The following is a 115,343-nucleotide window of genomic DNA, read 5'->3' on the forward strand; positions in this document are numbered from 1 at the left end:
AAGAGCGTGCAAAACACGCGCAAGATCACCAAGGCCATGGAAATGGTGGCCGCATCCAAAATGCGCAAGGCGCAGGAAAGAATGCGTGCCGGCCGTCCCTATGCCAAGAAAGTACGCGAAATCGCTGCACACATGATGCAAACGCATCCTGACTACCGCCATCCGTACATGGAAGAACGTACAGATATCAAGGCGGTGGGTGTAGTGCTGGTCACCACAGACAAAGGTCTGTGCGGCGGCCTGAACACAAATATCTCCCGGCTGGTGCTGGCGCGTCTCAAGGAATTCGAGGCCAAGGGCATCAAGGTCCAGACGACTGCCCTCGGTAACAAAGGTCTGAGCCTGCTGACGCGTATTGGAAGCAATCTTGTTTCCAACGAAGTACAACTGGGCGATCAGCCACATCTTGAGCGCCTGATCGGTGCACTGAAGGTGCAGCTTGATGATTATCTCGATGGCAAAATCGATGCCCTCTATGTGGCGTCCACGCATTTTGTGAACACCATGAAGCAAGAGCCGACAATCATGCGGCTGTTGCCGTTGCCCGATGGTCTGGCTGATCCGTTTGTCGCCGGTGCTGCAAAAACCGAAGATGAAGAGGCGGCGATCGAATCCAGCTATCAGTGGGATTATATCTTCGAGCCCGATGCCAAATCGGTGATCGACGATTTGCTGGCCCGTTACGTTGAGGGTCTGGTGTATCAGGCAGTTGCGGAGAATATGGCGTCAGAGCAGTCGGCACGGATGGTGGCGATGAAGGCTGCATCGGACAATGCGAAAAAAGTGATCGGGGAACTGCAACTGGTTTACAACAAAACCCGTCAGGCAGCCATCACCAAAGAAATTTCAGAAATCGTGGGGGGCGCCGCGGCCGTGTAACCTTCGGGTGAACACGAACCGGCATCTTTCAATCGTTATTAAGTAAGGAATCGACATGAGTAACGGTACCATCGTTCAGTGCATCGGCGCCGTCGTGGATATTCAGTTCCCACGCGACAACATGCCAAAAGTTTATGAAGCCCTTGTCCTGGCGGACAACGAATCAAAATTCGCCGAGAAAGGTTTGACACTGGAAGTTCAGCAACAGCTGGGCGACGGTGTGGTGCGTACGATTGCGCTGGGCTCCAGTGACGGTCTGCGTCGCGGCATGGCCGTTGATCGCACAAACGCTGCCATTTCCGTTCCTGTCGGTGAAGGCACGCTGGGCCGCATCATGGACGTGCTGGGTCGCCCGATCGACGAAGCCGGCCCCATTGCCAGCGAAGAAAAGCGTGAAATTCACCAGGCGGCTCCGAAGTTTGACGAATTGTCTCCTTCTGTTGAACTGCTGGAAACCGGCATTAAGGTGATTGACCTGGTCTGCCCGTTTGCCAAAGGTGGTAAAGTGGGTCTGTTCGGTGGTGCCGGTGTGGGCAAAACCGTGAACATGATGGAACTCATCAACAACATCGCCAAACAGCACTCCGGTCTGTCGGTGTTTGCCGGTGTGGGTGAGCGTACTCGTGAAGGGAACGACTTCTATCACGAAATGGAAGAGTCCAACGTTCTGGACAAAGTAGCCATGGTGTTCGGTCAGATGAACGAACCTCCGGGCAACCGTCTGCGCGTGGCCCTGACCGGTCTGACCATGGCGGAAAAATTCCGTGACGAAGGTCGTGACATCCTGTTCTTCGTTGATAATATTTACCGTTACACCCTGGCCGGTACCGAAGTATCTGCGCTGCTGGGTCGTATGCCTTCAGCGGTGGGTTACCAGCCAACACTGGCCGAGGAAATGGGCGTTCTGCAAGAGCGTATTACCTCTACCAAAACCGGTTCCATTACGTCAATCCAGGCCGTTTACGTTCCTGCCGATGACTTGACCGATCCGTCTCCAGCCACAACCTTCCAGCACTTGGACTCCACCGTTGTGTTGTCACGTGACATCGCATCTCTGGGTATTTACCCAGCGGTTGACCCGCTTGACTCAACCAGCCGCCAGCTTGATCCCCAAGTGGTCGGTGAAGAGCACTATGCCGTGGCCCGTGGTGTTCAGCAAACGCTGCAACGCTACAAGGAACTGCGCGACATTATTGCGATTCTGGGTATGGATGAGCTGTCTCCTGAAGACAAACAGGCCGTTGCCCGAGCTCGTAAAATCCAGCGTTTCCTGTCTCAGCCATTCCACGTGGCCGAAGTGTTCACAGGTTCTCCTGGTAAATACGTACCGCTGGCCGAAACCATTCGCGGCTTCAAGATGATTGTCGACGGCGAATGCGATTCACTGCCGGAACAGGCCTTCTACATGGTCGGTACCATCGATGAAGCCTTTGAAAAAGCGAAAAGCTTAAAATAAGGAATAGCTATGGCTACTTTACTCAAAGTAGATGTTGTCAGTGCTGAAGCATCCATCTTCTCGGGCGAAGCCAAATTCGTGTCTTTGCCGGGTGAAGCAGGCGAGCTGGGCGTTCTGCCCGGCCACACGCCACTGATCTCCAAGGTTCGTCCCGGTACGCTGAAAATCGTACGCGAAGACGGAACAGAAGAGCTGGTGTTTGTAGCCGGTGGTATTCTTGAAGTGCAGCCGTTTGGTGTGACTGTTCTGTCCGACACGGCGATCCGTGCAGCAGACCTTGACGAAGCCAAGGCCGAAAAGGCTCGCCAGCAGGCGCTGGAAGCACTCGAGAACGCAAAAGACAAGCAGGATATCGCTGCCGTCGAAGCGGAGCTTGCGATGCTTGCCGCGCAGGTTGCTGCAGCCCGTCGGCTGGCGAATATGAAAAATCGTCACTGATTCTTCATTAGCGCTGTAGTACTGGCAGTAGAACAAAAGACGCCCATTGTGTGGCGTCTTTTGTTTTTGCAGTGTAGCCATGTCTACATGGTATGCGGGGGATGTCAGATCCGTCCCCCTCATCAGGCAGGGATTATTTTGCTTGTGATTTCTCAGCTGCTGCACGCAGTTGGTCAAGCGTTGCGGTCGGCGTAATGGCCTGGGGGTCGATCATGCAATGCAGAATGGCTGGTTTGCCACTAGCCACGGCTCGCTCAAATGCCGGACCAAAATCCTCGTTCTTGTCCACCCGTTCGCCATGGCCGCCGAAGGCAACGGCGTAGGCGGCAAAGTCCGGATTCTGCAGATTGGTGGCGCTAACGCGGCCCGGGTAGTGCTTTTCCTGGTGCATGCGAATCGTGCCATACATGCCATTGTCAAAAACCAGCACAATGATATTCAGTCCGTATTGTACCGCAGTGGCAAACTCCTGTCCGTGCATCAGGAAGCAGCCGTCGCCGGCAAAGCAGACGACCTGTCTTTGCGGCATCACCCGCTTTGCACCTACGGCCGCGGGTGCGCCGTAGCCCATGGATCCCGAGGTGGGCGCCAGTTGCGTATTGTAGTGATTGAAACGATGAAAACGATGCAGCCATGTAGCATAGTTGCCTGCGCCATTTGTCATGATGGCATCGGGCTCCAGATGCGCTTCCAGGTACGCCATAACACTGCCCATCTGCAGCGCACCGGGTGTGTTAACTGACTCGGGATTGCTCCAGGCCTCATAGGCTGCATGCGCGTCGTCGATCAATGCCTTGCGCTCGTTCGACGCGTGGGCAGGCAGCACAACCGCAGCACGGCCAAACTGGACAGGGCTGGCGTTGATGGCAAGTGCGGCCTGATAGACTCGGTTCAGTTCCTGGCTGTCGGGATGGACATGAATCAGGGTCTGTTTAGGTACAGGGATGTCCAGCAATGTGTAGCTCTGTGAGGCAATTTCCGACATGCGGCCGCCCACCAGCAGAATGACGTCGGCTTCTTGCGCCATTTTGATTAATTTTGGATTGCTGCCCAGGCCAATATCGCCCGCGAAATTGGGATGAGAGCAGGGGAACAGATGCTGGCGGCGAAACTGCACGGCAACAGGAAGTTGCTGTTGCTCGGCAAAACGTACAAAATCGTTTACCGCCTCTTGTGTCCAGCGAGCGCCGCCCAGAATGGCCAGCGGTTTTTTTGCGCCGGCCAGCAGTTCGGCCATCTGATCCATATGCTCGGGTACGGGTGCGGATTCCACCGGTTCCACCCGTGGCGCATCGGCGACGCTGGCCATCTGAACCAGCATATCTTCAGGCAGGGCGATCACGACAGGGCCTGGCCGGCCCGACATGGCGACATGAAAGGCTCGGGCGACCAGTTCGGGAATGCGTGCCGCATCATCGATTTCGGTTGTCCATTTGGTCTGGGTGCCGAACACTGCACGGTAATCGACTTCCTGAAAGGCTTCGCGCTCGCGCATACCGGTTTCAATCTGCCCGACAAACACGATCAGTGGGGTCGAGTCCTGCTTGGCGATATGAATGCCGGCCAGTGCGTTGGATGCGCCCGGGCCGCGGGTCACCATGCAAATGCCGGGGCGGCCGGTCAGTTTGCCGTGCGCTTCGGCCATCATGGCTGCGCCGCCTTCCTGCCGACAGACCGTGACATTGATGCTGGCGTCATGCAAGGCATCCAGAACAGCCAGGTAACTTTCACCCGGAACACAAAAGACATGATCCACGCCCTGAAGGACGAGTTGATCGACGATAATTTCTCCACCGGTACGGCTCAGGCTATTGATTTGCATGGGTGTTCTATAATGTCAGGTTAGGTTTGTGATAGGAATAAAGCCCATGATTTCCCGCGTTTTACTTGCTGGACGTGAGATCACAGACAACTTAAACATTTTAAAGTATAGGCGATAAGAATATGATATTTGCTCCAACACGATTTTTTCCGCGCGCTTTTTCTATCGCGGCAGGTTTGGGGATTTTGGCTTCAGTCAACACGGCATTTGCCCAGGAAGAGGCCTATCCGTCAAAACCGGTATCCATCCTGGTCGGCTTTGCTGCCGGCGGCACGACCGATGTCCTGGCCCGCATCGTGGCTAAAGGCCTGGGCGATGAGCTCGGGGAAAGTTTTGTAGTCGAAAACAAACTGGGCGCCGGCAGCAATATTGCCACTGACCAGTTACTGCGTAAAAAGCCTGATGGCTACACGCTGATGATGATGGCGGTGACCACCACCATCAACCAGACTCTTTACAAGAACGCCCGCTTCAATATCGAAAAAGATATCGACCCCATTGTTCTGGTTGCCAAGGTGCCAAACATCCTGGTTGCCAGCAAAAACACGCCCTATAACAACGTCAAGGAATTTGTCGACTACGCCAAGGCCAATCCTGGCAAGGTCAACTATGGCTCTTCAGGGGCAGGCACCTCTATTCACCTGGCCGGCGAGCTTTTCAAGCAGCAGGCAGGCATCGATATGCTGCACATCCCGTTCAATGGCAGTGGCCCATCCATGACAGCCCTGGTCGGCGGCCAGACTGACGTCGTGTTCGAAAACATGCCGGCGGCCGTGCCACAAATCAAGGCAGGCAAGATCAAGGCCTTTGCCGTGACCACCGACAAGCGTTCAGAGGCTTTCCCGGACGTGCCCACCCTGAAGGAATCGGGCTATCCGCAGTTCAACGTTTCTTCATGGTTCGGTCTGGTAGCGCCAAAAGGCACGCCCAAGCCTATCATTGACAAGATCAACGCCACGGTGGAAAAAATCCTGGCCAAGCCTGAGGTCATCAAGCAGCTGGAAGGTTTGGGCGCTGAAGCTGAAAAGAACACGCCTGAACAGTTTTCAAAATTCGTCAACGACGAAACGAAAACCTGGGGCGATGTGATCCGCAAGGGAAATATTTCAATTGAATAATTGAATCTGGCGAACCAGACACGCAAATCACATTTGCGTGTTTTCGCGCTAATGCAAACGGCAACACGGCCTGTCGGCCTGTTGCCGTTTTTATCGAGCATGCCGATCATTGGTTTGTTTAACCAGGGGAAGGAGCGCTATTGGATGGGGTATAGCTGCCTCGCCAATCTACTCATGGATCGGGCGCGGAGTGTGCAGATGCAGCGACAATAAAACTTCAATTGTGCCGGTTTGAGAGGTAGGGAACAGTGTGATGCGGTGCTCTCAGAGCAGTAAAGCATCTGCCTGCGGCTGCGTGGATAGGCTTCACCACGCTTGTCGGCAGGCAGATGAACTGCCAGTCAATCACCCATTCGGTGCATGGTCATATGCATCCGATTACTACAATTTACAACAAATACCCGTAAACGATACTGCCAGACGGGCTGGTGATTACCAGATGTTGCCTTCAGAATCGGCGTCGTCGACGGCTTTTTCTGTTTCTTTGATCATCTCTACCATCATGACGACAGCAGCGGAAACAGAAGCAGCAACCGCTTTGACCATACCGGTCAGGCTCAGGGCGCGTTCTTCGTTGATAGCGTTATTGATCAATTCACGTTCCATTGAATCGCTGAAAGCAAGTTCAGGGGCATCGCTCATTGCGAGGGCGTTTTTCATAGAGATATTCATGGTTTGGGCCTTTAAAGTGACTGCGTTTTAACCAGGTATAAACCATTATAGGGTTAACCCTAGTAATAAGCAAGTGCACCAGAACAATTCGTCATGCAATGCAACATTTACGTTGTTTTTTCCACAAAAACAGGGGGTTAACGAAAAATGTCACAGTGTGACAATTGCGAATTGTCGAAACTTCTGGCCGAACTTATGCTTTCAGTCCTGTTATGTTTGAAAGGAAATAAATGTGAAAGAACGACTGGACTGCGCTTTGATTTGCGTTCCCGGCTGCGAGCCGGTACTGGAATCTTTGCTCAAACACGAACGTCTGCACCAATGTCGTCTGCATTTCAGCCTGATTCAGCCAGAGTCTGATATGAACGCCGGCCAGGGCGTATTTCCGTCGGCTTCTTTTTTACAGAATATGACCTACTCCTTGCGGCGTTTCGATGTTCTCTGTTTGCCGGTGTCGTCCACCTCCCTGGCCTGGTCGCGTATTTTGCTGCAACAAACACGGATAGACCAGCATCGCCCCATATTTGCACTCGGGCTGGAGCTGCGACCCATCGGCATGCTTGATCTGCTCGAACTGGGTGCTGTTGATTTTGCGCTGTGGCCGTGCGAACCGGAAGAAATCCGTGTCAGAATGCTGCGTGCCCTGCGTGAGTTGCGCGATCATTATGGTTCGGCTTCCACGCAGCTGGGCGACAGCATCAATACCCGTCAGTACGCGGTGCACGATGGGGCCGCCACACAGGACCATGCCTATCTGTCCGCAGCCCAGGCCCGCTCGCTGGCTGCCGGCAGCTCGGGGTTGCCCGGTGTCCGGTCAATGATCTCCTCGGCCAGCCATCTCCGCGCGACCACTATGGCGGCAACGCGGCTACCGTCGGGCCGGCTTCTGCCGGCAACCCCAGTTCCCCCGACTGGCCGCCGTCCCATGCCGCGTCTGGCGTTCGGCTCTGCATTGGCCGAGATTCCGAATGTGTGCTGCCAGGAAATCGCACACTACCCTGAAGGCTTCCAGCAACTGAAATCCGTCATCGTTGCGCAGTTTGAACGCAGTTATCTGACGCATGCGCTTGCGCGCAGCAAGGGTAATATTGCGCTGGCGGCGCGCAATTCCCTCAAGCATCGTCGGGCGTTCTGGGCGCTTATGCGCAAACATCAGATCAGCGCCGATCCGTTTCGCGAGACTGATTCATAAGCCGGCTTGTCGCCGGCGGCATACCGCTTCGTTACCGGAGCATCGTCGGCGGCCATTCTCATACCAGGTACGATACAATCTGTCCGGTAAGAAAATCATAGATTTACAAAAGGGTATCCGATGGCTTTTCCGGCTTTACAGAATGATGTATTCCTGCGCGCATTGCAGCGCCAGCACGTTCCCTATACGCCCGTATGGCTGATGCGTCAGGCTGGCCGCTATCTGGCCGAATATAATCAGACGCGTGCCCGGGCAGGGTCTTTTCTGGGATTGGCTAAAAATCCCGACTTTGCCACGGAAGTCACCTTGCAGCCACTAGAGCGCTTTGAACTGGACGCCGCAATCCTGTTTTCCGATATTCTGATGCTGCCTGACGCCATGGGCCTCGGCCTGGGGTTTGTCGCCGGCGAAGGACCGCAGTTTGCGCGCCCGCTACGTACTGAAGACGATATTGCACAACTGGCTGTGCCCGACATGAACCAGTTGCGCTACGTTTTCGACGCGGTGACCCAGATTCGTCGCGCGCTGGACGGCCGAGTTCCCCTAATCGGATTTGCCGGCAGTCCCTGGACAGTGGCCTGTTACATGGTAGAAGGGCGTGGCTCTTCTGATTACCGTCAAGTCAAAACCATGATGTATGCCCAGCCGGAGCGCCTGCATCACATCCTGGAGGTGACGGCACAGGCGACCGCCCAGTATCTGAATGAGCAGATTCGGGCAGGGGCGCAGGCTGTCATGATTTTTGACAGCTGGGGTGGTGTGCTTGCAGACGGGTTGTATCAGACGTTTTCACTTGCTTATATGACCAAAGTGATCAACCTGCTGGAGCGCACGCACGAGGGCGTCAAGGTGCCGGTTATTTCATTCACCAAGGGCGGCGGGCTCTGGCTTGAAGATATTGTTGACAACGGGAGTGATGCTATCGGGCTGGACTGGACAGTGAACCTGAAACAGGCGCGTGAGCGTGTCGGCGACCGTGTTGCATTGCAGGGCAATATTGATCCAATGTCGCTGTTTGGGACAGAAAATGCGATCCGTCAGGAAGTGCGGCGCGTCATTGACGACTTCGGTCCGGTCAAAAACGGCGGTCATGTGTTCAATCTCGGCCATGGTATTTCGCAATTTACACCGCCCGAAAATGTCGCATTTTTGGTCGATGAAGTGCATTCTTACAGCAAGAGCAAACACGGCTGACGCAAAGTTGTGCACAGATGTCAAGCAGATGTTGTTTTTGCACAAGCTCCTGTGATGTGATGGAGTCCTGTTTTAAGTCTTTGAATTTTAAGAAATAAGTTTATGTAAATTCTGCTTCGAAAAAAAATTGATTCCCCATTGCAGATCAATAGTTTTTTTGCAAGGTAGTTTTCCCCAAAGTTATCCACAGGATGAATCGGTTTTTGAAGAAGTAGTTTCACAGGCATGCTTTAACGCATAAACCTGTGAAAATACTTTAACTATTGACCCTAATGTGTAACTTAAAGGAAATACTGAACTCGATGTTTTTGCTGTGGTTTCCCTTTTAAATTTCAGGAATTGAGCGTGCAAGTCAGCTGGGTCCGTGTCGTGTTGGATATTCCTCGACAGGAGGCATTCGACTATCGATGTGAGCACCCTGTGCAAATAGGGCAGCGCGTTATCGTCCCCTTCGGCTCAAGGCAACTCATTGGTGTGGTAATCGACCTGCCGGCGGCGCCTGAGCTGGACCCGGATCAGATTCGGCACGTTGAGCAGGTGCTCGATGACCTGCCGGCCTTTTCCGCCTCCTGGCTGGCCCTGGCGAACTTTGCCTCTCGCTACTATCAACGAACGCTGGGTGAAGTGATTCTGCCCGTGCTGCCCGCCGGTTTGAGAAAGCCGGCTGCGTATCTGGGCAAGCGTTCTGCAGGCGGACCTGTGGCCCGGGCTGATCGTAAAAAACGGGCGGCTCCGGCCCAGGTGGCGGCTGCGCCCATTGTGCTGAACGCCGAGCAGCAATCAGCTGTGCAGCAAATCTGTGCGGCCAGCGGCTATGCGCCTTTTCTGCTGCACGGTATCACCGGTAGCGGCAAAACCGAAGTGTATCTGCATGCGGCGTTGACCTTTTTGCAGCGTGGGCAGCAGATTCTGATGCTGGTGCCGGAAATCAATTTAACACCACAACTGGAAACGGCGGTCCGTGCCCGATTTGCCGATATCGTGGCGCCCGAGGAGATTGCCGTTTTTCACAGCGGCCTGGCCGATGGTGAGCGCCTTAAGGCCTGGGCTGATGCCCAACGGGGCAAACTGAAGGTCTTGCTCGGTACCCGCATGACGATTTTCGTGCCTCTGGATAATCCGGGCCTGATTATCGTAGACGAAGAGCACGATGCATCATACAAACAGCAGGAAGGGCTGCGCTATTCGGCTCGCGACCTCGCAGTGTGGCGGGCGCATCAAGCCGGTATTCCGCTGGTGCTTGGATCGGCAACGCCTTCGCTTGAGTCCTGGCATCACGCGCTCAGTGGCCGCTATACCAAACTGACGCTCGGGCAACGTGCCAAAACCCGATTTCTTCCCGCCATCCGTCTGGTCGATACCCGCAAGGCCAAACTCATTCAGGGCTTTGAGCCCCATGTGCTCGAGGCCGTTCGAACCCGCCTGGAGCGAGGCGAGCAATCTCTGGTGTTTCTGAATCGTCGAGGCTATGCGCCCGTGATGCATTGCGCCGCTTGCGGTTGGGTCAGCCAGTGCCCGCGCTGCTCGGTACATACTGTGCTGCATCGCAAGCCGGGTGCGGGTTATCAGCTGCATTGCCATCATTGTGGTTTCCAAAGCAGGGTTCCATCCATCTGCCCGGATTGCGGCAATCAGGATTTGCAGCCGCTGGGCCGGGGCACCCAGCGCGTAGAAGAATTTTTGCAGGAGACCTTTCCTGCCGCCCGGATCCAGCGCATCGATGCGGACAGTACCCGCCTCAAAGGAAGTGCGCTGCGGCTGTTCGACGAAGTACATACCGGCAATATCGATATCCTGGTGGGCACACAGATGGTGGCCAAAGGGCATGATTTCCGGCGCCTGGGGCTGGTTGCCGTGCTCAACGCCGATTCCATGCTCTTTTCCGCCGACTTTCGGGCGCCCGAGCGGCTATTTGCCCAGCTGCTGCAGGTAGCCGGTCGGGCGGGGCGCCATGCTGAAGGTGGCGAGGTGCTGATCCAGACGGGCTATCCCGACCACCCGGTGTACCAAACGTTGCTGAACAATGATTTTTCGGCCTTCGCCGATGAACTGCTTGCCGAGCGCCGGGATACGGGGCTGCCGCCCTTTACTTTCCAGACGCTGATTACCGCCGAAGCGAAAAGTGTGCAGCTTGCGCTGGCTTTTCTGCAGGCCATCCGCGAGTGCGCGGCCGCCATTTTGGCGGCAGAAGGCCAGGCTCCACTTGTTTCCCTGTACGACCCGGTTCCTTTGCGTATCTTGCGGGTCGCCCATGTTGAGCGTGCCCAGTTGCTTGTCGAGTCGGCCTCAAGGCCGGCGTTGCAGCAGTTTCTGCAGCAGTGGCTGCCGCAGGTGCAAGCGATTGGACAAAAGCAGCGCATGCGCTATTTTGTTGAAGTTGACCCGTTGGAAATCTAGACCATGAGCGACGCACTGCTATCGATGAATCCCGCGCAGCGTGAAGCCGTGCTTTACCTGAATGGTCCGTGCCTGGTGCTGGCCGGTGCCGGTAGTGGCAAAACCCGTGTTATCACTCAGAAGATTGCCTATCTGATCAATGAATGTGGTTATGATGCCCGCGGCATTATCGCCCTGACCTTTACCAATAAGGCGGCGCGCGAGATGGCTGAGCGCATTCAGCAAAGCGTTGAAAAAAAGCGGCTCAAGGGATTGACGATCAGCACCTTCCACGCGCTGGGTGTGCGGTTCTTGCGCGAAGAGGCCGTGCATGCAGGCCTGAAGCCGGGATTTTCCATTTTGGACTCTACTGACGCGCTCGGGGTAATTCAGGAACTTCTGGCGACCACCGACAAGGGACGGCTACGCAGCGTTCAGCAACAGATATCACTATGGAAAAATGCACTGATCACGCCGGACGACGCGGAAAAACTGGCCGAGACACCTGATGAACAGGACGCGGCCCGGGTCTATCGCAGCTATGATGCCACCTTGCGCGCCTACCAGTCAGTGGATTTCGACGATCTGATCGTTATGCCTGCAAAGCTCATGAGTACCAACGACGAGCTGCGCGAACGCTGGCAGCGTCGCTGCCGCTATATGCTGATTGACGAGTATCAGGACACCAACGTCTGTCAGTATCAATGGGTGCGTTCCCTGACCGGGCTGCGCGACATGTTTACTGCAGTGGGCGACGATGATCAGGCGATTTATGCCTGGCGCGGCGCAACCATTGAAAATCTGGCCAAACTGCCTCAGGACTATCCTGCGTTGCGTCTGATCAAGCTGGAACAGAATTATCGCTCGGTCGCGACCGTACTGGATGCGGCCAATCAGGTCATCAGCCGCAATCCGAATCTGTTTGGCAAGAAACTCTGGTCCACGCTCGGCAAGGGTGAGCCCATACAGGTGGTGGTGATGGACAATGAAGAGGCCGAAGCGGAGTCCGTGGGTATGCGTATTTCCGCGTCCCGGTTCGAGCGCAATGCCCGCTGGAAAGATTACGCGGTACTTTACCGGGGCAATCATCAGGGGCGCCTGTTCGAGCAGACTTTCCGGGAGTTGCGTATTCCCTATGTGATCGCAGGCGGGCAGAGTTTTTTCGATAAAGCCGAAATCCGCGACATTATTGCCTATCTGCGCATTATCGCCAATGAAGAAGATGATCCTGCCTTTATCAGGGCTGTCACAACACCCAAGCGCGGTGTAGGCCAGGCCAGCCTGACAGCGCTGGGGGATACGGCAACACAACTGAATTGTTCGCTCTTTGATGCGGTTCATGACGAGCAGGCTGCCGAGCGGATCGGAGCGCGCCAGCTTGAGCCCCTGAAGGTCTTTGTTGATTTCATCCGCAATATTCAGTGGCGGGCCGGTCGAGGTAAAACCGACGGTGGCGCGGCAACGCCGGCAGAAGGTGCCAGCGAGTTGCTGGACGAAGTAATGAAATACATCGATTACGAGCGCTATCTGTACGACACCCAGGAGGAGCGCGCGGCGCAGTCACGTTGGCAAAATGTGCTGGAACTGACCAACTGGCTCAAGCGCAAGGCGCAGGAGGACGGGCTGACGCTTGCACAACTGGTCCAGCATATTGCGCTGATCACCATGCTGGAGCGTAGCGAAGACGATGAGGATCCCGATGCAGTTCGCCTGACCACCATTCATGCTTCCAAGGGACTTGAATATCCTTATGTCCATATGGTAGGCGTGGAAGAGGGGTTATTGCCACATCTTGGCAAAGATGACGAATATGGCGATGCCAACAAGGATGCCGAAGCCCTGGAAGTGCGCATACAGGAAGAACGTCGGCTGATGTACGTCGGCATTACGCGCGCCCAGTTCCATCTGACGTTGACTTGGTGCAAAAAGCGGCGCAAGGCCCGCGAAGACTTGATTCGGGAGCCATCGCGGTTTATCAGCGAGATGGGCCTGGAAAGCGGACTGAAAGTGGTGGTCGACCCGTTTAGCGGCATGACACCCAAAGAGCGGCTGGTCAAGCTCAAAGAGATGCTGCAAAAAAAGGGTTAGAATGTAAACCCCGAACAGCGAGTGAGCGATTGCCATGCCCGCTGTTCTTCATTACGCCCGTGCCGGCACTGAACGTCGTTGTTCCGCGTCTGGCTTCTTTTGCGGGTGAAAGTACGATTTTGATTATGGAGAAGCAGGAAAATGACACAGCGTTTGGCGCCATTGGCGAACATCAGGGTACTCGATCTGACGCGGGTGCTGGCGGGGCCATGGTGTACCCAGAATCTGGCCGATCTGGGGGCTGACGTCATCAAGGTTGAGCGTCCTGACAGTGGCGATGATACGCGCGGATGGGGCCCGCCGTACCTGAAAGATCAACATGGGGCCGATACAAGCGAAGCGGCTTATTACCTGTCGGCCAACCGTAATAAACGATCCCTTGCGCTGGACTTTACCAGCGAAGCAGGGCGCGAGGTCATACTGGCGCTGGCCGCAAAGGCAGACATTCTGGTCGAGAATTACAAGGTCGGCGGCTTGAAAAAATACGGATTGGATTACGACAGTCTCAAACAGATCAACCCGCGGCTCATTTACTGTTCCATTACAGGCTTCGGTCAGACCGGTCCGTACGCCACTCGCCCTGGCTATGACTATATTATTCAGGGGATGGGGGGATTAATGAGTATTACTGGCGAGCATGACGATCTGCCAGGCGGTGGCCCTCAGAAGGCCGGGGTCGCCGTTTCTGATCTCATGACCGGCATGTATTCCACCGTCGCCATTCTGGCGGCGCTCAATGAGCGCCACTCCAGCGGTCTGGGGCAACATATCGACATGGCGCTGCTCGATTGCCAGGTGGCGATGTTGGCCAATCAGAATCTCAATTACATGACTTCGGGACAGGCGCCGCGGCGTGCGGGCAATGCACACCAGAATCTGGTGCCCTATCAGGTGTTTGAAGTCGAAGATGGTCATCTTATATTGGCGGTGGGCAACGACACGCAATTTGCTGCGTTCTGCCGTCTGATCAATATGCCTGAACTGTCTGAAGATGATCGTTATCGGAAAAACGCTGGCCGGGTGGTCAATCGTGAGTCACTCATTCCGCTGTTGGCTACCGTTATGAAAACGCGTAAACGCGATGTATGGCTGGCCGAGCTGGAGGCGAGCAATATTCCCGCCGGCCCGATCAACACCATTGATCAGGTATATGAAGATCCACAAGTGATTGCCCGCCAGATGAAGCTTGAATTGCCTCATCCTGCCGCAGGCACGACGCCCATGACGGCCAGCCCCATGCGGTTTTCCGACACGCCTATCCAGTATCGCAATGCGCCACCCATGCTGGGCCAGCATTCCGAGGCAATTCTGAAAGAAGAGCTGGGCTGGAGTGATGAAAAAATCGCAGCGCTGTTGAGTAAATAGGTCGGCAGGTTGTATTGATGCAGGACCTGCCAGCCTGCACATTCGTCTGACATAGCCCAAAAAAAGCCCACTACATATCGCAGTGGGCTTTTTAATAGAGCCAGAACGGGTGGAGTGGTTTACTTGACGGCTTTGACCATGTAGTCAACAGCAGCCTTGACAACGTCGTCGGGTGCCGATGAGCCGCCTTTCGGAGGCATGGCATTCAGGCCATGCAGGGCAGCGTCATACAGCTTGTCCATGCCCGTTGCGATGCGGGCATCCCAGGCCGCTTTATCACCAAATTTCGGCGCGCCGGCAACACCGGCGTCGTGACAGGCGAAACAGATTTGTTTGTACAGCGCTTCGCCTTCAGCCAGTTTGTCGTTCCCGCCAGCAGCAGCTGCGGTAGCGCCGGCAGCAGCACCCGCGGCGGCTGCAGGAGCAGCACCTTCGGCAGGAGCAGCACCTTCGGCAGGAGCAGCGCCTTCAGCAGGGGCAGCGCCTTCAGCAGGGGCAGCGCCTTCAGCAGGGGCAGCGCCTTCAGCAGGAGCAGCGCCTTCAGCAGGGGCAGCGCCTTCAGCAGGGGCAGCGCCTTCAGCAGGAGCAGCGCCTTCAGCAGGAGCAGCGCCTTCAGCAGGAGCGGCACCTTCGGCAGGAGCAGCAGCGCCTTCACCCGCAGGAGCAGCGGGCTCCTTGAATGAACCGCCTGAATGGTTGGCGATATAGACAACAGCACGTTCTACTTCCAGATCACTCAGACTTGGGTCGCCGCCTTTAGGAGGCATTGCATTCAGACCATGAATGGCCAGTTTGACCACTTCAGCCTGACCGGCTTTCAAGCGCGGTGCCCAGGCACCGGAATCGCCAAATTTGGGAGCACCGGATACGCCGGTGTCATGACAGCCCATACAGAGGCTTTTGTAAACTTCTTCGCCGGTTTTGAGTTTCTTGGGACCGGCGTCGGCAGCGGCAACAATCACAGGGGCGGTATTATATTTGGCAACAGGCGCAATGCGTTCGGCAATAGACTCTTCGGTCAGCGTGTCGCTGCCTGCCCCGGAAGTGGTGGCTGAGCTGACTACTTTGACCAGCAGGATAATAATAAGTACGGGGAGTATGAACGCGAGGACGACGACAGTGATCAGTTGCTTGGGCGTTTTGATCGGGCTTGTATGTTCGTGGTCTTCGTGGTGTTCTGTTTGATCGCTCATAGATACATCCTACAGGTCATTGCAATGTTAAATGATGGAAAAAAAGAAGCCAATTGACTCGCATACCGCCGGACCATGCCCTTTCCCCCCGAAAGTGAAATAATAAGTAATGTTGGATTATAACGATTGTCACCCTGTTTTGTACGTCAACACGGCCTGTTCCGGCTGAAAGTGTCTGTTTTAGGGCAGAAATAACTGTGCAAGTATACCGCCACACCCTTACAGGAATCTGCACAATAGGGTAAAATAGCGGACTTGCTAAGAAGTCTCCGTAGTTCAATGGATAGAATAAGAGTTTCCGAAGCTCTTGATACAGGTTCGATTCCTGTCGGAGACGCCATTTAGATCAAGTGGTTATGCCGCTCTGGCGATAGGCAATAATGCTAATAGGATGAGCGCGGCTCATGCCCTGGTGCAATACCGGGGTGAGGCTTCTGTGAGGCCATTTTCAATATACGGTGCTTTTTTTGGATGCGGCTAGTGCCCATTGGAGGCAGTCATAAGTAGGGTCAGTCATAAGATTCGCCCCAATTCTTGCGCCCGAACGGGTTCAGCACAATCATGCCCACTAACGTCAGCAAGGCAAATCCCGCGCCTGCCAGAAACGTTGCCTGATAATTAAACGCCTCCCAAAGGGCGCCGGCCAGCACGCTTGATACGAGCAGGGCGCATCCGGTCAGCAGGTTGAACATGCCGAAGGCGGTTCCTCTGAGTTCTGCGGGTGCCGTATCGGCAATCAGCGCGCCGAACACGCCTTGTGTGAATCCCATATGCAGGCCCCAGAGTATGACGCCTGCTGCCAGGCCGCCCCAGCCGGGCGCGTAGCCCAGGACCAGATTGGCGACAATCAGCAGCAGCAGGCCGATCAGAAGCACGCCTTTGCGTCCCAGGCGGTCAGACAGGACACCCGCCGGGTATGCGGACAGGGAAAAGGACAGCGCCATAATCACCAATACCCCCGGCACCCACAGAGACGGTACCCCGGCATTCTGTGCGCGCAAGATGAGAAAGGCTTCACTGAATCTTGCCAGCGTAAAGACAACGGCCAGCGCGGTGACCGTCCAGTACAGACTGCCCAGGCGCTTCAATTCGCTCCAGCTCAGCGGTGAGCGCACGGGCCTGACATTTTTGGGTCGTGCCGGTTCGTGGACGAAAAGTATGAGTACGCCGACAGCCAGAAAGGCGGGAATGACTGCAATCCAGAAAACGGTCTGGAAGTGGCTGGCAGTCAGCCACATGAGTGCAATTGCCAATAGTGGTCCGACAAAGGCGCCAAAGGTGTCCAGGGTCTGGCGCAAGCCATAGGCGGCGCCGCGCAAATGGGGCGGTGTCACATCTGCAACCAGCGCGTCGCGTGGCGCACCCCGGATCCCTTTGCCGATACGATCAACAAATCGCGCGCCGACCAATGCCTCGACACCCGCAGCAAGGGGAAAGACCGGTTTGGTCAGGGCTGCCAGGCCATAGCCGACAATGGCCAGCAGTTTGCGTTTCCCAAGACGGTCGCTTAGCGCGCCTGAGAAAATCTTGGTAATGGATGCCGTGGCTTCAGCGATCCCTTCGATAACGCCGACAGCCAGGACAGAGGTGCCCAGCACGGTCACCATATAAATCGGGAGCAGCGCGTGGATCATTTCCGAGGAAATGTCCATCAGCATGGAAACAAAACCAAGTGCCCACACGCTTTTGGGAATGCGGGCAGCAGCGCCCTTGGCGCCTGTCTGAGAGGTTGTGTCTTCAGTTGTTTTCATCATTCGCTTCAAAAACTTGTCTGGCATAGGAGTCCAGTAACGCCTGACATTGCTCCAGTCGCTGCGCCGCCTCTGCGGCGCGGGTGGCGCCGTAGAAGTCCAGCTTGTTGATTTTCTCCAGCCAGCCCTGTAGCTTTTTTAAATCGGTGTCCTCTTCTTCCAGCTCGGCATAGGTGAATTTTTTCTTTGTGATTTCCTTGGCAATTTCGGCGTCGAAGTCATCGCATCGCCCGATAAACTCCGCATACTGTTCGTCGCGATCTGCATTGAAACGTTCAATGACCTTGGCCTCCTGTGCGGCATCCAGCGCCAGTGTTTGCAGAATGACGCAGTGACCGCCCATTTCGGCAATATCGTGTTCCAGCATTTTCATGCGCCGCAGATATTCATCTGTCCTGGGCAGCAGACAGACGCCGCTTTGCAGATAAATCGCCCCCATGCCTTTGATTTTTCTCCATAAGGCAATGCGTTTGGTCGTGGGTTCGGACGGGACCTTGTATGTCAATAACAGCCAGTTCTGATTTTTCATTCATGCATATTAAATGAAACGATCGTTGCATTCAATATATTCATTTTGTTCATTGGGATGGCCTGTTATTCTGAGCCTCGATTATTCCGAGCAAAATATTGTTTATTTCAAATGAAATATAAAAGACGAGATTCATTGACTAATCAATGGCAATGCAAGTACTATTTTTAAACATATTATGAGAAAGACATTCTGGTTCTGCTAATCGGGCTGTCCTGAGGGGCTCCCACTAGCTTCTATAAAGGAACAGCGGTGAGTCACATAATTGATCGTCTCAGATATTTCAGTCGCAAGAAAAATTCATTTTCAGACGGGCACGGAAATGTCGTAGATGAAGACCGATCGTGGGAACAGGCGTACCGTGATCGATGGCAACACGACAAAATCGTTCGTTCGACGCATGGGGTCAACTGCACCGGATCCTGTTCCTGGAAAATCTATGTGAAGGGTGGCATCGTCACCTGGGAAACGCAGCAGACGGACTATCCCAGAACGCGGCCGGACATGCCCAACCATGAACCCCGCGGCTGCTCCAGGGGCGCATCCTACTCCTGGTATTTATATAGCGCCAATCGCATCAAGTATCCGATGATCCGGGGGCGGCTCGCAAAGATCTGGCGCGAACTGCGTAAAACGCTCTCCCCCCTTGCCGCGTGGGAACATATCTGCACCACGCCGGCGCTCGCATACGAGTATAAAAAAATGCGGGGCAAAGGAGGCTTTGTCCGCAGCACCTGGACGGAAGCCAATGAGCTTGTCGCTGCAGCCAATGTCTATACGATAAAGCGGTACGGGCCCGATCGCATTGTGGGTTTTTCGCCGATTCCTGCGATGTCCATGGTTTCTTTTTCCGCAGGCAGCCGGTATCTGTCCCTGCTGGGCGGAACCATACTCAGTTTCTATGATTGGTATTGCGACCTGCCCCCGTCCAGTCCCCAGACCTGGGGGGAGCAGACAGACGTCTCTGAATCGGCCGATTGGTTCAATTCGGGCTTCATTGTCATGTGGGGTTCCAATGTCCCTCAGACGCGAACGCCGGATGCCCACTTCATGGTCGAAGCGCGCTATCGGGGCGCGAAAATCGTCTCCATTTTTCCGGATTACGCCGAAGGCGCCAAGTTCGGCGATGTCTGGCTGCATCCCAAACAAGGGACCGACGCCGCGCTGGCTTTGGCGATGGGTCATGTGATCCTGAAGGAATTTCATTTAGAAGGGAAAAGCGACTATTTCCGAGAGTATTGCCGGCAATACTCTGACATGCCTTTTCTGGTCCGCCTGGTCAAGCAGAGCGACCGATACGTGCCCGACCGCATGTTGCGGGCTTCCGATTTCCCGGACCTGCTGGACCAGAAAAACAATCCGGACTGGAAAACCGTGGCCTATGACGAATTGACCCGGCGTATCGTGACGCCGCGCGGTTCTATCGGTTTTCGCTGGGGCCAGAGTGATGGACCGGACCGGGGGAAATGGAATCTGGAATCCGTAGATGATCAGGGCGAGCCGCATCGCCTGCGCCTGTCAATCGTGGGCGACCATGATGAGGTCGTGCCGGTCGCCTTTCCTTATTTCGGCAGTCAGGTAAACGACTTTTTCCAGGGCACCGATCACGACAATATCCTGCTGCGGAATATGGGCGTCGCCCGTCTGCAGGCGAAAGACGGCGAGGTGCTGGTGACGACGGTCTACGATTTGCTCATGGCAAACTACGGGCTCGACCGGTGCCTGGGTGGAGATAATGTCGCTGCATCGTTTGATGATGACGTGCCCTATACACCCGCCTGGCAGGAACGCATTACAGGTGTGAAACGACAGGATGTCATTACCGTCGCCAGGCAGTTTGCCGAGAATGCCGATAAGACACAAGGCAAGTCCATGGTGATCCTGGGCGCCGGCCTGAATCACTGGTATCACATGGACATGGCCTACCGAGGCATTATTAATCTGGTGGTGATGTGTGGCTGTGTCGGCAAGTCCGGAGGAGGCTGGTGTCACTATGTCGGACAGGAAAAACTGCGTCCCCAGACAGGGTGGAGTACGCTGGCCTTCGGCCTGGACTGGTGCCGTCCGCCGCGGCACATGAATGGGACTTCCTTTTTTTATGCCCACACCGATCAGTGGCGTTACGAGAAGCTTCAGGTCTCTGAGTTATTGTCGCCGCTGGCCGATCCGCAAGCATACCAGGGCAGTCTGATTGATTTTAACGTGCGGGCCGAGCGCATGGGATGGTTACCATCGGCGCCTCAGCTGCAGACCAATCCGTTGAGTGTGGTGCGGCAGGCCCAGGAGGCGGGGCAGGACCCCGCCGAGTATGCCGTCCAGGGCCTGAAGAGCGGCAAACTCAGACTGTCTTGCGAGGATCCCGACCACCCGGACAATTTCCCGCGCAATATGTTTATCTGGCGCTCCAATCTGCTCGGCTCATCGGGCAAGGGCCATGAATATTTCCTTAAGCATTTGCTGGGCACCGAGCACGGCATACAGGGTAAGGAACTGGGCGAGGACGGGCAGGCCAAACCTCTTGACGTCGTCTGGCACGAGCAGGCGCCGCAAGGCAAACTGGACCTGCTGGTCACACTGGATTTTCGAATGTCGACGACCTGTGTGTATTCCGATGTGGTCCTTCCCACCGCGACCTGGTACGAAAAAAGTGATTTGAACACCTCGGATATGCATCCGTTTATTCACCCGCTGTCGGCTGCCGTAGACCCGGTATGGGAGTCTCGCAGTGATTGGGAAATTTATAAAGGTATTGCCAAGGCATTTTCCGATATCGCCAGCACTGAACTGCCTGCCGTCAAGGATCTTGTCCTGACGCCGTTGCAGCATGACAGTGCTGCCGAGCTGGGCGATCCTTTCGGTGTACAGGATTGGAAACGTGATGGCGGGCCGATGATCCCGGGCAAAACAATGCCATCGTTCAATATTGTCGAACGCGATTACCCGGCGCTTTACAAGCAATTCACTTCACTCGGACCGTTGACCTCCAAACTGGGCGTCGGCGGAAAAGGCATCGCGTGGCCGGCGCAAGAAGAATGCGAGCTGCTGGCGCAGTTGAACCAGGCGGTGACCGAGGAGGGCATCAGTTACGGCCGTCCGCGGCTGGACACCGATATCGACGCTGCCGAGACGATTCTGATGCTGGCGCCCGAAACCAATGGCGAAGTGTCGGTCAAGGCCTGGGACGCCCTGTCCGCCTTCACGGGACGGGATCATTCGCACCTGGCCAAGCCGCGCGAGCATGAGAAAATCCGCTACCGCGATTTGCAGGCCCAGCCGCGCAAGATTATCTCCTCTCCTACCTGGTCCGGGCTCGAGTCTGACCACGTCAGCTATAGCGCCGGTTATACCAACGTGCATGAGCTGATTCCGTGGCGCACCCTGACCGGACGCCAGCAGCTTTACCAGGACCATACGTGGATGCGCGCATTCGGCGAGGCGTTATGTGTTTACCGGCCGCCGGTCGACACCAAATCCATCACGCCCCTGTTGCAATCGCGCGGCAACGGCAATCCGCATTTGCTGCTCAATTTCATCACGCCTCACCAGAAATGGGGCATTCACTCCACCTATACAGACAACCTGATCATGCTGACGCTGTCGCGTGGCGGTCCCATTGTCTGGATATCGGAAAAGGACGCGGCGAAAGCTGGCATTGCCGATAATGACTGGATCGAGGCGTTCAATGTGAATGGCGCACTGGTGGCGCGTGCGGTGGTCAGCCAGCGGGTGCCGGAAGGCATGACCATGATGTACCACGCGCAAGAGAAAATCGTGAACATGCCAGGTTCGGAAATTACCGGGGCCCGGGGCGGTATTCACAATTCGGTGACCAGAACGGTCATCAAGCCCACGCACATGATCGGCGGATATGCCCAACTGTCTTATGGTTTGAATTATTACGGGACCGTGGGATCCAATCGCGACGAGTTCGTGATCGTACGCAAAATGTCGAAAATAGACTGGCTCGAATCGCCCCTGCGGGATTCAGCCACGGCAAAGCCCTAGCGGGAGGAGAGGACAATGAAAGTACGCGCGCAAATAGCGATGGTCCTGAATCTGGACAAATGTATCGGCTGTCACACCTGTTCGGTCACCTGTAAGAACGTCTGGACCTCGCGCGACGGTATGGAGTACGCGTGGTTCAATAACGTGGAAACCAAGCCGGGCATTGGTTATCCCAAGGACTGGGAGAACCAGAAACACTGGAACGGTGGCTGGAAGCGCAATGCAAACGGACGGATTGAGCCACGCCAGGGAGGCAAGCTTAAGCTACTGGCAAATATTTTCGCCAATCCGAATTTGCCGGAAATTGACGACTATTACGAACCCTTTACATTTGATTATGACCACCTGCAATCCGCACCGGAGTCAAAGGCCACGCCCACGGCTCGGCCCCGGTCTTTGATTACAGGCAAGACCATGGAAAAAATCGAATGGGGTCCCAACTGGGAGGAGATCCTGGGCGGCGAGTTTTCGAAACGATCGGCCGATTACAATTTCGAGGATATTCAGAAAGATATCTATGGGCAGTTTGAAAATACCTTCATGATGTATCTGCCCAGATTGTGTGAACATTGTCTGAACCCCAGTTGCGTCGCCAGCTGTCCGTCAGGGTCCATCTACAAACGCGAAGAGGACGGCATCGTCCTGATCGACCAGGACAAATGCCGAGGCTGGCGCATGTGCGTGTCCGGCTGTCCTTACAAGAAAATCTATTACAACTGGAATAGCGGTAAAGCGGAAAAATGCATATTTTGTTATCCACGTATCGAGGCGGGGCAGCCCACGGTCTGTTCGGAAACCTGTGTGGGGCGGATCCGCTATCTGGGCGTACTGCTTTACGACGCTGATCGCATCGAGCACGCCGCATCGGTACAGGACGAGGCGGCACTGTATGAAGCGCAACTGGACGTATTTCTGGACCCCGACGATCCTGCCGTCATTGCCCAGGCCCTGGCCGACGGCGTGCCGCAGGGCTGGCTGGATGCGGCGCAGCGATCGCCGACCTACAAAATGGCGGTCGAGTGGCGGATTGCCTTCCCCTTGCATCCGGAGTACCGGACACTGCCCATGGTCTGGTATGTCCCGCCCTTATCGCCTATCCAGTCCGCCGCCAATAGCGGTGATATCGGCAGCTTCGGCGCCTTGCCGGACATCAGATCCTTGCGGATACCCCTGCGTTATCTGGCCAATATGCTGACGGCGGGAGACGAGGCGCCGGTGGCGCTGGCCCTGGAGCGTCTACTGGCCATGCGTGCCTTTATGCGCGCCAGAACAGTCGACGGTGAAGAGCGGCCCGACATTTTGCAACAGGTCGGGCTCACATTGCCACAGGTAGAGGAAATGTACCGATACCTGGCTATTGCCAATTACGAGGATCGGTTTGTGATTCCGACCTCGCATCGCGAATATGCCGAGGACGCCTTCGACATGAAAGGAGGCTGTGGGTTTTCTTTTGGCGACGGCTGTTCGGGGGGCGCGTCCAAAGGCAGTTTGTTCGGCAAAAAACCGAAGGGCGACGCGCAACAGGTGGTGTTCATGGACCTGCAGCGAAACCGGACTGCTCCGACAGGAGAAACGTCATGAAGCCGGCATCTGCTGCTGCGTCCGCAGGGGAAGCGCTTCAACCACGTGTGCTCTATGCGGTGCTCTCGGCAATGTTGAGTTATCCCGACGAAGAACTGGTTGACGCAATGCCGCAGTTGAAGTCGCTATTGAGCGAAGAACAATCCAGGCTGCTCTGGCCGGTGTTCGCGCTTTTTGACAATAGCACCGACCTGATTGAGCTGCAAGAGCAATACGTTGATACGTTCGATCGCAAGCCCAGCCATTCTTTGCATTTGTTTGAGCACATCCACGGCGAGTCACGGGACCGAGGACAGGCCATGGTGGATTTACGCAATGAGTATATCGAGCATGGCTTGCTGCCGGATACGACCGAGTTGCCGGACTACATTCCCCTGTTTCTTGAATTTTTGTCGCAGATACCGGCAGACAAGGCAGCAGGCCTGCTGGGCGACGCCATTCACATTTTTTCCCGCATCGAGGAAAAGCTGGCCAGGGTGCATAGTCCGTATGCCGTGATATTTACGGCGTTGCGTGGCATGACGACAGTCGTGCCCGAGGTGCTGCCCGAACCGCCCGAGGGGGCGATGGAAGAGACTATGGTTACGTTCGGACCGAATGCAGACGGCACTGAACCCGTTCTTGCGCGCAGGCCAGCGGCGGATCACCCCATTACGTTTTACCAAACGGATCCCCGCAAAAAGACCGATCCAATTGTCGCAACGGATAAATAGGGAGCGCTTAAAATGGATGCCTATTTACATCATTTCTTTTTCGCAATCTACCCGTATATTGCGCTGGCCGTATTCCTGCTGGGCAGCCTGATGCGATTTGAACGCGGTCAATACACCTGGAAAAGCGATTCAAGCCAGCTGCTCAAACGCAGCACGCTACGGCTGGGCAGTATCCTGTTTCACGGAGGGATTATTGCGCTTTTCTTTACTCATCTTTTCGGACTGCTCACGCCGCCAGCGGTTTATCATGCCCTCGGTTTATCGACGCAAGCCAAGCAGATGATGGCCGTTGTCGTCGGGGCTGCGCTGGGGCTGGTCTGTCTGATCGGGCTGGTGCTGCTGATCTACAGACGCGTATCCGAGCCCCGGCTGGTGGCGACATCCAGATTCAGTGACTGGCTGACCTTATTCTGGATTCTGATTGTGCTGTTGTTGGGGTTGTTGTCGATTTTTACATCAGTGCACCACAAAGACGGCACGGTCATGCTGATGCTGGGCGAGTGGGCGCAGCGGATTGTCACCTTCCGTGCAGGCGCTGCAGAGGTTCTGCTGGGCGCGCCCTGGGTGTATCAGGCTCATATGATACTGGGAATGACGCTGTTTCTGATTTTTCCATTCACGCGGCTGGTTCACGTCTGGAGCGGATTTGCATCAGTGACGTACCTGACGCGTGCGTGGCAGCTGGTGCGTTCACGGTGAAGAGGAGGACATCATGATTCAAGTGAACGGCGTCAGTATCGACGAAGCAGCACTGGCCGATGAATTGCCCCGGCATGACGGGCAACGGGATCCGGTCAAAAGCGCCAGCCATGAATTGGTGTTTCGGGAACTGCTGCGCCAGCGGGCGCTTTCGCTTGGTATCCACGAGACGGACACCGAAGTCTTGACGCAGGCGGTTTTGGATGCGGAAGTCATCACGCCGGAACCGGATGCCTCTGCGTGCCTGCGCTATTACGAGCTGCACAAAAACCAGTTTGTTTACAACGACAGCATTGAGGTCTGGCATATTCTGTTCCAGCTGACCCCCCGCATTGATGCAAAACGGCTGCGAACCTATGCGGGCGACATTCTCAACACGCTTTACCAGGCCGGGCCGGACGCTTTTGCCGACTATGCGCGACAGTATTCCAATTGTCCATCCTCAGCCAAGGGCGGGGCGCTCGGCATCGTTTTGCGTGGCGATACGTTGCCCGAATTTGAAAAGGCCGTTTTTGCGATGGCGCCCCACACGTTATTGAATCGACTGGTCGACACCCGTCATGGATTCCATATTGTCCGTACCGGTGACAAGCAGGAAGGAAGCGTAATGCCGTTTGAGTCGGTGCATGCGCGTATCGCAGACTGGCTCAGTCAGTCCAGCCGGCGGCGCGCGACATCCCAGTATCTTCAATTGCTGGCAGGGCAGGCCAATATCAAGGGGCTGGATATCGAAGGAGCCGATTCACCGCTGCTGCAATAATTTTTCTGACCGTCACAAGAGAGACCCATGATGACAACCGACAATCCCAAAGCGTATGCTGTTTTGTACAGCAGCACCTTTGCCTTTATGGTTTGCTTTGTTGTTTGGATGATGTTCGGTGTGCTGGGCATTCAGATCCGCCAGGAGCTTGGGCTGAACGCCTTCGAATTCGGGCTGTTGACATCGACGCCTGTGCTGACGGGGGCGCTTTTCCGCTTGCCACTGGGGATCTGGACCGATCGTTTCGGCGGGCGGGTCATGATGACGATCCTGCTGGCAGGCTGTTCCATTCCCGTCTATCTGGTCAGTTATTCCCAGCAGCTTTGGCATTTCCTGGTCATCGGCTTGTTCCTGGGATTGGTGGGAGCTTCTTTTGCCATCGGCACGCCCTATGTCGCCCGCTTCTTTTCCGCCGAAAGAAAAGGCTTCGCCATGGGTTTTTTTGGAGCGGGCACGGTGGGCGCGGCAGTCAACCTTTTCCTGACGCCGATATTGCTTGAAAGTTTCGGCTGGCGCGCCGTACCCAAAATCTACGCGGTCGTGTTATTGATCACGGCAGTGGGTTTCTGGTTTGTCTCTGCGCCCGATCCTGGCGCAGGCAAGACTAGCGGTCGCTTTGCCGACCAGTTCAACGTGCTCAGAAATCCCAAAGTCTGGCGATATTGTCAATACTATTCGATTACGTTTGGCGGGTTTACCGCACTCTCCTTGTGGATCCCCCAGTATTTTCAGGCCGAATATGGACTGAGCCTGGTTGCCGCCGCGGCCCTGGCCGCCGGGTTCTCCTTGCCTGGTGCAATCTTGCGCGCAGTCGGCGGCGGGCTGGCGGACCGGTTCGGCGCACACAATGTTACCTGGTGGTGCCTGTGGGTTGCGTGGATCTGTCTGTTCCTGCTTTCTTACCCCGACACGCAGTTAACCATTAAAACTCTGGACGGATCGTCGTCTTTTCATTTGTATATGCCTATCTGGCTTTTTGTCGGCATTTTGTTCGTGCTGGGTGCCGTCTTTGCCTTCGGCATGGCCTCCACCTTCAAATATGTGGCGGACGATTTTCCGGACAATATGGGTACGGTGACCGGCATTGTCGGATTGGCGGGTGGCCTGGCAGGATTCCTGTTGCCCATCATGTTCGGCATATTGGCAGAGATTCTTCCTGTCCGCTCCAGCTGCTTCATGCTGCTTTACGGCGTGGTGTGGGTATCGCTGATCATCATCTATTTTTCAGAGGTCAAGCGCGTGGAAATTTCCGGGGAAATACAACGATAGCTTGGCTGACGCAAGCCTCTGTTTTGCTGTGCATGATCGGTGATTCACTGTGCCCGCGAATTTAACCCGCGGCCTCAAGCGAGCGGGCGATCTGGATCTGGTCATTCAGCAGGAAATCAATATCGTCATGTTTGGTCAACGGATTGAGCAGCACGGCCCGTAAAAGGGCCAGGGACTGGTTCTGATAGCGTTTGATGGGCCGGAATGTGCGGGAAACGAAGCTGTCTCCTTTCTGTCTCTGCGCTTTTTGCAGAGCGATATTGAACTGGCTGATGTGATTATTATCCTGCTCATCGAGCGGCTTGCCGCGATACGCTTGTGGTATATAGCGGTATGCCAAAATATTCATTGATGGCGGCGCAATCAGTTCAAATTCTGCACGCGCATCGATGGCTTGTGCCATATAGCGGGCACGTCCCAGACTTTCGGTATAAAGGTCATCGTAGCCTTGCTTGCCGATGATATGCAGTGCGGCGTGTAAATATAATGCGTTGACTGGGCGCGACCCTTCAAGCGTAAAGCGGCCCTGGTCATAGGAAGTGGCGCGTACTGCGTAGGGGGCATGATGGACAGTTGCCTGCGAGAATGTCGGATCACGAAAAAACAGCAGACCACAGCCCAGCGGCAGCATAAGCTGTTTGTGACCGTCAATCGTGACCGTATCGGCAAGCTCAATGCCGTCCAGCAACGACCGGTTGCGCTCGCTCAGAATCAATCCGCCACCCCATGCAGCGTCAACGTGCACATGCGCCTCAACATCATGCGCCAACTCGCAGATGGCTCGCAGGTCATCCACGCTACCGTAGTCGGTAGTGCCGGCAATGGCAACGATGCAAATAATAGGTTGCCCTGCCTGTCTGAACTGTTCAATTGCCTCGCGCAGCGCATCCAGATCAATCTGGAACCGATCATTGACCGGCACTTTATGCAAGTGCGCACCAAGCAGATGCGCACCCTTGTCAAAAGAATAATGCAGCAATTCCGAGCCGATGATCACGGGCTTATTCAGCGTGCCGACTGACTGTTGCATTTGTGCCGGATGTCGGTCCTGGGCTCTGCGCCAGGCCGTCCAGAGGGCACCGATGTTGGCAAGCGTGCCGCCGCTGGTGAAAATGCCCAGCGCCTCGGAAATGCTTTGCAAATGGCTTTGGTAAAACTCATGATCGAAACGGAAGATTTCCCGGTGCAGCATGCCAATGACCTGGCGTTCAAGGAACGTCAGGCTGCGGCTGGTTTCCATCTTGACAACGTTCTGGTTCAAAGTCTGAACCAGGCGACCGATTTCGGGTAAAAAACTGGGGATCGGCGATGTCATATGGCCCATATACCTGGGCGACGCCAGATGAGAACAGTGCGGCAGCACGTCCTGATCGAGCTTGTCCAGATAAGCGTCTACATTGCTGCCCTGCGAGGGGATATCCAGCGCCATGAACTTGTCACGGATGTTCTCAATGGGCATGTCATCGGTCGCATCGGTGCTATTGAGAAATGTGCTGCGGCTTGCTTCGACCCGTTGCCGAATTGACAGCGTGTCGGCGCCGAACAGGGTTTCGGTCAGGCTTGAGGATTCCTGATTCGTACCAGCAAGCCCGACCTCACTGTCGGAGACCGCATTTATATTGACGTTCATGTTCCGTTCTTTCAAATTCATTGAATATCACAAATATTGAGGCGTCAATGCTACTACGAAGTTCGCATCCCCGGCAACGAACGGGGCTTTAAACGAAGACATATTTCTCGCATCTGATATGTGGGGAGCGCGCGCAAACGTTCCTCTCCACAATGATGTTAGCCGATAGCGATGCGCAGCAGGCTACTCGACCTTGATATCGGCCTGCTTGATGACACTCTCCCATTTTTGCGTCTGATCCAGCATGAACTTGCCAAATGCTTCTGGTGAAGATGGCGATGGCTGGATAGCCTGTTTGTGAAAAAATGAAGTCATCTCGGCGTTTTTCAGAATGTTATGGATATCTTTATTCAAACGCGAAATGATATCTTGCGGTGTACCGGCTGGCGCGAGCACACCGATCCAGGACTGGGCCTCGAAAGATGGATAGTACTGAGTGAGGGAGGGCACATTCGGTAACTGGGGGATCTCATGTTTGGTTGTAACAGCGAGCGCCTTGAGTTTGCCGGCGTGAATGTGCGCAAGCACAGAGCTGGCACTGACAAACATCACTTGAACCCGCCCCGCCAGTAAGTCTGCAATGGCAGGCGCACCACCTTTGTATGGGATATGGGTGAGATCGGCACCCGTTGTGGATTTGAACAGTTCCGCAGCGAGCTGATTGGAACTGCCCGCACCGGTTGATGCATAGTTCAGGGCACCAGGATCTCGTTTGGCCAACTCGACAAGTTCGGGAACGCTATTGACCGGAACTGAGGCAGGCACGGCGAGAACCAAAGCAGAGGTGCCGATCAGAGAAATCGGCATCAAATCCTTGTCGGAGTCAAATGGCAATTTATATAAAAGCGGGTTGATGGCATGCGTATCAAAGGCCATCAGCAGCGTGTAACCGTCCGGTTTCGATCTGGCAACCTGTGCCGCACCGATAGAGCCGCCTGCCCCCGCTTTGTTCACCACCACTAATGGTTGCTTCAATGTATCACTTAATTGGCGCGCCATGGTACGGGTGACAACGTCGACAATGCCGCCTGGCGGGAATGGCACGACCAGCTCTATCGGTCTTTCGGGATAAGCAGCGGATGCAGTTGTCGCAGCAAGAGGCAGTATGATTGATGCGAGCGCCGCCCCGGCTATGCGTGTTGTAATGCGGCCAATCTTTTCTTTTGCAAATTGTGTGTGTTTATTGAAGGGCATAATGATAGCCATTGTCTCGGTGGTTGTGAAGGAATGGGACCGGCGTTGTTAATCAAGAATCGCGACAGTTCTGCACCAGCCTGCCGAGGCGTCCTTGATTTTTATCGGAAAACAGCTGATTGTGAATCCGTGCGACGGCAACTGATCCAGATTGGTCAGTTTTTCCATCTGAAAATAACCAATATCCCGGCCGGCCTTGTGGCCTTCCCAGAGAATGCGCGGATCCTTGTTTTGCTTAAAGCGCTCAATGACATACTTGAAGGCCGGGTCCCAGCTGTACGAATCGGTGCCGACGATACGCACGCCTTGCTCCAGCATCCATAGCGTTGCATCGCGACCGAAACCACACGCGCTTTCCCAATAATCCGCCTGCCCCTGTCGTGCGCCTGCACGGGTATTGGCTACCACGATGTCCAATGGCTTGAGCGTATAGTTGATCCGTTCGAGTTCGTTTTGTATGTCTTGCGGTGTGACCACGTAACCGGCGTCGAAGTGGCGAAAATCCAGCTTCACACCGGGTTTCAGACACCAGTCCAGTGGCACCTGGTCGATACCGGGCGCCGGCTCCCCACCTTCGGTCAGGGCGTGATTGGTCGTGGGGTGATAATGCCAGGGCGCATCCATATGCGTGCCAGCGTGGGTGGAGAGTGATACTTTTTCCACCGCCCAGGCTTTTTGATCTGGCATATCATCAGGGGTGACGCCCGGCAGGAGTCGTCCAAACAATTCCCACGAATCGTCGTGATTGACGTAGTCGATCTTGGGCTGGTGATGGGCGGGTGAGGTGGGTTTGTCCTCAAGCGTGACCGACAGGTCGATGATTTTACGGGTCATGTGTTTCCTTTTGCTCAGTGAGCCGGCGTTGATACGTTGGGCGCAGAAAATCCCGCGACAATGAATGCGACCAACTGTTTAACAATAACGTCGGGATCATCTGTGTCGCAGAGCCCGTCCGATAGTCTATTCAAACGATGATAGTTTTTATCCCCGTCGCTGATGATGTACATCATCGCGCCGATGGTGAATGAATAACGCCAGAAGGCTTCTGCACGGTTCAAGCCCGGTGAGGCTTTCATAAAGGCATCAACGAAAAGCAGTGCCATGGCATCGTATTGTTCGAAAATGGCGGCGTTCGTTGCCTCCTGAGGCAGGGCCCGGGCCTGCATCAACAACCTGATCAGCAATCGGCTATCGCCCGTCGTTTGCAGACTATGCCTGATGGGCGGCGCCACCAGTGCCTCAACGATTCGCTCCAGTGTCAGCGCTCCTTCACCAGACAGCTTTTCCAGCGCCTGTGTGCGCAACATGTTGACGGGCTGGGCGACCGATTCGAGCACGACCCGGATCAGATCTTCTTTTGTGCCGAAGTGGTAATGGATCGCGGCGACATTCACATCAGCAAGTGTTGTGATGTCTTTTAGCGTGGTTGCGTCAAAGCCCCTTGTCGCGAAAAGCGAAAGGGCGCTGGCTGTGATTTTGTCTTTAGTCGACATGCAAGTATTTAAATATAAATTTCAAATAATAATTTGAAATTTATATTTAAATGGCAATCGTGTCAAGATTTTTATGCTTTATGGCAGTTGCGGTAAGCGGCTTTGCTCGGGCTGTTATTTGCAGTTCGGGTCAAACCAATTGTTTGCCGTACAAGGACACTAAGAGCCGGAACGATTAAGCCCCTGGTTTGATCGTCTCCATAATTTTTGACTCAACGTCGGCCAGTCTGTCTTTGCCAAAGTAAATATCGTTTCCGACAAAAAAGGTTGGCGATCCGAAAGCGCCGCGGTCACATGCATGCTGGGTATTGTCAATCAGCGCCTGCTTGACATCTGCCTGCTGGGATTGCTCCAGAATCTGCGCGCCATTGAGCCCGGCCGTGTCAAGCGCCTGCACAATGACGTCTGCATTGGCCATATCCAGTTCCTGTTCCCACATAGCGGAAAATACGGCGTTGACATAAGTCTCGAATACCCCCAGTTTTTCTGCTGCCACTGCGCCACGCATGATTTTGAGCGTGTTTACCGGCCAGTAAGGGTTGCGACGGTATTTTGTCAAATTGTGTTTTTGGATGAAACGTTGCACTTCCAGCGCATCATAAGCACGTTTGTTGGCAATATGCGCAAACGCATCTGCCGGCGACTGATTGTTAGTCAGTTTGAACAATCCGCCAAGCAAAATAGGCACATAGCGGAAAGTTGTGCCGGTCCGGGCCTCGATGTCGGGAATGACTTCATGGCTGAAATAGGCGTTCGGGCTACCAAAATCGAATAGAAAATCAACAGAAATAGTCATGATGACGGGCTCAATAGTGGGTTGACGAGGTTGGCATCCGGTTGCCCGGATGCGCAAAACGAATCGGGTTGCCAGAGTTACCAGGCTTCCATCCAGGGACGCAATTCGGTCTCATGCGTCCAGGCATTGCGCGGCTGCTGGTGAATCTGCCAGTATGCTTCGGCAATGCTTTCCGGGTCGACAATGCCGTCCTGGTCTTTCAGGGCGTAGCGCTGTGGAAAGGTCTCGCGGATAAATTCGGTATCGATGGCGCCGTCGATGATCGGATGGGCAACATGAATGCCCTTGGGCCACAATTCGCGCGCCATACTTTGGGCAAGTGCGCGCAATCCATGTTTTGCGCCGGCAAAGGCGGCATAATTGGCTCGTCCTCGCAGGCTGGCTGTGGCGCCGGTAAAAATAATCGTGCCGCGTTCGCGGGGTAGCATAACGCGTGCCGTTTCGCGTCCCATCAGGAATCCTGCAAAGCAGGCCATTTCCCAGACTTTCGAATAAACGCGGGCAGTGGTGTCGGTAATACTGAACTGGACATTGGCACCGATATTGAAAACGGCCACTTCGATGGGGGCGATGGTGCTTTCAATCTGGTTGACCAGCTCGATCATCTGGTCTTCCTTGCGGGCGTCGCTGCCGAAGCCGTGTGCCTGACCGCCTTCGGCGATAATTTGATTGACCAGCGGTTCCAGTTTGTCTGCGTGCCGGCGGGTTACGCAGGCGATGTACCCCTCGCGTGCAAAACGCCTGGCGATGGCGCCACCGGTCGCGTCTCCTGCGCCGATGACGAGAATCGCTTTTTTATTGTCCATGAAATGACTCCTGTATGTTGTTGTGTTATGGATTAGTGCCCAAGTTGTGCCAGTGTGCTGTGATATTCCGTGGCCAACTGCGCGATAAGTTCTCCTGCGGGCAGGACCGACTGGATATTGCCCACGCCCTGGCCTGCACCCCAAACGTCTTTCCAGGGTTTGATGCGTTTTGAACCAAAGTCCATGCTGCTTTTATCTGCGTTTGGCAGATTTTTCGCATCCAGGCCGGCAGCGGTAATGCTGCGAGCCAGATAATTGCCATGAACGCCAGTAAAGAGCGGGGTATATACGATTTCAGAGGCGTCACTATCCACCAGCATTTGCTTGTATTCGGTTTGGGCGTTGGCCTCCTCGGTAGCTATGAAACGGGTGCCCATATAGGCCAGGTCGGCGCCCATCGCCCTGGCGGCGGCGATGTGCGCGCCCGACGTCATGGCGCCGGACAGGGCAATCGGGCCGTCGAAAAACCGTCTGACTTCGCTGATCAGGGCGAATGGACTCAGGGTGCCTGCGTGGCCGCCCGCGCCGGCGCATACCAGAATCAGCCCGTCAACGCCGGCTTCCAGGGCTTTTTCAGCGTGCCGGATATTGGTGACATCATGAAAAACCAGCCCGCCGTATTCATGAATCGGCGCCACAAAATCAGTGGGTGCAGACAGACTCGTAATGATGACCGGCACGCGATAGCGAATGCAGGAATCCATATCCTGGTCAAGCCGGTCATTTGAGCCGTGGATGATCTGGTTGATTGCAAACGGGGCGATGCGTTTTTGCGGCATGTCCTGACGCGCCTGATCCAGTGTGGTCGTAATCTGCTCCAGCCATTCGTCCAGTTGCGCCTGGGGTCTGGCGTTGAGCGCGGGCATGGAACCAATAATGCCCGACAGGCACTGCGCAATGACCAGGGCTGGATTGGAAATAATAAAAAGAGGGGAGCCGATAACGGGCAAAGCAAGCTTGTCTTGCAGGGCAGCAGGCAGTGTCATAAGAATGGGTCCTGATAATGAAGAGGCAATTAGTTCGTCGGGCTTGCCTGTGCGTGGTCGAAAGACTGTGCGGCAAGCTGTTTAAGTGCATTTTTGAGTATCTTTCCTGTGGGTGCGGTGGGCAGCGCCTCGAGAAACCGGATCTCCGCAGGCAATTTGTAGGGCGAGAGCCGCTCACGCAGATATTCGCGAAAATCGGCTTCGTCGGTGGCTTGCGCAGGCCGGTTCAGTTCGATAAATGCTACGACTTCCTCATTATGCTCAACGGTTCTTCCTACAACGGCAGACTGCACCACGCACGAATGGCTGTTGATAACCTGTTCGACTTCAAGTGGATACACATTAAAGCCCGATCGAATGATGAGTTCCTTGCTGCGTCCGACAATATGCAGCGCACCGTCGGGATCCTGCCGGACCATATCGCCGGAATTGAACCAGCCTTCTGGCGAGATGGCCTCGCGTGTCAGCTCGGGGTTGCGGTAGTAGCCTTTCATGACATTGGGGCCGCGGATACGCAACGTACCCACTTCACCCTGCGGTACCGGTTTGCTGTCAGCATCGACGATGCTGATTTCTATGCCGGGGATCGGAAAGCCGACGGAGCAGTCGTGCCGGACCTGATCAATATGGGTTTGGGCAACGGTCGGCGACGTTTCCGTCAGCCCGTATCCATTGTTTAACGGCAGACCGAACAAATTTTCGACTTCTTTTTTAAGCTTGGACGTGAGAGGGGCCCCGGATGTTCCTATGCATCTCAAGGCATGTTGTCGGGTACTTAATGGTTCTTTTTGAACCTGCTCCAGCAATCTGGCGTACATGGCGGGTACACCGACAAATAAACTGACCTTTTCATTAAGAAGAATGTGCAGCGCCTGGCTTGCAGAAAACCGGGCCTCCAGCAATACAGCTGCGCCGCCCAGCATGGCCCCCAGAAACTGTGTCACCAGCCCGACAACATGCGCCATGGGCAGCACGCCATAGAGCAGGTCGCCGGGGTTCATGCAGCGCGATGTGCAGGCCTGGCGTGCGGCAAACAAAAGACCGGCGTGTGTCAGCATGACGCCTTTTGGAGAGCCTGATGTGCCGGATGTGTATACCATCGCGGCGACCTGTTGCTCAGCTCCTTCATATACGGTTTCGGGTACCGTTGATTGATTGCAAACGCCGATGTGAATATCGCCAAGCGCCGGCATAGGGAGCGGCGCAGCCTGGTGGCGCGCCGAATGCGCCTTGGCGTTTTCAGAGACATGACACGTGTAAAGTGTCAGCCTGGGCGTGGCATGCTCGATGATGCTGTCGATTTCCCGGGGTGACAGCCGGGCGTTGACAAAGCTGGACCAGGCATCAAGCCGGCTGATAGCCATCACGATGATGCACGCCGATACGCAGTTTTCTCCGACGATCAGAATGCGATCTCCGCCGCGCACACCCCTTTGGGACAGTTCATCTGCCAGTTTTTCGGAAAACGCAGTCAGTTCACCATAACTGATATTGGCATAGCGGTCACGCAGCGCCGCTGCGTTCGGGGTGCGAACGGCCCATTCATCCACAATCTGATGAATGCGAGTCAGTTGCCTGGTGTCGGGTCTCCAGCTCACGTCATGATCTCCACATAATTTGTTTTTTGCTTACGACTGTAGATTAATGGTAGAGCAAATAACGTCAATGCGAAATACGGGAAAGACGAATCAGGCAAATGGAAAACTGCAATGCAGTATTGAAAGCGTCAGCAGGTGACGCCAAGTCGCTTAAGCGACCGCGTCTGCGTTTACTTTTTTCACGATCTCGGCCGCTGCGGTCAACAGTTTGGGTCTGACCTGGCGCATCAGGCGATCCTGCGTCATATGGCCGGCCGGCCCGGCAGAGGTCAGCACCATAATCGGCATGCCGCTGCTGAACGAAAGCGGAACGGCCAGTCCGTTGATCTCTTTATGCCAGTCACCAAAAGAGCGGACACATCCGAGCGTCAGGTAATCCTGGCGACCCTGTTCAATGCCCTGTTTCAGTCGCGGCCAGGAAAAGGTGTCAAACGAGCGGATGCGATCTTCCAGCGCACGGCGCTCAGTTGCATCGGCCAGTGCCAGATAAGCCTTGCCCATCGCCGTGGGCGCAATTGGAATGCGCGATCCAATGCCCAGATTCAGGGTAATCAGTGCATTACCGCGGTAACTCTCGATGTAGTGCATGCTCATGTCATCGCGAATGCCAAGTGAAATAAGACTCTCTGTCTCTTCTGACAACTGACGCATCACGGGCTGGCTGATTTGCTTGACATTCAGGCGAGCCAGAGTGGTCCCGCCCAGTGTGAGCGTCTTCATGCCCAGCCGGTATCGCGGTTGCTGGCCGGATTTATGCAGGTAGCCCAGTTTGGAAAGCGTGTAGGTCAGCCGGGTTACCGTGGACTTGGGCAGGTCGCAGCGCAGCGCAAGTTCCTGGTTGCCAAGGAGCTCTTCGCCCGAGCGAAAGCACTTCAGGATGGCCAGTCCGCGGGCCAGGGCAGTCACAAAATGGCGATCACGATTCTCCTGGCTGTCGTCATCGTCCTCATTGCGCATTTTGTTCATGGTTTATCTCCTGTCTCGTTATATCAATACTGCATCGCGGTTTTCGGGCTGTGATGAACGGGAATAATAGTACAGAATGGCCCGACGTCACAATACACAAGGAGGCAGCCGTGAACGTAATAAGAGAATGCTTTAACAGATTAATGCAGGGCGCGTGCAACGTAGCATTGTTGCTCGTGCTTATGACACCTTTTTCATTTTTTCCGATAGCCGCATCGGCGCAGCAGGCAGCTGAGCATTATCCGGATCGGCCGATTCGCATTCTGTTGCCATTTGCCGCGGGCGGATCGACTGATGGTCCCATGCGGGTACTCGCCAAACATGTATCGGAGTCCCTCAAGCAACCGGTGATTATTGATTATCGCCCCGGCGCTGGAGGCACGCTGGCCACGCAAACCGTCTACTCCATGAAGCCCGATGGCTACACGCTGGCAGTCGCAGTGGCCGGTGTCTATCGCATGCCGTACACAATGAAAATCAATTGGGATCCATCAAGCGACCTGACCTATGTCATCGGCATTACCGGGTATGCCTTTGGTGTTGTCGTGCCCGCGTCCTCACCCTTCAAAACCATGAATGACATGATCGCCTATGCAAAACAGCATCCGGGAGTGGTGACCTACGGGACGCCCGGGGTTGCAACCACCAACCATCTGACCATGGAGCGGGTGGCAATGAAATTTGGCGTCAAGTTCAATCACATTCCCTATAAAGGGTCTGGAGAGTCCCTGCAGGCACTGATGGCGGGGCAGGTCGACAGTGCAGCCGAAACCTCGGCTTTCGTGCCACTGGTGCAAACGGGGAAATTGCGAGTGCTGACCGTGTGGGGGCAGGAACGCATGCCGCGTTTTCCGCAGATACCCACATTGAGGGAACTGGGAATTGATATTGTCCAAAGCTCACCCTGGGGATTGGTGGCACCCAAGGGTACCGACCCGGCGATTGTGCGCAAATTGCACGATGCCTTCAAAGAGGCAATGGGAAAAGAAGACTTCAAAAAAATGCTGGCGCAGTTTGATATGACGCCTGAATACAGAAGTTCTGCGGATTTTCAAGCGTTTGCAGCGGCTGCCATGAAGAACGAAAAGGCGACTATTGAGCAATTGGGCTTGAATCTCAAACAATAAATAATAAGTCGTCGCGACCTTTTCCACGATACATCATCACTTTACGTTGTTTCGACCGTCTGTGTAGCGTAATGCAGACGGCGTGTTTATCTATCCCGTATAATGTCTTTGACTAGTCAATTATTTAGGAATAGAATAATGGATATCTGGGCCTGGTTTATCGGCCTGCTCATGGTGATTGTTGTCGTGGCGGCGTTTTTTCTTGCGCCATCGGATAGAGAACGGGAGCCGTTATACGTCAGACAGATTGTGGCGGCAGTGTTTGCCTTTTGCGCTGCAATTGTATGCTCGTCGTTGTTTCATCTATCGCCTTCCGAAACGGAAGGGGCGGAAATCGCCTTTGTGATTATCAGCGTCATTGTAATGGTGCTCATTTCCTGTTGGTACGCCTGCAGGGGACGCAAAAAGAGCAGGCAGAATTGAACCGGGCGCGATCAAACTGACCGTGTACGGTCCAGTCAGTTGCTGCTTTTGCAGGAACTGAGCATATCCGCGTGTGTCGCATATTTGTCACAAAACGTGGCTAAAAAGCATGGGTATATCCACTATCAAGGAAAACCCTTGTATTGCTTGGTCGGGCGCCTGCAGACATGCCACCGGAAAGCACTTTTTATCATCCCTCTCTTCCCTGTTATTTCCATTTCTGAATATCACCTTTGGCATAGTAACGTTTTGATTACAAAAGTAATAACAGAAAAGTTGACCTTGCTAATTCGGTGAAGAAAAGCCAGTTTACAAACGTGATTTTAATGGGTCAATAGATAGATCTTTTGCCCTTTCTGATGGCGTTATCATCCCACCCTGCTTACTCGAACCCGGATACAAAATCTTTACATAAGTGGGTCTAATCTTTATATTTTAACCAATCTGAACAGTTCCAGAAACATTCGGATAAGAACTGAAGACCATTCCCTGAGGAGATTAGATAGATGAAAAAGACTTTGCTTGCTGCGGCATTGACTCTCGGTTTTACCGGAGTTGCGAGTGCCGAGACTTCCGTGGTTCTATACGGTATTGTTGATGCCGGTATCGGATACCAACAAACCAAAGTTAGCCAAGGTGATGCCTACACTAAAACACGCGACATCGGCCTGATCGATGGTGTACGAAATGGGAATCGCTGGGGTATGAAAGGAAGTGAAGACCTGGGCAACGGCACCAGCGCGATCTTCCAATTGGAAAGCGGCTTTAACCTGGGTAACGGTCGGTCTGCACAAGGCGGACGTCTGTTCGGTCGTTATGCCTATGTTGGTCTGGCTGGTGAGAACTGGGGCAAGCTGACTCTGGGCCGCCAGACTCACGTAGCATCTGACTTGCTGTCTTCGCTGAATCCGTTTGGCGTGAGCTATCTGCAGGCGGGTACGCTTTCAGGTGCATTCGGTGCTTCCGTATACGCCCGTATGGACAACTCGATCAAATACATGTCACCTGACTTTGGCGGTTTCAAAGTCGGTATCGGTTACGCAGGCAAAAACAACAAGACCACCAGCAGCGACGGTTTTGACGATTTTGAATCACGCGATACCTCTAACTGGATCACTACCGGTATTTCCTACGACAATGGCCCGATTACAGTGGCCGCCTCGTATGATCGCTTCCGTACAGACTATCGCGACAGCGACGGTGATCTGAAAGGCACAACCCACATGTGGAACCTGTTTGGTTCTTACGACTTTGAAGTGGTTAAAGCATTCCTGGGCTATGGTCAGGTTCGTGGTTCCATTGCCAACGACGTGATTGTTGAACAAGGCGCCGGCAGTACAGGCCTGAACGCAGCGTTCAATGATTTCACAACAGTTACCAATCCCAATAGCGTTGTGTATGGCCGCAATTATGCAGAAACCAATGGCTATCGCCAACAGGCCTGGATGGCTGGTGTGACGGCTCCCGTCGGCGACAGTGGCAAAATCATGTTCTCTTACCAGGGCAGCGCGACCAAGAACACGGGTGACGCATTTGACGGTGTGAAGGGCAACCTGCACATTTTCAGCCTTGGATACGAACAAAAACTGTCCAAACGCACCAACGTTTACGCGATCGCGTCATACGGTACAGGCAAGCTGAAGTTTGACAATCAGGAAAACGTCAAACTCAAGTCTACGCTGATCGGTATTGGTCTGAACCACCATTTCTAATCAGTAGCACGACTTGGCGATGGTGCGTTACTGCGGCCATCGCCGGCGCGATTAGTAATATAAAAGAAACGCCGGGGGATTTGCAGTCAATCGTAGTGAGACGGGCCTTCAATGACGCGACTCATACAAGACGTGCGGTTGCCTGACTTACAGAAATCCTCCAGGCTGGCATTCTCTCCGTAGTATAAATCCCCAGGTTGCGGTTTGGCCCTGGGGTTTTTTTCGTCTGCCGTTGTTCTTAAGATAAATTATTGCAACCGTAATGACATTATGGCACCATGTCTCGTATAACAACGGGAAGCAGGGAAGCAGATTTATGAGTGAATCAACTTCAGCGCCACAGCAGGGGCAACCCCTGCACATCGACGATATCACCGTCATTGATGATTCCAAGCTCAAGAAAGCCGTTACGGCGGCTGCGCTGGGCAACGCGATGGAATGGTTTGACTTTGGTGTTTACGGTTTCGTTGCCTATGCGCTAGGCAAGGTTTTTTTTCCCGATGCTTCGCCTGCGGTCCAGACGATCGCTGCGCTCGGTACGTTCTCGGTTCCGTTTCTGGTGCGTCCGCTGGGGGGCGTTTTCTTTGGTGTGATGGGCGACCGGTTCGGGCGGCAGAAGGTTTTGTCCCTGACCATTATCATCATGGCGATCAGCACATTCTGCATCGGCCTGATCCCATCCTACGCAACCATCGGCCTGTGGGCGCCCATTATTCTCCTTTTGTGCAAACTTGCCCAGGGCTTTTCTGTTGGGGGCGAATATACCGGCGCGGCCATTTTCGTTGCAGAGTACGCGCCCGACAGGCGACGCGGATTCCTGGGCAGTTGGCTCGACTTTGGGTCCATTGCCGGCTTCGTTCTCGGTGCGGGGCTGGTGGTGCTCTTGCAGACCATTCTTGGCGAGCCGACCTTTCTTGAGTGGGGATGGCGTGTTCCGTTCTTCGTGGCCGGTCCGCTGGGGTTGCTGGGGTTGTATCTGCGTCATGCAGCAGAAGAGACGCCGGCATTTACTCAGCAACTGGAGAAAATGGAAAAAGAAGACCGGGATGCCATTAAAGAGCGGCCGACAGTGTCTTTCCGGGAAATTTTCGTCAAATATCGCAAGGCGTTGCTGATTTGCATCGGCGTCGTACTCGTCACAAACGTGACGTATTACATGCTGCTTACCTACATGCCGACTTATCTGTCCAGCAGCCTGGGTTACTCGGAAGAGCATGGCGTGTTAATCATCGTCGTGGTCATGATCGGCATGTTGTTCGTGCAGCCTGTTGTGGGTTTTTTTAGTGACAAAATCGGGCGCAAACCGTTTATACGGGCCGGTAGCATCGGCTTGCTGTTCCTGGCGATTCCTGCGTTCAAGTTCATCGGCAGCGACAATACCGGGTTGATCTTTCTGGGATTGTTATTTATCGCCATCCTGCTCAATTGTATGACCGGTGTGATGGCATCTACATTGCCCGCCTTGTTTCCGACTCGCATTCGCTATAGCGCCCTGGCAAGTTCGTTCAATGTCGCCATTATCGTGGCCGGTCTCACGCCTACTGTGGCGGCATGGCTGGTGGAAGAAACCGGCGATCTGCTGCTCCCCGCCTATTATTTGATGGTGGCGGCAGTGATTGGCATCGTGACTTCATTTGTCATCCCTGAAACAGCAAACAAACCGTTGCGCGGTGACACGCCGAACGCGTCCAACAAACACGAAGCCAAGGCGCTGCTCAAAGAAGCGTACGAAAATATTGAACAGACCGTGTCTGATATCGAAGAAGAGATTACGGCCATGGAAGCGCAGCTCGAGGCGCTGCGCGAGCGGCGTCAGCGCCTTGTCGACCGGCATCCGCATATGGATTGAGGCCTGTCGTGCAACATAGGCAATACCGGTTTTCTGCAATTGTGCTTTTCGCCTGCATTGTGCTACCGATCCATGCGGCACCGTTGCACATTCAGAACGATGTCTCCGCCTGCGCTGCGATTCAGGCCAGAGCGGTGTCCACGCAAGCCGATCTTGTATTGGCAGATATTGCTATCGATTCGCATAAACCTGTGGGTGACTGCGGTTGTCTGTCTGCGCTGATCCAGTATCACAGCGAGGTCAGTGTCGGGGGATCCCCTCAAGTCCTGCAGAGCGGGCTGTTGGCGGTCAAACACAGCGAAGAAAAAAGACTTGTCCTGGCAACAGAACCCGGGCTGATTGCAGACAGCCCGGTATCTCTGCGATTCAGTTGCGCGCCGCCTTTATGACTATTTTTTTGATCTACATCAATATATAGCAGTAATCTGCCATCGCTTGCCACCTGACCTTGCGCCAGGTCAATATTCACTTGTCATATTTACTCCATGCTATCGGTTCATTAACAACGTTCTGATGGAGTAGAAAAATGATTGCTGTTCGTCATATTGCTGTAGCTTGTACTGTTGCCGTGGGTTCGTTGCTCGCAACGCCTGCTGTCGCTCACGAGGCCGGCGACTGGATCGTGAAGGCCGGCTTGACAAGTGTGATGCCCACGTCCGACAACGGGACCGTGGGAAAGGCAATCGCCCCACGGGGTATTGGCCTCGACATAGACAGCAGCACCCGCCCGAGCTTCAGTCTGACCTATATGGCCACGCGCCATCTCGGGATCGAATTATTGGCTGCTGCACCATTTCAGCATGACATCCGTGGCGATGCTCCTGACTTGGGCGGTGATATCGGCCGTATCGGCAAGACAAGACACCTGCCGCCAACGCTGAGTCTGCAATGGCACTTTTTGCCCGATGCGGCAGTGCAGCCATACGTGGGTGTGGGCGTCAACTACACGACCTTCTTTCACACCAAACCCACAGGCGCATTGCGTGAACTGGGCGTAGAAAAATTGACGCTGTCCGATTCCTGGGGACTGGCGGCACAAGTGGGGGCCGATGTCAGGCTGAGCGAGAACTGGTTTATGAATGCCAGTGTCCGCTACATCGATATCAAGACCAAAGTCAGGATCGACGGCACGAAAATCGGTACAGCGAAGGTCAACCCCTGGGTTGCTACGATTGGGGTCGGCTACCGGTTCTGATTCTGGCCGCCGGCCGGCCCCCGGCAATCGTTACTGATTACATGGCATCGAAGGCGGCTTGCAGATCCTGCTTACTGGTTTTTCCAGATTGCAGAAGCAGCATGAGCAAAATGCGGGCTTTTTGCGGGCTCAAATTGCCGGCCATGATGGCACCTGCGTCTGCCGTCGTTTTACCACCGCCTTCGAATCCGTAGTTGGCCATGACGCGACCATTATAGACACGCGTTGAGATGACTACGGGAATCTGTTTTTCCAGTGCGTATTTGACTGCTTCAAACATGGGTTTGTTCATATTGCCCATGCCCAGGGCCTGCACCACGACTCCCTTCGCTCCCTGGTCCACAGCGCTGCGCAGCAGGCTGCCATCGGCGCCGCCATACATGGCCACGATCTCCACTTTGGGCATGGCATCTGTCTGGACTGTAATATGCTGACGCCGTAGCGGTGTCCGGGCGAACAGCACCTGATCGGGATACACCTCGCCGAGGAAACCATAGTCGCCCGACTGGAAAGTTTCAACATTCGCGGTATGGGTTTTTGTGACATGGCGGGCTGCGTTGATCTGGTTATTCATGGCAAGCATAACGCCTTTCCCCCTGGCCTGATCGTCAACAGCGATACGCACTGCGTTCAACAAATTGCGCGGGCCGTCAAAATCAGAAGAGGATGCGTTACGCTGAGCACCAATCAATACGACGGGTTTCTCTGATTGCACAGTCAGGTCCAGCCAGAATGCAGTTTCCTCCAGCGTGTCGGTGCCATGGGACACAATGACACCTGATACCTCCGGACGCTGCAGTGCGGTCTGAACCGCTCGGCTCAGCGCTACCCAGCGAGGCGGGTCCATGTAATCGGACGGCACGTTCGACAAATTGTTGACTTCGATTTTTGCAAACTCAGCCACCTCCGGCACGGTCGCCAACAGATCGTCACCGGAGATGGCGGGTACCGGTGCCTTTTTGACCGGATCGATTTTCATGGCGATGGTGCCGCCTGTGGCGATGAATTGCACTGTCGGTTTTTCCTGGGCGCCGGCACTGGTGATGATGGCAGCCAATAGTCCGGCTAATACAAATGACATTTTCTTCATGGTTGTCCCCTATATTGTGATTTAATTAACATGAATGTGATCCTGTGCAGAAGGGGGGCGGCCCCTGTTCTGCGCCAATACATGGTACCAGTATCGGTTTCGGATTTCATCGTGTACTCATTTTTGCCCTCAGTTCCTTCTTCTGTTCTTCCGGGCCTGCCGGCCCGCCTGTCAAGGAGTTCGTACCATGAACCGCAAGCAAGCAAGTGATTTTCATCCTGAAGTACTCAAACTGTTCGATGCCTATGTGCATGGCGGCATCAACAGGCGCCAGTTTCTTGACCGTTCGGCACGCTACGCTGTCGGCGGCGTGACCGCTTCGGCTATTTTAAGCAGCCTGGCACCGAATTTCGCATGGGCCCAGCAGATTGCGCCCGATGACAAACGAATTAAAACGGGCTATGTGGAATATCCATCTCCACAGGGCAACGGGACCATGAAAGGCTATCTTGCCCAGCCTGCCGAGGCCGCAGGCAAGTTGCCGGCGGTGGTGGTGATCCATGAAAACCGTGGTTTAAACCCCTATATCGAGGACGTGGCAAGGCGGCTTGCTGTCGAAAACTATGTCGCCTTTGCTCCTGATGCACTGACGCCTGCAGGCGGCTACCCGGGAGACGAAGACAAGGCGCGCGAGCTCTTTGCAAAACTGGATCCGGCCAAACGTACCGAAGACATGGTGGCCGCTGCGCAATTTCTGAAAGGCCATGAGGCTGCCAATGGAAAACTGGGCGCTGTCGGTTTTTGCTATGGGGGCGGGGTCGCCAATATGCTTGCTGTGCGGATGCCGGATCTGGCTGCTGCGGTGCCTTTTTATGGCGGTCAGCCTGCAGCAGCTGACGTGCCTAAAATCAATGCGCCGTTGTTGATTCATTACGCCGGGCTGGACGAGCGTATCAATGCGGGGTGGCCGGATTACGAAGCGGCGCTAAAGGCTAATAATAAAAAGTACGAAATGCACATGTATGATGGCGTCAATCATGGTTTCCACAACGACACCACGCCACGTTACGATGAGGCGGCTGCCAAGCTGGCATGGTCGCGCACACTGGCGTTCTTCAAGGACAATCTGTCTTCGTGATCTTGATCGTGGCTGGCGGTTTGCGCTGATTGCCGGACACATTCGGGTTTACTGCTATCGCGGTAATACGATCATGAGGTTTATCGATGATGACAATATCGGTCACGTTGCCTTCAAGGCAGGTTTTCCCGAAAAATAATCTGGCTCTGCACCGGATCGACGCCGCTCATGACAGGGCGTCGATCGCGCAAATTGGCAAAGATCCGAATGCTGTTCATGGTTGTGGTTTGCGGATTCTGGGTAATGACCGCGTCCATGGTGCCATCAATGAGCAGGGCGCGGGTGTCGGGCGTCAGTCCGTGGCCGATAAACACGACTTTATGTGCCAGACCCGCTTCCTTCAGCGCCCGGGCAACGCCGTCCGATGCGCCGCCTATATTGTAAATACCGGCCAGCCCGGGCGATTGCTCCAGTAATTGGCGTGTGAGGCGATAGTTCTCCTCGGCGCTATCCAGTCCTTCTCTGAGCCCGACAACGTCAACCGTGGGGAACAATTCCTTGAACATATACAGAAAACCCATTTCGCGCTCTTCGTGCGCGCGATAACTCAGGCTTCCGGCAATCATGGCGGCCTTGGCCGGTCGCGCCCCGATAAAACGGGCGATCAGATAGGCTGCCGTACGCCCGGCCGCCCTGTTGTCCAGACCGATGTATGCGGCGCGACGGGTGTTGGAGATATCGGTAATCAATGTAATCACGTGCTTGCCTTTTTCGACCAGATCCTCGATGGCGTCACGAACCAGGGGATGTTCAATAGCCATGCAGGCCACGCCGTCGGCACGCTCGGCCTGCTTTTTCAGGCTGGTGGCAAGCGCCTCGGGATTGAATCCTTCGACATAGTCCACTCTGCATTTCACGTTATAGGGAGCCCAGCTGTCATGAGAGTAGGTAATGGTGTCACCCAGCATTTTGATAAAACGGTTGGTGCCTTTGGGTAATACAAATGAAATACGCATGGCGCTGGGCGTGAGGGCTGCGTACAGATCATTTTCCGGAAGATAGGCCAACTCTGCTGCCGCCTTCAGTACGCGCTGGACGGTAGCTTCCCGTACGCCCGCCCGGCGATTCAGGACGCGATCTACCGTGGCGGTGGAAACGTTTGCCAGGCGCGCAATATCGGAAATATTGGCTTTGCCTGCGGGGTTGTGTGGATTTGCCATTACATCAAAAACCATCATTTGGAATGATTGACGCTGTCATCATATCACTATATCGTTTCGGCTATAAAAATAAAAAAAATCAAAAACCATCATTTATTATCTGGAGACAACGATGCAGAAATATTCCCGCCGCAGCATGCTGCGCACGCTCTCTGCCATGCCGCTGGCGGGTGTGGTCGGCGCTTTGCCTCAGGTGGCGCGCGCCGCCGAGTTTTCTTATAAATATGGCAACAACCTGCCTTTGTCGCATCCGTTGAACATACGTGCCAAGGAAGCCGCTGACGAAATCCGGGAAAAATCCGGCGGGCGCGTGGATATTGCCATATTTCCGAATAATCAGCTGGGCGGCGATACCGACATGTTGTCTCAGGTGCGATCCGGCGGCATACAATTCTTTACGCCATCTTCACTGGTGATCGCGACGCTGGTGCCAGTTGCCGCCATCAACGCGCTGGGATTCGCATTCAGTGACTATTCACAGGTCTGGAAAGCGATGGATGGGGAGCTGGGCGCTCATGTGCGTGCGTCTATCCGCAAAATCCGCTTGTACGCTTTCGACAAAATGTGGGATAACGGCTTTCGTCAAATGACCAGCAGTAAGGCGCCCATTCAACAGGCCAGCGATCTTGATGACCTTAAAATCCGCGTGCCGGTCAGCCCGCTGTCGATTTCCATGTTCAAGGGGCTGGGTGCCTCTCCTACCAGTCTTCAATTTTCCGAGGTGTATTCCTCTTTGCAGACGAAAATTGTCGATGCTCAGGAGAATCCACTGCCGATTATCCAGGTTGCAAAACTCTATGAAGTTCAGAAGTATTGTTCATTGACCAATCACATTTGGGATGGTTTCTGGTTTATTGCCAACGGCGCAGCCTGGGATCGGTTGCCTGATGACCTGAAAAAAATCGTAGCCGACGGGATCAATGGCGCGGGTATGCGCCAGCGCGAGGACATTAAAAAGCTGAATGAATCAGTTGTCACCGATTTACAGTCCAAGGGCCTGACATTCAACACCCCCACTCCGGACTCGTTCCGGGAGGCCTTGCGGCATGCCGGCTTCTACAAAGAGTGGAAAGGGCGGTTTGGCGATGAAGCCTGGGCTGCCCTTGAAGCGTCCGTCGGCAAGCTGGTTTAATCACATGGATACTGCCATGCACTCAGATTCCGCGCTGCGAGCGCCAACGTCTGTCGGTTCATCTGCATCCGGTGCCGCCAGATGGCTGGTCGCGGTGGACCGGGTACTCGGGCGTTGCATTGAGCTGGTCGCCGTTACCCTGATTCTTCTGGAAGTGGTCATCCTGTTTTCAGGGGTGGTAGCGCGGTACGTATTGCATGTGCCATTGGTGTGGACCGATGAATTGGCGTCCATTCTGTTTCTCTGGTTGTCCATGCTGGGTGCCGTCATTGCGCTGCGGCGCGGACAACACATGCGCATGACCGCATTCATTGATCGCGTATCGCCACATACTCGTTTGCTTCTTGAAGGATTCGCGCTATCTGCGTCCATGGCATTCCTGGTGCTGTTTCTGTATCCTGCTTTTGAATATGCCTATGAAGAGTCCTATATCGTGACGCCGGCGCTGGAAATCAGCAACGCCTGGCACGCTGCGGCCCTGCCGACCGGCATTGCACTCATGATATTGACGTCGGCAACCCGCATGGCCATGACGGCCAGCCGCAAGCAACTGTTCACCAGTCTGGGCGTGACGCTGGCCCTGCTGGCTGCTTTCTGGCTGGCGCAACCCTGGCTGATGGAGCTGGGCAAATTCAATCTTGTGATCTTCTTTGTGATTGTTGTGGCTGCCGGTGTTTTCTCGGGTGTGCCTATCGCGTTTTCCTTTGCGCTGGCGACCTTCGGCTACCTGACGCTCACCACGCAGACGCCTATCGTGGTCATGGTAGGACGACTGAATGAGGGCATGTCGCATTTGATTTTGCTGGCGGTGCCATTATTCATTTTTCTGGGGGCGCTCATTGAAATGACGGGCATGGCCCGGGCCATGATCCAGTTTCTGGCCAGTTGCCTTGGGCGGGTGCGTGGGGGACTGTCCTATGTGCTGATCGGTGCCATGTATCTGGTGTCCGGCATTTCGGGGTCAAAAATTGCTGACATGGCCGCAATCACACCCGTGTTATTCCCGGAGATGGAAAAGCGCGGCGCAAAAAAAGGCGAACTCGTCGCGCTGCTATCTGCCACAGGCGCGCAGACCGAAACGATCCCGCCTTCTATCGTATTGATTACCATTGGTTCGGTCACGGGCGTATCGATTGCCGCACTCTTCACTGGAGGGATTCTGCCGGCAGTTGTGCTGGGCTTATGTCTTTGTGTGGTCGTCGGCTGGCGCTATCGTGGCGAGAACATGGCCCAGGTGCCCAAAGTCCCCGCACGCGAGATTTTTCGTTTGCTGATGATTGCTTTGCCTGCCATCTCTTTGCCGTTCGTGATACGGGCTGCAGTGGTGGAGGGCGTGGCGACCGCAACTGAAGTTTCGACCATCGGTGTGGTGTATTCCGTTGTTCTGGGACTGGTGGTTTATCGGCAGTTTGACTGGAAACGCATTACACCCATCCTGGTGGAGACGGCAACGTTGTCTGGCGCCATCATGCTGATCATCGGTTGCGCGACTGCCATGGCGTGGGCGCTCACTCAGTCGGGTTTCTCAAGTGACCTGGCGGCGCTGATGGCGGGGGTGCCGGGAGGCGGCTACGGTTTTCTGATTATTTCGGTGATTGCATTCATTATCCTGGGCAGCATTCTGGAAGGCATTCCGGCCATTGTGCTGTTCGGGCCACTGCTTTTCCCCGTTGCGCGTGCATTGCATATTCATGATGTGCATTATTCCATCGTCGTCATTTTTGCGATGGGCATCGGGCTGTTCGCGCCGCCCTTCGGCGTAGGGTACTACGGCGCCTGCGCCATCAGCAAGGTCGACCCATCAGAAGGCATGCGGCATATCTGGGGTTACGTCGTCGCACTGCTGGTGGGCTTGATGATTGTGACTTTCGTGCCCTGGATATCAACGGGTTTTATTAAGTAATCCGGATGCACCAGAAGAATTCATTACCCCACGCACTGTTTTTATCAAAAAGCTGGAACATAACATGAGCATTTTTTTTGGCGAAATTCGTCAGCTGGGATATGTCGTTGATGATATCGAAGAGGCGATGGCCTATTGGAGCGATACCCTGGGTGTCGGGCCCTGGTATTACAACCCCAAAGTACCTATTCGCAATTATGAGTACGATGGAAAGGCCTATGAGCCGCATAATTCCGTGGCACTGGCCAATTCGGGTTTTGTGCAGGTCGAGTTGATTCAAACGCGTAATGATGTCCCTTCCATGTATCGGGATTTTCGTCAGGCCGGCCGTACTGGCTTGCAACATGTGGCTTACTGGACCGAGCAATATGACGCCGATCTGGAGCGCCTGCTCAAGCAGGGATTCAAGCCGCGCATGAGTGGCGAAGTGGGTGAACAGGGACGGTTTATTTACTTTGACACAGAATATCATCCTGGCACGGTCATTGAGTTGTCGGAAGTGGCAGGCCCCAAGGGGCGGCTGTTTGATCTGATCCGCGAAACAGCGGAGAACTGGAATGGACAGCAGGCCGTCAGGCCGTTTCCGGACCTGGATACATTATGAGTACCCAGGACGTTCTGGCCCGATATGCGGTGGAAACGCCTTTTGAGCCGGCCAGGGTCGCTGAAATCATGGCTGGCGAGCAATCTTGCGGCACCTTTACCCGCGTTGCCGGAGAAACCGATGAACTCAGGCAACGGGCCCGTGCCACGGTTTGCGCGGTTCGCGAGCTTGCTGCAGCCGATGTTGCCAGTCTGCCCAATGCATGGCTGGAGCGCAGAGGTGTTAAGGGTCCATGGCGTCGCGCCGAGATTGATATTTCATTCCCCGTCGCCAATTTTGGTGCAAATCTGGCCACGCTGGCTGCGACCGTTTCGGGTAATTTGTATGATCTGGGCGAAGTGACCGGACTGCGCCTGGAATCGCTGACCCTGCCATCGTCATTTCGAATGCAATTTGAACTGCCGCGGCTTGGTGTGGATGGAACCCGTGCCAGTATAGGTGCCAGCGATGGCGCGATGGTCGGCACCATTATCAAGCCCAATGTCGGCCTGACTGCGCAGCAGACGGCTGAGCTGGTCAAAACCCTGTGTGAGGCAGGTGTTGATTTCATCAAGGACGATGAAGTATGCGCCAACCCTGCACATGCGCCGCTGGCAGAGCGGGTTCCGGCGGTGATGGCGGTAATACGTGAGCATGCGCAGCGTACCGGGAAAAAAGTCATGATGGCATTCAATATTAGCGACGATCTGGACGCCATGCGACGCCATGCCGATCTGGTCCGGCAGCAGGAGGGCACCTGCGTCATGGCCAGCCTGAATTACTGCGGTTTTTCAGCCATTCAAAGCTTGCGGCGGACTACGGAGCTGGCTGTGCACGGTCATCGCAACGGCTTTGGTGCGCTATCGCGGCATCCTTTGCTGGGGATCGGTTATCAACCCTATCAGGCAATGTGGCGACTTGCCGGCGTGGATCATATGCATGTGCATGGGCTGCAGGGAAAGTTTTCACAACCCGATAGCGAAGTTGTTGATGCTGCGGCTGTTTCCCTGGGCAGAATGTCCGATAGCGTTGATGATCGGGTGCTGCCGGTGTTTTCGTCGGGTCAGTGGGCCGGGACGGTTCCTGCAACCTGGCACGCAGTTCAAAGCCAGGATCTGCTTTTTATGTCGGGTGGCGGTATTCTCGCCCATCCCATGGGGCCGGCGGCAGGTGTAGTCAGTCTTCGACAGGCCTGGGCCGCGCAGCAGGAAGGTGTTTCTCTGGCACATTACAGTCGCAATATGCCGGAATTGAAGGCGGCGCTGGATTTTTTCGGTGCCTCGCAATCATGAGCCTGAAGTTCGGCTGGTATGGCGATGATTTCACTGGTGCAACCGATACGCTGGCTGTCGCGGCACGCTCGAACTTGCGCAGTATCCTGTTTCTGGATGTTCCCACGCAGAAGCAGTTGTCGCGCGTCGGCCCGCTTGAGGCCATTGGCATTGCCGGTACTGCCCGCTCCATGTCCGGGCTGCAAATGCAGGCATCGTTACCCAGGGTGGGACGTTTCTTCCAGGAAATGGCAGTTCCGGTTCTGCATTACAAATGTTGTTCCACTTTTGACAGTGCGCCGAACGCAGGCAGCCTGGGCGAAGCCATTCGCATTCTGGGGCAATATGTCGGAGCGCCATGCGCATTGATCGTGGGCGGACAGCCCGATATTGGCCGCTATTGTTGCTTTGGCAATCTGTTTGCCTCGGCCGGCAGTTCCAGTGATATTTATCGCATCGATCGGCATCCGACCATGCAGTGTCATCCGGTCACACCGATGGATGAAGCCGATTTGCGATTGCATTTGAAATGCCAGGGCATGCAGGACGTGTTCAGCGTTCCTTACACGGCTTACAGGCAGCAGCCGGCTGCGTTGGACGAGCAGGTGGATCGCGCCAGTGATCATGGTCGCAGCGACATGGGAAAGATGGGTCGGGCTGTGTTGTTTGATGTGTCCGATAACGCTCAGCTCACCCATATTGGGCGACAAATCCAGCGCCTGGCCAAACGGTATAACACAGCCCTGGTCGTCGGTTCGAGTGTTGTTTTACAAGCGGTGGCCGCTCATTGGGGCGATGATCAAAATCACGATGCTTCAGAGATATCGTTGCCAGAGGCCAGCACGCGCAAAAAGGCAGGTGGACCGACATTTGTGTTGGCAGCAAGCCTGTCTCCCGTGACCGCAGCCCAAGTGGCAACGTGCCACTCATATGAAAAAATCGCATTGCAGGCGCGAACGCTGCTGGTCGACGCAGCGTACCGGCAGGCGCAATGCCGGAAAATCTGTGATTTACTGGCCAAAAAACGTCATGTATTGGCTTATGTCGATCAACAGAACGGACGCGATCCAGGTATCGATTCGGGCGACCTTGCCCAGGGTACGGCACAGTTTGTCCGCGACGTGATGCACGGACTGGCAGAACGTGGCATTCGCCTGGGCCATCTTGGGATCGCGGGAGGGGACACATCGAGCCAGGCGGTGGCACGATTGAATGTCTGGGCCTTGTCCTATTCAAGAATACTGTCGCCGGGGGTGACCGTTTGCACCATGCATAGCGACGATGTCATGCTGGACGGGCTTGAAGTGATGCTCAAGGGCGGTCAGATGGGAACCGAGGACGTGTTTGAAAGGCTGTTGTTGCGGCCAGAGGACTGATTCAGTATTTTTTGAGATGTCGCTCTGCCGAAATGACAATTGCATTAATGCGCCAATCACCGTAACATGGTAGATGCCAATCCATACAAAAAGGAGCAGCATCATGACTGATCATATCTATAAACATATTGAGCTGACAGGATCCTCCAAAACCAGCATCGAAGAAGCCGTCAGCAATGCACTTGCCAAAGCCAACGAGACGGTGCGCAATATCCAGTGGTTTACCGTTACCGAGACGCGAGGTCATGTAGTGGACGGCAAGGTTGCGCATTGGCAGGTCACCATCAACGCAGGATTTACACTGGATTGAACTGGGGGTTTGCCAGTTGCAATCAAGCAATAGCGCCCGTACAGAGTGTGCCTTGGTACGGCTTCCCATGTGTCGGGCGCGCAAGATTCTCACCCCCGCGACGCGTCGTTTATTGAGGTCGGCGTTCTGCAATTAGTTTATACATGACCGTATGATCTGTCGGCCCATGACTGGCAGCAGCGTGATGCCATAATTTGCCTATTTCTTCTCCCAGCGGTAGCGCCTGCCCCATGTTCTCGGCAAGATCTAATGCAATACCTACGTCTTTTGCCATTAACTGAAGTGAGAAGCCGGAATTGAATGTTCCGGAAAGAATGAATTGTTTTACTTTGTAGTCGGTAGCGCTATTTTTGCCAGACGACCGGTTGAGCACGTCCGTCATGAGTGACAGATCCAGTCCAAAACGTTCCGCCACCAACAAGGCTTCTGTCGCAGACACAAAACTGACGGCGGCAATATAATTATTCAACGCTTTTAATGCGTGACCGCAACCATTTGATCCGACGTGCGTGATGCTCCCCATCAGAGACAGCAACTCAGATACTTCTTTGACCTTCCCGGGATCGCCACCGGCCATGATTGTTAGCATGCCGGTCATTGCTTTTTTTACGCCACCAGAGACGGGCGCATCAATTAAACTAATTTGCTGCTCTTCCAGCTGCTTTGCAAGTTCACGTGTTCTGACCGGATTGGAAGAACTCATGTCGATAATGAGCGATGACGGTGGCAAAATATTAATTAATCCGTCGGTGTCTGAGGTTCCGAGCACGACAGACTCAACGGCGTTGGAGTCTGGAAGCATCAGAATGACGACACCAACATCGTCGGACAGATTTTTGTATGTCTGTAACGCTTTTGATTGCGGGTGTTCTGCGACGAATTTTCTGAGATGACCGTCTGACATATCAGACACTTCCATCGACAGTCCCGCATGATAAAGCCGGGATGCCATAGGGTAGCCCATCGCGCCTAAACCGATAAAGCCGATTTTTCTTGAAGGTGTTGGCATTAAATGGCCTCCTGAGAAAATACGTCGCGCGCGAGCCGAAAGCATTCAAGACCTGCAGGCACACCGGCATAGACGGCGACCTGCAGGAATATTTCGACCATTTCTTCTTTCGTGACGCCATTATTCAACGCACCCTTGATGTGAAGTTTGAGTTCGCTGGGCCGGTTAAGTGCAGCAATCATCGCCAAATTCAGCAGGCTGCGTGTTTTCCGTTCCAACCCGGGACGCCCCCAAACCTCTCCCCAGCAATACTGGGTCACAAACTCCTGGAAGGGCATGAAAAAATCGTCGGCATTTTTCATGGCAGTATCGACTGCACGGTCACCTAACACTTCCCTGCGAATTTTCATTCCTTTGTCAAACAGCTCTTTATTCATGTCATTCCTTTTCAAAAATAGTGATATCAACGTACAGCTAATTGGCGGGCGGTAATGATTTTTTCCCAGTGACTGGACTCGCGCTGAATGTCATCAGTGAACTGTGGTGGCGGACTTGCGACGATCTCTACCCCCATTTTGCGAAATCTGGCGACGGTCTGCTCATCGCTTAGAACATGATGGCAATCCTGATATAGCTTCTGGATGATCTCCCGTGATGTACGTGCAGGTGCCATCAATCCAAACCAGGCGAGATTTTCGAAGTGATCCAGCCCGGACTCCGCCATTGTTGGAATGTCCGGCAGGATAGGACTTCGCTGCAGACTGGTGATGGCGATCGCACGCAAGCGTGGTGACGACAGCTGACCGGATACGACGGAAATATTGCCTACCGCGAACTGTACTTGTCCTGCCATGAGGTCCGGATAAATTCCCCCTTCGCCTTTGTAAGGAATATGCGTAGCTTCCAGGCCTGCTGCGTAGAGAAACTGTTCGGCGGCCATGTGCGTCTGACTGCCAATCCCTGCGGAGGCATAATTGACCGATCCAGGCTTGCTTTTAAGTACCGCTATAAATTCCTGGAGCGTTTGAGCGGGGAAATTGGCATTCACTACGAGAACGTGCGGGCTGCTTACCAACTTCGTAATGGGAATGAAATCGGTTTTGCCGTTGAATGGAAGTGATTTATACAGATATTGATTAACTGTCAGAATGCTGCCGGAAGGAACCAGCAATGTATAACCGTCAGGGTCCGCTTTTGCTGCGAAAGCGGCGCCAACGTTGCCTCCCGCACCGCCTTTATTTTCCACTACGACAGGTTTGCCCCATAATTCGGATAGCTTTTGAGCTACCAGGCGTGCTGCGATGTCTGCACCGCCACCAGCGACAAAAGGAACGACGAATTTGACGGGGCGATCCGGGTATCCGGAAGTGCCGGCAAAAACCGTCTTTGTCAGGCCTGGCGATGCCGCAAGCGGTAAAGTAGCTGCCGAGAAAATCAATCGTCTGCGTGTGCTGCTTATTCTGTTTTTCATCTCCATCTCCTTTGTTAGTGCACGTACTATTCCCGCAATATTTTTCCAATCCGGTCGGCGTAGACGCGCATGGTAGATATCATTTCGATAACGTCCTTCTCCGTTTTCTCATTTGACGATACATACAGTCCGAGTGCTGCCAGAATATTTTTGTCCTGATCGAAAATCGGAACCGATGCGCCTATAATGCCTTCCAGGTAGCCTGCCGTATTGATTGAGTAGCCGTCTTTTCTGACTTGCAGGATCTTTTTCCTCAAACCCTCGGGCGTCGTGATCGTGTATTTCGACATTTGTTTCCACGGACCGGTTGCCAGGTATTGGTCCAATAATCTGTCGCTCATACCGGCCAGAAAAACATGGCCCACCGCGCTGGTATGCAGGGGGACGCTCATGCCTGACTGAATATGCTGAGCACGAGTGGCTGCTTCAGAGGTCACCACAAACTGTACGTACCCCATCGACATGACTGAAATGTTCGCCGATTCTCCAGTTCGCCGGGAAAGACCGGTTAACAGAGAACGAATAGGTGCATATGCTGATGTCGAGGTCAGCATTAGATGCGCCAGCGAAGCCATTTTTGCAGAAAGACAGTATTTCCCGGGGTAAGGGGATCTTTGAATCAGGCCTAATTGCTCGAATGACTGGAGATATCTGTTTACGGTGGGACGCGGTATTTTCAGCATGTTGACAATGTCGGACACGGAGACCAGTCCGAGGTGCGCAAACAAATCCAGGAGCGCGAAAGCGCGACCCAGTGGACTGCTGTTTACTGCAATCAAATCCTCTTTTTTTTGCGTATTCTGTTTCTTCATATTAGTGAACCTATTCGTGTTTTTGATTGTATATAGACTGCGTTGGAATGAAAGAGAGCGATATTCATTAAATGAGACATCAAATTATGCGGTAGTTATAAATCAATTGAATGTTTCTATTGAAAGCTACTTTTATTCATTTCACTATCGCTTTTTCTTCGAAGATTGAATGTTCAATTTTCGAGACATGTTTTTAATATCAATCTGCGAAATTGTCTTGGAGTCATCTGTTATCGAGAGTAAAAACGTGATTGTTACCATAATAAGGTCATAAAACTAACCTATTGACATTAAAATGGGATTGCATTACTCTTCGCTTTCAAAATAAAAGAAAGTGCAGGGAGACAAGATGGCTTACGTTCATCAAAAAAAAATGCTTTCATACATTCGAAAACTGGCCTTTTTCTTGATTGCCTTTTTCGTAGCCGGTCCAGGTCAGGCACAGACAGAGGACGCCTCAGGCTCAAGCTGGCCCGACCATGCGATTCGATTTATCGTTTCTTTCCCGCCCGGCGGCGCAACCGACATTATCAGTCGTGAGATCGCTGCCGGACTTCAGGAAAGAACGAAACAAGCCGTTGCGGTTGAGAACGTAGGGGGAGCAAGCGGTTCCATTGGTGTCGGGCGGCTGGCCAAGTCAAAAAATGATGGCTACACAATTGGACTGGGCAACTCGGGCACGTTTACAATGACGCCTTATCTTCAGAAGGTACCTTACAATCCCCGTACGGATTTCACGCCGGTTTCAATGCTTACCGAATATTCCAATGTTCTTGTGGTTGGCAAGAAAATGAAAGCGAAGTCTGTGCCTGAATTTATCAAAGAAGCACAATCGAGCCCCGAAGTATTAACCTATGGCTCGGCAGGCAACGGCTCCAGCAATCATATGACGGGCGTGATGTTTGCCAATGCGACCAAGCTGAAGTTTCTGCATGTTCCCTATAAGGGAAATAATCCCGCACTTCTGGCGGTTATTGGAGGAGAAGTGGACTGGATGTTTGCAACCATTTCGGAAATCAAACCTTTCCTGGAGTCGGGAAAACTCCGTGCGCTCGGTGTCTCCAGTTTGAGAGCGGATCCGCTACTGCCTTCAGTGCCTCCAATTAGCGACACCGTATCCGGATTCAATGTTGTCGGTTTCATGGGGTTGTTCGGTCCGGCCAACATGTCGCCGGATATAACAAAAAAGTTGACTAACGAAGTAAACGAAATACTGACTTCTCCAGGCGTGATAGAGAAATTTGCAAGACTCGGTATGCGTGCTAATCCCAGTTCGCCTGAGGAGCTCGCTGAACGAGTGAACGCCGACGGTGCTCTTTGGAAAAAGGCAATCGCGGACGAGCAGATCAAAACCAACTGAATGAGTCGACAATCAAAAGGAAATCGAAATGAACAATATACCTGAATCGAAGTCACGCAAAACAATGGTTAAACGAATTTCACTATTAACGCGCAAAGAGGGCATGTCCAAAGAAGAATTCCTGAAGCATTGGAATGACCATTTGCCCATATCACACGATGTGCCGGGTTTAAGGCGATATGTACTATGTCATATCATAAGCGAACCGCAACGCGCTGATGTTCCGCTCAAATGGGAGCTGGGAGAAGTGGATGGCATTGCCGAAACGTGGTTTGATAGCCAGGAGGCGACAGACGTAGCCTTTCAATCTCCTGAAGGCAGGCGGTGGCTCGCACACGGTTCGACTTTTATCGGACGCCAGAAGACGTTTGTCGTGCAGGAAGAGATCGTTATTGAGGGTGCTGACAAGTCAGCGCTTTAATCAGAGGCGTATTGACGGCAAAGGCTCATATGCGTTTACTGTGACCAGCGTCGCTGATGACCAGAGTTTCAGCGGGTCGTCGATAACGTATCAAAGCACACTATTTGCTTTCCACCGGATATTTCTGCGCGTTCAGTTCCAGTTTCTCCTGGGCGGCGCCAAGAATATCTATGCCAAGGACCCGGCTGATGGTCAAAAGGTATAAGAAGACATCGGCGATCTCGTGCCGGGCAGCACGCAATTCCTGTTCATTGAGCGAAGCCGATTGCGCTTCGGTTTTCCACTGAAATATCTCAACCAGCTCTGCTGCCTCTACGGAAAGCGCCATGGCGATATTCTTGGGGGAATGGTACTGGTCCCAGTCGCGGGCTTTGGCAAAGTCGAGCAGCTGTTTTTCTATGGATGATAAGGTGGGTTTCATGGGTAATCCGTTAAAGAAAGCGATCTATAACCGTATAGGTGTTTTACAGTAGCTTGGTATATTTCCAGATGTTATCCGCAATAAGCCGGTTCGCGGTCTCTTCGCAGACGGCGATGACGCATGCCACCGCTTCATTGCCGGTCACATTATCCGCATGACAAATAAAAATCTCGCGAATAAATTCGAAATCAAAACGTCGCATACTGATTGTACCGTCGTGGATCTCATCGTGAGCGGCCGAGTAGGGAAGGATCGTGGCCGCCAGTCCGTGCCTGACTGCGGGAATCAGAATGGCCGACGTGCTGGCTTCAGCGATCAGTTCATAGGGAAGGCGACGTTCAAGGAATGCATGGTCAATGCGTGAGCGCAAACGGTTGGGCAGGCTTGGCAGAATTAGCGGCAATTTGCGGATGTCTTCAATCGTGACACGACGTTTTTTCATGGGCATGTCTGCGCGCAACAACAGCAATAATTCTTCTACCAGAAAGGGTTTGAGCGTAACCCCTTTGATTTCCTGTTGATCCGGGGTCAGCGCAAAGTCAACGCGTCCCTGCAGAACCTGGCGAGTCAGATCGGCACTGGGCAGATCGACGATTTCCAGTATGACCGACGGGTAGCGTTGCTTGACTTCGCGAATGAGCGGCAGCGCCAGCATGCGTGCCGTGCTGGAAGCCAGCGCAATAGAAACGGTGCCGCTGATCGCATTGTCCTTTCGGTGCAAAATAGCTTTGGTATTGTCAATCTGACGCAGAATCGTGCGGGCATGTTTGTACAGAAGCGTCCCTTCACCCGTAGGCTTGACCCCGCGCGTGGAACGGATAAACAGGGCGACACCCAGTTCCTCTTCAAGCAGATGAATTTGCTGGGTCAGGGCCGGCTGGGCAACATGCAGCGTGGCAGCCGCCTTGGTCATATTTCCGAGTTCGAAGACTCTGATGAAATATTTCATTTGACGTGTATTCATGATGCGGCCGGTGTCCGTGTACGCTTTCACTGTTAGGAAGAAAATTTATCATAAGAAAATACGATCGTACGATAAAAAAACAATATTTTGATTGGAAAATCTTATTGCCTAGAATAACGCGAAAAGGAGGCAATCATGAAACAACCATTAAACGGCCTGCGTGTCCTGGATCTGACGCGTGCTCTATCCGGGCCTTTCAGTACGATGACACTGGCCGATCTGGGCGCCGAGGTCATCAAGGTAGAGCCCACACCCAAAGGCGATATGATCAGGCAATGGGGGCCCTTCGACCAGGACATCAGTGTTTATTACTTGAGTGCGAACCGGAATAAGAAAGGTATCGGCGTCGATTTTCGAAAACCCGAGGGCCTGGCTTTCATTCGCGAATTGGCGCTGCAATCCGATATCGTGGTGGAAAACTTCAAGGTGGGAACCATGGAAAGCATGGGTTTATCGTATGACTCACTGAGTCAGGAAAAGCCTTCGCTGATCATGGCATCTATTTCCGGTTTTGGCAGTAAAGGCCCGGCGAAGAACTGGGCCGGCTTTGATCAGATTGCCCAGGGGTACTCGGGTTTTATGAGTCTGACGGGTACGCCTGAGTCGGGGCCGACACGTGTGGGTACGGCTATTGGAGACCTGACTGCAGGGATGTGGGCCGTGATCGGCGTACTGGCCGCAGTGATAGAAATGAAAGCGACGGGCAAGGGTCAGCATGTCGAAACGTCGCTGCTTGCCAGCCTGGTGAGTCTGCTCTCGGTGCAAGGACAGCGCTACCTGAGTGTAGAAGAAGTTCCGCAGCCCTGTGGAAACGTGCACCCGGTGATTGCGCCCTACGGCACATTTGACACAGCCGACGGTCCGATCAATCTGGCTCCTGCAACGCAGGATATGTGGGTACGGCTGTGCTCGGTGCTGGAACTGCATGAGCTGGTAGAGGACCCTCGTTTTGTACGCAACGCGGACAGAATGAAGAACCGTCATATCCTGAAAGAGATTCTGGAGGGCCGTCTTCAACTGCACACCCGTATGCACTGGACGCCCATTATGATTGAACAGGGCATTCCGGCCGGGCCGATCAACACGCTGGAAGATGTGTTCAGCGATGAACAGGTGCTGGCGTGTAATCTGGTTCAAACGGTTGAGCATGCACAACTGGGTCCCCTGCGGCAAGTGGCGTTACCGCTGCAAATGAGCAATCACGATGGTTCGACGGTCCGTGCGGCGCCGCCGGTATTCGGGCAGGATACAGCCCAGGTGGCTTCGGAAATCGGCCTCACCAGTGAACGAATCAAGACATTGATTAAGCAGGGAGTGCTGTTTCAGGCGGATCGGGAAAGAGAAGGCGCGTCAATATGAATGAAGACAAATACGCGCCTGCGCTTCAGATTGATGGCCCCATCGCGACTATCCGCTTGAACAAGCCTGACTATGCCAATCGTCTTTCTCCCGCAGACCTGAAAGCGATAGAGGCGCATATAGCAGATGTGAATGCGCTCGACGACGTGCGAGTATTGCGGTTTTTCTCTTCCGGAAAGTATTTCTGCAGCGGTTATGACATCTCATCGCTCGCTTCGGACGAGGCGCCCAGTTCGCTGTATTTCGGTGAGGTGATGGACATGATTGAACGATGTCGTCCGGTCACGATTGCCGCCATACAGGGAGGCGTCTATGGCGGAGGAACAGATCTGTGCCTGGCATGTGATTTCCGGGTAGGGAGCGATAGTGTCAATATGTTCATGCCGGCTGTGCGGTTTGGACTGCACTTTTATCCTGGCGGTATGCAACGTTATGTCACACGGCTTGGACTGAACAACGCGAAATATCTTTTTCTGACAGCCGAGAAAATCGCGGCGCAGAGAATGCTGGATATGGGGTTTCTGACTGAGCTTGTTCCTGCGCCTCAGTTGGGTGACTGTGTTGAAAACCTGTCCGGCCGGCTGGCTTCCATGGCTCCTTTAGCCCTGTTGGGTATCAAGCGGCATCTGAATCTGATTGCCCGGCAGGATATGAGAATCGATGAAATTAACCAGGCCGTCTTGCATTCGGAGTTGTCGCAAGATATGAAAGAGGGAGCAACTGCCTGGAAAGAGAAGCGCGATCCTGTATTTCGGGGGCGTTGAAATATAACAAAGTGGGTAAATCCATATATGGAGACAAATATGATTGGAGCAAAGAAAATACTGACGGCGACAGTCCTGCTGGCTGCGACCGTCTCGGCTCATGCTGCCGGATATCCTGAGAGGCCAATTTCACTTGTAATAGGATTTCCGCCAGGCGGGGGCGCGGATAATGTGGCAAGAGTTTATGCCGACCATCTGGCAAAAGTGCTGGATCAGCCGGTGATCGTTGAGAATCGGCCTGGCGCGGGCTCTACGATTGCGGCTGGTCACGTTGCCAGGGCGAAGCCTGACGGCTATACGATCTTTATGGGCAATTCCAGTGTCATGGGAAGCGACAATGTGCTGTATAAAGTCTCGTATACGCCAGAGAGTTTCATCCCTGTGGCCAGGCTGACGACATCTCCCATGATTCTCATTGCCAGCAAGAAGTCAGGCATCAACAGCGTCCAGGATCTGCTGGATCGCTCTGAAAAAGAACCCGGCAAACTGACGTTTGCGTCGTCGGGCAACGGTGTGATTACCCATTTGGCTGGAGTCGAGTTTCTGAGGCTTTCAGGCAGGAATCTTTTGCATATTCCATTCAAGGGAGGCGCTCCTGCGACACAATCGGTTGCGGCAGGCGATACGGATATTTCATTCGCCACAGCACCTTCTGCCAAGGCAATGATCGATACCGGAAAAGTGAAGGGGCTGGCAATTACCTCCAAAGCGCCATCGGCAGTCATCAATCAATTTAAGCCGATTGATCAGTCGGGGCTCAAAGGATACGACATCACAAACTGGTGGGGCGTATTCGTGCCGGCAGGTACGCCTCAAAATGTTACGAATACGCTATTTACGGCGACAGGCAAGGTGCTGGCAGAATCCGCCGTGAAAAAAAATCTGACCACAAACTTTGAAGAGGTCAATCCGTCAGAGAGTCAGGTGGCATTTGCACAATTCGCCCGCGAGGAAGGCAAGCTTGGGCTGGATCTTGCCCGTGCCAGCCTGCAGACAAAAAATTGAATGTGAAACGCCGGCGTGTCCTTTTCGGGCATGACCGGCGTCGTGGGTATTTGGACTAAATTCGAAAAATTGCATACAAAATATTATAAATATGAAAATTAATACGATAATAATCTAAAAAATAAAAATATTGTATACAATATGGCAAATGTAATTTAATCAGCCATGTTGGAACCAATACCATGTCCTCTACTGAAGTGGCCTACCACGGCGTACGCTCAGACATACTGAACCGGGTCTACCGGCCCGGCGACCGGATTAAGGAAACGGCGGTCGCGCAGAAATATGGCGTCAGTCGTACGCCGCTGCGCGAGGCATTCCGTCGGCTCATATCGGAAGGCTGGCTGGAAAACGTGCCCAACCAGGGCGTGCGGGTGAGCACATGGTCGCACACAGATCTGGAACATATTTTCGACATTCGGGTTCGTCTTGAGCCTTATCTGACAGGATGCGCGATCGGGCGGCTTGACGCCGATCAGTTGCTCGCCCTGGAAACGTATGCTGATGATATTGCCCGCTTTTCAAACACATCCGGCGAGACGGCCATTCAAAAACGCACGCAGGCGAATCACCAGTTTCATAAAACGCTACTGACTGCTTCGGGAAATCCGCGAGCTGTTGCCATTTTGAATAATCTGGTGGAGCTGCCGCTGGTGATTTGGACCTTCCGTCAGTTCACGCCGCAGGAAACAGCCAGAAGCAACGCGCATCACTACGAGATCGTCGAGGCTGCCAGAGCGCGGGACGCGCAGTGGGCAGAAAGTGTGATGCTGAGCCATATTCTGGCGGCAAAAAATACTGTGATTTCAAGATTGATGCAGTCGACCGCGTCAACGGAATGCTGACTATTTCAATATTGATAAATTAAAGGAGTTTTTATGCAGAACCCGGCAACCTCGCTGAAAGCCTTGCTGAATCAGAAGAAGTTGATTGTTTCACCCGGTATTTTTGATATGGTGTCACTCAAAATTGCCGACCAGTTTGATTTTCCCTGCCTTTATATGACTGGCTACGGAACGGTTGCCTCTTATCTCGGGTTGCCCGATGCGGGTCTGGCAACGTACTCAGATATGGTCAACCGTGTGCAGGCCTTTTGCTCAGCAACATCAACCCCGATTATTTGTGACGGCGATACAGGCTATGGCGGGTTGTTGAATGTAGCTCATACCGTTGACGGCTACATTCGTGCCGGCGCGGCCGGCATACAGCTGGAGGATCAGCAGTTTCCAAAAAAATGCGGGCATACGAAAGGTCGACGCGTGATTGCGGCCAGAGATATGGCGGCCAAAATCCGCGTTGCCGTTGATGCGCGTGCCGGTCGGGACGATTTTCTGATTATTGCCCGTACCGATGCAAGGACCTCGCTGGGGCTGGACGAAGCGCTCAGACGCGCAGACAGCTATCTGCAGGCGGGCGCCGATGTGCTGTTCGTTGAGTCTCCTGAGTCGCGGGAAGAGCTGGAGGCGATCGGGCGCCGCTTTGATGTGCCGCTGGTGGTCAATATCGTGGAGGGTGGAAAAACGCCGCAACCGAGCGCGCAGGAACTGGAACAGATGGGATTTTCACTGGCTATTCATCCGGGGCTCGGGTTTCTCGCGATGGGCCGGGCGCTTGAATCTGCGTACGGGCAACTGAAAAAAGCCGGTGATTCGGTGGGCTATACCGATCTGGCCGATTTTGAGATGTTCAGCAGGTTGATGGGATTTCAGAAAGTCTGGGATTTTGACGATAAATACAAAGACCTGGAAACCATGCAATAAATCAGATAAAAAAGGAGGAGACATAATGAAACCAATGATCAAAAAATTACTTGCCTGCGCGGCAATGCTTGCGCTGCCGGGTGCTGTATGGGCGCAGAGTATAGATAAATGGCCCGAAAAGCCGGTTGTTCTGATCGTTCCCTATTCGCCGGGCGGCGGGACCGACATTCTGGCCAGAATGATTGGCGCCAAGTTATCGGAAATCTGGAAACAGACAGTCGTGGTAGAAAACAAGGCGGGCGCCAATGGCATTATCGGCTCGGCTGATGTCCAGCGCGCCGCGCCAGACGGCTATAAAATCATGCTTGTGGTTGGATCTCACGTTATTAATAAAATCCTGACCAAGAGCGTTCCCTTTGACCCACAAACCGACTTCACGCCAATTACCCGGTTTGCTGTCTCGCCATCTATCCTGGCCGTCAAAAACGAAGGCAAATTCCAGGATCTGCCAAGTTACATCGAGGCTGGCAAGAAGCAGGATGTCAGCATCGGTTATTCGGAAGGGCAGACCCAGTTGACGGGTGAGTTGATTCGCCAGGCGACAGGCATCAAGGCGGTACCTGTTCCATACAAGGGCGGATCGCCGTTAATGGTGGATATTGTAGGTGGTCATGTCGACTCCGGCGTGACCAGCGTACTGACCGTGCTGCCCTACGTCAAATCGGGGCAGCTCAAAGTGATCGCTGTCGCGGCGGACACGCCTCTGGATGTATTTCCTGAAGCGGTGACTTTCAAGCAAACCGGTCACCCCGAAGTGGAGTCCCTGAGCTGGTATGGTTTCTTCGGCCCGAAAAATATGCCAGATGCCATTGTCTCGAAAATCAACGACAGTCTGCTGACGGCTACACAGGATCCGAAGATTGCCGAGCAGCTCAAGGCTCAGGGTGCGACGGTGACGCTGGACAAGCCAGCGCAATTTCGCGTGTTTCTTGAAAACGAAAAGAAAAAATGGCAACGTGTTGCCGATAAAGGCGGCATTACCGCCAAATGAAGCATGTGATATGCATGCTTCATTTGGCAGAAACAGACAATGGCATGAGGGGGGCATGGTCGGCAAGCAGGTGTGGGCGTCACAAAAACGATCACACCTGACAGCTCAGTCAGATTGACTTACTTTGAGCCCGATGCTGGCGGCAAGTTTACTGAGATCGGAATACTCGTTCAGCAATTGATGGTTGAACTCGGCCACCGAATTGGCAACGGGTTCGGCTACCTGCGCTTGCAGGGCGTCTTTGACCTCCTTGACCATAACTGCCTTCCTGATCTCCTGCTGCATGCCCTGCACAATCTCGTCTGGTGTGCCGACCGGCGCAAACAGGCTATAGGTCACGTACATCGAAAAATCGGGCATGCCCTGTTCCTTAAGGGTTTTGACGCCGGGCAGAGAGGCGTCCTGCCGGTCGCCAGTCAAGGCGATTGGAACTACTTTACCTGAGGAAATATACGCGTTGGCTGCCAGTATGCTGCCGACGCCCAGCGTGGTATTGCCCGCCGCCACGTCTGTCATCAGCGGCGCGCCGCCGCTATAGGGAACGTTGATCATGTCCAGATTCTGTTCTTTGACGAAGCGGGCGCCCACCAGTTTGGTGAAGTTTTCGGAGCTGCCGTAAGCAAATTTCCCGGGATTTTTTCTGGCCAGTGCAAGAAACGCATCCAGGGTTTTGACACCCAGGCTCTTTGGCACCACCAGAACCAGCGGGGACTTGGCAATCATGGTGACGCCGGTCAGATCCTTGAGCGTATCGTATGGCATGGTTTTATGGAACAGAGGGTTGACCACATGCGTATTGACCACAAGAGCGTACGTGTGGCCGTCTGGTTTGGATCGTACAACCGAGGAAGTGCCGATAATGCCGTCTGCGCCTGCCTTGTTTTCGACGATGACACTTGTGTTGAGTTGTTTTGTTAACTGGTTGGAAAGTCGTCGTGCAATCGTGTCGGTGCCGCCACCGGGGTTATAGGGAACCACAATCGTGACCGGTCTGCCACTGAAGTCGTGAGCGAGGGCTGGGGTTGCAACAGAAAAAAAAAGGATGCAGGAAAACAGCAGTCGATGCAGTTTGAACATGGTTGTCTCCAGGGTGAAATTGTTATGTGCAGGAAGTCAGGTTTTATTTGAGCCTGTTAGCCTGCAAGGTGTATTGGTAATGATTATTTGGTACATTGTCCGTATAAATCGTGACATTAAACCACAAGCTTGTCAATTCGTGCGCTGCCTGAATTATCCAGTTGGTTCCATTCAACCCTGGTGTTGAGGCCATTCTTATGAAAAAAATCGGCGTGCTTCTCGTAAAGATGCGAGTTTATGACCATTATCATAAGAAATAATGTGGCAAAAATAAAAACATTGACATAAGTAAAAAACAAAATTATTATGTTTATCGTAATGTACGGACAAATAAACAAACACACAGACAGGAGATAAAATGCTTACACCCGAACAGGTTGCCCCCAATCGCTATCGAGCCAGATACGGTCGTTATCTAGAGGAGTTTTCTGTCGGGGATGTCTACGAACATCGTCCGGGACGGACCTTGACCGATGCGGACAATATCCAGTTTTCCCTGCTGACGATGAACTATCACCCCATGCATTGCGACCAGGCTTTTGCCGAGAAAAGCGAGTTCGGAAAGCTGTTGGTCAGTAGCGGCCTGACGCTTGCCATTGTGCTGGGTATGTCGGTCAACGACGTCAGCGGGCAGGCGATTGCCAATCTGGGCTGGAAAGATATCAAGCTCACCAATCCGGTTTTTGCCGGCGATACGCTGTATGCCGAGTCGGAAGTGCTGGACGTTCGCGAGTCCAAATCCCGGCCGTCGCAGGGGATCGTGACGGTTAAAACGACAGCGTTCAATCAGCGCGACGAACAAATCATGGTATTCGAGCGGACTTTCCTGGTTGGAAAAAAACCGCAACAGGATCTGGTGCAGGGCTAAGGCCTGGCGCGATCTACGTATTTGCGGCTGTGAAAAGAAAAACGATGCAGCCGTTCACACCCTTCAAAGGACAGAGATGAGACAAAAATTAGTCAGTGCAGTCATGGCACTGTTGTTCGTGTTGCCGATGGCGCCGGCGCTTGCGGCATACCCGGAAAAGCCAATCCGGATTATCGTGGGATTTCCTGCGGGGCAGGCGACCGATATTGTGGCCCGGCTTGCCGCAAAAACACTGGAATCCGCACTGAAGCAGTCAGTTTTTGTAGAAAACAAACCTGGTGCATCGGGCATTATCGGTGCGATGGATGTGGTACGGGCGGCACCCGATGGCTATACCCTGCTGGTGACATCCAGCGGACCGCTGGCGATCAACCCCAGTCTGTATACAAACCTGGCCTACGATCCGCTACGCGATATTGCGCCCGTTACCGAATTGTCCGAAGTGCCTCTGTTTCTGGCTGTGAATGCAAAGCTCCCCATGAAGACCGCAAGCGAGTTTGTCGACTATGTGAAAGCGAACCCTGGCAAGTTGAACTATGGGTCGGCCGGTAGCGGTGTGACCAGCCATTTGGCAATGGAATTACTCAAGCACGGCCAGGGTTTGGACATCCGCCACGTTCCGTATAAGGGCAGTCCGCCGGCTGTGGCCGATCTGATCGGTGGGCATGTACAGGCGATGGTCGATACCGGTCCTGCGTTGTTACCCGTGGCGCGGCGGGGCGATATTCGTATCCTGGCGACGCTCAATGACAAACGTAATGCGGCTGTGCCGGAAGTGCCTACAGCGAAAGAGGCAGGCATAGGCGAGCTGGCGACACCGGCCTGGGTCGGGCTGGGGGCCCCCAAGGGAACGCCGCCGGAGATTATCGATACGCTCTACAAAGCCCTGGAAGCTAGCTGGAAAACACCGGAAAACATAAAGGTGCTTCAGGGGCTGGGGTCTGAAGCAGTGTTGAAAGATCCGCAGGTATTTCGTCAGTATATTGCAGACGAAATTAAAAAATGGAAAGTCGCCGTGGATGTTTCCGGTGCGCAAGTAAACTGAAGAGGATGCAATGAAGACAATTTCACAGACGATCAGCAATAAGGCTCGGGCCTTTACGTACGACAACATTCCCCACGAAGTGCGTGAGCGGGCGCGACATTTGATGCTTGATGCGTTCGGGATCGCATTTGCCTCGACCCGCTTTGATTTTTCCCGCCGCACCCTCGATGGGTTGCTCGCCCTGACTGAAGGTTCGGCAGGCAACGTGCCCGTCGTGGGCATGGACACAAACTTGCCCACTCGCGATGCGGCAGTCATGAACGGCCTGCTGATTCACGGTCTTGATTACGACGATACGCATCCGAATGGGATTATTCACGCCACGGCATCGGTGGTTACAGCCGTGACGGCACTGGGCTACGCACACAATAAATCTGGAAAGGATCTGTTGACGGCGTATGTGTTGGGTATTGAAGTGGCCACCCGGCTCGGCGCCGCCGCGCGTGGCGAGTTCCATCAGGTCGGGTTTCATCCGACTGGCCTGATTGGCGCCTTTGGATGCACGATCGCCGCCGGCTTGCTGCTGGGTCTGACCGAAGAGCAAATGACGCACGCGCAGGGAATCACACTGTCATTTGCTGCGGGCAGCATGGAGTTTTTGCAAGATGGCGCATGGACAAAGCGCATTCATCCGGGCTGGGCAGCGCAATGCGCCATTACCGCGGCAACCTTGGCAAAGAATGGATTCATCGGGCCAAGAGAAACCTATGAAGGGCGCTTTGGTCTGTTTGCCAGTCATTTGGGCAAGGACTTTCAATTGAATGGTCTGCAAGAGGAGATCGACACGATCGGCCAGACATGGGAATTGAATAATGTTGCGATCAAACCGATCCCGGCGTGCCATTTTACGCATGCCAGCGCCGATGCTGCTGCGATCCTGCATAAAGACCTGGCCCTGGAGCAGATCGCCAGGATCGTCGCGAAAGTGCCTGCCGGAGTCATGAAAACCGTGTGCGAACCGGTCGAGAACAAGAAAAGGCCGGCCAACGCCTACGAGGCTCAGTTCAGTATTCCATACTCCGTGGCAACCGGCTTGCGCTATGGCCGTTTCGGACTGGATGCCCTTGACGAAGCCGCCTATACGGATGCGACCACACTTGCCATTGCTGAAAAAGTCGAAAGCATGGCGGATCCGGAAGCGGATTTTCCAAAATACTATTCAGGCGAAGTGATTGTGGAGCTGAAAGACGGAAGCATGCTGTCTCATCGTGAACATATCAACCGTGGTGCCGATACCCGGCCCATTACCAACGAAGAAATCGTGCTGAAGTTTCGCGAAAATGCGGGAACCGTACTGAAGGCTGAGTCCATCGACCGGATTCAGTCCTTGATCCAGAACATCGAAAAACATGACGCTCGTGATTTGCTGGACGGCATGAGCAAGGGGGAACAGAAGTAATGCACGCAACCAACACATACGATTTGGAACAGGAACAGTTAATCCTGGATATGCTGGATCGCTTTCTGGCGGTCGAAGTTCAGCCGCATGTTCACAAACTGGAACACGATGATATTTATCCCGAAGAGATTGTGGAAAAAATGAAGGAGATGGGGCTCTTTGGCTGCCTGATTGCGCCCGAATATGGCGGCCTGGGGTTGTCCACAGTCACATACGCAAAGATCATCGAGCGCATGTCCGCAGTCTGGATGTCGATTTCAGGCATTATCAATTCGCATGTCATTATGGCCATGACCGTCCAGCGTAACGGCACCGACGAGCAGAAGCGCGCCTTTTTACCGCGTTTCGCGACAGGTGAGCTACGCGGCGGGGTCGGACTGACTGAGCCTGATTGCGGCACAGATTTGCAGGCCATCAGAACGGTAGCGCGTCGCGATGGCGACAAATATATCGTGAATGGCTCGAAAATGTGGATAACCAATAGTATGTACGGCAATTGTCTTGCGCTGCTGGTCAAGACCGATCCGCAAGCCATGCCACGGCATCGCGGCATGAGTCTGCTGATTGCGGAAAAAGGCAAGGGGTTTGTGGTCAGCAAGAAGCTGGAGAAGCTTGGTTATAAGGGGATTGACACCTGCGCACTGAATTTTGACGACTACGAAGTGGATGCGTCGCGCCTGATCGGCGGGGTAGAAGGCAAGGGGCTGCAGCAAATTCTCAACGGCCTGGAACTGGGACGCATCAACGTGGCGGCGCGTGGCCTGGGCGTGGCGCAGGCGGCGCTGACAGAGGCGCTGGTCTATTCCCAGACGCGTAAAACGTTCGGCAAGCCCATTTGTGAACATCAGGCCATACAACTGAAATTGGGAGAAATGGCGACGCGTACCGAAGCGTCCCGACTGCTGGTCTATTCAGCTGCCGCAGCCTACGACAAAGGTGAACGTTGTGATGCCGAAGCCGGCATGGCAAAGTATTTCGCAACCGAGGCCGGTATGGAGAATTCGCTGGAGGCAATGCGCATATTTGGCGGTTACGGTTATTCCAAGGAATACAACGTTGAACGGCTTTATCGCGACGCGCCCCTGCTGCTGATCGGTGAAGGTACCAATGAGATGCAGCGAATCATTATTGCGAAACAGATGATTGAGAGGAACCGGATATGAGCAGCACGACGCAGGACACGGCAGGCAGTATGCTGCCGCTGGCGGGGATACGAATTATCGCAGTTGAACAATATGGTGCAGGTCCTTTCGGCACACAACATCTGGCCGACCTTGGCGCAGAAGTGATCAAAATCGAAAACCGCGCCGATGGCGGTGACGTCGGCCGGCACGTCGGGCCCTATTATTTCGATGAAAATGACAGTCATTTTTACCAGTCATTCAATCGCAATAAAAAAAGTATGACGCTCAACCTGAAATCAGAGCAGGGGATCGAAATACTGCACCGACTGGTACAAAATGCAGCCGCCGTCTTCAATAACTTGCGGGGCGATCTTCCGGAAAAACTGGGCCTGACATATGATGCTTTGAAGCATCTGAATCCGCAACTTGTCTGTGGACACTTGTCGGCTTACGGCCGGCAGGGCAGTCGCAAAGCCTGGCCGGGATATGATTACCTGATGCAGGCCGAAGCCGGATATTTGTCTCTGACCGGCGAACCGGATGGCCCGCCCAGTCGCATGGGATTGTCCATTATAGATTTGATGACCGGCACAACCGCTGCGATGGGCTTATTGGCAGGTATCCTGGGGGCCCGCGCCACCGGCGTCGGGCGTGATATTGATGTGAGCCTGTATGATGTGGCAGTCCATAATCTGGCTTATGTAGGAACGTGGTATCTGAATGAAGGATTTTCGCTCAAGCGTGAGCCGTTCTCCAGCCATCCGTCTCTGACTCCCAGCCAGCTGTACCGAACGGCTGACGGCTGGGTATTTCTGATGTGCAACAAGGAAAAATTCTGGGGCACGTTATGCAAGGCGATTGAGCGTCACGACTGGATTGCCAGCGAACAGTATTGCGATTTCAAAAGCCGCCTGAAAAACCGGGATCAGCTCAAGCAGGATCTGGAGGTCGTGCTGGCAGCGCACACCACCGAGGAGTGGATGACACGCTTTGCCGGCAAGGTGCCTGCAGCCCCTGTTTATGACGTCGCGCAGGCGCTGGACAATGATTTCATTCGTGAGCAGGAGCGTATTCTGGAACTGGCGCATCCTACGACCAAGGTACGGGTGATCGCGTCGCCGGTTCGGGCGGGCGAGCATCCCGTGCGAGCGGCGCCGGCGATGGGACAGGACAATGCAGCGCTGCTTAGTGAAATCGGCTACAGTGAATCGCAGATTCAATCTTTCCTGGAAAGCGCGGTCATTTAGCAAAGATGTCAATGTCAGCTCACTATAATAGAAGTTTTTTGAGGCACAAAGATGGCAAGGTCAGCTGACGCTTTTCATGATTCGTTGCTCAATACCAGCCAGCCGCGATATATGCAACTGGCCAAAACACTGGTGGCCGAAATCGCCGACGGAAAGTATGCGGTAGGCGATCTGCTGCCCACCGAACAGGAGTTGTGCACGCAGTTCGGCATCAGTCGTTTTACGGCAAGGGAAGCATTGAAAAAGCTGGTGCAATCAGGCTTGGTAACGCGCCAGCCCGGCGTTGGCACCAAGGTTGTGTCCAGTAAGGCCACGAGTGCCTACAGCCAGAACATGGCAGGTATTTCCGATCTGTATCAGTACGCGACCGATACGACACTTGTCATCGAAAAACAGGAAATCATCGCCCTGACCGAAGCGCAAAGCGCGCTGGTCGAAGGCACGGCCGGAGAAACCTGGCTGCATTTGCAGGGCAAGCGATTTGTAGCAGACAATCCTTTGCCCATTTGTGTAACGGAAATCTGGATCCATCCTGCATTTCGATCCATCCGCGGTGTGCTGGGTGAGCAGCATGAAGCCATTCACTCCAATATTGAACAGCAGTTTGGCGAAACTATCGCCACGGTCGATCAGCAAATCGATGCGATCTCGCTGACCCGCGCTCACGCGACGCAATTGCAGGCCAGGGCAGGCAGCCCCTGTCTGAAGATCGTTAGAAAATACCGCAATCGAAAAGGCGAGCTGATTGAAGTGGCGGTCAGCACGCACGCTGCCGATCGTTATTCTTATCATTCTGTCTTCAATCGGGAATGGCGTGTCGAAGCATAATCAGGTACCCGTAGCGAGTCAGCCATGAGCGAATTTTCCCGCACACCGGTGCCGGGTGCGGCATCCGGGCGACAGGCCTGGCTGGTTCTGATTCTGACACTCACCATTCAGGCGCTGGCGTCAATGATTCTGCTGGTGCCGCCGGTAATGGCCCCGGTGCTGTCCACGACATTGAGCGTGCCTGCCACTTATATTGGTTTTTACATTGCCGTTGCGTATCTGTCTGCCATGGTCAGCAGCCTGAGTGCAGGTGCGATGCTGACCATCATTGGCCCCATCAGGCTTAGTGCCCTGTGTATTGTGTCATCAGCCGTCGGCGTGACGCTTTTTGTGCTGATTCCTTCCATTGCGACCCTGGCGCTTGCGGGGGTCTTTATTGGTCTTGGATATGGTCCCGTGACCCCTTGCAGCTCCCAGATTCTGATCAAAAACACGCCGATGCACAGGCTAAGCCTGACGTTTTCAATCAAGCAGACCGGTGTGCCATTGGGTGGCGTGCTGGCGGCGATGGTGATGCCCACCTTGCAGGAACTGGTGGGCTGGCGCAGTGCGCTGGGCATAATATGCGTCGTGCTCTTTATTTGTGCCCTGGTGTCGTTCCTTGCTCCCCGCTCATGGGAGCCCAAGGCAACGGCTGCCGCCAAATCCTTTCGGGACGAATTCATCGATGCGCTGAGAATGATTTTCCAGATTCCTGTCCTGCGAACCCTGGCAATTTGTTCCTTCTGCTTTTCGGTATGCCAACTGACATTAATGACGTATGCCATTACGTTTCTGCACAGTGAAGTAGGAACATCGCTGGTACTGGCGGGCGTCTTTCTGTCTGTCTCTCAGGCAGCGGGCGTGATCGGCCGGATTTTATGGGGTTATCTGGCGGATAATTTTTTCTCCACATGGAGTGTCTTGCTTGCCCTGGCTGCCGGTATGCTGATGTCGGCCATCGGCGTATTTTATATTGACGCCAACGCAAGCCAATGGTGGATCATTTTCGTGTTTGCGGTTTTTGGAGCGACGGCGATTGGCTGGAATGGGGTCTATCTGGCAGAAGTCGCCAAGCGTGCGCCCGAAGGAAAATCGGGTTCGGTCACCGGCGGAACCCTCGCAGTAACCTACCTGGGCGTGGTGCTTGGACCGCCTGCGATCGGGCTGATCTCCCAGGCGACGGGCGGATTCGGTTACGGCTTTCTCGCTTTACTGATACCCACTATCGCATCCATGATTTTACTGATCAGAACCCGACCGCATTTCACAGGAGGACTCAAATGAAAGAGAAAAGCTATTTATTTGTGCCGGGCGACCGTGCGGAGCGCTTTGACAAAGCGATGGCCACGCATGCTCATGTTGTCATTATCGACCTGGAAGATGCGGTTGAACCCGACGCAAAGGATACTGCGCGTCAGGCGATCGCAACCTGGCTGCAGGGCGTAACGCTGCACGCGAGCGGGCCGCGCCTGTTTCTTAGAGTCAATGACGTCAATACCGCCTGGTATGAAAAAGATTGCGCGCTGCTGCAATCTGCGCATATTGCAGGTGTCATGTTGCCGAAGGCCGAGAAAGTAGATGCACTGTCTGCGCTTGCAAATACGCTCAATGCCAACCAGGAACTGATCCCCCTGATCGAAACAGTGCGCGGGTGGGATGCCGCCCGTGAGATTGCCTCTGTAAAAGGCGTCTCGCGACTGGCTTTCGGGTCAGTGGACTTTTGCATTGATGCAGGTATAGCCGGAGAAGAAGAGCATCTGCATTTTGTTCGCACGTCACTGGTACTGGCGTCGCGTCTTGCTGGCGTGGCTGCTCCCATTGACGGCGTGACGGTTGATTTCCGAAACGAAGAGCAGTTAAAGCGAGATGTGTTGCAATCAAGAAAATTTGGTTTCGGGGCCAAACTGTGCATTCATCCTGCGCAGATCGAATCAGTCAACACGGGATTTGCGCCGGGTGCTGCTGAAATCAGCTGGGCTGAAAAAGTGATTGCCGCAGTGCAAAGCAAGGGCGCTGGTGCCATTGCCGTGGACGGAAAGCTGATAGACAAACCGTTGCTGTTGCGCGCGCAGAAAATCCTCGAAGCGGTTGACTGAATTCTTTGCAAAGCCCTGCAGGGGAGCGCTTTTCCCCTGAAACACATTTGTGTTTATTTTCAGGGTAAACGATAATTCCAAGATGTCAGATAACATACAACAATGATAAGCATACATCATCCGTATTTCAGCTGGAATTTTCGTGCAAGAGACAAAACCCTTCAAACGCCTTCTGCTGACCGGTGCCGCCGGCGGGCTGGGCACCGTGCTGCGCCAGACCCTCAAACCATTTTCGGACATAATCCGGCTGTCGGATATCGTTGCCCCTGCTGACAGACCAAAGGCAGAGGAGGGCGAAGAGCTGATATTGTGCAATCTGGCGGACAAGGCGGCGGTTGACCAGTTGGTGGCCGGTTGCGATGCCATTGTGCATATGGGCGGCGTTTCGGTGGAGCGGCCTTTCGAGGAAATACTCGAAGCGAATATCAAGGGCGTATTCCATATCTACGAAGGCGCACGCAGGCATGGTGTCAATAGAGTGATCTTTGCCAGTTCCAATCACGCTATTGGCTTTTATCGTCAGAATGAAACCATCGACGCGAGCGTGCCGCGCAGACCGGATGGCTATTATGGCTTGTCCAAGGCCTATGGCGAGGAGATGGCCAATTTCTATTTTGATCGCTATGGCATTGAGACTGTGAGTATTCGCATCGGCTCGTCGTTTCCCGTTGTCAAGGATCGTCGCATGATGCACACCTGGATCAGTGCCCGCGATCTCACAGAATTGATCCGTTGTGGACTGGTCACCCCGCAAGTAGGACACACCATCGTGTACGGGATATCAGACAACAAACGCGTCTGGTGGGACAACCGTTTGGCGGCCCATCTTAATTTTGTAGCCAGGGATACCTCCGAGCTATTCCGGGAACAGGTCGAGCAGCAGCCCATGCCCGCTGCCGATGATCCCGTTGCCGTCTATCAGGGAGGCGCATTTACCGCGCAGGGCCCGTTCGAGACACTCAATTGATGACAGGGTTGGTATTCCGGAGGTTGATCGGAATGGGAGAAATGCGTGCAGTATGATTTCAATTTCGCGGGACTGCTTCCCTATTGGAATACGTTTCTGAGCGGCGCAGTCCTGACGCTGGAACTGACTCTGGCCTCCACCGTCTTTGGTCTTGTGATTGGCGTTTTATGTTCGATCGGCAGCCGCAGCCGTTACCGCTGGATCAATCGCATCTGTGCCGTCTACGTCGAGACGATTCGCAATACACCATTTCTGGTGCAGATATTCATTTTTTATTTCGGTCTGTCCAGTATTGGCCTGCAGATGCCGGCGGCGGTGGCCGCCGTCATTGCGATGGTAATTAATGTAGGCGCTTATTCCTCGGAAATTATTCGCGCGGGCATGGACGCGATACCCCGCGGACAGCTCGAGGCGGCTGAATGTCTTGGCTTGTCCACACCTCGCATCTACTGGCATGTCATCATGCTCCCCGCTTTCGAGAAAGTGTATCCCGCGATCACAAGCCAGTTTATTCTGATGATGCTCATGTCTTCCATCACATCGCAGATATCGACCGAAGAACTGACGGCCGTCGCGAACAACGTGCAATCGGAAACGTTCCTGTCGCTGGAATCCTATATCGTCGTAGCTGCGCTTTATCTGTTGCTGGCGGTTGTCTTGCGCATGCTGTTCTGGATGGGCGAGTTGATTCTGTTTCGTCGCAAGCGTGTAATTGCACAGGCGCAACGTCGTTCTGCGCAGGGTAACGCGGCAGGGCGCAAGCAAAAACCGGTGGCGCGCAAAACATCGGCCGTTACGGTCAAGGGGTAAGCAGATGGATACCTTTTCTTCGGTACAACTATTGTATTTGCTCAAGGGTGTGGGCTGGACCCTGGTACTTTCCGCGTTGTCTTTCGTGCTGGGGTCGGTGGCAGGGTTCGGCGTGATGCTGGCGCGCGTGTCGGTGCACCGGCCCTTGCGCATCCTGACCTCTGCGTACATACAGATTATCCAGGGTATTCCGTTGCTGGTCTTGCTGTTCATCGTGTATTTCGGAGTAGGTATTTTCGGCATCAACGTGGCGCCGCTGATCGCTTCGGCCGTCGCCTTGATGATTCATGTGAGTTCGTTTCTGGGTGAGATCTGGCGGGGCAGCGTACAGGCGATCGAAAAGACGCAGTGGGAAGCATCGGAATGCCTTGGGTTGTCGCGCTGGCAATCGCTGATCCTGGTCATTATCCCCCAGGCATTGCGCATGTCATTGCCACCGTCCGTCGGCTACCTGGTCCAGGTCATCAAGCTGACTTCGCTGGCTTCAGTTGTGGGGTTTGTCGAGCTGACCCGTGCCGGCCAGATTATCAACAATTCGCTGTTCCAGCCCTTTCTGGTGTTTGTGCTGGTGGGTATTTTTTATTTTCTGCTCTGCTATCCATTGTCGTTATGGAGCCGGGCCATGGAGAGGAAACTGAATGTCGGCAATCGTTAATGTGCGCGATGTGCACAAGAAATTCGGGGATAACGAAGTCCTGAAGGGCGTGTCGTTTGAAATAGAGCGTGGTGAGGTGGTGGCGATAATCGGGCAGAGCGGGTCGGGCAAAAGTACGGCATTGCGTTGCATGGACCATCTGGAAACGATCAATAGTGGCTCTATCTCAGTCTGCGGGCACGAACTGGGGACAGGAACTGTCAATCTGCGTGAGTTGCGCAAGGACGTAGGCATTGTGTTCCAAAGTTATAACCTGTTTCCACATCTGACGGTGCGGCAGAACATCATGCTTGCCCTCAAACACGTGCGCAGGCTTTCCCGCGACGAATGCAACAGCAAGGCAGAGTATGTTCTGGACAAAGTGGGATTAGCGGCCAAGGCAGACAGCTATCCAGAACAGCTGTCCGGCGGGCAGCAACAGCGGGTTGCCATCGCCCGGTCGCTGGCAATGGAACCCAAAGTCATGTTGTTTGATGAAGTGACGTCGGCGCTCGATCCCCAACTGACAGGTGAGGTGCTTAAAGTCATTGAAGATCTTGCCAAAGGCGGCATGACCATGGTGCTGGTCACGCACGAAATGTCTTTTGCGCGCCGGATTGCAGACAAGGTGATTTTTATGTATCAGGGAATGGTATGGGAAACCGGCGGCCCGGAAATACTGACCCGTCCCGAAACCCGGGAGCTGCAGGAATTTGTAGGTACCGGACTGTAGCAGTTGAACGCAGCACACTATATCAATAAGGTAGAAGACAAATGAAATTAATACAGGCATTGAGAGTCGCCGGTTTCGGTTTGGGCTTGATGGGATTCTGCGCAGTGAGCCATGCTGACGCACTCGCGAAGATCAAGGAAAATGGCACTATCCGGGTGGCGGTGGCAATGGGGGTCCCCATGTTCAGTTATGCCAACGCCAATATGGAGCCGGAAGGGTCTGATGTGGATACCGCCAAACTGCTGGCTCAGGATCTTGGCGTCAAGCTGGATCTGGTGCAGATCACAAATGCGGCGCGCGTGCCTGCAATTCAGACCGGCAAGGCAGACCTGACCGTATCCAGCTTATCGATCACGCCGGAACGTGCAAAGGTGGTGGACTTTACCGTTCCGTATGCGTCGCTGCAGACGATTGTGGCCGCGCCCAAGGATGTACAAATCAAGGATTATGCTGATCTCAAGGGGCTACGCCTGGGAGTGACGCGCGCCACGGTAAATGACGCCGATGTGACAAAGAACGCCAAGGATGCCAATATCCGCCGCTTCGAGGATGATGCCACGCTGGTGACGGCAGGGGTCTCCGGTCAGGTGCAGGCGGTCTCGTCGCAATGGCCTATCGTGGCGGAGATCAATAAGAAGCAGACTAAAAATCCGTTCGAAACGAAATTCGTGCAGCACGAGTTTATGCTGGGTATCGCTATGCCCAAGAATAATCCAGAGCTAAAGGCCTGGCTGGATAAGTGGATTCTTGAAAATCTGAAGAACGGAAAATTGAATGATATATATAAAAAATATCATGGCAACGAACTTTCTGAAAAAGTCGTGAACCAGAAAGGCTGATAGCAGCGCAAATGTCTTCCCCGCAAGTACTGGCGGTCGTGCGCGCCCATCGACGCCTGTCATGACACTTGCGGTTACTTTCCTTTCCCCGATACTATCACACCTACCCGGACAGAATATGGCATACTGGTTTTGTCATATTCCGGGGTGAGGGTTTGCCCGCCTGGCAACGATCAGCCGCATTTTCACCAGTGAACAATGCCGCATGGTTACCGTGACCCCGCTTTTCGTTTCAACTGATCATTATTCAAGTTCCGTTTTAAGGAGATGCTAATGAAGTCAAGTTCGAAGAAATCGGTTTCCCGCCCCGCCAAAGGTGCAAAAAAAAATGAAGTCGGCAACGCCGGCGAACCGCAGCAGCAGGCTGGGGGCACCCACCCGGTCATGACTACGCAGCAGGGCCTGGCAATCAGTGATAATCAGAATTCCCTGCGGGCTACGCCACGGGGTCCGACGCTGCTCGAAGATTTTGTTCTTCGGGAAAAAATCACCCATTTTGATCATGAACGAATCCCTGAACGCATCGTCCATGCCCGCGGGACGGGCGCTCACGGGTATTTTGAATTGACCCAGTCACTGTCGAAATATACGACCGCAAACATTCTGACCGAAAAAAACGTGCAGACGCCGGTCTTCTGTCGATTTTCGACCGTGGCTGGCGGCAGCGGTTCGGTGGACACGCCACGTGATGTACGTGGCTTTGCGGTCAAGTTTTATACCAACCAGGGCAACTGGGATCTGGTCGGCAATAACATTCCGGTCTTTTTCATCCAGGATGCGATGAAGTTTCCTGACCTGATCCACGCGGTTAAAATGGAGCCCGACCGTGGGTTTCCCCAGGCCGCCAGCGCACATGATACCTTCTGGGATTTTATTTCACTGATGCCCGAGTCCATGCACATGGTCATGTGGGCAATGAGTGATCGGGCCATTCCACGCTCATTACGCATGATTGAGGGTTTTGGTATTCACAGTTTCCGGCTGGTGAACAAGGAGGGCCAAAGCACATTTGTCAAATTTCACTGGCGTCCGAAAATCGGCCTGCAATCTACAGTATGGGATGAGGCGGTTAAACTGGCCGGCGCCGACCCTGACTTTCACCGTCGCGATTTCTTCGAGGCTATCCAGAATGGTCACTATCCTGAATGGGAGCTTGGCGTACAACTGTTTACACAGGAAGAGGCCGACGCATTTCCGTTTGATCACCTGGACTCCACTAAACTCATCCCCGAAGAACTGGTGCCGTTGAAAATCATCGGCCGGATGGTACTCAATCGCTGGCCGGATAATTTCTTTGCGGAAACCGAGCAGGTGGCATTCTGCCCGGCCAATATTGTTCCGGGTATTGATTTTTCCGACGATCCGCTACTGCAGGGCCGACTGTTTTCTTATCTTGATACCCAGCTGATTCGACTGGGCGGCCCGAATTTTACCCAGATCCCGGTCAATGCGCCCAAGTGTCCGTTTCATAATATGCAACGAGATGGCCATATGCAGACGCAGGTGTATAAAGGTCGAACTGCGTACGAACCGCAAAGTCTTGAAGCGGACAAGCCGCGTGCCAGCCAGAAGACGGGCTTTCACAGTGCCGCCGTGCAGGCAGAGGGCGTCAAGTCGCGCATCCGGGCCGACAGTTTTGCGGATCATTACAGTCAGGCCAGAATGTTTTTCCGTAGCCAATCCGAGACCGAGCAGGCGCACCTGGCGTCTGCGCTGGTTTTTGAACTCTCCAAGGTGGAAACAGAACATGTGCGACTGGCGGTGATCAGTCAGTTGCGTACTGTTGATGAAAGCCTTGCAAAGCGCGTCGGAGACGGGTTGGGGCTCAAGTCGCTACCGGCCGCCGTTGCGCCCTTTGTTCCGGTTAAGGATCTGGACCTGTCTCCGGCACTGCGTATTATCGATAGAATGAAAGATACGCTGGAGGGCAGGACTATCGGCATATTGGTCGCCGACGGTTCGAACAATGAAAGCATCGATGCCATGAAAAACGCAGTGGAGAAGGCCGGCGCCCAAGTAAAACTGGTGGCACAGAAACGTGGCGTGACGCTCAAGGACGGGACCTATGTGACGGCCGACGGCCAGCTTGCCGGTACGCCTTCCATCGTGTTTGACGGTGTCGTCAGTATTTTGCCGATGGCCGAAGCGGAAAAACTGGTCAACGAAGCGGCGGCAGTGGATTGGTTCCGGGATGCATTCGGACATTTGAAAGTGATCGCGGCCTGTAAGGGAACACATAAAATTCTGGAGGCGGCCGGCATTACGCCTGATGCGGGGGTTGTCGCTCCCGAGGATATCAAGGCGTTTATCAAACTGGCCAAAACGCGGCAGTGGGCGCGGGAGCCCAAGTTGCGCAACCTGGCTTGAATATTCATTTGTGATAATACTAATTAGTAATGTCACCACGGACGGTTTTCTTCCGTGGTGACATTATTTTTTTGATCAGGCTAACGAATCCCGGTCTGTAGCCAATTGCGGATCCGAATCGCTCGCCCGTGCGCCCGTGGCTGGCATGGGCTGATCAAGCGATTCCTGCAAGATCCAGCCTTTGTCCGTGTGTTGCATGACAAAATAGATCTTCTGATTCATGGTCAGCGCGCTGCTGTCCAGGCGTTTTACCCGTTCAGGTCTGTCCAGATGGACGGCGTACATGATGCGAATAAAGGTATCGGCGTGTCGGGGGATTCTGCTGGCCGATTCCCATTCCAGCAATTGTGATTCGGTCAGTGCCAGGCGTTTGCAAAGCACAGCTGACGATAAATGCAGTTCCGTGCACAAATAGCGAAACTCAGCGCCGGTCAACGGGATGCTTTTCACGCAAAGCGCGCTGCATAGGGTTCTTTTGAGGCCCTGTGGATTATGGACGATGACGCTCCTGCCATTTTTGGTCTCTTTTATCCGATAACCGTTCCTTAGCCACACGTTCTGCAGGCCGCCATCAACAAATGGATGCATCATCAATCCCAATGAGAAACGTTTGTGTAGAGGTCTTAACGAAAAGTATACAGGACGCAGGTTTAAATAAGACAAATTTAATACGCGTTTTTGACAAACGAACTGGATTGATTAATACAATAATTTTATGAATTGATCAAAACAATCAATTTATTTTTTCAATTGAAATTCAATAGAATAGATTGATAAATGATTTAAATAGCATCTGGAGGCAATATGCAAAGTTTATTGATCGGCTGTGGCGCAGGTTTTTCGGGCGACCGGATCGATGCAGCGCAGGCGGTCGTGAGTACATTAATTGCGCGTGAGCAACCGGCCGTGCTTATTTTTGAGATGCTGGCTGAGCGCACCCTGGCTTTGGGTCAGTTGGCGAAAAACCAGAATCCCGAACTTGGGTTTGAGCCACTGCTGGAGGAGGTGCTGGCACCGATACTGAAAGATTGTGTTGAGCATGGCATTCCAATTGTGAGCAATTTTGGTGCGGCCAACCCGGTCGCCGCAGCCAGAACGATCCAGGCACTCGCTCGGACACAGAATCTGGACGGCCTCAAAATTGCGGTTGTCGAAGGTGACGATATTCTTTCAAAAGTGGATCTTGCCGAAATGCAGATCTGGGAAGGCGATCGCGAACTGGCTACCGGGGCCGGTGCGCCCATCGCTGCAAATGTTTATTTGGGGGCGGCGGCAATCGCGCAGGCGCTGACCGACGGTGCCCAGATTGTGATTACCGGGCGGGTAGCTGATCCTGCCCTGACTGTGGGGCCTGCCATGGCTCATTTTAACTGGGATTGGCAGGACTGGGACCGGCTGGCAGCAGCCACACTGGCAGGTCACCTGCTTGAGTGTGGATCACAGGTGACGGGTGGTTATTTCGCGGACCCGGGTTATAAGGATGTTCCTGATGTGGCTCATGTTGGTTTTCCTGTTGCAGAATTATTTGATGACGGGAAAATCATGATTGGCAAGGCTGACAATACCGGTGGAACAGTCAATCTGATGACTGTGAAAGAGCAGATGCTGTATGAAATACATGATCCGGCCAGTTACCTGACACCCGATGTCATTCTTGATATCTGCGCCGTGCAGCTTGAGCAAATTGCGCCGAATCAGGTTGGGTTGACGGGCGCTCGCGGCCGGGCACGACCCGATACGCTTAAGGCGACGGTGTCATTCATGGGCGACTGGTTCGGTGAAGGCGAAATATCTTATGCCGGCCCGAACGCCGGCAAGCGTGCGTTACTGGCGGCGGACATACTGGGTGAGCGCGCGAAGCTGTTGAGCGAGCCATGTCGCTTTCGGTGCGATCTGCTTGGTGTGGTGAGCGTGCTGGACTCGGATGACGGGACCTTGCGTGCACACACGCCGGTAGAGAATGCACAGGACGTGCGCTTGCGGCTGGCCGTCAATGCACCTGAGAAAAGGACTGTCGAGCGTCTGATGCACGAGGTCAACGCCCTGTACTGTTGCGGTCCGGCAGGTGGTGGGGGCGTTCGCACTTCAGTCAAAAGCAGTGTGCGGACCGTGTCCTATCTGGTTCCGCGTGATCTTGTGCGGGAAAGCTGGCGCTATGTGTCGGGAGAGGCGTAATGACAAACACGATCAAACTGCATGAAATCGCGCACGCGCGTGCGGGGGACAAAGGCAATCGCCTGAATATCAGTCTGATTGCCTATGATGAAAAGCATTGGCCGCTATTGCTGGAACAGGTCAGTGCGGAAAAGGTCAAGGCATGGTTTGCTCATCGTGGCGCAACGCATGTGGTGCGCTACGAATTGCCTAATCTTAACGCCCTGAATTTTGTGATTGATAACGTTCTGGAGGGCGGCGTGAATACGAGCCTGAATCTGGACAAACACGGTAAATCAAATTCGTTCCGGTTGCTGGATATGCCGGTGCAAATATAAATAGAACAGGAGACATAAAATGAAAATGAAGAATTTCAAATACATTATTTCAACCGCGATCGCCGGCGTGGTTTTGGCGGGCAGTCCGGCCCTGGCGGCGTATCCCGACAGGCCGATCACGTTTGTGGTGCCGTTTGGCGCGGGCAGTGGTACCGATAAACTGGCCAGGGTACTGGCGGAAAATGTATCAAAACAGGTCGGACAGACGGTTGTGGTGGAAAACAAAGGGGGTGCCAGTGGCTTTATTGCAGCACAGGAAATTGCCCGCGCTAAACCCGATGGTTACCATATTTTCGTGACTTCCAACACGACCCATGCCAGTAACTCTGCGCTATTCAAAAAACTGCCTTATGATCCGGTCAAAGATTTCGCACCTATTTCCAAATTGGGCAATATTCCGCTGGTACTGGTGGTGAATCCCAAAAGCATTCCGTCCAAAACCGTGCCGGAATATATTGATTATCTGAAGCAGAATCCCGATAAAGTGTTTTTTGGCAGTGGCAGCACGTCGGCCAGGATTGGCGGCGAGCTCTTCAAAATCCTTACTGGTACCAAAATCAGCAATGTGGATTATAAAAGCAACCCCCAGGCTGTGGTCGATACCGTGGGCGGCCAGATCCAGATGATGATTGCCGATGCGGCGACCACTTTGCCACTGGCACGTGAAGGAAAGTTGCGGGCACTGGCGGTGTCAACCAGCAAGCGTACCGACATCGCGCCGGATTTGCCTACCCTGGACGAAAGCGGTGTCAAGGGTTATGAAATGGTCGCCTGGTTCGCCGCTTATGCGCCTGCTGGTACACCCGAAGAGGCGATCAAAATACTGAACCAGGCGTTCGTCAAAACGCTGAATGATCCGGCAATCGTGAAAAACCTGCAAATCCAGGGTATTGAGGCGGAATCGAGTTCTCCCGATGAGCTGGCCGCCTTCCAAAAAGCGGAAACAGAAAAGTGGGTCGATATCGTTGCCAAGGCAGGAGTTGAAGTACGATAGAGGGCATGAAGGCGGCCGCGTCAGGCGGCTCGCCTGTTCATTAACACCCTGATATTGCACTTGTGAATCTATCTGTCAAACATCTGAAAGCCTTCAAGGCGCTGGCCGGCGAGAAAAACTTTACCAAGGCGGCCAGTCAGTGTCATCTGACACAACCTGCACTCAGCGTGCTTATCCAGAACCTGGAGGAGCTGGTAGGGGCCAAATTGTTCGAGCGCAATACACGCAACGTAACGCTGACGCCGGAAGGGCGTTTGTTTGACGCGTTCGCCGATAAGTTGCTGGATGATTTCGAGCATGCGCTCAATGAATTGCAGCAGCATGTTTCCAAAAAGGCAGGTCACGTGATCGTAGCGGCCTTGCCATCTGTCACTGTTGGCAGTCTCATCCCGGCTGTTGCGCATTTCAACCGGATCTATCCAGGAGTGTCGGTCGCCTTCATTGATGTGACTGCCGACGAATGCCTGGCGCTGGTCAAGGCGCGCAAGGCGGATTTCGCCGTGACATTCGTTGGTGAAAATCATCCGGAGCTGGTCAGCCAGCCCTTGTGCTCGGACGCATTTTACGTCGTCTGCTCCATTGATCATCCGCTGGCCAAAAAAAAGAAATTGCGTCAACGCGATATGTTGCGCTTCCCCGTGATTCAATTCGTGCGCAGCACGAGTATCCGGCAACATCTGGATGCGTCTTTCTATCCTGAAAAACTGATAACGCAGATGGAAGTGGCTAATCTGTCGACGGTTGCCGGGCTGGTGGCCAATAATATGGGTATTTCAATTGTGCCTGGCTTATCGCTCTTCCTCTACACCAAGCCCAGCATTGCCATTATTCCTCTGGAACTGGAACTGCCTAATCGCATGATTTCACTCGTACAGTCGCGCGACCGGGTGCAATCGGTCGCAGCGCAGGCGCTTATTGCGCATTTGCGGGACACGATTCGTCATTAGGATTATCCCTAGGACTGTCTGCATCTGCATCTGAATCGCACCGGCATGGTGCAATTTGTTCTTTGGGTTCAACCCGTGAGGGAGAAAGGTTAACCTGATGAAGAATCAAAATAAATTCTGTCGCGGGAGAATGAATTGTGGTTGTTTAGGTGACTATATTCCTTTTTGGAATTGATAATAAGGCATTAAATTCCCTTTAAGAAAAAAACGACTCTGTGCATGATGTCAGCAAGGAGTAAAAATCATGACACAGCACACACTTTCAATCCAGATCCATCCGTCAAGCCCGGTGCTTGAACCGGCTGTTGCCGATGCCTTGAACGGGATCGTGACCCCCCATTTGAGCGATAACCTGCACCGGCAGGTTGGCGTGATCGGCTTGCAACGCTACAACCGAACAGGCAAGCTGGTCGGCACAGCAGTTACGGTGAAAACCCGTGCGGGCGATAACCTGTACATCTATAAAGCAATGACCATGCTCTCGCCCGGTCATGTGCTGGTCATTGATGCGGCTGGAGATATCAGTAATGCCTGCATAGGCGAAATCATGAAGAAGTATCTGCAGCAACGTGGGTGCGCAGGGGTGATTGTCAACGGCGCCATTCGCGACGTTGCCGCGTTCGAGAATGACAGCTTTCCATGTTATGCGCGGGGCAATGTCCATCGTGGGCCCTATAAAGAAGGTCCCGGAGAGATCAATGTGCCGGTCAGCATTGGCGGGCAGGTCATCCAGCCCGGCGACGTGATCGTCGGCGACGAAGATGGCATTGTCAGTTTCCCGCCGGCGCAGGCTAATGCCCTGATTGCAGCCGCCAGGGCACATGCCGAAAAAGAGGACAAAATCATGAATGAAATTGCGTCGGGCGCCAGTGAACAAAGCTGGCTGCATCCACTGCTTGTTGCCAAAGGGTTGTCATAAGATGAAAGAGCAGGTTGCAAACCAGCATCCATTGCTGGCAAGACGGATGCAGGTCATCAAGGCCTCTCCCAGTATGGCTGCGAAAAAGAAGGTCGATGCACTTCGCGCCGCGGGCAGGCACATCGTGGATTTCACTATTGGCGAACCCGATCTTGACACGCCGGAACATATTGCGAACGCAGCCGTCGAGGCGATTGGTCATGGTGCGACCAAATACACTCCGTCTGTAGGTATACGCGAGCTATTGCAGGCAGTCGCGGGAAAATTCGAACGTGAAAACGGGCTGTCGTACAGCCCCGATCAGCTCATTGTGGGAACGGGTGCCAAGCAATTGATTTATACGGCATTGGCAGCGACCCTGGACGAAGGGGACGAGGTCATTATTCCCGCGCCATTCTGGGTATCCTACCCCGATATGGTGGTCCTCAATGGCGGCAAACCGGTTGTGGTTGAAAGCACTGAACAGTCCGGCTTTAAAATTTCGGCCGCAGATCTGGAACGCGCCATTACGGACAAAACCAAATGGCTGCTGCTCAATAGTCCGAACAATCCCACGGGCGCGATTTATACGGAGACAGAGTTCGGCCAGATTCTGGCTGTACTTGAGCGGCACCCGCAGATTCACCTGATGATCGATGAAATTTACGAACACTTTAGTTACGACAGTGCATATGTGTCCCTGGCTTCGTATAGTGAAGACCTGAATGCGCGGACACTGTTGGTCAATGGCGTCTCGAAAGCCTATGCGATGACTGGATGGCGAATTGGTTATGCCGCCGGGCCTGCGTATCTGATTAAGGCCATGACGACACTGATATCACAAACGACATCGTGCGCCAGCGAACCGAGCCAGCGTGCCGCCGTCGCCGCACTGACTCAGGACCAGTCTTGTGTGCGCGAAGCTTGCCGGATTTTTCGGGAAAGACGCGATATCATTGTGCCCCTTCTGAACGCAATACCCGGCATCGCGTGTGCGGTACCGCAGGGCGCATTTTATGTTTTCCCGAGTGTCAACGGATTACTGGGCAAAAGAACGCCGGAGGGCAAGATGCTTGAAACGGACCTGGACGTGGTCCACTTCTTGCTCGATAGCGCAGGTGTTGCCGTACTCGATGGCAGTGCCTACGGAACGCCAGGATTCATCAGACTCAGTTTTGCAACCGATTTGGATACCATTAAAGAAGGATGCGAGAAAATCGCCTCTGTCTGCAGTCAACTTGTATAACAACTGATTATTTCAGGGAGCCTTATCATGAAATTGAACGCCATACTTACCTTTCTGCCTGTGATGCTGGCCTGCGCCAATGTCGCTCAGGCCAATGCGCTGGATGATATCAAGACGCGTGGCACCCTTGTTTGTGGAACGCTCGGGACGTCCGAGCCTTTCAGTTTCCAGGATCCGAAGACCCGTCAAGTTGTCGGTTATGAAGTCGATCTGTGCAAGGAAATTGCTGACAATCTGGGCGTCAAGCTGGATGTAAAAATGATCTCGGTCGCGGCGCGCATACCAGAACTCGTTGCCGGTCGTGTGGACGTGGTGGCCGCCAACCTGGGCTGGTCCGCAGATCGGGCAAAACAGATTGACTATAGTTATGCCGATTATGTGAGTCCGCAAAAAATTCTGATTCGGCAGGCCGACGCGGACAAATTGACAAAAACGGGCGATCTTTCCGGCAAGCGTGTGAGCGCGGTAAGCGGCTCGTCTTCGGAAGCGGGCGCCAAACGACTGATCCCCGATGTGACCACAGTCACGTTCAAGGACCCGCCCACGGCTTTTGTAGCACTTCAGCAAAAAAAGGTGGACGGCTTCGTGGGCTCTGAACTGATGCTGCTGAAGTTTCAGCAGGGAGCCGAGAAAACCCCGGTCAAGCTGACCATGATCAATGAACCGCTGTTTACTGAGCCATGGGGTCTGGGCATTAAAAAAGGCGAGAAAGCGCTGCTCGATAAAGTCAACGAAACCATGGCCGGGCTTGAGAGTTCCGGAAAGGCGCAGACAATCTTCGATAAATGGTTCGGTCCGCAAACTCAGTTTCATACTGAACGGGTGTTCAAGATGGAAGAAATCAAAGGCTGATGCAAAGATAGGCGGGATATGAACTACACCCTGGATTTTGCCTCGCTGCTCGACGGCGACTATCCTGCGCTGGTGCTGCAGGGCGTGCTTACCACGCTGAAAATGACGCTATTGGCGTGGCTGATCGCATTTGGACTGGGCAGCTTTCTGACGATATTGCGAACGCTCAATATCAGAGTCATCAATTATCTGATCGCGCTGTATGTCGCTTTTCATCGGAACGTGCCCATGCTGGTGCATATTCTGTTCTGGTACTTTGGCGTGGCTGCGATTGTGCCCGAAAGCGTCAACGATATGATCAATGTCATTGGCGGAGAGTTTTTCTACGCAACCGTTGCGATTGGCCTGGTAACCGCCGCCTATGTGTCGGAAGATTTACGCAGTGCCATCCGTTCGATCCCGCCGGGGCAAATGGAGGCGGCGCGAACGCTTGGACTCAATTATCTTCAGGCCATGCGCAAGGTGATCCTGCCCCAGGCATTTGTCGTGTCTATTCCCACGCTGACCAATCAGACGCTTCTACTGTTTAAGAATACCAGTCTGGCAATGGCGATAGGCCTGATCGAACTGACGGGCGCGGGCCGTGAGATTGAATCAGCCACCTTCAAGACATTTGAAATTTATCTGGTCGTGACCGTGATCTACCTGGCGATATCGCTGTGCCTGATGTTTATCGGGGCAGGTCTGTCCAGAAGGGCCGCTTTCAATGACAAACGGTCCTAGGAAATACCATGTTTGAAATTCTTTCCGATAACTGGCTGCTGTTGCTGGTGGGGCAGTACCCCCAGGGCCCGCTGGGCGGACTGGCAGCGACCATTCTGCTGGCGCTCGCCAGTCTTGTTCTGTCTTTTCCACTGGGTATTGTTCTGGCGTTGTGCCGGATAGGATCCTCGCGGATTCTGTACTGGCCGGCGACGGCTGTGGTGTACATCGTGCGCGGGCTGCCGCTGATCATGTTCATATTCTGGGCTTACTTTATGGTGCCCGTGATCATCAATCGGCCCGTTGCGGGCACGACGACCATGGTAGTCGCACTGGTCTTCTACGAAAGTGCATATATTTCAGAAATTGTTCGCAGTGGCATTCAGGCGCTGCCGGCGGGCCAGATGGAAGCCGGGCGTTCTTTGGGTTTGAACTATTTCCAGACGATGCGCAAAATCATTTTGCCGCAGGCGCTTTTCAATACCATTCCCAGCATTTTGAGTCAGTTTATTTCGACTGTGAAAGAAACATCTCTTGGCTTTGTGATCAGCGTTCACGAACTGACTTTTGCTGCGAGTCAGATCAACAATATTCTGCTGACCCGGCCATTTGAAGTGTTCGGGCTGCTCGCGCTGACCTACTTTTTTCTCAATCTGATTCTGACGGGACTGGTGAAGATCGTTGAAACGAGAATTCAACACAGCCGTATCGCCTTTCAGGGATAGGAGTTTTATATGATCCAGTTTAATAATGTATCCAAATGGTATGGTCGGTACCAGGCCTTGTGCGATGTGACGGCAACGGTCTCCCGGGGCGAGGTGTTGGTTGTCTGCGGTCCGTCCGGTTCCGGTAAATCGACACTGATTCGCACCATTAATCGGCTGGAACCAATACAGGGCGGCTCTATCGTGGTGGATGGCCAGGATGTTCATGCATGCAAGTCGATCGACGATCTGCGCAGTCATATCGGGTTTGTTTTTCAACAGTTCAATCTTTTCCCTCACATGAGCGTGCTGGATAATCTGATGATGGCGCCGGTGCTGTTGAAGCGCAATAGTAAAGCGGCTGCACGCGAGAAAGCTGTTTCGTTACTGGAAAGAGTCGGACTGGATCACAAGGCCGGCGCATTCCCAGGGCAGCTGTCGGGAGGCCAGCAGCAACGCGTGGCTATTGCCCGTGCACTGGCCATGGATCCGAAAATCATGCTGTTTGATGAACCCACAAGCGCGCTGGATCCTGAAATGGTCAATGAAGTGCTGCTGGTTATGAAGTCGCTGGCTACCGAAGGCATGACCATGATCTGCGTGACGCATGAGATGAACTTTGCGCGGGATGTGGCAGATAGGGTCTGGTTCATGGATGCCGGGGCCATTGTAGAGCAGGCGCCGCCTTCAGAATTTTTTACAAGCGCAAAGACAGAGCGGGCGCGCAAATTCCTGTCGGATATCAGGCATTGAACCCGCTCCCATACGGGATGCCGAAATTACATACGTCCTTGGCCAGCACCGCCACTTCCTTATATAGCATGGCGTTGGCATTTTTGGCGTACATGGCGCAATAAACAGATTTGGGTGGGGGTTTACTCGTTTTGAGTACGGTCAGTTTTCTGCTGGTGACCAGAGGATAGAAATAGTCTATCGGCAGGCAGCACACGCCGAACCCGGCCACGGTCAGTCCGGCCATGGCAAGCAGGCTGTTGATGGTGAAAATGTTCTGGTCGGCGGTGTACGGTTTGAGCCAATCGTCGTAGAGGGCATTCAGGCCGGACTCCACATCCTGGCGGATCAGGGACATTCTGGAAATGTCTTCGGGGGTGTAGACCCGGTCAGGGGTGATCAGATTCGGGCTGCCGACCCATTCGAATCGCACGTAGTCTAGCGGATATTGTTCGAGTAGCGGGGATTTAAATTCGTTGTGCAGGAATGCCATGTCGAGCTGTCCCTTCAACAGGCTTTGCTGCAATTCGGCGGCCATGCCGGTTTTGGGGCTGACAGTCAGCTTGGGAAAGAGGATGCGCAATTGCTGCATCAGATCGGGAAGCCAGGTCATGGCCGTAATTTCGGTGATGCCCAGACGTAAGATGCCCGAAAAGGTGTGATGCCCCTTGAGTTTCATGAGCATCACATCGCGCTGGGTCAGCAATTCGGAGGCCAGATCGACAATTTCCTGGCCCCTGGGGGTGAGGGTGGCTTTATGGCCGGTCCGGTCAAAAATACTGACGTCGAAATCGGATTCCAGTTCCTGGATGCGCTTGGTAATGGCCGATTGCGTCGTGTTCAAGCGTTGTGCTGCGTTGGCAAAACTGCCTAGTTGTACCACCCAATACAGGGCTTCGATTTGTTTGAATGTAAGCATCGAGGTTCAGGAGGGGAAGGAGCGCGTTCAGCAGTAATTGTAAACAGAAGGGCAAAGGCAAGTCTATATGTCCGACTGGAGCAGGAATATGCATTCCGCAGCGGTTTTTTAATTCAGTCGCAGATTGAAGTGCCCAATGAAGTTTTTTTATTATTCGGAGAGATAAATTATGAGACCAAACATCACATTAAAAACATTGTGTGTGCCCATATTCAGCGCGGTACTGGCGACCACGGTTGCCGGCATGGCCCGGGCCGGGACGTTTCCTGACCATGCCATCAAATTGGTCGTTCCCTGGTCACCGGGCGGTGCGACCGATGTGCTGGGACGTATTCTTGCAAAAGGCCTGACCGAGCAGCTCAAGCAGACCGTGGTGGTAGAGAACAAGGCGGGAGCAGGGGGCAATATCGGTACGACATCCTTCGTGCGTGAGAAGCCAGACGGATATTCGCTGCTCGTTGCCACCAGTTCAACCAACGCGGCCAATCCGCATTTGTACAAGCGTTTGGGTTTTGATGCAGAAAAAGATTTTGCACCCGTCGCGTTTGTGGCCAATATTCCGAATGTGCTTGAAGTGCCCAAGGGATCGAAATTTACCTCGGTGACGGATTTGATCCAATATGCCAAGGATAAACCTAGGGAGCTGAACTACGGCTCGGCCGGAGTGGGTTCCTCGCAGCATCTGGCAACTTCCCTGCTTCAACATATCACGGGCGCACAATTTACTCACGTTCCATACAAGGGAAGTGGTCCCGCGGTCAGCGACCTGCTTGGCAAGCGACTGGACTTTATGATCGACACCGGCTCCATGGCGCAAGTGAAGGGCGGTAATCTGACTGCGCTGGCCGTGGCCTCCACCAGGCGCATTCCTTTCCTGCCCGATGTACCGACGTTTGAAGAGGCTGGAATCAAAGACATGGTCGCTTCGGCCTGGTACGGTATTGTTGCGCCGGCCGGCACGCCACCCGAAGTGATTGAAACATTGAATAAAGCAGTCAACAACGCCCTGAAAGATCCGCAAACGCATGCGCAATTGGAAGGCATGGGCGCGCAGGTGGTCGAGGGCAGCAATTCATCCGCCGAATTTGCCGCGTTCATGCAGAGTGAAATAAAACGTTATGGTGAGTTGGTGCGGATGTCTGGCGCGAAACCCGAATAAGGTGAAGCGTTGTAAATGGTTAAAACAATGGATGGGCCTTCTGGTCGTTGCATGTCAGCAGTCCTATGCACAAACCGCCCTGACTGGCTATCTTTCGAGCCAGTTTTCTACATTGAGGCCGCGGATGCGGGTAAATTCGCGCGTGTTGTCCGTCACTAGCGTGAGGCCAAGCGCACAGGCGTGTGCGGCGATCAGTAGATCGTTCATGCCGATAGGCTGGCCAGCTGTTTCCAGCTGTGCGCGGATGCCACCATATTCAGCGTCAACCGGAATATCCAATGGCAACACCGGGATGATTTCAAGAATGCCCTCCACCCTGGTGAGCAACTTGGGCGATCCCTTCTTTGCGCAGCCATAGCGCAACTCGGATGCGACGATGATGCTGGTGAAAATCTCTTTCGGCCCGGCATGCTCAATGCGACGCGCGGCGTGGCCGTCCGGATTGCGGATCACGTCGCTGATGATGTTCGTGTCCAGCAGGTATCCGCTCAAAATATATCTTCCGGTTTGGCAGGCATGTCGTCAATGGCCGGAAACTGATCTTCCGGCCCAAGCGGTAATTCTTTCCTCCACTCGGCCAGCAGCTCGACGATGTTCGTTGGCCTGGTCACAGGTTCGATGATAAGTTTGTTGCCTTCGCGGTGAATCAGCACACGATCCCCCGGCAACTCGAACTCGACAGGAATTCGTACCGCCTGGCTACGGTTGTTGCGAAATAGCTTAGCCTCTTTGGGCCTGGATGAAGTAGATAGGGTAGGCATGGCATTGCTCTCTTGTGTATATGTCAAATTGTATATACACAACTAAACCATGTCAATCCGGCGAGGGAGACTTCTTTCCACCACTAGTAACTAATCGCTTTCGAATGCATCGCCCGCCTGCAGCATTGCCTCGATATGATCGTCGCCAAGTCCGATTTCAGCCAGTATTTCCCGCGTATGCTCGCCAATATGCGGAGCGTGATAACGCAGCGTGGGCGTGTAACCCGTCATGCTGACTGGGACATTCAAATGCCGAATGGTGCCTTGTGTGGGATGCTCGCGTTTTTCGACCAGCCCGACATCTGCAATATGCGGATCGTCCAGCAGGGACGATAGCGTATGGCAGGGCATGCACGGAATATCGAACTGCGCCAGTCTCTCTTGCCAGTATTGAGTTTCGTGCCTGGCGATTTCACTGGCGCGCAAGGCGAAGAATTCAGCGATGTGATCAATCCGGTTGATGGCCCGGTTAAAGCGGGCATCTTCTTTCAGATCAGGCCGGTCGAAAGCGTCGAACAGGGCAAGCACCTGCGCATCGGTGTTGGTGGTAATGCAGATATAACCGTCGCGGGTTTTGACCGGACGGGCATTTTCATCCAGTAAACGCCGATCGCCGCTGGGGGAAACAGGCGGAACAAACGATTCGCCATACAGATGCTCGCTGAGCACCAGTGTGGCATAGCTTTCGAACATGGGGACTTCGATTTCCCGCGGACCGGGTTCCCGGGTTTGCGCGTAGATGGCGACCAGAATAGCGTTGGTCACCATCAGCGCGGCCGTACGATCCACCACGACATAGGGAACGTAACGCGGTTCGTTGCCATTGCGGGCGAACAGGGAGGCCAGGGCGGTGCCACCCTGCAAAATGGAATCATAAGCGGGGCGATCGGCATATCTGCCTTTGGCGCCAAAGCCGACAATGTTGCAGTAAATCAGATCAGGATTCGCCTCGCTCAGCGCAGCGAAGGAAATGCCGAGTCGCGCCAGGGCATCGGCTCGCATATTATGAACAACGATGTGTGACCGGGCAGCCAGTTTCATAAACGTCGCTTTGCCTTGTTCCGTTTTCAGGTTAAGGGAAATGCTGCGTTTATTTCGGTTCATGTGCATGAACTTGCCGGACATGCCGGGCGTGGGCGAATGGCCCGAAATCCATCGGATGATATCGCCCGTCTGCTGCTCCAGCTTGATCACTTCGGCGCCATAATCGGCCAGGATCTGTGTGGCGTATGGACCCACTACGGCTGAAGTCAGGTCGAGAATGCGGATATCTTTAAGCGGCAGCGTATTGTTTTTCAGTGTCATGGTGAGCGTCGGGTCAGTAAATGGCCGCGTCGGTGGATCCTAAGTGGTTTCTTTTTGAAACTATTTGTCGCCCGTGTCGGATGCAGATGTTTTATGGCGCGGGTGCAGGTCCATCAGGATCTTCGTGCGAAAGATAAGTTTTTCCAGAATCAGATCGAACTGCTCTTTCTCTGCCTCGGTCAGTACATCCAGGATTTCGTTATTGCGTCGTAATGCAATAGGAAAGGCGCTGGCATAGAGTTTTTCGCCTTCTTCAGACAGAGACAGCTGGATGCTGCGACCATCGCTATCGCTATTTCTGCGCTGAATCAACCCTCGTTCATACAGGCTGGCCACGGCCTTACTGGCGCGGCTTTTGTCGATATTGGCTTCCTTTGCGAGCATTTTAAGAGACATGGGCGCAAATGCCGCAAGCAGGCCAATAAAGCGCCAGCCCTGTTTGTCCAGGTCGAACAGATCCTGGTTGATGGATTCGGCCAGCGTGCTGCTTAAAAAGGCGAGACGGTTCAGGCGGTAGGAAAACAGTTCCTTGATATTCTCGGGTTGCTTCATAACGATCGATGTCTTTTTTGTTTCCAATGAACGAATCATGCGCGATTGCATCAAAAAAATCAACAAAAAATAGTTGAAAAAAGAAACTATATAGTTTACGATCCCAATAATGGTTGAAAAATTCAACTAGTTTGTTCGAGATGACCTAACCGAACACCCGGGTGGGAGCGCAGAAATGCCGGGCAAATACGAACCTTCTTTTGATTGACTCTTTCGCAGGCTGAATTCGCATGAAAACCCGCATTACCCAGATGTTAAATATTGAATATCCGATTATTCAGGCCGGCATGAGCTGGGCATCCTCGTGTGCAGCGTTGCCCGTCGCAGTCTCAGAGGCCGGTGGATTGGGCGTGATCGCAGCCGGACCGATGTATGAACAGGATTTCAGAAAGGTGCTGGAGACCGTACGCGCCAGCACCGACAAGCCGTTTGGTGTCAATATTCCCTTGTACCGTCCGGGCGCCCAGGCGTTTCTGGATCTGGCATACGAGTTCCGGGTGCCGGTGATTTTCGCGTCTCAGGGCGGACCGGCGAAGCATCTGGCCCGTTTCCAGGATATCGGAACCCGCTGGGTGCATGTCGTTTCCACCCTTGAGCATGCGGCTAAAGCAGCCGCCGCGGGTGTCGATGCGCTTGCTGTGGTGGGTGGAGAGGCGGGCGGACATCCCCCGGCCAATGAAGTCAGCTCACTGGTCGTGGTGCGTAAAGCCGTTCGTGATTTCGATCTGCCTATCATTGGCGGCGGTGGGGTGGCTGATGGCTATGGTATTGCAGCGATGCTCGCGCTGGGTGCCGATGCCGTGCAACTGGGTACCCGGTTTCTGATGACGCAAGAAGCCAGTGTTCATGAAGCGTACAAGACCCTGGCTGTGGCGACGGGTGTCGATGGTACCCAGTTAGTGGGACGCAAGGGCTTGCCGGTCAGAATGATTCGCAATGAGTTTGCCGATCATATGCAGCAAGTGGACCAGACGGTGACCGATAAAGAAGAATACGAAGCGCAATTTCGGAAAAGTACGCTCAAGCAGGCTGCATTGGAAGGCAATGTGAGCTGGGGCAAGGTCGAGGTGGGGCAATCGGTCGGGCTTGTGGACCATATTCTGCCGGTGCGGGAAGTGATGCAGCAATTGGTACAGGAATTGAATGCGGCCCGGCAAGCGCTGAGCCAAATCTGAATCGAAATAGCAATTGAATTGTGAATATTGAATGAATAGGAAAACAGTATGTCTGTCTTGATGACTGAAATTGAAAATCATGTTCTGACAATCAGTCTGAACCGCCCGGAAAAACATAATGCTCTGAACACGGCGCTGACACAGGCGCTGGTGGACGCGCTTCGGGAAGGCGAGCGCAATGATCAGGTCAGGGCGATTATTCTGCATGGCAATGGCAAATCGTTTTGCGCTGGAGCTGATACCGGTGAATTCAGCAGCCTGACGCCGGACGCGCCCGATCAGGTGCTGGATCGCGCCGATCTGACGACGTCATTGCATTTGGCCTTTTCCAAAATTGCAAAGCCGATTATTGCTGCCGTACATGGCAACGCCCTGGGCGGCGGCGCCGGCCTGGCACTGGCCTGCGATCTGGTGGTCATGGCTGAAGACGCCCGTTTTGGCTACCCGGAGCTCAAGCACGGTATTGTCGCCGCGGTGGTGCTGGCCAATCTGGTGCGTCAACTGGGTCAGAAAAAAGCCTTTGAACTGGTGGCCATGGCAGAACCGGTCAATGGCCATCGTGCATTTGAACTGGGACTGGTCAATCGTGTCTGCGCCAGCACCGAGGTGGTTGTTCAGGCCCGTGACTATGCCGAAAAACTGGCGGGGTGGAGTCCGGTCGCGATGGCAACCACCAAACGTACTTTCTACCGGGCCGCAGATCTGTCGCTTGAAGAGGCGCTGGCTGTCGGTCGGGACGCCAATGTAATGATGCGCGGCTTTAAAAAACATTAAAAGGATTTCGAATGCGACCACTGGAAGGACTCAAAATCCTGGATTTGTCCCGCGTGCTGGCCTGCCCCTTCGCCTCCATGATTCTGGCCGAGATGGGCGCGCAGGTCATCAAGGTTGAACAGCCCCGGACGGGTGATGAAACCCGTCATTTCGAGCCAAGGGTGCAGGGCGAGCACGGGAGCGAGTCGGCGTATTTCTTTGCATTCAATCGCAGCAAGCAGTCAATCACCGTCAATCTTCGCTCCGAGGAAGGACAGAAAATCATCAAGGATCTGGCCGCAGATGCGGATATTTTCCTGGAAAATTTTCCCGTTGGGACGTTGCAAAAATACGGCCTGCATTACGACGCGATCAAAAAGACGAATGCGGATGTGATCTATGTGTCCTGCACCGGTTTTGGCATGACCGGCCCTTACGCGCCGCGCAAGGGATATGACACTGTCTTTCAGGCGATGGGCGGCATCATGAGCCTGACCGGTGAACGTGGGGGCGGTCCTGTCAAACCCGGGTTGCCGGTGGCCGATCTGACCTCCGGACTGTGGATCGTGATTGCGATTTTGACCGGCATGGCAGGAAAAGACCGCAGCGGTCACGGCTGTCATGTGGATTTTTCCATGTTCGACGGGCAGGTGGGATTGCTCTCGCTTGCGGCAGCGCGCTATTTCACGCTGGGAGAGGTCCCCGCAAGAATGGGTACGGAACATCCCGGGCGCGTGCCGTCAGCCGCGTTTGAATGCGCAGACGGCAAATGGGTACAAATTACCGGCAGCGATCAGCACTGGCGGCCCTTGTGCGAACTGCTCGGGCTGACCGAATGGGCGACGGACGAGAAGTTGGCAAAAAATGCCGAACGTGTTCGCCGGCGCGCCGAAGTGATGGGAGGGTTGCAACAGGCGATCGGCAAACTGGACCGATCAACGGTATGCGAACAGTGTGATGAAAGGGGAGTGCCGGCAGGCCCGATTCTTTCAGTGAACGAAATTTTTGAAGATCCCCACGTCGTCAGCCGGGAAATGGTGCAGCGCTTTGCCCATCCGCAGGTGGGCGCGTTTGAAGGTATTGCCGTGCCGTTCAAATTTACCGGCTATGAGAATCCTCAGATGGGTCGTCCACCGTTGTTGGGTGAACATACCGAGACCATTCTCAGGGAGAAGTTGGGCCTGACGCCAGCCCAGATACAGGGGTTGAACCAGCTGAACGTAATTTGATGGTTATGGGTTATTTATAGGCCGTAAAAAATCATCGGATACCCGGGCAGGTGTGTCCGGTGGGCCGGCCGGGTTTCAGATGACACCTGCCATTTTTCAATACTTCATGATCGACTGATTGAGAAAATCAGCATTTCAGGAGACAGTCATGTCCAAATACACAATGTGCCGAAACAGACTATTTACAGGTGCAGCAACCTTGTTGATTGCAGGCGCCATGCATCCGGCTTTTGCTGCCGATTATCCGGCGAAGCCAATTACGTTTATCAACCCCTACGCGGCCGGTGGCCCTGCAGATATTCTGGCGCGCATTGTCGCCAAGCAAATGAGCGATGAGCTGGGCCAATCCATTATTATTCAGAGCAAACCCGGCGGCGGCGCCAGTATCGGAGCTGAATATGTCGCAAGAGCCAAGCCCGACGGGTATACCGTGCTGTTCGGAACCGCGGCGGCGCATATCGTCACACCGCTCATGCAGAAGGTCCAGTACGATGGCATTAAGGATTTCACCTTTGTCGGTATGGTCGGGAATATTCCGAATGTATTGACCGTCGCTGCTGACACGAATCTCAAATCGGTTGATGAGCTGATCAGCGATAGTAAGAAAAATCCGGAAAAATACAGCTATGCGTCTGCCGGCAATGGCAGTTCGCCGCATTTGACCGGCGAAAATTTCAAGCAGAAAACCCAGGCCAAACTGCTGCATGTACCATATAAGGGTGCCGCGCCTGCGTCGACCGATCTGGCCGGCGGCCTGGTCAAAGTCGGCTTCCTGAATCTGCCTGCGGTGCTGCCGTTTATCAAGGAAGGCAAGTTGCACGCATTGGCGATCGCGGCCAACAAGCGCTCGCCAGCCTTGCCAGACGTCCCCACCATGGATGAACTGGGCTATGACGGATTTAAGGGATCCAGCTGGTACAGCATGGCCGTGCCTGCCAATACACCGAAAGAGGTGGTCGATACCCTGTATGCAGCATTGAAAAAAGTCTCGGAAAATCCTGAAACGGTGAAGTTGTATGAAAAGCAGGGCGTCGAAGCCTTTCTGATGGATAGCAAGGCAGCAAGCGAATTTGTTGCGCAGGATCGTGAAAGAATAGAAAAGCTGCTGAAGGCGGCCAACATCACAAATAAATAAGGATACGACAAATGTCATATGAAACGATTGAACTGACAGTAGAGGAAAATGGCGTCGCCACTGTACTGTTGAATCGTCCGGAAAGCAGAAATGCATTGAACGTCAGGATGTGCGCTGAACTGGTCCGTGTTACCGAGCAGATCGAAGCCGACGAACGGATCCGCGTGGTCGTATTCCGGGGTGCGGGTCCTGCCTTTTGCGCCGGTGCCGATCTGAAGGAGCGCAAGGATATGACGTTGTCCGATATGACAGCCCGGCGGGTGGCGGGATTCTCTGCCTATGATGCGATTGAAAAAATCTCGCGTCCCGCCATCGCACTGGTGCATGGCCCTGCATTTGGTTCGGGCTGCGAAATCATTGGCGCCTGCGATTTCGCCTGGGCGACCCCGCAAGCGACCTTCCGTTACCCTGAAGTCAGCTGGGGTACGGTGGGCGCGACACAACGGATCAGCAGGATTGCCGGTATCCGGGTTGCCAAGGAATTGCTGTTCACCGGCCGCATATTCGATGCCCAGGAGGCGCGCGAATTCGGGCTGATCAACCGGATCGTGCCTCAGGAGCAAATTGAAGAGCAATTGCAGGAGATGGCGGCACATATTGCAAATGCAAAACCACTGACCGTTCAGCTCACCAAGCATTCCATTAATGCAGGCGTGGAGACCACACGGGAGGGTGCCATGGCGATTGAATTGCTGGCAATCGAAAAGAACCTGCGCAACAGCGACTGGAAGTCTGCCATTTCAACGTTCGGCAGCAACAAGGGGGAATGACCATGCTGCCCAGAGGCAAGATCTTGAGTGAAGTACTGGCTGAAACGGTTGCCGCCTATCCGCATAATGACGCGTATGTCGATCCGGATAGTCGCGAAACATGGCAATCGCTGGCCAGGAAGGTGGATCTCACAGCCGCCGCGCTGTGGAAATTGGGTGTCCGCAAGGGCGATCATGTCGCCGTCATGCTTGGCAACAGCGTACAGTGGTTGCAGACGTTTTTTGCGTGCGCGCGAATCGGTGCAGTCACTGTTCCGGTCAACACCCGTTTCAAAACCGAAGAACTTGCCTTTTGTCTGAAGCAGGCGCAAGCCAAAGCCATTGTATTGACAGAGCAGTTTCTGGGCATCGATTTCACCGCCTTGCTGAGCGATGTGGAGCCTGCGCTGGCCGGCACATTGCCGGGCGACAATCTTCCCCGGCTGGCCATGGCGCTGATGTTTGACTCGCAGGCCGTTCCTGCCGGTGCGACGGATTTTGACCGGGTGATCGCAGACGTGACGGATAATGACGTGAATGCCTGCTATGCACAATGCGGCAGAGTGGATCCGGATGACATCTTGCTGATTCAGTACACATCGGGCACGACCTCCTTTCCCAAGGGTGTCATGCTGACGCATGACAATATGCTCTCCGATGCCTATGCCGTGTCGCTGCGCATGGGCATTACCTCGGACGACCGCTATTTCAGCATCCGGCCGTTTTTCCATGTGGCCGGTTCCACACTGTCGGTGCTGGTGTCCCTGACCACCGGTTGTTGCCTGCTGACTCTGCCCAAATTCGATGTCGCGCAGGCGCTGTCATTGCTGGAACAGGAAAAATGCACGCTGACCTCAGGGAACGATACGATTTTTCTGATGCTGCTGGGACATCCCGATTTTGATCCGTCAAAACTGCATTTGCGAGGCGGGTGGGCAGCGGCCGGGCCCGAAGTCATGCAGAAAATCCACGATCAAATGCAGGTTCCCAATCTGTGCAACGCGTACGGATTGTCGGAAGCGTCGCCCAACGTAGTGATGTCGTCCTGGGACGACCCGCTACAGTTGCGTACCGAAGGCTGGGCGTTGCCCCATGACGGCGTTCAGGTGCGCGTAGTGGATCAGAATACGGGTGAAATATCGCCAATGGGTGAACCCGGTGAAATCCAGGTGAAAGGCTGGAGCGTAATGCGCGGCTATTACAATATGCCCGACGTTACCGCCAAGACATTCACCGATGATGGCTGGCTCAAGACCGGCGATCTGGGAAAGATGAACCAAGAGGGGCGTCTCAAAATGGTCGGACGCCTGAAAGACATGTTCCGTGTGGGCGGAGAGAATGTCGCGCCCACTGAAGTCGAAGGTTTTATTCTGATGCACGAGGCCATCGAACTGGCCCAGGTCGTAGGCGTGCCCGATGACCGTTTGGGAGAGGTGCCCGCCGCATTTGTTATTTTAAAAAAGGGGCGCCGTTGCACATCGGACGAGCTGATCGCCTGGTGCAAGCCGCGTATTTCAAATTTCAAAGTACCGCGTTACGTCCGGTTTGTGGATAGTTTCGACGAGATCGGTATGACCGGCAGTTCGAAAGTTCAGAAGAATAAATTACGCGCCTACGCAATCAATGCACTTGGGCTGAAGGAGTCTGGAAAATGAGCGATGTTGTCATTTGTGAATGTTTTGCACGCGACGGTCTGCAGCATGAACCGCAGATGCTGCCGCTGGAAACCAAGCTGGCGCTGATCGACCAGTTCACCGATATGGGGCTGACGCGTATCGAGGCTATGTCTTATTCCAATCCGAAAGTCATTCCGCAATTTGCCGATGCCACCGAAGTGCTCGCCGGCATCCGGCGTGGTGACGGCGTCTATTATAAGGCCACGTGTGCCAATGTGCGGGCTGTGGAGCGGGCGCTGGCCGATACCGAAAAGGGCATCGGCGCCAATGAAATCAGCCTGCTGGTGTCTGCAACCGATAGTCATTCACTGAAGAATCTGAAACGAACCCGTGAGGATCAGTGGAAAAATATTACCGATATGGTTGCCGCGGCGAATGGCCGGTATCGTATGGTCGGTACGATTTCAATGGCATTTGGCTGTCCGTTCGAGGGCACGGTCAGCGAGTCGGACGTATTGAAAGACGTGGAAAAGTTCAGCAAGGCCGGGGTGCAGTTGGTCGCATTGGGCGATACGACCGGCATGGCGGTGCCGGCGACCACCCAACGCCTGTTCAGTGCAGTCATAAAAGAATTTCCGGACGTGGTGCCGGTGGCTCATTTTCACGATTCGCGGGGAACGGGCATTGTCAATTATCTGGCTGCATATGAAAGCGGCGTACGGTACTTTGATTGCTCCATGGGCGGCGTCGGCGGGCATCCGACCGAAGTGAAATATGGCGGCGGCTTTACCGGCAACGTCTGCACGGAGGATTGGGTCAACCTGCTTGAATCCATGGGCGTGACCACGGGCATTGACCTGGAGAAGATGATGGCAACGTCAGCCTATTGCGAATCTGTCCTGGGCCGCCAGTTGTATTCGAAAGTGGCCTTGAGCGGGCTCAATCCGTTGCTGGACCGGCCCGCCGCGACTCCTGTATCGGCTTCCTGATAATCAGCGGCCTTTAAATACCGGCTTGCGTTTTTCAAGAAATGCGGCGCGTGCTTCCTGGGCATCTTCAGTCTTTGCAATGGCCGCGGTCATGTCTTGTTCGTAGCGGTAGCCGTCGCGCAAGCTCATGTCTTCAATGGCGTTGGCGGTCTGGATCAGCAGCTTGATCGACAACGGGCTCTTTTCCGCAATGACCCGGGCAATGTCCATGGCGGCGGCAAGCAGTTCTTCGTCGGGCACGCACGCCTCTACGATACCCAATCGGTACAGTTCTTCACCGGTCACGCGCATGCCGGTAAGCATCATCCGGCGAAGACGCGAATGACCGAACAGCCGCTGGGCGTGTCGGACACCGCCCAATAGTCCCACGTCGACCTCAGGAAGACCGAGCCGGGCAGAGTGCCCGGCAATCAGAACGTCACTTGAGGCCACGATCCCCAGCCCCGCGCCGAGAGCGGCGCCGTTGATAGCGCTGATCACGGGCTTGGAGCACTCCCGGATGGCGTGAAACGCCTCGCGCGTCCGGCGCGAGTGTTGATGCAGGCCGCCGGGGTTGGCTGTGATTTCACTTCGATTCTTGAGATCTGCGCCTGCACAGAATACTTTTCCTTTTCCCGTCAGGACGATTGCCCGAACGTTGTTATCATCTGACAGCTGGTCCATTGCCAGCGCCAGGCTGTTGAGCATTGCCGTGTTGACGGCATTGACTGGCGGATTGTCCAGGTAGATGAGGGCGATATAGTCTTTAATCTGGATGTCCAGTGCGTTCAATGGGTTCATATGGTGTCCTGGTTGGGTTAAATAATAGAGTGTTCTTTCAAGCGACTGATGTCACTGTCTGAATAGCCAAGTGCAGATAGTATTTCGGTATTGTGCTGGCCGAGCAGAGGCGGCGGCAGATCAAGCTTGAGAGCCGAGTGTCGAAACCTGAAAGGATTCACCACTTGCGGTATGTCCTCGCGCAGTGGATGTGGGAACTTTTTGAGCAACCCACGATGTTTGACTTGGGGGTCGTCAAAGACTTCGGCAATGTTATTGATCGGCCCGGACGGCACGCCGGCTTGCTCAAGCGCGCTTAACAAGGTGGCTTTGTCCTGCTTTGCCAGCGCCTGGTCAAGAAAATTGTCCAGCTCCGCCAGGTTGACGACCCGGGCGGCATTGGTCTTGAATTTTTCAGACTCAGCCATGTCAGGACATCCCAGAATCAGGCAGAGTTTCGCAAATTGGGCGTCGCTGCCAACAGCAAGGATGATTTGTCCGTTTTTGCAGGTATATACCCGCTGAGGCTGGATATTGGGATGATTGTTGCCCCTGCGAATCGGGATCTGATCGGTGAGCAGGTAGTTCATTGCCTGGTTGGCAAGCAGCGACACCTGGACATCCAGCATCGCCATATCGATATACTCCCCGCGTCCAGTCTCATTGCGATGCACCAGCGCCGAAAGAATCGCTGATGATGCATAGACGCCCGTAATGAGATCGATCAGCGGAATGCCGATTTTTTGCGGTCCTCCGCCGGGTTTGTGATCGGCTTCTCCTGTTACGCTCATGATGCCGCCCATCGCCTGAATCATGAAATCGTAGGCCGGCTGCGATTTTCTCGGGCCGGATTGTCCGAAACCGGTGATGGAACAGTAGATCAGCCGGGGATTGATTCGCTGCAGATCTTCGTACCCCAGACCAAGCTTTTCGAGCGTTCCGACTTTGAAGTTTTCCAGGACAACGTCTGCCTGTTTGGCGATTGTTTTGATTATTTCCTGGCCTTCGGCTGTTTTTATGTCAACCGAAATAGACTTCTTGCCGCGGTTGGCGATCAGATAATAGCCTGATTCCCGGGTGTCTTCTCCCTGTTCGTTCTGCAGAAAAGGCGGGCCCCAGGCACGGGTGTCGTCCCCGGCGCCGGGGCGTTCAATTTTGATGACATTGGCGCCGAGATCAGCCAGAATCTGGCTGGCCCAGGGACCTGCCAGGACACGGCTCAGGTCCAGTACGGTGATATGGGAAAGCGGGTTTGACAAATGTATACTCCTGTTAAATCGGTTTCTGCAGGGCGCTTGACGCTACTTGGGCGACAGGCCTGCGCCGTCGATCACTTTCTGCCATTTGGCTTGCTCTTTCGTGATCAGGGCCTGTATTTCCTGTTGGGTGCTGCCTTCGGCCAGAATGCCCTGGGCAAGCAGTTTGTCGGTTACCTCCGGTTCACGAATGGCTTCGTTGACCGCCTTGTTCAGGATGTTGACGATGTTGTCGGGTGTTTTACTGGGAACGGACAGATAATTCATGGGGGATGCGTCGTAACCGGGAAGCGAATCGGCAATGGGAGCGACGCCGGGAAGCAGTGATATTTCCGTGGGTGTGGTGACGCCCAGCGCGGTCAGCTTGCCGGATTTGATAAAGGGCATATAGACGGCAAGCGTATCAATGGCCATGTCCGTGTTGCCACCGACCAGATCCTTCAGCGCCTCTCCCGTTCCTTTGTACGGGATATGCTGTAACTTGATGTGCGCGAGGGTTTGCATCAGTTCTCCGTTCAGGTGGCTGCTGGCGCCAATGCCTGCGCTGGCATAACGGATTTGTCCGGGTTTTCGCTTGGCAAGGGCGATCAGTTCATTCACGGATTTGACCGGCAGATTGCTGTTGATCACCAGCACGCTGGGGGCGACCGACACTTTGGATATCGGTTTCAGGTCTGAAGGATCGTAGGGCAGTGATTTCATCAAATGCGGGTTGGTAATCTGAGGGCCAGGGGTCGTGTAAAGGATCGTGTATCCGTCGGGTGCAGACCTGGCAACATAGGCTGCGCCGATGGTTGCGCCCGCTCCTGCCTTGTTTTCGACCACGACCGGCTGACCCAGCTTTTTGGCCAATGCCTCGCTGATGATTCTTGCTGTTAAATCCGCTCCGCCGCCAGGCGCAAAAGGAACGACCATTCTGAGCGGTTTGGTGGGAAAGTTGGTGCTGCTGGCGGCATGGGCATTCATGCACAATAGCAGGGCTGTCGCGACAGACGAGATTGAAATCGTTATATTCATGTTGTCTCCTGGGGATTACTGGTGGATGCGACTATTTTCGAACAGCGAGCGAATGATTCGGCTGACTTTCCGGGTCGCCTTCGAAGGGTTGTTGTTGACTACGATTGAAATGTTCCGTGCTATTTCCGGCTCTATGATGCGTGCTGCCTGAATCTGTTTGTTCTCCACTTCTTCCTTGATGGCATGCCAGGGCAATACGGTGTAGCCTCCATGCTGTTCTGTTATGCACTTTTGCATCAGGCCCGAATCGGCATCAATGACAACATTCAGGTGGATTTTCTCTTTTCTTGCCAGTTCATCCAGTTTCATCCGGACTGCACTAGGTTTGCTGGGCAGGATCAGCGGGATTTGATGCATTTTTCTGAACGGGACGGTGGATCCTCTGGTGAGTTTGTCGCCAAGGGGTCCAACCAGATAGGACTGCATTTGGATAATGGATTCGTCGGCATACTGGCTTTCGTTATTATTTCGATACGGCAGCCCGATGTCGATCTGCTGGGTCAATAGCCAGCTATCAATCTGTCCGCCCGAGCCTTCCTGAATCTTCAGCCGTATGCCCGGATACTCTTTTTGCAAGAGAAAGAATAACGGCACAAAGATGTCGCGCGACAGAGAGGGCAGAGTGCCAATGCGGACCAGGCCGCCCAACCGTTGCGCCTCTTCGCTCACAATACCGGTCAGGTTGCCGAGATCCTCCATAACTCTTTCTACAATGGGATAGATGCGCTGGCCTAATTCGGATAGAGAAACACCCCGGCCATGTCTCTGGAACAGATATCCGCCTGACTTCTTTTCCAGAGTCGACAGATAACGGCTGACTGCCGATTGCGACATGCCCAGTTCCACGCCGGCTTTGGTTAAATTGCCCACGCGGGCGACCAGGAGAAAAATTCGCAACGATTTGATGTCCCAGTTGACTGGGCTGTCGTCGGTTTTCATGTTGATACTTCCACTAAAAGGTCGGCGTGTCAGCTGTCAGCGATATTCAGGCGTTTGATCAGGTCTCCCCAGCGCCGGGTTTCCGTTTCAAAAAACTGCCTGAACTGCTGCTGATCGCGAACATGAATCACCGTGCCCAGGTTTTCAATTTTTTTGGCTGTTTCCGGATCTTGCATGACGTCTGTGATTGCATCGGCGATCTGCGTTTTTACGGCTTCGGGCGTTTTCGCAGGAACGAACACGCCAAACCAGCTGCTGGCGATCACGTCCGGCGTTCCGGCTTGTGCAATCGTGGGCACCTCGGGATGCGCGGGAACGCGATTTTCACTTGCCACGCCCAGCACTGCCAGCTTGCCCTGTTTTACGTAGGGCATCGATTGCATGGTGTCGAAATAGGCGTCGACCTGACCACCCAGAAAATCGGCAATTGCGGCCGATGTCCCTCGATAGGGGACATTGGTAATACTGATCCCGGCCTTTTCCTGGAACAGCGCGGCGGCCAGGTGCGGACTGGACCCGATCCCGGAGTTGGCAAAGGTCAGTTTGCCTGGATTTTCTTTGGCGTAAGCCACCAGTTCGCTCACGGATTTCACCGGCAGAGAGGATCTGACATAGAGCACATTGGGCGCTTCGGAAATTTGTATCAGAGGTACCAGGTCCTCTGTTTTGTAGGGGAGGGACTTGAGCATGAACTGATTGGTCACTGTGCCTACGCTTCCAATCAACAGTTGGTAGCCGTCCGCCTTGCCATTGGCGACCATTGCAGTGCCTATCGCTGCGCCTGCACCCGGTTTGTTCTCGACGACCACCGGGTGCTTCCATTTTTTCCCGAGCTGATCGCCCAATATCCGGCCAATCTGATCCGTAATGCCACCAGCGGAGTAAGGAACAACGAGGGTCACCGGTTTTTCCGGAAAGGTCGCCGCCTGCGCCAGGGTGGCAGGAATAAACGAAAGCATCGCAGTCAGGAAAACTGCTTTTTTCATGTCTGTCTCCTTGAATGTGTTTTTATTGATTCTATTTCACAGGTGACTGTTTTGATATATCAATAATGTGATATCTGAATAACGATTTTTGTTATATCTTCAGCGATTGAATGGATTTATGATTGGCAGATTCAATCGATCATAATAGAGGCAAATATTCATGGCATTAGATCTGGGCGGACTGTTGGCAGAACACAATCGGGAATTTGCAGAGAGCGCGCGCGGTTTATTGAAAAGCGAATCACCGGTGTCCCGATTGCGGTACTTGAGAAACCGTTCACCGGGCTTCGAAAGACCGGTCTGGGCCAGGCTGGCATCGGCCGGCTGGACCTCCATCATTGTTCCCGAGGCACGCGCAGGACTGGGTTTGGGTCTTGATGCATGCGCTGCTATTGCAACCGTCATAGGCGAAAAGCTGCTTCCCGAACCGTATGTCGCGGCCGCAGTCATGCCGATGGTCGTTTTATTGGATATCGAGCCATCGGAAATAATAGACCGTCTGGTGACAGACATCGTGCAGGGAACGTGTATTTGCGGCGTGGCCTGGCAGGAACAGGCAGGCGCGTTGGATATCGGGAGTGCCGGGACGAGGCTGATCAGGGATGGCTTGCAATTCAGGTTGAGCGGCGAAAAAAAATGGGTCTCGCCAGGCAGCGGCGCGGATGGCTGGATTGTCCACGCTACCCTGGACGGGGACGATGCACTTGTCTGGATCAGCAGTGCTGATCAGGGCGTTACCGTACAGAATATGCGCCGTATCGACGGCACCTATATGGCGCACTTGACTTTCGATGCGGTGGTGCAGCAAGAGCGCATTCTTGTACGCGGCAACAGGGCGCGAACGTCAATAAACAACGCGCTGGATGCGGGCCGTTTTGCGGTCAGTCACGAATTAATGGGCGTTGCGTTCACCGTTTTTGATATGACGCTGACCTATTTGAAGACCCGAACGCAGTTTGGTAAACCGATAGGAGCAAATCAGGCGTTGCAGCATAGAATGGTGGATGCCTACATGCATATTCTGCTGCTGTCCTCATCATTGAAAGAAAATTGGGCAGCCTATTGTAAAGGAGATATGACGCTTGCCGTGCTGGGGAGTCTGACCAAGGCACGCGCCAACCAGGTGGCCGTGTCAGTATCAAAGCTGGCTGTGCAGCTGCATGGCGCGATCGGCTATACCGATGAGCTGGATGTGGGGCTTTATCTGAAGCGGGCTTTGAATTTGTCTGCCTGGCTTGGTAACGAGCATCGTCACCGCTTGCGTTATATCGATGCCCGGATTGATGCCCCGGTTGATGCCCAGATCCGTGAAACAGGCATCCACCCGTTGCCGGACGACACGGTATCGGTGCTGCAGTCTGACGATTTGAACGATATGAGCGATGCGGATTTCGCTTTGCTTGTCAGGCGGTTTCTGGTGAAGCACTATCCATCGTCGTTGCGCCACGTCGCGCGTCGCCTATACTGGTCCGAGGTGAAAGACTGGTATCTGCTGCTATCGGCCAAAGGCTGGCTTGCTCCCGCCTGGCCCAGGGCTTTCGGCGGCATGGGCCTGACGCCGGAAAAGCAACTTGTTTTTTTCGAGGAAATGGAAAACTACGGTGTGGCCCGCCTGCCTGACCAGGGCATTATCAACCTGGGGCCGGTTCTGATACGATACGGCACGCAGCAGCAACAGCAGGCATATCTGCCCAAAATTCTGTCAGGGGAACATATCTGGTGCCAGGGCTATTCGGAACCGAATGCGGGATCCGATCTGGCTTCGCTGGCCACCGAGGCGGTACCGGACGGCGATGATTTTATCGTGAACGGCCAGAAGATCTGGACAACGCTCGCGCATAATGCGACCCATATCTTTGCGCTGGTACGCACTGACAAAAACGTGAAGAAACAGGCAGGGATCAGCTTTCTGCTGATAGATCTCGCGACGCAGGGCATCACTGTTGCGCCCATTACCAATTTGTTGGGCGATCAGGAATTTTGTGAGGTGTTTTTCCAGAATGTACGCGTGCCGCAAGCGAATCTGGTTGGGCAGCTTAACGAGGGATGGACGATCGCCAAGGCCTTGCTTGGTTTCGAGCGTATTTTTGCAGGTAGTCCGCAGCAGTCCCAGCATGCATTTTCCTTGCTGACCACGCTTGCGCACAAAGAGAACCTTTTCGAGAGCGAGTATTTTCTGCAGCGCTATGCGCAACTGCGGATGGATATCGCAGATCTGGAAAGCCTGTTTTCCATGTTTGCCGGGTACGTAAAAAATGGCGCAAACTTGCCCCCCTCGATTTCATTGCTCAAAATCTGGGCGACCGAAACATACATGAAAATCGGGCTGGAACTGGCGCAATCGGCTGATGAGCATGGGGGAGAATTTGACGACACCCATTACGACGATGGAACTACGATGAATAGTCTGGCGCCGTTTACCCATTCGATGGTGACAACCATTTATGGAGGTACGAATGAAATACAGCGCAATATCGTGGCAAGGCACGTGCTGGATCTTCCTGTGTAAAAGAGTTTACGTGATTTGCAGGACGGTGGTGCTTGCGCATGCGGAATTTACATTATGCAAATCTCGCCGGTAGCAAACCCTGGTGTGCGGGGTCCGGCGTTTCTCCAGTCATGAGCTGCGCCAAGTACTGCCCCGATGCAGGCCCCAGTTGAAAGCCGCTGGCAGAAAATCCACAAGCGTAATACAAATTGTCCTGGCTCGCACTGGGGCCGACAATAGCGGTGTGATCCGGCGCATAACCGTCCAGGCCGGACCATGCGCGCGTCACGCTGATATTGTTTAAAAACGGAAAAAGATCAGTCACGATGCGGGCACTGTTTCCCAGCCTGGAGAAATCCAGCTCCGCATGGTTTGTCTGCGCATCGGCTTCGCATTCCAGCGCGCCTCCGATGACCACCGTGCCATTGGCAAACTGTTTGAATGACAGCCCGCGGCTGGTGGCACCCAGCACCGGATTGATGAAATGCGGCATACGTTGCGTGACCATCAGCATCAGGCCGCCCGCGGTGACGGGAATGCTGTCGCCGCAAAGTCGCGCCAGGTCTGCCGTCCAGGCACCAGCGCACAATAGCAACATCTCACCCGTGATGATTCGGTCTTTGGTGCTCACGTGCCAGGTCTTGTCTTTTCTTTTAATTGACTGAACCGCAGATTGTTCGCGGATGTCTGCTCCCAGGCGGCGTGCCTGCCGGGCAAATGCCTGAACGATCAGGTACGGGAAGGCAAAGCCATCGGTACTGACCCATAACGCGCCCTGCACATGCGGCGCAATCGCCGGTACGATCTCGCGCACCTGTTGCCTGTCGATCAGCTTTTCGTGGTGAAAGCCCCGAGCTGCCAGCAGTTCGCATCGCTCCTGCAGAACGAGCATGTCCTTTTCCGATTCGGCGACCTTGATTTGTCCCGTTTGGACAAAGGCGCCGTCGAACCCGTGCAGAAAATCCAGTGTTCGCCACAATTGTGATGAAGCCAGGGAGAGCGGAATCTCGGCCAGCTTGCGGCCGAGCGTGCGTACGCCTCCCGCGTTGACGCCGGAGGCACAGTGACCGCAATCATCGCGCTCCAGCAGAATGACACGCTGGCCTTTCTGCGCCAGAAAGTAGGCCGAGGCAACACCATGTATGCCGCCTCCGACGACGATGACATCGCATTCGTCGGCTGGCGCTGCGGGTTGCCCAGGCCCCGGCATCAGACTGCCGCTGTGACAATAATTTCGACCAGCAGCTTGGGCGAAGCCAGTTTGGATTCGCCGGTCGCGCGTGTCGGTGCAGCGCCTTCGGGCAGCCAACTGTCCCAGACTTCATTCATGCCGGCAAAATCGCGATCAATATCCTTGAGCCAGATCTGCGCTGTCAGCAGCTTGTCTTTGGACGAACCGTGTGCTTCCAGGAATTTTTCAATTTTGCCCAGAATGCTGCGGGTTTGCCCCTGGACATCCTCGTCGGGATTGTCTGCTGTCAGACCGCTCAGGTAAAGGCAACCATTGTATTTGACCACGCGGCTCATCCGCTTGTTGGTTTCAAAACGTTCAATTGACGACATTGTTTACTCCTGTAAAAAAACTCAAAGATCGGGATCGGTGGCCGAAGCCAGCTCCGCCAGTGTAACCGGCTTGAGCGGCGCCCGGATGCGGTAGTAGCCCACCGCATCCTGTTTGATGTTCAACTGGTCGGCGATGACTTCGGTCACGGTCAGGCCGCACATTCGGCCCTGACAGGGGCCCATGCCGCAGCGGCTGAAGGATTTGGCCTGATTGGGACCCATGCATCCCTGTTTGACAAAATCGCGTATTTGCCCGGCGGTGACCTCCTCGCAGCGGCAAACAATGGTGCCGTCTTGCGGGATACGGTTTTCCCGTTTGGGTAGATAGGCAGCATCGAGAAAGGGGCGCAAGGCCATGTCTTGTTTCAGTTGTGCCATGAAAGGTGCACTTTCGCTATCCATGGATGATGCGTGCTGCGGATCAAGCTGGCTGTGTACGGCCAGCGCAGCGAGTTCGCCGCGCGTCAACGCGGCCTGGGCGCCGGCGATTCCCTGGCCGTCTCCGGCAAGATAAATACCATCCATATCCTGCAAGCGGCCCCACGGATCGGTGCGCGGTATCCAGCAGGCCTGCGCGTCTGACCAGGCATGGTCGGCACGCAGCAGCCAGGTAAATTGTGTATTGGGTACGACGCCCTGATGCAGCAGCACCAGGTCGGTGGCAATACGGTGTGTCTTGCCGCGATGGTCGAATTCGATCGCGCTGACCCGGGTATCGCCCAGCACCCGCAGATGTTGCACGCCGCGGTAGAAGGGGATTTTGTGGCGGCTGATGGCCTGAATCATGGACAGTCCCTTGCGGATATCCCTGAATGCCGACCAGCCCTTGAGCAGCGCAGGTGCGGCGCCAAAAATATCTCTACCGGTGCTGGTGTCCAGCACGGCGGCAATGGGTACGCCGGCGCGTAAATACTGCCAGCACAGCAGATATAGCAGGGGACCGCAGCCGGCGACCACCACCGGGTTGGCGGGTACGGTTCCTGCTCCCTTGAGCAGCACTTGCGCCGCGCCTGCACCCATGACGCCCGGCAGCGTCCAGCCGGGAACCGGAAAGGGACGTTCCATTGCGCCGGTGGCCAGGATGACGGCGCGCGCAGACAGGACATGGGTTTGTCCGTTTTGCAGATAGTGCAACTGCCGGTCACGCGTCAGGTTCCATACGGTCGCACCATGAATGTGCTGCGCACCGCTGGCCATGAACTGCTGTGCGATTGTGGCGCCGGCTGCGTAGTCGGGCCCCAGAATGCCTGCAAGGCCGGTGCTGGTGCGTGTGATGTTGCGCCAGATCTGGCCGCCTGCCTGGGCCTGTTCATCCAAAACAACCACATTGTGGTTCCTTGCGGCCAGCCTGGTGGCTGCGATCATGCCGGCAGGACCGGCGCCGATGATAGCGACATCTGCGTAAACACTCATTCTGCATCCTCTGTCTGGACGATGGCGAAAGTGGTCTGTCCATGTTGCATGCGTATTTTCATGCCTTCCTCGATGGTGATCATGCAGGCCTGCCGATTCTGCACGCCATTGATCTGCACCAGGCATTCGAAGCAGATGCCCATCTGGCAATAGGGCGCGCGTGGCTGCCCGCTAACCGGCGAATCGCGAAACTGCAGCACCTGGTTCTGCATCAGCGCTGCGGCAACTGAGATGCCGCCGGGGGCAGTCAGTATTCTGCCTTCGAATTCGAACGAGACGGTGCCACTTCTGGCCGTGTTCGCATCTGCATGTACGGTTTTGAATAAAATGGTGTTCATGATTGAGCCTCGTTCGGAACGCGGAAGCGTGCGCTGGAAAACGGCGCGATCATTCCGGCGGATTCTCCGTGCAAAATCCAGCCGGGAATGGTGAAAACGTGGTTGGCGGCCAGCGTGACGCCGCTATGGCAGGTGACGACATAGGCGCCGGGCATGTCGGTCGATTCCTCGTATATCGGCATGCCGTCGGGCGACATGATCCGCAGGGCTGCCCAACAGCGCACGATGCGCATGTCCGCCAGAACCGGGAAATAGTCGATGGCGCGTTGGGCAATAGCCTGTTGCAGCGACAGGCGAGTGGTATCGTCGTATCCCACATCCTCCAGCGAGTCGCCGATTTGTATCGTGCCTTCGTTGGTCTGCCGTACATGCATGGTGGGGTAGGACAGAAACGGAGCGCAGCGCTCGCCGATCATGACCTGGCCCTGATTGGGTGTGACCGGCACATTCAGTCCAACGAACTCGCCCAGACGCCGGTTACCCAGGCCGGCGCACAGCACGACTTTGCTGCCGGAAAATTGTTCGCCCGCCGCAGTTGAAACAACAAAGCGGCCTGCCCGCTTGTCTATTGCCTGAACCTTATTATTGTAGCGATAGTCTACGCCCAGTTGACGAGCCCCCTGTTGCAGGGCGGGGAGCAGGCGCAAGGGATTGGCGTGACCGTCCATGGGGGTGTAACAGGCGCCGATCACTTTAGGTCCGATGGTGGGGATGCGCTTGCGAATCTCGGCCGGCGCCAGCAACGTATAGTCATATTTTTCATCGACGGATGCCTGGATGCTTTGCATCACCTGAACACGCGCGTCCATATCGGCCTGGTTCGTAAAGAAAATGAACCCGCCCGGCTGCTGCAGAAACGGGTCGATGCCTGTGCGCTGCGTGAGTTCGCTGGCCAGCGCCGACCAGTGGCGCGCCGATTGCATGGTCCAGCGGGCGTAGGGTGAAAAGCCGTAGCCTTTGCCTTGCACCCAGACCAGTCCGAAATTGCCGCGGGAGGCGCGAAAAGCGATATCGCCTTCGTCCAGCATGGTCACGCGAGCGCCGTGGCGGGCCAATCCGTAGGCCACGCTTGACCCGACAATGCCGCCGCCTATCACAATAATGTCCGTGTTATGCATATCAACCTTTTCCAATCAACACTTTATCCAGTCCCACCAGGCGATCCATCAGGATCATCATTATGGCAGTTGCAATGATCAGAATGGCCGACACCGAGGTGATCAGCGGGTCGATGGTTTGCGCAATGTGGTTGTACATCCAGACCGGCAAGGTGGTGGTGCCGGGTGTCGCCACGAATACAGTCATGGTCAGTTCATCAAAACTCTGGATGAACGACAGCAGCCAGCCGCCGGTCAGTCCGGGCAGAATCAGCGGCAGGATGATGCGCGTGTGGACGCTCCATTTTCCGGCACCCAGCGAACGGGCGGCCATTTCGACTTCGCGGTCCATGCCAGTTGCCGATGCCAGCACCAGCCGCAGGGCATAGGGGAAGATGAAAATCACGTGTGTCATTGTCAGCCAGAAGACTGAGCCCGAGAGTCCCGCCAGGTTGAAAAAGCGCAAAAACGCCACACCCAGCACAACGTTTGGAATCATGAGCGGCG

109 protein-coding genes and 1 tRNA gene (2 of these 110 cut by a window edge) are annotated in these 115,343 nt (G+C 54.1%); 70 read left to right on the top strand and 40 right to left on the bottom strand.

Annotated elements, in window-relative coordinates; genetic code table 11:
• The 3 genes in view from atpG to W822_RS34385 are tightly spaced (at most 55 nt apart) and all read left to right on the top strand, a layout consistent with a single transcriptional unit that may run on beyond the window.
• A protein-coding gene (gene atpG / locus W822_RS34375; protein ID WP_024005181.1) for a F0F1 ATP synthase subunit gamma crosses the window boundary here: on the top strand, nt 1–879 show its 3' portion. Its footprint begins 33 nt before the window's first position; 879 of the gene's 912 nt are visible here — the last part of the coding sequence; its start codon lies off the left edge, out of view; it ends in the stop codon at nt 877–879.
• A 55-nt stretch (nt 880–934) separates the two neighbouring features.
• The gene (gene atpD, locus W822_RS34380; protein WP_024005182.1) at nt 935–2,335 is read left to right on the top strand and encodes a F0F1 ATP synthase subunit beta; all 1,401 of its coding nucleotides are present in this window, start codon (nt 935–937) and stop codon (nt 2,333–2,335) included.
• 9 nt (nt 2,336–2,344) lie between these two features.
• Entirely contained in the window at nt 2,345–2,773 is a 429-nt protein-coding gene (locus W822_RS34385) for a F0F1 ATP synthase subunit epsilon (protein ID WP_024005183.1), read from the top strand.
• A 133-nt stretch (nt 2,774–2,906) separates the two neighbouring features.
• Here the strand turns inward: W822_RS34385 and W822_RS34390 are convergent, their stop codons facing one another.
• Complete coding sequence (locus tag W822_RS34390; protein ID WP_024005184.1) at nt 2,907–4,595, bottom strand: thiamine pyrophosphate-binding protein; 1,689 nt, start codon at nt 4,593–4,595, stop codon at nt 2,907–2,909.
• Nucleotides 4,596–4,717: 122 nt separating this feature from the next.
• Here W822_RS34390 and W822_RS34395 point away from each other — a divergent pair, with 122 nt between their 5' ends.
• Nucleotides 4,718–5,713: a Bug family tripartite tricarboxylate transporter substrate binding protein gene (locus W822_RS34395; RefSeq protein WP_024005185.1), complete on the top strand. Its 996-nt coding sequence runs from the start codon at nt 4,718–4,720 to the stop codon at nt 5,711–5,713.
• A 432-nt stretch (nt 5,714–6,145) separates the two neighbouring features.
• Here W822_RS34395 and W822_RS34400 read toward each other — a convergent pair whose 3' ends face one another.
• Nucleotides 6,146–6,373 (bottom strand): hypothetical protein, encoded by a 228-nt coding sequence (locus tag W822_RS34400; RefSeq protein WP_024005186.1) that lies wholly within the window; start codon nt 6,371–6,373, stop codon nt 6,146–6,148.
• 244 nt (nt 6,374–6,617) lie between these two features.
• On the opposite strand from W822_RS34400, the gene W822_RS34405 reads away from it, so the two are divergent.
• From W822_RS34405 to W822_RS34425, 5 genes are all read left to right on the top strand, one after another.
• A complete protein-coding gene (locus W822_RS34405) occupies nt 6,618–7,577 on the top strand; it encodes a hypothetical protein (protein WP_024005187.1) in 960 nt (319 codons plus the stop codon).
• Between the two features lie 120 nt (nt 7,578–7,697).
• Nucleotides 7,698–8,771: a uroporphyrinogen decarboxylase gene (gene hemE, locus W822_RS34410; RefSeq protein ID WP_024005188.1), complete on the top strand. Its 1,074-nt coding sequence runs from the start codon at nt 7,698–7,700 to the stop codon at nt 8,769–8,771.
• 345 nt (nt 8,772–9,116) lie between these two features.
• Nucleotides 9,117–11,168, top strand: a complete 2,052-nt coding sequence (locus tag W822_RS34415; protein WP_024005189.1) for a primosomal protein N' — start codon at nt 9,117–9,119, stop codon at nt 11,166–11,168.
• 3 nt (nt 11,169–11,171) lie between these two features.
• Nucleotides 11,172–13,235 carry a UvrD-helicase domain-containing protein gene (locus tag W822_RS34420; protein WP_024005190.1) on the top strand — a complete coding sequence of 688 codons (2,064 nt, stop codon included), beginning with the start codon at nt 11,172–11,174 and terminating at the stop codon, nt 13,233–13,235.
• Nucleotides 13,236–13,376: 141 nt separating this feature from the next.
• The gene (locus tag W822_RS34425) at nt 13,377–14,600 is read left to right on the top strand and encodes a CaiB/BaiF CoA transferase family protein (RefSeq protein WP_024005191.1); all 1,224 of its coding nucleotides are present in this window, start codon (nt 13,377–13,379) and stop codon (nt 14,598–14,600) included.
• 119 nt (nt 14,601–14,719) lie between these two features.
• On the opposite strand, the gene W822_RS34430 is transcribed toward W822_RS34425, so the two are convergent.
• Complete coding sequence (locus W822_RS34430) at nt 14,720–15,793, bottom strand: c-type cytochrome (protein ID WP_024005192.1); 1,074 nt, start codon at nt 15,791–15,793, stop codon at nt 14,720–14,722.
• Nucleotides 15,794–16,058: 265 nt separating this feature from the next.
• Between W822_RS34430 and W822_RS34435 the strand changes: the two genes are divergently transcribed.
• Nucleotides 16,059–16,133: transfer RNA gene (locus W822_RS34435), tRNA-Arg, on the top strand.
• A gap of 169 nt (nt 16,134–16,302) precedes the next feature.
• Here W822_RS34435 and W822_RS34440 read toward each other — a convergent pair.
• A complete protein-coding gene (locus W822_RS34440) occupies nt 16,303–17,547 on the bottom strand; it encodes an MFS transporter (RefSeq protein WP_253272261.1) in 1,245 nt (414 codons plus the stop codon).
• Nucleotides 17,531–18,073 (bottom strand): Chromate resistance protein ChrB, encoded by a 543-nt coding sequence (locus W822_RS34445; RefSeq protein WP_024005194.1) that lies wholly within the window; start codon nt 18,071–18,073, stop codon nt 17,531–17,533. Before W822_RS34445 ends, W822_RS34440 begins: the two co-directional genes overlap by 17 nt.
• A gap of 252 nt (nt 18,074–18,325) precedes the next feature.
• Here W822_RS34445 and W822_RS34450 point away from each other — a divergent pair, with 252 nt between their 5' ends.
• From W822_RS34450 to W822_RS34475, 6 genes are read left to right on the top strand one after another with little or no spacing between them, the layout of a single operon-like run.
• Nucleotides 18,326–22,078, top strand: coding sequence for a nitrate reductase subunit alpha (locus tag W822_RS34450; protein WP_024005195.1), 3,753 nt, complete (start codon nt 18,326–18,328; stop codon nt 22,076–22,078).
• Nucleotides 22,079–22,093: 15 nt separating this feature from the next.
• Complete coding sequence (gene narH / locus W822_RS34455) at nt 22,094–23,659, top strand: nitrate reductase subunit beta (RefSeq protein WP_024005196.1); 1,566 nt, start codon at nt 22,094–22,096, stop codon at nt 23,657–23,659.
• Nucleotides 23,656–24,372 (top strand): nitrate reductase molybdenum cofactor assembly chaperone, encoded by a 717-nt coding sequence (gene narJ, locus W822_RS34460; RefSeq protein ID WP_031242695.1) that lies wholly within the window; start codon nt 23,656–23,658, stop codon nt 24,370–24,372. The genes narH and narJ overlap by 4 nt, the downstream gene beginning before the upstream one ends.
• Before the next feature lie 12 nt (nt 24,373–24,384).
• Nucleotides 24,385–25,071 carry a respiratory nitrate reductase subunit gamma gene (gene narI / locus W822_RS34465; RefSeq protein ID WP_024005198.1) on the top strand — a complete coding sequence of 229 codons (687 nt, stop codon included), beginning with the start codon at nt 24,385–24,387 and terminating at the stop codon, nt 25,069–25,071.
• Nucleotides 25,072–25,084: 13 nt separating this feature from the next.
• On the top strand, nt 25,085–25,831 hold the full coding sequence (locus W822_RS34470; RefSeq protein WP_051401665.1) for a peptidylprolyl isomerase: 747 nt from the start codon (nt 25,085–25,087) through the stop codon (nt 25,829–25,831).
• Nucleotides 25,832–25,861: 30 nt separating this feature from the next.
• Nucleotides 25,862–27,100: an MFS transporter gene (locus tag W822_RS34475; protein WP_081724381.1), complete on the top strand. Its 1,239-nt coding sequence runs from the start codon at nt 25,862–25,864 to the stop codon at nt 27,098–27,100.
• A gap of 61 nt (nt 27,101–27,161) precedes the next feature.
• Here the strand turns inward: W822_RS34475 and W822_RS34480 are convergent, their stop codons facing one another.
• The 9 genes from W822_RS34480 to W822_RS34520 form a co-directional block, all read right to left on the bottom strand.
• The gene (locus W822_RS34480; protein ID WP_081724341.1) at nt 27,162–28,730 is read right to left on the bottom strand and encodes an aminotransferase class V-fold PLP-dependent enzyme; all 1,569 of its coding nucleotides are present in this window, start codon (nt 28,728–28,730) and stop codon (nt 27,162–27,164) included.
• A 183-nt stretch (nt 28,731–28,913) separates the two neighbouring features.
• Complete coding sequence (locus tag W822_RS34485) at nt 28,914–29,924, bottom strand: Bug family tripartite tricarboxylate transporter substrate binding protein (protein ID WP_051401666.1); 1,011 nt, start codon at nt 29,922–29,924, stop codon at nt 28,914–28,916.
• Nucleotides 29,925–29,972: 48 nt separating this feature from the next.
• The gene (locus tag W822_RS34490) at nt 29,973–30,758 is read right to left on the bottom strand and encodes a cyclase family protein (RefSeq protein WP_024005203.1); all 786 of its coding nucleotides are present in this window, start codon (nt 30,756–30,758) and stop codon (nt 29,973–29,975) included.
• Nucleotides 30,759–30,772: 14 nt separating this feature from the next.
• The gene (locus tag W822_RS34495; RefSeq protein WP_024005204.1) at nt 30,773–31,417 is read right to left on the bottom strand and encodes a TetR/AcrR family transcriptional regulator; all 645 of its coding nucleotides are present in this window, start codon (nt 31,415–31,417) and stop codon (nt 30,773–30,775) included.
• A gap of 175 nt (nt 31,418–31,592) precedes the next feature.
• The gene (locus W822_RS34500) at nt 31,593–32,213 is read right to left on the bottom strand and encodes a 2-hydroxychromene-2-carboxylate isomerase (protein ID WP_024005205.1); all 621 of its coding nucleotides are present in this window, start codon (nt 32,211–32,213) and stop codon (nt 31,593–31,595) included.
• A 77-nt stretch (nt 32,214–32,290) separates the two neighbouring features.
• Complete coding sequence (locus tag W822_RS34505; RefSeq protein WP_024005206.1) at nt 32,291–33,019, bottom strand: SDR family oxidoreductase; 729 nt, start codon at nt 33,017–33,019, stop codon at nt 32,291–32,293.
• A 32-nt stretch (nt 33,020–33,051) separates the two neighbouring features.
• The gene (locus W822_RS34510) at nt 33,052–34,005 is read right to left on the bottom strand and encodes an NAD(P)H-dependent flavin oxidoreductase (protein ID WP_024005207.1); all 954 of its coding nucleotides are present in this window, start codon (nt 34,003–34,005) and stop codon (nt 33,052–33,054) included.
• 29 nt (nt 34,006–34,034) lie between these two features.
• Nucleotides 34,035–35,603, bottom strand: a complete 1,569-nt coding sequence (locus W822_RS34515) for a class I adenylate-forming enzyme family protein (RefSeq protein ID WP_031242699.1) — start codon at nt 35,601–35,603, stop codon at nt 34,035–34,037.
• A gap of 150 nt (nt 35,604–35,753) precedes the next feature.
• Nucleotides 35,754–36,569: an IclR family transcriptional regulator gene (locus W822_RS34520; RefSeq protein WP_034279574.1), complete on the bottom strand. Its 816-nt coding sequence runs from the start codon at nt 36,567–36,569 to the stop codon at nt 35,754–35,756.
• Between the two features lie 182 nt (nt 36,570–36,751).
• Here W822_RS34520 and W822_RS34525 point away from each other — a divergent pair, with 182 nt between their 5' ends.
• The 6 genes from W822_RS34525 (at nt 36,752) to W822_RS34550 (ending at nt 42,875) form a co-directional block, all read left to right on the top strand.
• Nucleotides 36,752–37,696: a tripartite tricarboxylate transporter substrate binding protein gene (locus tag W822_RS34525; protein WP_437177150.1), complete on the top strand. Its 945-nt coding sequence runs from the start codon at nt 36,752–36,754 to the stop codon at nt 37,694–37,696.
• Nucleotides 37,697–37,834: 138 nt separating this feature from the next.
• A complete protein-coding gene (locus tag W822_RS34530) occupies nt 37,835–38,119 on the top strand; it encodes a hypothetical protein (RefSeq protein WP_024005211.1) in 285 nt (94 codons plus the stop codon).
• A 506-nt stretch (nt 38,120–38,625) separates the two neighbouring features.
• The gene (locus W822_RS34535) at nt 38,626–39,831 is read left to right on the top strand and encodes a porin (protein WP_024005212.1); all 1,206 of its coding nucleotides are present in this window, start codon (nt 38,626–38,628) and stop codon (nt 39,829–39,831) included.
• A 316-nt stretch (nt 39,832–40,147) separates the two neighbouring features.
• Nucleotides 40,148–41,680, top strand: a complete 1,533-nt coding sequence (gene proP / locus W822_RS34540) for a glycine betaine/L-proline transporter ProP (RefSeq protein ID WP_024005213.1) — start codon at nt 40,148–40,150, stop codon at nt 41,678–41,680.
• Between the two features lie 8 nt (nt 41,681–41,688).
• Nucleotides 41,689–42,069 carry a DUF2195 family protein gene (locus tag W822_RS34545; RefSeq protein WP_051401667.1) on the top strand — a complete coding sequence of 127 codons (381 nt, stop codon included), beginning with the start codon at nt 41,689–41,691 and terminating at the stop codon, nt 42,067–42,069.
• A 137-nt stretch (nt 42,070–42,206) separates the two neighbouring features.
• Nucleotides 42,207–42,875 carry an OmpW/AlkL family protein gene (locus W822_RS34550; RefSeq protein WP_024005215.1) on the top strand — a complete coding sequence of 223 codons (669 nt, stop codon included), beginning with the start codon at nt 42,207–42,209 and terminating at the stop codon, nt 42,873–42,875.
• Between the two features lie 37 nt (nt 42,876–42,912).
• Here the strand turns inward: W822_RS34550 and W822_RS34555 are convergent, their stop codons facing one another.
• Complete coding sequence (locus W822_RS34555) at nt 42,913–43,956, bottom strand: asparaginase (protein WP_031242702.1); 1,044 nt, start codon at nt 43,954–43,956, stop codon at nt 42,913–42,915.
• 196 nt (nt 43,957–44,152) lie between these two features.
• On the opposite strand from W822_RS34555, the gene W822_RS34560 reads away from it, so the two are divergent.
• Entirely contained in the window at nt 44,153–45,043 is an 891-nt protein-coding gene (locus W822_RS34560) for a dienelactone hydrolase family protein (RefSeq protein ID WP_024005217.1), read from the top strand.
• A 113-nt stretch (nt 45,044–45,156) separates the two neighbouring features.
• Here the strand turns inward: W822_RS34560 and W822_RS34565 are convergent, their stop codons facing one another.
• Nucleotides 45,157–46,221, bottom strand: a complete 1,065-nt coding sequence (locus W822_RS34565; protein WP_024005218.1) for a LacI family DNA-binding transcriptional regulator — start codon at nt 46,219–46,221, stop codon at nt 45,157–45,159.
• Between the two features lie 94 nt (nt 46,222–46,315).
• Between W822_RS34565 and W822_RS34570 the strand changes: the two genes are divergently transcribed.
• The 6 genes from W822_RS34570 (at nt 46,316) to W822_RS34595 (ending at nt 52,778) form a co-directional block, all read left to right on the top strand.
• Nucleotides 46,316–47,335 (top strand): TRAP transporter substrate-binding protein, encoded by a 1,020-nt coding sequence (locus W822_RS34570; RefSeq protein ID WP_024005219.1) that lies wholly within the window; start codon nt 46,316–46,318, stop codon nt 47,333–47,335.
• Between the two features lie 16 nt (nt 47,336–47,351).
• Nucleotides 47,352–49,238: a TRAP transporter large permease gene (locus W822_RS34575; protein WP_024005220.1), complete on the top strand. Its 1,887-nt coding sequence runs from the start codon at nt 47,352–47,354 to the stop codon at nt 49,236–49,238.
• Nucleotides 49,239–49,302: 64 nt separating this feature from the next.
• On the top strand, nt 49,303–49,842 hold the full coding sequence (locus W822_RS34580) for a VOC family protein (protein WP_024005221.1): 540 nt from the start codon (nt 49,303–49,305) through the stop codon (nt 49,840–49,842).
• Nucleotides 49,839–51,113 (top strand): ribulose-bisphosphate carboxylase large subunit family protein, encoded by a 1,275-nt coding sequence (locus W822_RS34585; protein ID WP_024005222.1) that lies wholly within the window; start codon nt 49,839–49,841, stop codon nt 51,111–51,113. The genes W822_RS34580 and W822_RS34585 overlap by 4 nt, the downstream gene beginning before the upstream one ends.
• Complete coding sequence (locus W822_RS34590) at nt 51,110–52,468, top strand: four-carbon acid sugar kinase family protein (RefSeq protein WP_024005223.1); 1,359 nt, start codon at nt 51,110–51,112, stop codon at nt 52,466–52,468. The genes W822_RS34585 and W822_RS34590 overlap by 4 nt, the downstream gene beginning before the upstream one ends.
• A gap of 103 nt (nt 52,469–52,571) precedes the next feature.
• The gene (locus W822_RS34595; protein ID WP_024005224.1) at nt 52,572–52,778 is read left to right on the top strand and encodes a dodecin; all 207 of its coding nucleotides are present in this window, start codon (nt 52,572–52,574) and stop codon (nt 52,776–52,778) included.
• 109 nt (nt 52,779–52,887) lie between these two features.
• Here W822_RS34595 and W822_RS34600 read toward each other — a convergent pair whose 3' ends face one another.
• Genes W822_RS34600 through W822_RS34615 form a run of 4 tightly spaced genes read right to left on the bottom strand, consistent with a single transcriptional unit; the run spans nt 52,888 to nt 56,010 of the window.
• Nucleotides 52,888–53,787, bottom strand: coding sequence for an NAD(P)-dependent oxidoreductase (locus W822_RS34600; protein ID WP_024005225.1), 900 nt, complete (start codon nt 53,785–53,787; stop codon nt 52,888–52,890).
• Complete coding sequence (locus tag W822_RS34605) at nt 53,787–54,164, bottom strand: carboxymuconolactone decarboxylase family protein (protein WP_024005226.1); 378 nt, start codon at nt 54,162–54,164, stop codon at nt 53,787–53,789. Before W822_RS34605 ends, W822_RS34600 begins: the two co-directional genes overlap by 1 nt.
• 26 nt (nt 54,165–54,190) lie before the next feature.
• Nucleotides 54,191–55,198 carry a Bug family tripartite tricarboxylate transporter substrate binding protein gene (locus W822_RS34610; RefSeq protein ID WP_024005227.1) on the bottom strand — a complete coding sequence of 336 codons (1,008 nt, stop codon included), beginning with the start codon at nt 55,196–55,198 and terminating at the stop codon, nt 54,191–54,193.
• 26 nt (nt 55,199–55,224) lie between these two features.
• The gene (locus W822_RS34615) at nt 55,225–56,010 is read right to left on the bottom strand and encodes an IclR family transcriptional regulator (protein ID WP_024005228.1); all 786 of its coding nucleotides are present in this window, start codon (nt 56,008–56,010) and stop codon (nt 55,225–55,227) included.
• A 349-nt stretch (nt 56,011–56,359) separates the two neighbouring features.
• Here W822_RS34615 and W822_RS0123560 point away from each other — a divergent pair, with 349 nt between their 5' ends.
• Both W822_RS0123560 and W822_RS34620 read left to right on the top strand, forming a co-directional pair.
• Nucleotides 56,360–57,370 carry a Bug family tripartite tricarboxylate transporter substrate binding protein gene (locus W822_RS0123560; protein WP_024005229.1) on the top strand — a complete coding sequence of 337 codons (1,011 nt, stop codon included), beginning with the start codon at nt 56,360–56,362 and terminating at the stop codon, nt 57,368–57,370.
• Nucleotides 57,371–57,398: 28 nt separating this feature from the next.
• Nucleotides 57,399–57,791, top strand: coding sequence for an EthD family reductase (locus tag W822_RS34620; protein WP_024005230.1), 393 nt, complete (start codon nt 57,399–57,401; stop codon nt 57,789–57,791).
• Between the two features lie 100 nt (nt 57,792–57,891).
• On the opposite strand, the gene W822_RS34625 is transcribed toward W822_RS34620, so the two are convergent.
• On the bottom strand, nt 57,892–58,212 hold the full coding sequence (locus tag W822_RS34625; protein WP_024005231.1) for a nucleotide pyrophosphohydrolase: 321 nt from the start codon (nt 58,210–58,212) through the stop codon (nt 57,892–57,894).
• 43 nt (nt 58,213–58,255) lie between these two features.
• Nucleotides 58,256–59,176, bottom strand: coding sequence for a LysR substrate-binding domain-containing protein (locus W822_RS34630; RefSeq protein WP_024005232.1), 921 nt, complete (start codon nt 59,174–59,176; stop codon nt 58,256–58,258).
• A gap of 135 nt (nt 59,177–59,311) precedes the next feature.
• On the opposite strand from W822_RS34630, the gene W822_RS34635 reads away from it, so the two are divergent.
• From W822_RS34635 to W822_RS34655, 6 genes are all read left to right on the top strand, one after another.
• Nucleotides 59,312–60,535 carry a CaiB/BaiF CoA transferase family protein gene (locus W822_RS34635; protein ID WP_024005233.1) on the top strand — a complete coding sequence of 408 codons (1,224 nt, stop codon included), beginning with the start codon at nt 59,312–59,314 and terminating at the stop codon, nt 60,533–60,535.
• On the top strand, nt 60,532–61,299 hold the full coding sequence (locus W822_RS34640; protein WP_024005234.1) for an enoyl-CoA hydratase/isomerase family protein: 768 nt from the start codon (nt 60,532–60,534) through the stop codon (nt 61,297–61,299). Before W822_RS34635 ends, W822_RS34640 begins: the two co-directional genes overlap by 4 nt.
• A 39-nt stretch (nt 61,300–61,338) precedes the next feature.
• Nucleotides 61,339–62,304 carry a Bug family tripartite tricarboxylate transporter substrate binding protein gene (locus W822_RS34645; RefSeq protein ID WP_024005235.1) on the top strand — a complete coding sequence of 322 codons (966 nt, stop codon included), beginning with the start codon at nt 61,339–61,341 and terminating at the stop codon, nt 62,302–62,304.
• Between the two features lie 182 nt (nt 62,305–62,486).
• Nucleotides 62,487–63,149 (top strand): GntR family transcriptional regulator, encoded by a 663-nt coding sequence (locus W822_RS0123565; RefSeq protein WP_051401668.1) that lies wholly within the window; start codon nt 62,487–62,489, stop codon nt 63,147–63,149.
• Between the two features lie 33 nt (nt 63,150–63,182).
• A complete protein-coding gene (locus W822_RS34650; RefSeq protein WP_024005237.1) occupies nt 63,183–64,064 on the top strand; it encodes an isocitrate lyase/PEP mutase family protein in 882 nt (293 codons plus the stop codon).
• Between the two features lie 25 nt (nt 64,065–64,089).
• Nucleotides 64,090–65,055, top strand: a complete 966-nt coding sequence (locus W822_RS34655; protein ID WP_024005238.1) for a Bug family tripartite tricarboxylate transporter substrate binding protein — start codon at nt 64,090–64,092, stop codon at nt 65,053–65,055.
• Nucleotides 65,056–65,160: 105 nt separating this feature from the next.
• On the opposite strand, the gene W822_RS0123570 is transcribed toward W822_RS34655, so the two are convergent.
• A complete protein-coding gene (locus W822_RS0123570; RefSeq protein WP_024005239.1) occupies nt 65,161–66,132 on the bottom strand; it encodes a Bug family tripartite tricarboxylate transporter substrate binding protein in 972 nt (323 codons plus the stop codon).
• A gap of 358 nt (nt 66,133–66,490) precedes the next feature.
• Between W822_RS0123570 and W822_RS34660 the strand changes: the two genes are divergently transcribed.
• The 14 genes from W822_RS34660 (at nt 66,491) to W822_RS34725 (ending at nt 81,071) form a co-directional block, all read left to right on the top strand.
• Entirely contained in the window at nt 66,491–67,000 is a 510-nt protein-coding gene (locus W822_RS34660) for a MaoC family dehydratase (protein ID WP_024005240.1), read from the top strand.
• Nucleotides 67,001–67,076: 76 nt separating this feature from the next.
• Nucleotides 67,077–68,045 carry a Bug family tripartite tricarboxylate transporter substrate binding protein gene (locus W822_RS34665; RefSeq protein WP_024005241.1) on the top strand — a complete coding sequence of 323 codons (969 nt, stop codon included), beginning with the start codon at nt 67,077–67,079 and terminating at the stop codon, nt 68,043–68,045.
• 10 nt (nt 68,046–68,055) lie between these two features.
• On the top strand, nt 68,056–69,444 hold the full coding sequence (locus W822_RS34670; RefSeq protein WP_024005242.1) for an MmgE/PrpD family protein: 1,389 nt from the start codon (nt 68,056–68,058) through the stop codon (nt 69,442–69,444).
• Nucleotides 69,444–70,607, top strand: a complete 1,164-nt coding sequence (locus W822_RS34675; RefSeq protein ID WP_024005243.1) for an acyl-CoA dehydrogenase family protein — start codon at nt 69,444–69,446, stop codon at nt 70,605–70,607. The genes W822_RS34670 and W822_RS34675 overlap by 1 nt, the downstream gene beginning before the upstream one ends.
• Entirely contained in the window at nt 70,604–71,815 is a 1,212-nt protein-coding gene (locus W822_RS34680; protein WP_051401669.1) for a CaiB/BaiF CoA transferase family protein, read from the top strand. The genes W822_RS34675 and W822_RS34680 overlap by 4 nt, the downstream gene beginning before the upstream one ends.
• A 51-nt stretch (nt 71,816–71,866) precedes the next feature.
• Nucleotides 71,867–72,643, top strand: coding sequence for a GntR family transcriptional regulator (locus tag W822_RS34685; protein ID WP_024005245.1), 777 nt, complete (start codon nt 71,867–71,869; stop codon nt 72,641–72,643).
• A gap of 24 nt (nt 72,644–72,667) precedes the next feature.
• Nucleotides 72,668–73,909, top strand: a complete 1,242-nt coding sequence (locus tag W822_RS34690) for an MFS transporter (RefSeq protein ID WP_051401670.1) — start codon at nt 72,668–72,670, stop codon at nt 73,907–73,909.
• Nucleotides 73,906–74,721 (top strand): HpcH/HpaI aldolase/citrate lyase family protein, encoded by an 816-nt coding sequence (locus tag W822_RS34695; RefSeq protein ID WP_024005247.1) that lies wholly within the window; start codon nt 73,906–73,908, stop codon nt 74,719–74,721. Before W822_RS34690 ends, W822_RS34695 begins: the two co-directional genes overlap by 4 nt.
• Nucleotides 74,722–74,863: 142 nt before the next feature.
• Nucleotides 74,864–75,688: an NAD-dependent epimerase/dehydratase family protein gene (locus W822_RS34700; RefSeq protein ID WP_024005248.1), complete on the top strand. Its 825-nt coding sequence runs from the start codon at nt 74,864–74,866 to the stop codon at nt 75,686–75,688.
• Between the two features lie 45 nt (nt 75,689–75,733).
• A complete protein-coding gene (locus W822_RS34705; RefSeq protein ID WP_024005249.1) occupies nt 75,734–76,498 on the top strand; it encodes an amino acid ABC transporter permease in 765 nt (254 codons plus the stop codon).
• Nucleotides 76,499–76,502: 4 nt separating this feature from the next.
• A complete protein-coding gene (locus tag W822_RS34710; RefSeq protein WP_024005250.1) occupies nt 76,503–77,153 on the top strand; it encodes an amino acid ABC transporter permease in 651 nt (216 codons plus the stop codon).
• Nucleotides 77,137–77,865, top strand: a complete 729-nt coding sequence (locus W822_RS34715; RefSeq protein ID WP_024005251.1) for an amino acid ABC transporter ATP-binding protein — start codon at nt 77,137–77,139, stop codon at nt 77,863–77,865. Before W822_RS34710 ends, W822_RS34715 begins: the two co-directional genes overlap by 17 nt.
• Nucleotides 77,866–77,906: 41 nt before the next feature.
• Nucleotides 77,907–78,704, top strand: a complete 798-nt coding sequence (locus W822_RS34720; RefSeq protein WP_024005252.1) for a transporter substrate-binding domain-containing protein — start codon at nt 77,907–77,909, stop codon at nt 78,702–78,704.
• Between the two features lie 273 nt (nt 78,705–78,977).
• Entirely contained in the window at nt 78,978–81,071 is a 2,094-nt protein-coding gene (locus tag W822_RS34725; RefSeq protein WP_024005253.1) for a catalase, read from the top strand.
• 75 nt (nt 81,072–81,146) lie between these two features.
• On the opposite strand, the gene W822_RS45850 is transcribed toward W822_RS34725, so the two are convergent.
• Nucleotides 81,147–81,521: a helix-turn-helix domain-containing protein gene (locus tag W822_RS45850; protein ID WP_155848105.1), complete on the bottom strand. Its 375-nt coding sequence runs from the start codon at nt 81,519–81,521 to the stop codon at nt 81,147–81,149.
• A gap of 354 nt (nt 81,522–81,875) precedes the next feature.
• Here W822_RS45850 and W822_RS34730 point away from each other — a divergent pair, with 354 nt between their 5' ends.
• From W822_RS34730 to W822_RS34775, 10 genes are all read left to right on the top strand, one after another.
• A complete protein-coding gene (locus W822_RS34730; RefSeq protein WP_024005255.1) occupies nt 81,876–83,246 on the top strand; it encodes an acyclic terpene utilization AtuA family protein in 1,371 nt (456 codons plus the stop codon).
• The gene (locus tag W822_RS34735; RefSeq protein ID WP_024005256.1) at nt 83,246–83,563 is read left to right on the top strand and encodes an AtuA-related protein; all 318 of its coding nucleotides are present in this window, start codon (nt 83,246–83,248) and stop codon (nt 83,561–83,563) included. Before W822_RS34730 ends, W822_RS34735 begins: the two co-directional genes overlap by 1 nt.
• Before the next feature lie 19 nt (nt 83,564–83,582).
• Nucleotides 83,583–84,557 (top strand): Bug family tripartite tricarboxylate transporter substrate binding protein, encoded by a 975-nt coding sequence (locus W822_RS34740; RefSeq protein ID WP_253272263.1) that lies wholly within the window; start codon nt 83,583–83,585, stop codon nt 84,555–84,557.
• A gap of 62 nt (nt 84,558–84,619) precedes the next feature.
• On the top strand, nt 84,620–85,504 hold the full coding sequence (locus tag W822_RS34745; RefSeq protein WP_024005258.1) for a LysR family transcriptional regulator: 885 nt from the start codon (nt 84,620–84,622) through the stop codon (nt 85,502–85,504).
• A 244-nt stretch (nt 85,505–85,748) separates the two neighbouring features.
• Nucleotides 85,749–86,423 (top strand): RraA family protein, encoded by a 675-nt coding sequence (locus W822_RS34750; RefSeq protein ID WP_024005259.1) that lies wholly within the window; start codon nt 85,749–85,751, stop codon nt 86,421–86,423.
• Nucleotide 86,424: 1 nt separating this feature from the next.
• The gene (locus W822_RS34755) at nt 86,425–87,648 is read left to right on the top strand and encodes a pyridoxal phosphate-dependent aminotransferase (protein WP_031242722.1); all 1,224 of its coding nucleotides are present in this window, start codon (nt 86,425–86,427) and stop codon (nt 87,646–87,648) included.
• Between the two features lie 27 nt (nt 87,649–87,675).
• A complete protein-coding gene (locus W822_RS34760; protein ID WP_024005261.1) occupies nt 87,676–88,500 on the top strand; it encodes an ABC transporter substrate-binding protein in 825 nt (274 codons plus the stop codon).
• 18 nt (nt 88,501–88,518) lie between these two features.
• The gene (locus tag W822_RS34765) at nt 88,519–89,223 is read left to right on the top strand and encodes an amino acid ABC transporter permease (RefSeq protein ID WP_024005262.1); all 705 of its coding nucleotides are present in this window, start codon (nt 88,519–88,521) and stop codon (nt 89,221–89,223) included.
• An 8-nt stretch (nt 89,224–89,231) separates the two neighbouring features.
• Nucleotides 89,232–89,927 (top strand): amino acid ABC transporter permease, encoded by a 696-nt coding sequence (locus W822_RS34770; RefSeq protein WP_024005263.1) that lies wholly within the window; start codon nt 89,232–89,234, stop codon nt 89,925–89,927.
• Between the two features lie 9 nt (nt 89,928–89,936).
• Entirely contained in the window at nt 89,937–90,659 is a 723-nt protein-coding gene (locus W822_RS34775) for an amino acid ABC transporter ATP-binding protein (protein ID WP_024005264.1), read from the top strand.
• Here W822_RS34775 and W822_RS34780 read toward each other — a convergent pair.
• A complete protein-coding gene (locus W822_RS34780; RefSeq protein WP_024005265.1) occupies nt 90,649–91,557 on the bottom strand; it encodes a LysR family transcriptional regulator in 909 nt (302 codons plus the stop codon). The two genes, W822_RS34775 and W822_RS34780, sit on opposite strands and share 11 nt — an antisense overlap.
• A 169-nt stretch (nt 91,558–91,726) precedes the next feature.
• On the opposite strand from W822_RS34780, the gene W822_RS34785 reads away from it, so the two are divergent.
• On the top strand, nt 91,727–92,716 hold the full coding sequence (locus tag W822_RS34785; RefSeq protein ID WP_051401671.1) for a Bug family tripartite tricarboxylate transporter substrate binding protein: 990 nt from the start codon (nt 91,727–91,729) through the stop codon (nt 92,714–92,716).
• An 87-nt stretch (nt 92,717–92,803) separates the two neighbouring features.
• Here W822_RS34785 and W822_RS34790 read toward each other — a convergent pair whose 3' ends face one another.
• The 4 genes from W822_RS34790 to W822_RS45855 all read right to left on the bottom strand — a co-directional run bounded on the left by W822_RS34790 (nt 92,804) and on the right by W822_RS45855 (nt 95,373).
• Nucleotides 92,804–93,208 (bottom strand): type II toxin-antitoxin system VapC family toxin, encoded by a 405-nt coding sequence (locus W822_RS34790; protein WP_024005267.1) that lies wholly within the window; start codon nt 93,206–93,208, stop codon nt 92,804–92,806.
• Nucleotides 93,205–93,477 (bottom strand): AbrB/MazE/SpoVT family DNA-binding domain-containing protein, encoded by a 273-nt coding sequence (locus tag W822_RS34795; RefSeq protein WP_024005268.1) that lies wholly within the window; start codon nt 93,475–93,477, stop codon nt 93,205–93,207. Before W822_RS34795 ends, W822_RS34790 begins: the two co-directional genes overlap by 4 nt.
• A 90-nt stretch (nt 93,478–93,567) precedes the next feature.
• Complete coding sequence (locus W822_RS34800) at nt 93,568–94,782, bottom strand: CaiB/BaiF CoA transferase family protein (protein ID WP_024005269.1); 1,215 nt, start codon at nt 94,780–94,782, stop codon at nt 93,568–93,570.
• 60 nt (nt 94,783–94,842) lie between these two features.
• Nucleotides 94,843–95,373, bottom strand: coding sequence for a MarR family winged helix-turn-helix transcriptional regulator (locus W822_RS45855; RefSeq protein WP_172642781.1), 531 nt, complete (start codon nt 95,371–95,373; stop codon nt 94,843–94,845).
• 191 nt (nt 95,374–95,564) lie between these two features.
• Between W822_RS45855 and W822_RS34805 the strand changes: the two genes are divergently transcribed.
• From W822_RS34805 to W822_RS34835, 7 genes are all read left to right on the top strand, one after another.
• Nucleotides 95,565–96,509, top strand: a complete 945-nt coding sequence (locus tag W822_RS34805; RefSeq protein ID WP_034279580.1) for an NAD(P)H-dependent flavin oxidoreductase — start codon at nt 95,565–95,567, stop codon at nt 96,507–96,509.
• A 48-nt stretch (nt 96,510–96,557) separates the two neighbouring features.
• Nucleotides 96,558–97,283, top strand: coding sequence for an enoyl-CoA hydratase/isomerase family protein (locus W822_RS34810; RefSeq protein WP_024005272.1), 726 nt, complete (start codon nt 96,558–96,560; stop codon nt 97,281–97,283).
• A gap of 11 nt (nt 97,284–97,294) precedes the next feature.
• Entirely contained in the window at nt 97,295–98,491 is a 1,197-nt protein-coding gene (locus tag W822_RS34815; RefSeq protein WP_024005273.1) for a CaiB/BaiF CoA transferase family protein, read from the top strand.
• A gap of 148 nt (nt 98,492–98,639) precedes the next feature.
• Complete coding sequence (locus tag W822_RS34820) at nt 98,640–99,626, top strand: Bug family tripartite tricarboxylate transporter substrate binding protein (RefSeq protein ID WP_031242726.1); 987 nt, start codon at nt 98,640–98,642, stop codon at nt 99,624–99,626.
• Between the two features lie 11 nt (nt 99,627–99,637).
• Nucleotides 99,638–100,396: an enoyl-CoA hydratase/isomerase family protein gene (locus tag W822_RS34825; RefSeq protein WP_024005275.1), complete on the top strand. Its 759-nt coding sequence runs from the start codon at nt 99,638–99,640 to the stop codon at nt 100,394–100,396.
• Nucleotides 100,397–100,419: 23 nt separating this feature from the next.
• On the top strand, nt 100,420–102,030 hold the full coding sequence (locus tag W822_RS34830) for an AMP-binding protein (RefSeq protein ID WP_253272264.1): 1,611 nt from the start codon (nt 100,420–100,422) through the stop codon (nt 102,028–102,030).
• Nucleotides 102,027–102,980: a hydroxymethylglutaryl-CoA lyase gene (locus W822_RS34835; RefSeq protein ID WP_024005277.1), complete on the top strand. Its 954-nt coding sequence runs from the start codon at nt 102,027–102,029 to the stop codon at nt 102,978–102,980. The genes W822_RS34830 and W822_RS34835 overlap by 4 nt, the downstream gene beginning before the upstream one ends.
• Nucleotides 102,981–102,983: 3 nt before the next feature.
• On the opposite strand, the gene W822_RS34840 is transcribed toward W822_RS34835, so the two are convergent.
• The 5 genes from W822_RS34840 to W822_RS34860 are packed head-to-tail and all read right to left on the bottom strand — an operon-like array spanning nt 102,984 to nt 107,937.
• On the bottom strand, nt 102,984–103,760 hold the full coding sequence (locus W822_RS34840) for an enoyl-CoA hydratase/isomerase family protein (RefSeq protein WP_024005278.1): 777 nt from the start codon (nt 103,758–103,760) through the stop codon (nt 102,984–102,986).
• Nucleotides 103,761–103,777: 17 nt separating this feature from the next.
• Nucleotides 103,778–104,998, bottom strand: a complete 1,221-nt coding sequence (locus tag W822_RS34845; protein ID WP_024005279.1) for a CaiB/BaiF CoA transferase family protein — start codon at nt 104,996–104,998, stop codon at nt 103,778–103,780.
• A gap of 42 nt (nt 104,999–105,040) precedes the next feature.
• Nucleotides 105,041–106,012, bottom strand: coding sequence for a Bug family tripartite tricarboxylate transporter substrate binding protein (locus tag W822_RS34850; protein ID WP_024005280.1), 972 nt, complete (start codon nt 106,010–106,012; stop codon nt 105,041–105,043).
• Nucleotides 106,013–106,027: 15 nt separating this feature from the next.
• Complete coding sequence (locus W822_RS34855) at nt 106,028–106,951, bottom strand: LysR family transcriptional regulator (protein ID WP_024005281.1); 924 nt, start codon at nt 106,949–106,951, stop codon at nt 106,028–106,030.
• A gap of 29 nt (nt 106,952–106,980) precedes the next feature.
• Complete coding sequence (locus W822_RS34860; RefSeq protein WP_024005282.1) at nt 106,981–107,937, bottom strand: Bug family tripartite tricarboxylate transporter substrate binding protein; 957 nt, start codon at nt 107,935–107,937, stop codon at nt 106,981–106,983.
• A 160-nt stretch (nt 107,938–108,097) separates the two neighbouring features.
• Here W822_RS34860 and W822_RS34865 point away from each other — a divergent pair, with 160 nt between their 5' ends.
• Complete coding sequence (locus tag W822_RS34865; protein WP_024005283.1) at nt 108,098–110,446, top strand: acyl-CoA dehydrogenase family protein; 2,349 nt, start codon at nt 108,098–108,100, stop codon at nt 110,444–110,446.
• Between the two features lie 52 nt (nt 110,447–110,498).
• On the opposite strand, the gene W822_RS34870 is transcribed toward W822_RS34865, so the two are convergent.
• The 6 genes in view from W822_RS34870 to W822_RS34895 are tightly spaced (at most 21 nt apart) and all read right to left on the bottom strand, a layout consistent with a single transcriptional unit that may run on beyond the window.
• Nucleotides 110,499–111,635, bottom strand: a complete 1,137-nt coding sequence (locus tag W822_RS34870; protein ID WP_024005284.1) for an NAD(P)/FAD-dependent oxidoreductase — start codon at nt 111,633–111,635, stop codon at nt 110,499–110,501.
• Complete coding sequence (locus tag W822_RS34875; RefSeq protein WP_024005285.1) at nt 111,635–111,988, bottom strand: RidA family protein; 354 nt, start codon at nt 111,986–111,988, stop codon at nt 111,635–111,637. The genes W822_RS34870 and W822_RS34875 overlap by 1 nt, the downstream gene beginning before the upstream one ends.
• A 21-nt stretch (nt 111,989–112,009) precedes the next feature.
• Nucleotides 112,010–113,401: an NAD(P)/FAD-dependent oxidoreductase gene (locus tag W822_RS34880; RefSeq protein ID WP_024005286.1), complete on the bottom strand. Its 1,392-nt coding sequence runs from the start codon at nt 113,399–113,401 to the stop codon at nt 112,010–112,012.
• The gene (locus W822_RS34885; protein WP_024005287.1) at nt 113,398–113,739 is read right to left on the bottom strand and encodes a (2Fe-2S)-binding protein; all 342 of its coding nucleotides are present in this window, start codon (nt 113,737–113,739) and stop codon (nt 113,398–113,400) included. The genes W822_RS34880 and W822_RS34885 overlap by 4 nt, the downstream gene beginning before the upstream one ends.
• Nucleotides 113,736–114,857 carry an NAD(P)/FAD-dependent oxidoreductase gene (locus W822_RS34890; RefSeq protein ID WP_024005288.1) on the bottom strand — a complete coding sequence of 374 codons (1,122 nt, stop codon included), beginning with the start codon at nt 114,855–114,857 and terminating at the stop codon, nt 113,736–113,738. The genes W822_RS34885 and W822_RS34890 overlap by 4 nt, the downstream gene beginning before the upstream one ends.
• Nucleotide 114,858: 1 nt before the next feature.
• On the bottom strand, nt 114,859–115,343 hold the 3' portion of the coding sequence (locus tag W822_RS34895) for an ABC transporter permease (protein ID WP_024005289.1). The gene runs 310 nt beyond the window's last position; only the last 485 of its 795 coding nucleotides appear in the window; its start codon lies off the right edge, out of view — the gene reads right to left on this strand; its stop codon occupies nt 114,859–114,861.

This window comes from Advenella kashmirensis W13003, from assembly GCF_000506985.1.
Classification (GTDB): Bacteria; Pseudomonadota; Gammaproteobacteria; order Burkholderiales; family Burkholderiaceae_B; genus Advenella; species Advenella kashmirensis_A.

Excerpts from the sequence above, each read along its gene's own strand:
- atpD (WP_024005182.1), top strand. The coding sequence starts at position 935 with ATGAGTAACGGTACCATCGTTCAGTGCATCGGCGCCGTCGTGGATATT.
- W822_RS34385 (WP_024005183.1), top strand. The coding sequence starts at position 2,345 with ATGGCTACTTTACTCAAAGTAGATGTTGTCAGTGCTGAAGCATCCATC.
- W822_RS34390 (WP_024005184.1), bottom strand. The coding sequence starts at position 4,595 with ATGCAAATCAATAGCCTGAGCCGTACCGGTGGAGAAATTATCGTCGAT.
- W822_RS34395 (WP_024005185.1), top strand. The coding sequence starts at position 4,718 with ATGATATTTGCTCCAACACGATTTTTTCCGCGCGCTTTTTCTATCGCG.
- W822_RS34400 (WP_024005186.1), bottom strand. The coding sequence starts at position 6,373 with ATGAAAAACGCCCTCGCAATGAGCGATGCCCCTGAACTTGCTTTCAGC.
- hemE (WP_024005188.1), top strand. The coding sequence starts at position 7,698 with ATGGCTTTTCCGGCTTTACAGAATGATGTATTCCTGCGCGCATTGCAG.
- W822_RS34420 (WP_024005190.1), top strand. The coding sequence starts at position 11,172 with ATGAGCGACGCACTGCTATCGATGAATCCCGCGCAGCGTGAAGCCGTG.
- W822_RS34425 (WP_024005191.1), top strand. The coding sequence starts at position 13,377 with ATGACACAGCGTTTGGCGCCATTGGCGAACATCAGGGTACTCGATCTG.
- W822_RS34430 (WP_024005192.1), bottom strand. The coding sequence starts at position 15,793 with ATGAGCGATCAAACAGAACACCACGAAGACCACGAACATACAAGCCCG.
- W822_RS34440 (WP_253272261.1), bottom strand. The coding sequence starts at position 17,547 with ATGATGAAAACAACTGAAGACACAACCTCTCAGACAGGCGCCAAGGGC.
- W822_RS34445 (WP_024005194.1), bottom strand. The coding sequence starts at position 18,073 with ATGAAAAATCAGAACTGGCTGTTATTGACATACAAGGTCCCGTCCGAA.
- narH (WP_024005196.1), top strand. The coding sequence starts at position 22,094 with ATGAAAGTACGCGCGCAAATAGCGATGGTCCTGAATCTGGACAAATGT.
- narJ (WP_031242695.1), top strand. The coding sequence starts at position 23,656 with ATGAAGCCGGCATCTGCTGCTGCGTCCGCAGGGGAAGCGCTTCAACCA.
- narI (WP_024005198.1), top strand. The coding sequence starts at position 24,385 with ATGGATGCCTATTTACATCATTTCTTTTTCGCAATCTACCCGTATATT.
- W822_RS34470 (WP_051401665.1), top strand. The coding sequence starts at position 25,085 with ATGATTCAAGTGAACGGCGTCAGTATCGACGAAGCAGCACTGGCCGAT.
- W822_RS34475 (WP_081724381.1), top strand. The coding sequence starts at position 25,862 with ATGACAACCGACAATCCCAAAGCGTATGCTGTTTTGTACAGCAGCACC.
- W822_RS34480 (WP_081724341.1), bottom strand. The coding sequence starts at position 28,730 with ATGAACGTCAATATAAATGCGGTCTCCGACAGTGAGGTCGGGCTTGCT.
- W822_RS34485 (WP_051401666.1), bottom strand. The coding sequence starts at position 29,924 with ATGCCCTTCAATAAACACACACAATTTGCAAAAGAAAAGATTGGCCGC.
- W822_RS34490 (WP_024005203.1), bottom strand. The coding sequence starts at position 30,758 with ATGACCCGTAAAATCATCGACCTGTCGGTCACGCTTGAGGACAAACCC.
- W822_RS34495 (WP_024005204.1), bottom strand. The coding sequence starts at position 31,417 with ATGTCGACTAAAGACAAAATCACAGCCAGCGCCCTTTCGCTTTTCGCG.
- W822_RS34500 (WP_024005205.1), bottom strand. The coding sequence starts at position 32,213 with ATGACTATTTCTGTTGATTTTCTATTCGATTTTGGTAGCCCGAACGCC.
- W822_RS34505 (WP_024005206.1), bottom strand. The coding sequence starts at position 33,019 with ATGGACAATAAAAAAGCGATTCTCGTCATCGGCGCAGGAGACGCGACC.
- W822_RS34510 (WP_024005207.1), bottom strand. The coding sequence starts at position 34,005 with ATGACACTGCCTGCTGCCCTGCAAGACAAGCTTGCTTTGCCCGTTATC.
- W822_RS34520 (WP_034279574.1), bottom strand. The coding sequence starts at position 36,569 with ATGAACAAAATGCGCAATGAGGACGATGACGACAGCCAGGAGAATCGT.
- W822_RS34525 (WP_437177150.1), top strand. The coding sequence starts at position 36,752 with ATGACACCTTTTTCATTTTTTCCGATAGCCGCATCGGCGCAGCAGGCA.
- W822_RS34530 (WP_024005211.1), top strand. The coding sequence starts at position 37,835 with ATGGATATCTGGGCCTGGTTTATCGGCCTGCTCATGGTGATTGTTGTC.
- W822_RS34535 (WP_024005212.1), top strand. The coding sequence starts at position 38,626 with ATGAAAAAGACTTTGCTTGCTGCGGCATTGACTCTCGGTTTTACCGGA.
- proP (WP_024005213.1), top strand. The coding sequence starts at position 40,148 with ATGAGTGAATCAACTTCAGCGCCACAGCAGGGGCAACCCCTGCACATC.
- W822_RS34550 (WP_024005215.1), top strand. The coding sequence starts at position 42,207 with ATGATTGCTGTTCGTCATATTGCTGTAGCTTGTACTGTTGCCGTGGGT.
- W822_RS34555 (WP_031242702.1), bottom strand. The coding sequence starts at position 43,956 with ATGTCATTTGTATTAGCCGGACTATTGGCTGCCATCATCACCAGTGCC.
- W822_RS34560 (WP_024005217.1), top strand. The coding sequence starts at position 44,153 with ATGAACCGCAAGCAAGCAAGTGATTTTCATCCTGAAGTACTCAAACTG.
- W822_RS34565 (WP_024005218.1), bottom strand. The coding sequence starts at position 46,221 with ATGATGGTTTTTGATGTAATGGCAAATCCACACAACCCCGCAGGCAAA.
- W822_RS34570 (WP_024005219.1), top strand. The coding sequence starts at position 46,316 with ATGCAGAAATATTCCCGCCGCAGCATGCTGCGCACGCTCTCTGCCATG.
- W822_RS34575 (WP_024005220.1), top strand. The coding sequence starts at position 47,352 with ATGCACTCAGATTCCGCGCTGCGAGCGCCAACGTCTGTCGGTTCATCT.
- W822_RS34580 (WP_024005221.1), top strand. The coding sequence starts at position 49,303 with ATGAGCATTTTTTTTGGCGAAATTCGTCAGCTGGGATATGTCGTTGAT.
- W822_RS34585 (WP_024005222.1), top strand. The coding sequence starts at position 49,839 with ATGAGTACCCAGGACGTTCTGGCCCGATATGCGGTGGAAACGCCTTTT.
- W822_RS34590 (WP_024005223.1), top strand. The coding sequence starts at position 51,110 with ATGAGCCTGAAGTTCGGCTGGTATGGCGATGATTTCACTGGTGCAACC.
- W822_RS34595 (WP_024005224.1), top strand. The coding sequence starts at position 52,572 with ATGACTGATCATATCTATAAACATATTGAGCTGACAGGATCCTCCAAA.
- W822_RS34600 (WP_024005225.1), bottom strand. The coding sequence starts at position 53,787 with ATGCCAACACCTTCAAGAAAAATCGGCTTTATCGGTTTAGGCGCGATG.
- W822_RS34605 (WP_024005226.1), bottom strand. The coding sequence starts at position 54,164 with ATGAATAAAGAGCTGTTTGACAAAGGAATGAAAATTCGCAGGGAAGTG.
- W822_RS34610 (WP_024005227.1), bottom strand. The coding sequence starts at position 55,198 with ATGAAAAACAGAATAAGCAGCACACGCAGACGATTGATTTTCTCGGCA.
- W822_RS34615 (WP_024005228.1), bottom strand. The coding sequence starts at position 56,010 with ATGAAGAAACAGAATACGCAAAAAAAAGAGGATTTGATTGCAGTAAAC.
- W822_RS0123560 (WP_024005229.1), top strand. The coding sequence starts at position 56,360 with ATGGCTTACGTTCATCAAAAAAAAATGCTTTCATACATTCGAAAACTG.
- W822_RS34620 (WP_024005230.1), top strand. The coding sequence starts at position 57,399 with ATGAACAATATACCTGAATCGAAGTCACGCAAAACAATGGTTAAACGA.
- W822_RS34625 (WP_024005231.1), bottom strand. The coding sequence starts at position 58,212 with ATGAAACCCACCTTATCATCCATAGAAAAACAGCTGCTCGACTTTGCC.
- W822_RS34630 (WP_024005232.1), bottom strand. The coding sequence starts at position 59,176 with ATGAATACACGTCAAATGAAATATTTCATCAGAGTCTTCGAACTCGGA.
- W822_RS34635 (WP_024005233.1), top strand. The coding sequence starts at position 59,312 with ATGAAACAACCATTAAACGGCCTGCGTGTCCTGGATCTGACGCGTGCT.
- W822_RS34640 (WP_024005234.1), top strand. The coding sequence starts at position 60,532 with ATGAATGAAGACAAATACGCGCCTGCGCTTCAGATTGATGGCCCCATC.
- W822_RS34645 (WP_024005235.1), top strand. The coding sequence starts at position 61,339 with ATGATTGGAGCAAAGAAAATACTGACGGCGACAGTCCTGCTGGCTGCG.
- W822_RS0123565 (WP_051401668.1), top strand. The coding sequence starts at position 62,487 with ATGTCCTCTACTGAAGTGGCCTACCACGGCGTACGCTCAGACATACTG.
- W822_RS34650 (WP_024005237.1), top strand. The coding sequence starts at position 63,183 with ATGCAGAACCCGGCAACCTCGCTGAAAGCCTTGCTGAATCAGAAGAAG.
- W822_RS34655 (WP_024005238.1), top strand. The coding sequence starts at position 64,090 with ATGAAACCAATGATCAAAAAATTACTTGCCTGCGCGGCAATGCTTGCG.
- W822_RS0123570 (WP_024005239.1), bottom strand. The coding sequence starts at position 66,132 with ATGTTCAAACTGCATCGACTGCTGTTTTCCTGCATCCTTTTTTTTTCT.
- W822_RS34660 (WP_024005240.1), top strand. The coding sequence starts at position 66,491 with ATGCTTACACCCGAACAGGTTGCCCCCAATCGCTATCGAGCCAGATAC.
- W822_RS34665 (WP_024005241.1), top strand. The coding sequence starts at position 67,077 with ATGAGACAAAAATTAGTCAGTGCAGTCATGGCACTGTTGTTCGTGTTG.
- W822_RS34670 (WP_024005242.1), top strand. The coding sequence starts at position 68,056 with ATGAAGACAATTTCACAGACGATCAGCAATAAGGCTCGGGCCTTTACG.
- W822_RS34675 (WP_024005243.1), top strand. The coding sequence starts at position 69,444 with ATGCACGCAACCAACACATACGATTTGGAACAGGAACAGTTAATCCTG.
- W822_RS34680 (WP_051401669.1), top strand. The coding sequence starts at position 70,604 with ATGAGCAGCACGACGCAGGACACGGCAGGCAGTATGCTGCCGCTGGCG.
- W822_RS34685 (WP_024005245.1), top strand. The coding sequence starts at position 71,867 with ATGGCAAGGTCAGCTGACGCTTTTCATGATTCGTTGCTCAATACCAGC.
- W822_RS34690 (WP_051401670.1), top strand. The coding sequence starts at position 72,668 with ATGAGCGAATTTTCCCGCACACCGGTGCCGGGTGCGGCATCCGGGCGA.
- W822_RS34695 (WP_024005247.1), top strand. The coding sequence starts at position 73,906 with ATGAAAGAGAAAAGCTATTTATTTGTGCCGGGCGACCGTGCGGAGCGC.
- W822_RS34710 (WP_024005250.1), top strand. The coding sequence starts at position 76,503 with ATGGATACCTTTTCTTCGGTACAACTATTGTATTTGCTCAAGGGTGTG.
- W822_RS34715 (WP_024005251.1), top strand. The coding sequence starts at position 77,137 with ATGTCGGCAATCGTTAATGTGCGCGATGTGCACAAGAAATTCGGGGAT.
- W822_RS34720 (WP_024005252.1), top strand. The coding sequence starts at position 77,907 with ATGAAATTAATACAGGCATTGAGAGTCGCCGGTTTCGGTTTGGGCTTG.
- W822_RS34725 (WP_024005253.1), top strand. The coding sequence starts at position 78,978 with ATGAAGTCAAGTTCGAAGAAATCGGTTTCCCGCCCCGCCAAAGGTGCA.
- W822_RS34730 (WP_024005255.1), top strand. The coding sequence starts at position 81,876 with ATGCAAAGTTTATTGATCGGCTGTGGCGCAGGTTTTTCGGGCGACCGG.
- W822_RS34735 (WP_024005256.1), top strand. The coding sequence starts at position 83,246 with ATGACAAACACGATCAAACTGCATGAAATCGCGCACGCGCGTGCGGGG.
- W822_RS34740 (WP_253272263.1), top strand. The coding sequence starts at position 83,583 with ATGAAAATGAAGAATTTCAAATACATTATTTCAACCGCGATCGCCGGC.
- W822_RS34750 (WP_024005259.1), top strand. The coding sequence starts at position 85,749 with ATGACACAGCACACACTTTCAATCCAGATCCATCCGTCAAGCCCGGTG.
- W822_RS34755 (WP_031242722.1), top strand. The coding sequence starts at position 86,425 with ATGAAAGAGCAGGTTGCAAACCAGCATCCATTGCTGGCAAGACGGATG.
- W822_RS34760 (WP_024005261.1), top strand. The coding sequence starts at position 87,676 with ATGAAATTGAACGCCATACTTACCTTTCTGCCTGTGATGCTGGCCTGC.
- W822_RS34765 (WP_024005262.1), top strand. The coding sequence starts at position 88,519 with ATGAACTACACCCTGGATTTTGCCTCGCTGCTCGACGGCGACTATCCT.
- W822_RS34770 (WP_024005263.1), top strand. The coding sequence starts at position 89,232 with ATGTTTGAAATTCTTTCCGATAACTGGCTGCTGTTGCTGGTGGGGCAG.
- W822_RS34775 (WP_024005264.1), top strand. The coding sequence starts at position 89,937 with ATGATCCAGTTTAATAATGTATCCAAATGGTATGGTCGGTACCAGGCC.
- W822_RS34780 (WP_024005265.1), bottom strand. The coding sequence starts at position 91,557 with ATGCTTACATTCAAACAAATCGAAGCCCTGTATTGGGTGGTACAACTA.
- W822_RS34785 (WP_051401671.1), top strand. The coding sequence starts at position 91,727 with ATGAGACCAAACATCACATTAAAAACATTGTGTGTGCCCATATTCAGC.
- W822_RS34795 (WP_024005268.1), bottom strand. The coding sequence starts at position 93,477 with ATGCCTACCCTATCTACTTCATCCAGGCCCAAAGAGGCTAAGCTATTT.
- W822_RS34800 (WP_024005269.1), bottom strand. The coding sequence starts at position 94,782 with ATGACACTGAAAAACAATACGCTGCCGCTTAAAGATATCCGCATTCTC.
- W822_RS45855 (WP_172642781.1), bottom strand. The coding sequence starts at position 95,373 with ATGATTCGTTCATTGGAAACAAAAAAGACATCGATCGTTATGAAGCAA.
- W822_RS34805 (WP_034279580.1), top strand. The coding sequence starts at position 95,565 with ATGAAAACCCGCATTACCCAGATGTTAAATATTGAATATCCGATTATT.
- W822_RS34810 (WP_024005272.1), top strand. The coding sequence starts at position 96,558 with ATGTCTGTCTTGATGACTGAAATTGAAAATCATGTTCTGACAATCAGT.
- W822_RS34815 (WP_024005273.1), top strand. The coding sequence starts at position 97,295 with ATGCGACCACTGGAAGGACTCAAAATCCTGGATTTGTCCCGCGTGCTG.
- W822_RS34820 (WP_031242726.1), top strand. The coding sequence starts at position 98,640 with ATGTCCAAATACACAATGTGCCGAAACAGACTATTTACAGGTGCAGCA.
- W822_RS34825 (WP_024005275.1), top strand. The coding sequence starts at position 99,638 with ATGTCATATGAAACGATTGAACTGACAGTAGAGGAAAATGGCGTCGCC.
- W822_RS34835 (WP_024005277.1), top strand. The coding sequence starts at position 102,027 with ATGAGCGATGTTGTCATTTGTGAATGTTTTGCACGCGACGGTCTGCAG.
- W822_RS34840 (WP_024005278.1), bottom strand. The coding sequence starts at position 103,760 with ATGAACCCATTGAACGCACTGGACATCCAGATTAAAGACTATATCGCC.
- W822_RS34850 (WP_024005280.1), bottom strand. The coding sequence starts at position 106,012 with ATGAATATAACGATTTCAATCTCGTCTGTCGCGACAGCCCTGCTATTG.
- W822_RS34855 (WP_024005281.1), bottom strand. The coding sequence starts at position 106,951 with ATGAAAACCGACGACAGCCCAGTCAACTGGGACATCAAATCGTTGCGA.
- W822_RS34860 (WP_024005282.1), bottom strand. The coding sequence starts at position 107,937 with ATGAAAAAAGCAGTTTTCCTGACTGCGATGCTTTCGTTTATTCCTGCC.
- W822_RS34865 (WP_024005283.1), top strand. The coding sequence starts at position 108,098 with ATGGCATTAGATCTGGGCGGACTGTTGGCAGAACACAATCGGGAATTT.
- W822_RS34870 (WP_024005284.1), bottom strand. The coding sequence starts at position 111,635 with ATGCCGGGGCCTGGGCAACCCGCAGCGCCAGCCGACGAATGCGATGTC.
- W822_RS34875 (WP_024005285.1), bottom strand. The coding sequence starts at position 111,988 with ATGTCGTCAATTGAACGTTTTGAAACCAACAAGCGGATGAGCCGCGTG.
- W822_RS34880 (WP_024005286.1), bottom strand. The coding sequence starts at position 113,401 with ATGAGTGTTTACGCAGATGTCGCTATCATCGGCGCCGGTCCTGCCGGC.
- W822_RS34885 (WP_024005287.1), bottom strand. The coding sequence starts at position 113,739 with ATGAACACCATTTTATTCAAAACCGTACATGCAGATGCGAACACGGCC.
- W822_RS34890 (WP_024005288.1), bottom strand. The coding sequence starts at position 114,857 with ATGCATAACACGGACATTATTGTGATAGGCGGCGGCATTGTCGGGTCA.